This window comes from Microbacterium sp. DMC48, from assembly GCF_056313825.1.
This window is the reverse complement of the sequence record NZ_JBQUZN010000003.1, coordinates 292,243-405,537: the sequence shown is the minus strand read 5'-3', so window position 1 is coordinate 405,537 and position 113,295 is coordinate 292,243. Positions and strand designations below refer to the sequence as shown.

Genomic DNA, 113,295 nt, shown 5'->3' with positions numbered 1-113,295 from the left:
GGAGGCGTCACAGGCCGGCGGGTCGGCGCGGGTTGCGGCTTCGTGTCGGGCTTCGCCGTCGCCGACGGCACCGGCAGCGAGCTGGGGGTCGCAGAGGGGATCGTGCTGGGCGTGGGGGTGCTCGCCGGCAGCGCGGCGCCGGCATCGCCGCCCTCGCCCGCGGAGCCTGCTCCGTCGCCACCCGACCCGTCGCTCGGCGCGGATGCGCTGCTGGCGACCACCTGGGGCACGACGATCACTGCCGCCACCGCGGCCCCGGCCACGAGCACTCCGGCGGCGACGAGACCGACGACGGCGCCGGCTCCGGCGAGCGCGCCGCCGCCCGCAGCAGACCCGGCGGCGCCGGCGGCTCCGGCAGAGCCTCCGGCTCCGGCAGAGCCTCCCGTCCCCCCTGCGCCTCCCGCACCCGCGCCAGCGGCGCCGGCCGTGCCGACGACGGGTGCAGAGCCCGCACCGACGGTCACCGCGCCCGGCATCGTCCCGGACGCGCCCGCCGCGAGCGCGACCAGCGGTGCCGCGCCACCCTGGAGGGTGGCGAGATAGGCGGTGGCGGCACCGGCGCCGATCGTCAGCGGCAGCAGCACCAGGGCGAGGCGGTGCGAGACCTCGGTGGCTTCCGCGGCCACGATCGTGCACCGCGCGCAGTCGGCGAGGTGCGCTTCGAGCTTCTTGTGGTCGCGGGTGCCCAGGTTGTCACGGGCATAGGCGCCGAGCCGTTCGATCGTCCATTGACAGTCCGACCCGTCGGCGACGGTCTGCAGATGCGCCTGGATCCACGCCTCGCGCAGTCCCTCGCGCGCGCGGAAGGCCAGCTGGGCCACCGCCGTCGCCTTCATGCCCAGCAGCGGCGCGATCTCCGCCGGCTTCATCTGTTCGATCTCGGTGTACCAGAGCACCTCCTGCCAGCGGGTCGGCAGGCTCCGGAACGCGCGGTGCGTGAGACTCCGATCGAGCGCCTCGTCGGTCACGTGCGCGTCGGCATCCGGGTCGGGAAGAGCCTCGAGCTCGTCGATCGCCGTCTCACGTCGGGCGCGACCCCACCCGGCGGCCGTGTTGCGGATGCTCGTGAACAGGTAAGCGCGGAACGAGCCCGTCGGGCCCCCGCCCTTCGCGATCGCCTGATAGATGCGTGAGTACGCCTCTTGGACGAGGTCGTCGGCATCGAAGCTCGAGGTGATCGACGAGGCGACGGTCAGTCCCGACCGATAGTGGCGGCGCCACAGTTCGGCGAACGCCTGGCGGTCGCCGGCGCGGGTGCGCAGCACGAGGTCGGCGTCGGCGATATCGGCGGGATCGCGGCGCGGTTGATCGGGGGTGTCCATGACGAGAGAGTCCTGTCGGAGTGGGCGTCGTTCGTTCTCACCCAAGAGACGGCCACGGCGGCGGATTATGACGCGGGTCGCGTCAACACGTCTCATTTTCGCAGGTCCGGCTGGGGAACGGCCGATGGCGGCGGAGGGATCGCAACGTCATCGGAAAAAGTTCGAGAAAAAACTCAGAACTCGCGTAATGGATCGCGTGGTGCGCGCTCTCTTGGGGTGAAGGACTTCCCGTCGTGTGCTCTCCAGGGGGATTCAGGAGCAGCGCCGACGGGAACGGCCAGGGGAACGGAGCGATCCGTGGCCAGGACCGGAAGCGCGGGATCTCGGGGGAGGACCTGCGCGGTACCGGTGGAGGGGGTAGAGCGGGGCGGACGGCGCGGGGGCGCCCTCCGCCCCGCTTCTCTCGTCCGGTGCCCGCGGTCAGACGCGGATGCCGTCGACCCACACCGTCTGCACCCGCAGGTTCTCGTCGAGCAGCACGATGTCGGCGACACGACCGCTCTCGACGACGCCGAACCGGTCGTCGACGCCGACGGCACGGGCCGGAATGCGGGTGAGCGCGTCGACGGCGCTCGTCAGCGCGATGCCGTGGCCGACGGCCAGGCGCAGGGCGGCGTCCTGGGTGAGCGTCGAGCCGGCGATGGCGCCCCCCTCATCGAGGCGGGCGGTGCCGTCGGTGACCGTCACGGCGAGCCCGCCGAGCTCGTAGTGCCCGTCGGCGGCACCGGCGGCGGCCATCGCGTCGGTGATGAGCGCGACCCGATCGGGGGCCTGCGCGAACGCGAGTGCCACGACATCCGGGTGCACATGCACGCCGTCGGCGATGATCTCCAACGTCACCCGCTCGTCACGCAGCGCTGCGACGACCGGCCCGGGTTCGCGGTGGTGGATGCCGGGCATGGCGTTGAACGCGTGCGTGAGGATGGTCGCTCCGGCGTCGAAGGCGGCGAAGGCTTCGTCCTCGGTGGCGTTCGTGTGGCCGACCGCCACCGCGACGCCCGCGGCCACCAACTGCGACACCGCCGCCAGCGCGCCCGGCAGCTCGGGAGCGAGAGTCACCTGTCGGACGGTGCCCCGCCCCGCCTCCAGCAGCCGGCCGACGGCGGCGGCATCCGGCGGCCGGAGGAGACTGAGGGTGTGCGCCCCTTTGTGGCCCGGATCGAGGAAGGGGCCTTCGAGGTGCGAGCCGAGGATCGTCGCATCGTCCTCGACGAGATCGGCGATCACCGCCACGCGGGCGGCGAGATCGTCGAGCGCTGCCGTGACGAGCGAGAGCACCGCGCGGGTGGTTCCGTGCGCACGGTGCATCGCCCGCGCCGTGGCGATCGCCGCGGCGCCGTCGTCGAACGAGGCGCCCCCGCCTCCGTGACCGTGGATGTCGATGAACCCGGGCGTCACCACCCCTCCCGCGGCGTCGATCACGTGGGCCGCCGTCAGGGCGCGCCACGTCGTGCCCGTCCCGCGGCCGTCGATGACGCCATCGGTGAAGGCGATCCAGGCGTCGGGGGTGAGCGTTCCCGCAGAGACGAGACGGGCCGAATGGATGACGGTGGTCATGTGGTGTCCCCTCGTGCGGTGATCGCCTCCATCGGCGTCCATTCGATCTCGGGCAGCGCGGTGAAGCGGATGCCGAGTGCCGTCCACAGAGGCCCGAGCCCGCCCACGCGGGACCGGAACGATTCCCATGTTCGCAGAGGGCGGCTTTCCCATGCCGGGGACCACGCCGCTTCCGCGGCGGCGGCGATGCGCGGGAATGCGAGCGCGTCGATGTCGGCAGGCGTCCGAGCGGTCTCGCTCCACAGCGGCGCCTCCACGCCGAGGATCTGCGTCTCGTCGATGCCGTCGATGACGGCGGTCGGCTCCCACTCGTAGGCGCGACGGGCACTCGTGACCCCGCGTGCCCACGTCAGCCCGAGCGGTGAGTCGGGGTCGAACTTCATATCGAGGTAGATCGCATCGGCGGGCGAGAGGATGACCCGCCCGCCGCGACGGACGAAGCCCCGGGTCTTCTCGTCCATGCCGTCCGTCGGCGACACGAAGCCCCAGTACTGACCGACGGTTCCTTCCGCGACCCTGCCCGAGACTCCGGCCTCATGCCAGGCGATGGCGGTCTTGCCGGTCTCGACCACGAGCCGTGAGACGCGCTCGATGTAGTGGTCGTAGTCATCGGCATCCGTCCCCAACGCCTCGTCGCCGCCGATGTGCAGGTACGGACCGGGTGTCAGCGCCGCCAGCTCGGTGAGGACGTCTGCGAGGAAGGTGTACGTCTGCTCGTCGCGGATGCGCAACGACGAGAAACCCACCCCGATGCCTTCATAGGCGACACCGCTGACCGGCAGGTCGGTGCCGTCCTGCTCCGCCTGCTGCTGCAGCTGCGCGCTGATCACCGGCGGCGCGCACAGCTCGGGGTAGGCGAGGGAGACGGCGTGGGTGTGGCTGGGGCCGTCGATCTCGGGCACGACGACCATGTGGCGGCGGCCGGCGTACGCGACGATGGCGCGGTAGTCGTCGTGGGTGTAGAAGCCACCGCCGTCGGCGCCGACCGAGCTCGTGGCTGCCCTCTCCGTGAGCCGGCGGCGGGAGTGCATCTCGATGCGCCATCCCTGGTCGTCGGTGAGGTGCAGATGCAGAACGTTGAACTTCAAGCCCGCGGCGCGGTCGATGTAGCCGCACACCGTCGCGACGTCGAGGAAGTGACGGGCGACGTCGAGCATGACGCCGCGGTACGCGAACCGGGGTGCGTCCTCGATCTCCATCTCCGGAACGCCCCAGCCCGAGGCGTCCGCCGTGATCGCCTGCGCGAGAGTCTGCACGCCGTAGAAGAGGCCCGCGGCATCCGCACCCGCCACGTGCACGGCGTCGACGTCGCTGCGCAGCCGATACGACTCGGCGGGGCCGTCGTGGTCGAGGCTCAGTCGGATCTGTCGCCGCCCGCCGTCTGCGGGTGTCGGGGGAGGCAGATGGATGCCGGTGCGCGCAGCGATCAGCCGGCGCAGCTCGGCGGCGGCGTCGGAGAGGGCCTCGGCATCCGTCGCCATCACGAGCGCGACGTCGCCTGCCAGGGCGAACGCGCGGCCGTCGCCGACGGTCAGGTGCGCGGGTGCGGGGACGAGGGAGGGCTGCGACACGGTGGCTCCATTCTGCGTGGCGGCCGGGACCGGGGCCAGGGGGTACTCCGTTTGTGTTAGGAGTCTTAACAAATCTGGCAACGCCAGCCTAGCCGTGTGCCTGCGGCGTCGCATCCGATATGCTCGCACTGTCGCGACTGGCGTTGAGGTGGGTCACCATCGGGGAGCGGCGAACACGGCAATCGACCGCACGCCTGGGCCGGCCTTCGTTTGATTCATCGGCGTGCGCCCAGCGCACACCGGCATCCACCCGACGAATGGCAGGAGACCGTCATGACCGATCCGTACTTCAACGCCCCGCTCGCCGAGGTCGACCCCGAGATCGCCCAGGTGCTCGAGCGCGAGCTCGAGCGTCAGCGCGGCTACCTCGAGATGATCGCCTCGGAGAACTTCGTTCCCGTTTCGGTGCTGCAGTCGCAGGGCTCGGTGCTGACGAACAAGTACGCCGAGGGGTACCCCGGCCGTCGTTACTACGGCGGGTGCGAAGAGGTGGACGTCGCCGAAGAGCTCGCCATCCAGCGCGCCAAGGCGCTGTTCGGCGCCGAGTTCGCGAACGTCCAGCCCCACTCGGGGGCCTCCGCCAACGCTGCCGTGCTGCACGCGATCGCTCGCCCGGGCGACACGCTGCTGGGTCTGTCGCTGGATCACGGCGGGCATCTGACGCACGGCATGAAGATCAACTTCTCCGGCCGGCTGTACAACATCGTCGCCTACGGTGTCGACCCGGAGACGTCGACGATCGACATGGACGAGGTCGAGCGCCTCGCCGTCGAGCACCAGCCGAAGGTCATCATCGCCGGATGGTCGGCCTATCCGCGCCGGCTCGACTTCGCCCGCTTCCGCGCCATCGCCGATAAGGTCGGCGCGTTGCTGTGGGTCGACATGGCGCACTTCGCCGGTCTCGTCGCCGCGGGCCTGCACCCCTCCCCGGTGCCGCACGCGCACGTGGTGAGCTCCACCGTGCACAAGACCATCGGCGGACCGCGCTCGGGCTTCATCCTGACCAACGACGCCGACATCGCCAAGAAGATCAACTCGGCGGTCTTCCCCGGCCAGCAGGGCGGCCCGCTCATGCACGTGATCGCCGCGAAGGCCACGGCGTTCAAGCTCGCCGCGACCCCCGAGTTCCGCGAGCGTCAGGAGCGCGTCATCCGCGGCGCGGCGATCCTCGCCGACCGGCTGTCGCAGCAGGACGTGAAGGATGCCGGGATCTCCGTGCGTTCGGGCGGCACCGACGTGCACCTCGTGCTCGTCGACCTCCGCGACGCGGCGATCGACGGCAAGCAGGCCGAAGACCTGCTGCACGAGATCCACATCACGGTCAACCGCAACGCGGTGCCCAACGACCCGCGTCCGCCCATGGTGACGTCGGGACTGCGCATCGGCACCCCCGCGCTCGCGACCCGTGGCTTCGGTGACGCGGAGTTCACCGAGGTCGCCGACATCATCGCGCTCGCGCTGCGGCCAGACGCGGATGTCGAGTCGCTGCGCACGCGCGTGGCCGCGCTGACCGCCGCCTTCCCGCTGTACCCCGGCCTCGCCCAGTAACGGCTCGCCATCCCGGCATCCCCTGTCTGCGAGACACCACCTTCGCACCGAGAAACCGTCTGGCGACGTGTGTCTCGGTGCGGGAGTGGTGTCTCGCGGGACGATTTCTGAGGAGAGAACATGACGGCACAGAAACTCGACGGCCGCGCGACGGCCGCGGCCATCAAGGCGGAGCTCGCCGAGCGCGTCGCGAAACTGAAGGCGCACGGCGTCACACCGGGCATCGCCACGGTGCTGGTGGGGGCCGACCCGGCATCGCAGCTGTACGTCGGGATGAAGCACCGTGAGTCCGAGGCGATCGGCATGAACTCGATTCAGGTCGAGCTGCCGGCCGACGCCACGCAAGCCGACGTCGAGGCCGAGATCGACCGCCTCAACGCCGACCCGACCTGCCACGGCTACATCGTGCAGCTGCCGCTGCCGCGTCACCTCGACACGGATCGCATCCTGGAGCGGATCGATCCGGCCAAGGATGCCGACGGCCTGCACCCTACCAACCTCGGCAAGCTCGTGCTGAACGTCAACGACGAGATCACCTCGCCGCTGCCGTGCACACCGCGCGCCGTGATCGAGCTGCTGGAGCGCAACGGCTTCGCCCTCGCGGGCACGCATGTCGTGGTCGTCGGCCGCGGGGTCACGATCGGCCGCTCGATCGGCCTGCTGCTGACCCGTCGCGCCGTCAACGCGACGGTCACCCTCACGCACACCGGCACGCGCGATCTGCCGTCGTACCTGCGCCAGGCCGACGTGATCGTCGGCGCCGCGGGCGTCAAGCACCTCGTGCGCCCGGAGGACGTGAAGCCCGGCGCCGCCGTGCTCGACGTCGGCGTGACCCGCGAGAGCGACCCCGAGACCGGCAAGGCGAAGGTCTACGGCGACATCGCGCCGGGCGTGGAGGAGGTCGCCGGGTGGCTGTCGCCGAACCCGGGCGGCGTCGGGCCGATGACCGTCGCCCTGCTCATGACCAACGTCGTCGAGGCGGCCGAGCGCAGCATTCGGGCCTGATCGCCGGCGGCGCGCGGATGCCGCGGCATCCGTCCGCGCGGAGAGGGCGCGTCAGCCGCGCGCGCCGCGCAGGTGCTCCTGGACGAGCGCGTCGTGCTCTTCGTCGGTGAGGGCGTCGTAGCCGGCGGCTTCGACGCGGTCGCGGCGTCCCCACCGCACCAGCAGGATGATCAGGATCGGCACGTCGGCGACCTCGGCGATGAACCAGAGCAGATCGCCGGCGAGGTGCTGATCGTGCAGCGGATTCGGCCACCACGCCGCACCCGCGGCGGCTGCCACGCCGTCGACGACCGTGTCGTTCAGGCGCAGGAGGATGCCGGGGATGGAGTCGATGACGAGTTCCACGAAGGCCAGCAGGAACTCGACCGCGAGGAACGTGCTGGTGTGGATGCCGGTGAGGGCCATCAGGGGCACCACGAGCAGCAGCCCGACCACGAGCGAGACGAGCCCGAGCGCCTCGCCGATCACGGGCGAGGTGCGGAGAACTCCCGCGAGCGGCGTGAGGAACACGCAGAAGATCGCCGCGACGAAGATCGTGGCGAACATCGCGTTGCCGAGGACCCGGAACACGCGACCGTCGAGCACGGCGTCCAGGCGCTGGCGACCGGCATCCGACAGGCCCGCGCGCAGCAGATCGAGCGGACGGCCGAGGGAGATGAGACCCGGGACGGCCATGAGCAGCAGCGCGATGCGGGCGACGAACGCCCAGCGGAGCTCGGCCGACCAGGTGCCGAGGAAGCCGAGTTCCACCACGGCGTATGAGCCGAGCCCGAGGGTGAAGAAGAGCACCGTGCGATGGGGCGGCCACGGGGTGCCGCGCTGCCGAGCGCGTCGCACCCCGAGGGCGTAGAGAAGCGCCGCGCCGGCCAGGGCCGCGAGCGTCACGGGGTCGGCGCGCCAGGTCGTCAGCAGAGCATCGATGGGAGGCGTGGCCTCAGCGTACGACCGGCGGCTATGCGTGCGCGGTGAACGCGTACCACGACGATCTGATTGTGTAACAATGTTCCTGTGAGTCGTCCCCTCTCCATCGCCGCCGTCCTCGTTGCGGCACTGTGCTTCGCCACGACGGGCACATCGCGGGCGCTCGCCGACGTGGACGCCGATGCCCTCTCGATCGGCGCGGCGCGCGTGCTCATCGGGGGTGGGCTGCTGGGCGCCATCGCCATCGCCATCGCCCTCGTGGCGCGGTCAGGGCGCACCGCTGCGCCGCACGTGGAGACCGGCCGCGCCCGCCAGACGGTCTCCACGTTCGTCATCGTGCTCGTCGGTGCCGCGGGGGTGCTCGCGTACCAACCGACGTTCTTCTCGGGAACCGGTCTCAACGGTGTCGCCGTCGGCACGGTCGTGGCGCTCGGCTCGGCGCCCATCGTCACCGGCGTTCTCGACAGCGTGCTGCGCCGACGACGGCCGAGCCTGCGGTGGAGCCTGGCGACGACCGTTGCGATCGTCGGTGTCGTGCTGGTGTCGGGCGTGGTCGGCGACGGCGCCGCCGCGCCGGCCAGCGCCCTGGGCGTTGCCGCCTCGGTGGGCGCCGGCGCGTCGTACGCGCTCTACGCGATCGCCAGCAAGATGCTGCTCGACCGCGGGTGGACGGCGCCGGCGGCGATGGGTGCCGTGTTCGGAACCGCCGCGGTGCTGAGCCTGCCCGTGTTGCTGTCGACCTCGACCGCGTGGCTCGGGACGGCCAACGGCGCGGCGCTCGCCCTGTGGCTCGGCGTCGTCACGGTCACGATCGCCTATCTCCTGTTCGGCGCGGGGCTTCGCGGTCTGAGCCCGGCGACCGTCTCGACCCTCACGCTCGCCGAGCCGCTCGCGGCCACGGTGCTCGGCCTCGTGGTCTTGCACGAGCAGCTCTCCGCCGTCTCTGTGGCCGGGCTCATCGTCATCGGGGTGGGGCTCGTGCTGGTCGCCGCCCCGGTGCGCGCGCGGAGCGACGGTGTCTCCGCGCCGGCGTGACGGTTCGCCGCGGCCGACGGCGGACGTGCGCGTCGCCGACGCGCTGCGCGGCGAGATCCTGAGCGGAGCGCTGGCACCGGGCGCGCCGCTGCGCGAGGAGGAGATCGCCCGGGCGCACGATGTCTCGCGGCATACCGTGCGGGCGGCTCTGGCGGCGCTCGGCGCCGAGCGCCTCGTACAGCTCGTCCCCTACGCCGGCGCCCGGGTCTCGGCGCTCGACGACGACGATCTGCGGGGACTCCAGCAGCTGCGGGCGGCGCTGGAGACCGAGGCCGTACGCCTCATCACCGAGGCGCAGGGCTCGGTCTGGTCGCCCGCGACGCGCGCGACGATCGAGGCCGCGATCGATGACCTCGCCGATGCCGAGGCCCGCGCCGACTGGCCCGCGACGATCCGCGCGCACGCCGCTGTCCATCGCGCGATCGTCGAGGTCGCCGACAGCCCTCGTATCGCGCAGGCACACGCGGCGCTCGAGTCGGAGGTGCTGCTGCTGCTGACGCATGTGCGTCCCCACTACGCGCCGGGTGCGCTCGCCGCCGAGCATCGCGCCTACCTCGACGCGCTGCCCCGCGACGGGGGAGCGGCCGTCCGCGCGCATCTCGACCACTCGACGCAGCTCATCCGCGCCGCCCGCTGAGCGCGCAGCCACCGTGCTCCGCAGAGAGTGACGAACTCCGCACGTTTTCTCGGCATCCGTGCGGAGCTCGTGCGATTCTGCGGAGTTCGTGCGCCGCGCTGAGGCGGGCGTGAGGCCCGCCGGCCGTCAGCCGGAGACGCGTGACAGGAACGCCCGCGTCCGCGGGTGCTGCGGCGCGGCGAACACGGATGCCGCGGCGCCTTCCTCGACGATGACGCCGTCGTCGAGGAAGACGACCCGGTCGGCCACGTCACGGGCGAAGGCCATCTCGTGCGTCGCCATCAGGATCGTCGTTCCCTCCGCGGCCAGAGCGCGTACGAGTTCCAGCACCTCGCCCACGAGCTCGGGGTCGAGCGCGGAGGTGATCTCGTCCAGGAGCAGCACTTCGGGATCGGTCGCGATCGCCCGCACGATCGCCGCCCGCTGCTGCTGGCCGCCGGAGAGACGGTCGGGGTGTGCCGTCGCGAACTCCGCGAGGCCCACGCGTGCGAGCAGATCGTGCGCGCGCTCTTCGGCCTGTGCCCGCGGCATCCGATGCACGACGCGCGAGGCGAGGGTGACGTTGTCGAGCACCGACAGGTGGGGGAACAGGTTGTAGCTCTGGAAGACGGCCCCCAGGCGTGCGCGCACGCGGTTGCCGTCGACGCGGGGGTCGGAGATGTCGAGGTCGCCGAGCCAGATGCGCCCGTCGTCGATGGGCTCCAGAAGTCCCAGGCAGCGCAGCAGTGTCGACTTGCCCGACCCGGACGAGCCGATGAGGGCCACCACCTCGTGCGCGGCCAACGAGACGGAGACGCCGCGCAGGACGTCGCGCTCGCCGAACGACTTCCAGAGCTCGTCGGCGCGCAGGACGGAAGTGCCGGATGCCGCGGCGTGCCCGCTCACAGGATCGACCCCTGCTGCTCGCGCTCGCGCAGTCGAGCGGTGTACCAGTCGGTCAGGCGGATCGTCGGGATGGCCAGCAGGATGAACAGGATGCCGGCGACGACGTACGGCGTGAAGTTGTAGCTCAACGACGCCGACGAGCGGGCGGCGGCGATGGCGTCGATCGCGCCGAGGATCGAGATGAGTCCCACGTCCTTCTGCATCGAGATGAAGTCGTTCATGAGGGGCGGCGTCACCTTGCGGACAGCCTGCGGCAGCACGACCCGCCGGAGGGTCTGCACGTAGCCGAGGCCCAGGGCGCGGGCCGCCAGCCGCTGCGACGGGTGCACCGCCTCGATGCCCGCGCGCAGCACCTCGGCCACGTACGAGGAATAGGTGAGCGTGACCGCCACGACGCCGAGCATCACGACGGGGATCCGCGTGTTCATGATCGTCGGCACGCCGAAGCCGATCAGGTAGAGCACGATGATGAACGGCAGACCGCGGAAGAGATCGGTGTAGGCCGCCGCGAGGACGCGCAGCGGAAACAGCACCGGCCCGCGCGCGGTGCGCAGCACCGCGATCAGAAGGGCAACGGCCGACACGGTGACGAGCGAGAGGCCCAGCACCTGCAGATTGATGAGGAAGCCGTCCCAGATCTTCGGCAGTGACTGCAGCGCGATCTGCGGGTCGAAGAACGCCTGCTGCACGCTCGCCCATCCGGGCGTGTTGATGACGCTTGCCCAGACGATCGCGGCGAACACGAGGCTCGAGGCGATCGCGACGAGCACCGAGCGCCGCTGCCGCCCGCGGCGGAACGCGCGACGCTCGAGCTCGAGTGCGCTGGGGGAGTGAATGGTCACGGACCGACGTTACCCGAGCGGGTCACTTCAGCTGCGGCACGCCCTCGGTCAGCACCGACAGCCACTGCTTCTTCAGCTCGTCGAGGGTGCCGTTCTGGCGCAGTGCGTCGACGGCAGCGCTCACCTTCGCCGTCAGCGGCGAGTCCTTCGCCAGCAGCAGTCCCCACTGGTCGGGGACGCCGGCGGCGGGCAGTTCGCCGACCACGAACGAGTTGTCGATGTAGGGGGCGTTGACCGCGACGTACGCGGTGGGCGTGTCGAGCACGATCGCGTCGATCTGGCCGGCCTTGAGCGCGGCGACGGCGTCTTCGTTGGAGTTGTAGAGCGACGGCGCGGTGGTCGGGGCGATCGCCTTCTCGAGCGTGGCGGCGCTCGTCGAGCCGGTCATCGCTCCGATCGCGAGCCCCTTGAGCCCCGCGATGTCGGTGATGCCCTGGGCCTTTCCGCCCTTGATCGCGACGACCGACTGGCTCGCTTCGTAGTAGGGCGTCGAGAAGTCGACGGCCTGCTTGCGCTCGTCGGTGATCGTGTACTGCTGGATGTTGATGTCGAAGTTCTTCGGTCCGGGCGCGATCGCCGACTCGAACGACGTCCGCACCCAGACGACATCGTCCTTGGCGAAGCCGAGCTGATCGGCAACGGCGTACGCGACCGCTGCTTCGAAGCCCTTCCCGGATGCCGGGTCGTCGCCGTAGACGTACGGCTCGTACGCCGTCTCGCCCGTGGCGAACGTGAGCTTTCCGGGGGTGATGTAGCCGACATCCGTGCCGGCGGAGTCGGACGCCCCACCCGCCGGAGTCGACGTCCCTCCGGCGCAGCCGGCGAGGACGAGGGCGAGAGCGGCCGCGGTGGCGGCAAGGGCGGTGCGCAGGATGGGGCGCGGCATGGAGACCTCCGGGTGGGATGAGCGGCGCGCCGAATCGTGTGCGCGGATGCCGCGACATCCATCTTCCCCGCTGGCGTGGTGCCGGGCCTCGCCGGGCGACGCTTTGTTACAGGGTCTTCACCCGCGCCGCCCGAGGTGGGCGAGAGGTGTCGTCGGTCGAGGGGCGCCGCGCGCGGCGGGGTGATGCGGCGTCGGCGTTGCCGTGCCGCGCCACGCGCTCGATCCAGCCGCGGCGGGCAGTGTCATCGCTGAAGCGCACGGGCGTGAAGCGTGCGATGCCCACCGTGCGCACGCCGCAGTAGCCGAGAGTCGCCCGGGAGAGCGATGCTTCGGCGGCGCCGCGGTAGACGACGCGGTTCCAGAACCGAGGAGAGTCCATCGTCATGACGATGCGTGCCGTGCGACCGGCGAGGAGACGGTCGGACAGGGCAGAGCGTTCGCGATAGCGGAACGTCGCGTTCGAGAGGAAGACGCGGTCGATGAACGCCTTCAGAGCTGCCGGTACGGTGCCCCACCACTGCGGATGGAAGATCGCGATGTGATCGGCCCAGAACAGGTCGTCCAGGTACCGGGCGACGTCCGGATCGAGCGGCAGATCGTCGGTGCGGCCGACGCGCGGCGCGCGCAGCTGGTCGCGCGTGCGGGGATGGTCGGGAATGGGGTCGTGGGCGAGATCGATCAGGCGCACCTCGGCGCCGGCGGCGCGGGCACTCGACACGTAGCTCTCCGCGAGCGCGTGGGTGAGGGTATCGGGCAGGGGAGTGCCGACGATGACGAGCAGGCGGCGGTTCATGGCGTGCGACCTTTCGCGAGGACGATGTCGGTGAGCGCCGACAGATGGGCGTTGAGCGCGGCGGGGGTGATGCCGGTGCCGGAGGAGACCGGATCCAGGCGCGGATCGGCGAGCATCTGGGCGAACTCGGCCTCGAGCTCGCCGCCGGCCACGCGCACCAGCTCGACGCCCTTCGGGGTCAGCTCCAGAAGGATGCGGCGCCCCTCGCCCGCGGTGGTGCGCAGCCACCCGTCGGCGACCAGGGCCGGGACGCGCTTGCTGACCGCGGCCTTCGTCACGCGCAGGCAGCGTGCGAGCCCGGTGATGTCGATCGGCGCCCGCTCGGAGAGGGTCGCCAGGATCTCGAACAGGTTGAAGGTCACGCCATGTCTGTCTCGCAACCAGGCGTCCGCGAACAGATCCAGTTCGCCGACGAGCTCGTGGAGGGTGACGGTGAGACGGGCGGCCATAGCCAGAGTCAACCAGTTGACATCCCTGGTGTCAACTGGTTGACTCGCGCGGTCAGGAGATGCTGATCAGCCGATCCAGGTCGTCGTCGGGAAGGGTGTCGGCGGTCGCGGTCACCTGCAGGTCTATGAGGTCGGCGCGTCCGCGAAGGATGTTGAGGAAGGCGGTGTCCGCGGCATCCCGGCCCGTCGCGATGCGAACGAGCGTGTCGCGGGGTGCCAGGGTAGTGGCGTCGACGACGCGCCAGGCGCCGTCGACCCATGCTTCGGCGACGGCGTGGAAGTCCATGGGGTCGAGTCCCGGCGCGTACACCGCGACCAGCCGTGCGGGTACGCCGCCCGCGCGCAGAAGGGCGACGCACAGGTGGGCGTAATCGCGGCAGACGCCGCGGCGGGCCAGGAGCGTGCGGACGGCGCCGTCGGTCGGCAGGCTCGAGCCGCTGACGTACGACAGCTCGGTGCCCACCCACGACGACACGCCCGTCAGCAGGTCGCTCGAATCGGTGATGCCGCCGAACTCGGCCGCGGCCGTCGGCGCGAGTGCGTCGGACTCCGCGTAGCGGCTGGGGCGGCCGTAGACGAGCAGTTCCGTCTCGTCCGCGTCCAGCGGCGTGGCCGCGCCGTCGATGGTCGCCGCGTAGTCCAGTCGCAGGCGGCCGATCGGCGCGTCCACCCGGTGGAGGCGACCTCCGTGTGCGTCGGCGAGTTCGCGCACCGGCACGGGTGAGCCGTCGACGCGCACGTCGAGGGACTCGGATGCCGGGGCATACGCCCGGGATGCGGCCACGGCGAACACGAGGTCGGCGGGGTCGGTGACGTCGAGCTCGATGCGGGCGGTGACGATCCTCTGCATGCTCACAGGGTGGCATGGCGCCGCGCCGGCCGCGCGGGGGTTGACAGCAGCTCGACGCGTGTCGACGCGCGGCGCCCCGTGTCAGTAGGAGTCGCGCTCGGTGTCGTCGTGCTCCGTCGCCCATCGCGCCGCGAGGGCCTCCGACCCGCGGGCCAGCAGCGCCACGTCGGCGCCCACCAGAAGGAAGGCGGCCCCGTCGTCGAGGTAGGTCTGCGCGAGCTGCGGGTCGAACGCGTTCACCCCGACGGGAAGACCCGCTGCGCGCACGGCGGCGAAGGTGCGTCGCACCGCGTCGACCACGTCGGGGTGCGTCTGCTGCCCCAGCAGTCCGAGCGAGGCGGCGAGGTCGCTCGGGCCGACGAACACGCCGTCGATGCCCTCGACGGCGGCGATCTCGGCCGCCGCATCGACGCCCTCGGCGTTCTCGATCTGCACGAAGACCGACACGGAGGCGTCGGCGTTCGCCAGGTAGTCCTCGACCCGGTTCCATCGAGCCGAGCGCGCCAACGCCGAGCCCACGCCGCGCCGACCGCGCGGGGGATAGCGCGTGGCGGCGACGACGGCGCGCGCCTCGTCGGCGGTGGAGACCATGGGCACGAGGATGTTCTGCGCGCCGAGGTCGAGCACCTGTTTGATCGTGACGGCATCGCCGATCGGCACGCGCACGACCGGGGTCGCGCCGGACCCGTCGATCGCCTGCAGCTGAGCGAGAACCGTGTCGAGCGTGTTGGGGCCGTGTTCCATGTCGACCAGAAGCCAGTCGAGCCCCGATCCCGCCATGATCTCCGCGACCAGCGGTGAGCCGGTGCAGACCCAGCCGCCGACGAGGGGGCGCGATGCCGCCCCCAGCCGGTCGCGAAGGGTCGCCCTCAGACGAAACGACACTCGATCACCCCCATCTGTCCGAAGTCGCAGCGCACCGTGTCGCCGCGCTGCACCCACACGGGCCGTGTGAACGATCCTGCCAGGATGATCTCGCCCGCCTCCAGGCGCGCGCCGTGCTGGTGGAACTTGTTGGCGAGCCACGCGACGCCGGTCGCGGGGTGGCCGAGCACGCCGGCGGCGACGCCTGTCTCCTCGATCTCTCCGTTGCGGCTGAGCACGCCCGGCACCCAGCGCAGATCGATCTCTTCGGGGCTCATGTGCACGTCGCCCAGCACCATGGCGCCGTAGGCCGCGTTGTCGCTGATGGTGTCGACGATGGTCCGCCCCTCCAGCTCGATGTGCGAGTTCAGCACCTCGAGGGCGGCGACGGCATAGTCGATCGCGGCGAGGGCGTCCTCCCGCGTGCAGTCGGGACCCTCCAGCGGTGTTTTCAGCACGAAGGCCAGTTCGACCTCGATGCGCACGTTCGAGAAGTGATCCACGGGGATCTCCGCGCCCGAGCGGTAGACGGTGTCGTCGAACATGACCCCGTAGTCCGGCTCACTGATGCCCGTCGCCTGCTGCATCGCCTTCGAGGTGAGACCGATCTTGCGCCCCACGAGGGTGCGCCCCGCGGCGATCTGCGTGTCGCGCCAGCGGCCTTGGATCGCGTAGGAGTCCTCCACCCCGGCGTCCGGGTACCGCGCGGTGATGCGCGGGATCACGCTGTGGGTGCGGTCTGCCTCGGCGAGTTCCGCCGCGATGGCGTCGATCTGTGCGTCGCTGAGCATGTGTCTGCTCCTCTGAGCTTCTGGGTTCGCGGTCCGTGTCCCACTTCCGCCGGTGTGTGTCCCACTTCCTGTCGGCTGAGGGGTGCTGTGACAGCCGAAAGTGGGACACGGCGGGCGGGACGCAGGAGGGTGCGGGGGGGGGGGGGGGGGGTAGTGGATGCCGGGGGGCGGGTGGTCAGAGCTGGTTGCCGAGCTTGAACTCCCCGGCGCCCACCTCTTCGGGGGCACGGGTGTAGCTGAAACCGTCCGCGCCGATCGTGACCGCCATCTCGCTCGCGTCGGTACGGGCGCGCACGGGCTGCGGATTGCCGTCCAGATCGAGCACCACGGATCCGTCGGTGTACCAGGACGGGACGACGGGGTTTCCCCACCAGTCGCGTCGCTGGTTGTCGTGCACGTCCCAGGTGACCACCGGGTTGTCGGGATCGCCGGTGTAGTAGTCCTGCGTGTAGATCTCGACGCGGTGACCGTCGGGGTCGCGCAGGTACAGGTAGAACGCGTTGGAGACGCCGTGCCGACCGGGGCCGCGCTCGATGGAATCCGAGCGGCGCAGGGCTCCGAGCTTGTCGCAGATGGCCAGGATGTTGTGCTTCTCGTGCGTCGCGAAGCACACGTGATGCATGCGGGGTCCGTCTCCGCCGGTCATGGCGGTGTCGTGCACCGTGGGCTTGCGGCGCATCCAGGCGGCGTAGACGATGCCCGCCTCGTCCTGGATGTCCTCGGTGACGCGGAAGCCGAGGGACTGCATGAAGCCGACCGCGCGCGGCACGTCGGGCGTGATCTGGTTGAAGTGGTCGAGGCGCACGAGCTCGCCGGGGGAGTAGAGGTCGTAGCGCCACGACAGGCGCTCCACGTGCTGGGTCTCGAAGAAGAACTCGTACGGGAAGCCCAGCGGATCCTCCACCCGCACCGAGTCGCCGATGCCCTTCGTGAACCCGTCGGGTCGGCGCTCGACGCGGCATCCGAGCTCGGAGTAAAACGCGACGGCCTTGTCGAGATCCTCCGCCGACCGCACGCGGTACGAGAAGGCGGCGACGGCGGCGATCGGGCCCGTACGCAGGACGAGGTTGTGGTGGATGAACTCCTCGGTCGAACGGAGATAGATCGTCTCGTCGTCCTCCTCGGTGACGTGCAGCCCGAGGATGTCCACGTAGAACTCGCGGGATGCCGCGAGGTCGGTCACCACGAGCTCCATGTACGCGCAGCGCAGGATGTCGGGGGCGGCGACAGAGGGCGTCGGGATGGGATTGTCCGCGTGGATCGGCGCCTCCTGCGAGACGAAGAATCCCGAGGATGTTCGGATCATCTGGCTGCGGTCTGTCATCTCAGGCTCCCTTGCCGAAGGTGGGGTTGTGGGCGGGGCCGAGCGTGATGTGCACGGCCTGCTGGTCGGTGTAGAAATCGATGGAGCGGTAGCCGCCCTCGTGGCCGAGGCCCGACGCCTTGACGCCGCCGAAGGGTGTGCGCAGGTCGCGGACGTTGTTGGAGTTCAGCCACACCATGCCGGCCTCGACGCTCTGGGCGAAGTTGTGCGCGCGCTTCAGATCGCTGGTCCAGACGTAGGCGGCCAGACCGTACGTGGTGTGGTTGGCGAGGGCCAGGGCCTCCTCGTCGGTGTCGAAGGGGGTGATCGCGACGACGGGGCCGAAGATCTCCTCCTGGAAGATGCGCGCGTCGGGGGCGACGTCGGCGAACACGGTGGGGCGCACGAAGTTGCCTTCGGCGAAGTCCTCGGGGCGGCCGCCGCCGGCCACGAGCCGTCCCTCGCTCTTGCCGAGCTCGACGTACGACATCACCTTCGCGAAGTGCTCCGGGTGCACGAGGGCGCCGACCTCGGTCGCGGGGTCATCGGGGTAGCCGACCTTCACGCGGTCGGCCTGCGCCGCGTACCGTTCGACGAACTCGTCGTAGATCTCGCGCTGCACGAGGATGCGGCTGCCCGCGGTGCAGCGCTCGCCGTTGAGCGAGAACACGCCGAAGATGGTCGCGTCGATCGCCGCGTCGAGGTCGGCGTCGGCGAACACGACGGCGGGACTCTTGCCGCCCAGCTCCATCGAGAGCCCTTTCAGGAACGGCGCGGCGTTCGCGAAGATGAGCTGGCCGGTGCTGCTCTCGCCGGTGAAGGAGATCAGCGGCACATCCGGGTGCTTCACGAGTGCGTCGCCGGCATCCTCGCCGAGACCGTTGACGAGATTGAACACCCCCTCGGGAAGGCCCGCCTCCTCGAAGATTCCCGCCCAGAGGGACGCTGACAGGGGCGTGAACTCCGCAGGCTTGAGCACCACGGTGTTGCCGGTGGCCAGCGCAGGTCCCAGCTTCCACGACTCGAGCATGAACGGCGTGTTCCAGGGCGTGATGAGGCCGGCGACGCCGATGGGCTTGCGGTTCACGTAGTTGAGCTGACGGCCGGGCACCTTGAAGGCGTCGTCGGTCTGCGCGACGATCAGGTCGGCGAAGAAGCGGAAGTTCTCCGCCGCGCGACGCGCCTGGCCGAGCGCCTGGGTGATCGGCAGGCCCGAATCGAAGCTCTCCCACTCGGCGAGGCGCGCGTCGCGTGATTCGACGATGTCCGCGATGCGGTGCAGCACGCGCGAGCGCTCGCGGGCCTGCATGCGCGGCCAGGGACCTTCGGTGAACGCCGTTCGTGCGGCGGCGACCGCGAGGTCGATATCGGCCTTCTTTCCCGCGGCGGCCTTCAGGTAGGTCTGGTTGGTCACGGGATCGAGCACGTCGAACGTGTCGCCGTCGACCGAGTCGACGAAGCGGCCACCGATGTAGTGCTGGATGCGCTCGGGCAGGTCGGCCGGCACGCGGCGGGTGGTGGTGAGCGGAGTGGTCATGCGGGCTCCTTCGTGGGAGGGGCGGATGCCGGAGACGGCGAGTCAGAAGGCGGGGAGGCCAAGCGCTTCGTCGGGATGCTCGTGGATCATGTAGGCGTCGAGGGTCGCCGAGCGGTGGCGGCGCGAGGCCTTCTCGATCTCGGCGAGCGGAGCGCCGGTCTCGATCAGCACGAGGATGTTCTCGTGTTCGCGCACGGATTCGGCGGCGCGGCCGGGGACGAAGCTGAACGTCGAATCGCGCAGGTGACCCAGTCGTGCCCACTCGGCGTGCACCAGCTCGAGCATGCGCGGGTTCGCACACTTCTCGAAGAGGATCGCGTGGAACTCCTGGTTCAGCGCGGTGAAGGCGCGGGGATCGAAGTGCTCGAGCGTCTCGACCATCAGCTCGTTGACCTGGCGCGCGCGCCGCACGTCGTCCGCGGTGAGCGCGCGCGCGGACAGGGCGGTCGCGGCGCCCTCGAGGATGCTGAGGGACTGCATGCTGAAGCGGTACGCGGTGTCGTCGACCATGGAGACCCGCGCGCCGACGTTCCGCTCGAACATCACGAGACCCTCGGCCTCGAGCTGTCGGATCGCTTCGCGGACCGGCACCACGCTCATCCCGAGCTCGCCGGCGATCGCGCCGAGCACGAGGCGATACCCGGGGGTGAACTCCTGCGCGGCGATGCGTTCCTTGATCCAGTGGTAGGCCTGCTGGGATTTGCTCTGGGTGGATGCCGGGGTCGTCGGAACCATCAGGCGTTCCTCTCGCTCTCGTAGCGGGCCCGCCACTGGGCGTTCATCGGGAACAGGCCGTCGACGGGGTGGCCGGCCGCGACCTGGCGGGCGATCCACGCGTCCTCCCGCTCCTGCTGGAGTGCCGCATCGGCGACCTCCTCGGCGAGCCCGGGCGGCAGGACGATGACGCCGTCTCCGTCGCCGACGAGGATGTCGCCCGGCTGCACCGTCGTGCCGCCGCAGCCGATCGCGACGTCGGTCTCCCACGGCACGTGCCGGCGGCCTAGGACGGCGGGGTGCGCGCCGGCGGCGAACACCGGGATGCCGACGGCGGCGACCGCCTCGGCGTCGCGGACGCCGCCGTCGGTGACGATCGCTGCCGCGCCGCGCGCGTGGGCGCGGATCGCGAGGATGTCGCCGAGCGTGCCCGAACCCGTCTCGCCGCGGGCTTCGATGACGAGGGCCTCGCCCTCCTGCACCGTGTCGAACGCCCGCTTCTGGGCGTTGTAGCCGCCGCCGTGCGCGGCGAAGAGGTCTTCGCGGTGGGGGAGGAAGCGCAGAGTGCGGGCCGTGCCGACGAAGCGACGGCCCGGAGTGAGTGCGTGCACGCCGTCGATCGTGACGTCGTCGAGGCCGCGCTTGCGCAGCTGGCCGCTGAGAGCGGCGACGGGGACGCGGGAGAGCTTCTCGCGCAGGGCGGGGGTGAGCACCGCGGCCGGCGCGCCGAGTCCGGCGGCCTCGGGGGAGCCCCACGCCTCGGCGCGCTGGCGGTCGTCGACGGCCGGGAGCGAGCCGATCGTACCGTCGAAGGCGCGCTCGCCCTGGACTACGGTGGTGCGCAGCCGACCGGTGGACCGCTCCCCGGCATCCACCTGTACCTCGACGACGTCGCCGGGAACGACCACCGACGAGCCCGCGGGCGTGCCGGTGAGGATGACGTCGCCGGTCTCGAGGGTGAAGTGCTGGGAGAGGTCGGCGACGATCTGGGCGAGCGGGAAGAGGAGCCCGTCGGTGGTGTCGTCCTGCGCGAGCTCGCCGTTGACCCAGGTGCGCAGGCGCAGATTCGCCGGATCGATGCCGACCGCGTCGATCAGTGCCGGGCCGATCGGCGTGTAGCCGTCGCCGCCCTTCGAGCGGACGTTCGAGCCCTTGTCGTTCGCGCGCAGGTCGTAGAGGCCGAAATCGTTCGCCGCGGTGATCGCGGCCACGTGCGACCAGGCGGTCTCGACCGTCGTCCATCGGGCGGGCGTGCCGATGATGAGTGCGATCTCGCCTTCGAACGCGAGCAGCTCGGTGCCGGCGGGACGCTCGACCGACGCGCCCGAGGCGGCCAGCGAGCTGGAGGGCTTGAAGAAGTACGACGGGGATGCCGGGCGGCGGCCGCGCTGGTCGGCGCGAGAGGCGTAGGCGAGGTGGACGGCGACGATCTTGCCCGGGCGCGCGCCGAGGACGGCGAACCGGCTGTCGGTGTCTGTCATGGATGCTCCCTTGCGTCGTATCCGAAATCGTATATGATCGTCGTCACCGCGGCAAGCACTGCTTCGCCGTCCGACAGAGACGTCACACCGACACTGGAGTCACCCCATGAGCGCTTCCACGAACCACCCCGTCGGGTTCACCCCGACCGGGACGATCGCGACGTCCACCGACCGCCGCCGCGTCGTCTTCGCCACGATCGTCGGCACGACGGTCGAGTGGTACGACTTCTTCATCTACGCATCTGCGGCCGGCCTGGTCTTCGGAAGCCTCTTCTTCGCTCCCGCCGGAGAGGGGTTCGCTCAGGTGCTGTCGTTCATCACGGTGGGCATCAGCTTCCTGTTCCGACCGTTCGGCGCTTTCCTCGCGGGTCACTTCGGAGACAAGTACGGGCGCCGACTCGTCCTCATGGTGACCCTGATCCTGATGGGCGTGGCGACGACGCTGGTCGGTCTGCTGCCGACGTATGCCGCGATCGGCATGGCGGCGCCGATCCTGCTCGTGCTGCTGCGCATCCTGCAGGGCATCTCGGCCGGCGGAGAGTGGGGCGGTGCGGTGCTGATGGCGGTCGAGCACGCTCCCAAGACGCGCCGAGGCATCTTCGGCGCATCCCCTCAGATGGGCGTTCCCTTGGGTCTGCTCCTCGCGTCGGGCATGCTCGCGCTGATGGCCACGATCGCTCCCGGGGAGGCCTTCCTGCAGTGGGGCTGGCGCGTGCCGTTCCTGCTCTCGTTCGTGCTGATCGTCATCGGCTACTACATCCGCCGCCGAGTGGAGGAGAGCCCGGTGTTCGCGGAGCTCGCCGAGCGCAAGGAGGAAACGCGGATGCCGATCGTCGCGCTGTTCCGCAAGCACACCCTGCTCGTGGTGATCGCGGCTCTCGTGTTCGCCGGCAACAACGCCGTGGGATACATGACCACCGGGGGGTACATCCAGCGCTACGCCACCGACCCGAAGGGACCGATCGGACTCGCGACCGCCGATGTGCTGGGCGCGGTCACCCTGTCCGCGATCACCTGGCTGGTGTTCACCTTCCTCTCCGGTTGGATCTCGGATCGCATCGGACGGCGCACGACCTACATCATCGGCTGGCTGGCCCAGCTGGCCGGCGTCTTCCTGCTCTTTCCGCTCGTCAACACCGGCTCGATCGTCCTGCTGACGCTGGGCCTGGTGGTCCTCACGGTCGGGCTCGGTTTCACGTACGGTCCTCAAGCCGCCCTCTACGCCGAGCTGTTCCCCGCGTCCATCCGCTTCTCGGGCGTCTCCATCTCGTACGCGATCGGTGCGATCCTCGGCGGGGCCTTCGCTCCGACGATCGCGCAGGCGATCGTGCAGGCGACGGGTTCCACGACGGGCGTCACCTGGTACCTCGCCGGCATGACCCTGCTGGGACTGATCGCCACGCTGCTGCTGCGCGACCGCAGCGGCATCCCGCTCGGACCCGACCATGAGGCCGAGCAGACGGTCAGCCCCATCCGAGGGCTCTCGCGGGCCTGAGTCGGAAGGACGACGACGATGCAGTTCCATCACCACGGGTATGTCTCCGCCGACCCCCGCGTGCAACCGGCCGCGGGGACGGGAATCGACCGCCCGGCGGAGCTGCCCGACGAGGTCGACGTCCTGATCGTCGGCTCCGGGCCGGCCGGCATGCTCCTGGCCGCGCAGCTGTCGCAGTATCCCGGGGTCCTCACGCGCATCATCGAGCGACGGGACGGGCGTCTCGCCCTCGGCCAAGCCGACGGCATCCAGCCGCGCAGCGTCGAGACCTTCCAGGCCTTCGGCTTCGCCGAGCGGATCATCGCCGAGGCGTACAACATCGGGTGGATGAACTTCTGGGGACCCGATCCCGAGAACCCCGCGCGCATCGTGCGCCGCTCCCGCACTGCCGACTACGCGTACGACATCAGCGAGTTCCCGCACCTCATCGTCAACCAGGCGCGCGTGCTCGACTACTTCGCCGAAGCGGCCGCGCACGGCCCGGCGCGCATCGCACCCGACTACGGGATCGAGTTCGTCGGGCTCACCGTGCACGAGGGCGAGGACCGTCCGGTCGAGGTGCGCGTACGCCACGTCGGCGGAGAGCGCGCCGGCGAGGAGCGCGCCGTGCGTGCGGCGTACGTCGTCGGCTGCGACGGGGCGCGAAGCGGCGTACGGGCGGCGATCGGCCGGGTGCACGTCGGCGACATCTCGCAGCACGCCTGGGGCGTGATGGACGTGCTCGTCGAGACGGACTTCCCCGACTGGCGCATCAAGTGCGCGATCAACGCCGAGGCCGGCAACATCCTGCACATTCCGCGCGAAGGCGGATACCTCAGCCGCATCTACGTCGACCTGGGCGCCGTGGCGGACGACGACGACCACCGCGTGCGTCAGACGCCCGTCGAGGAGATCATCCGGCGGGCCAACGAGATCCTGCACCCGTACACGCTCGACGTGAAGAGCGTCGCCTGGCACAGCGTGTACGAGGTCGGCCACCGGGTCACCGACGGCTTCGACGACGCGCTCGACGGCGGACGGCAGCCGCGCGTGTTCCTCACCGGCGACGCCTGCCACACGCACAGCGCGAAGGCGGGGCAGGGCATGAACGTCTCGATGCAGGACGGCTTCAACCTGGGGTGGAAGCTCGGCTCCGTGCTGAGCGGTCTGAGCCCGGCCTCCCTTCTGTCGACCTACACCTCCGAGCGCCGGCCGGTCGCTCAGCAGCTCATCGAGTTCGACAAGGAGTGGTCGACGCTGATGGCGCGAAAGCCCGAGGAGATCTCCGATCCTGCCGACCTCGCGACCTACTATCTCGCCACCGCCGAGTTCCCCTCGGGCTTCATGACCACCTACGCCGAGGGGACGGGAGTCGTCGCCGGCACCGCCCACCAGCATCTGGCGACCGGCTTCCCGGTGGGCAAGCGCTTCAAGAGTGCGCCCGTCACTCTGGCGGCCGACGGCAACGTCGTGCATCTCGGTCATCACGCGAGCGCAGACGGGCGCTGGCGCCTGTACGCCTTCGCCGACCGCGACGGGCTCGCCGACGACTCGCCCCTGGCGCGCTTCGCGGCCTGGCTCGCCGACGACCCGGACTCTCCGGTGCGGCGCCATACCCCCGCGGATGCCGATATCGACGCGGTCTTCGACGCGAAGGTGATCTACCAGCAGGGGTTCGACGACATCGATGTCACTCGTGCGCCGGCTGTCTTCCGCCCGCATTCGGGTGCGTTGGCGCTCACCGACTGGGAGAAGGTGTTCGCCGCGGCACCCAACCGCTGGAACGAGGTCGACATCTTCGATGCCCGCGGGCTGTCGCGGGACGGCGTGGTCGTCGTGGTGCGTCCTGATCAGTATGTCGCGGCCGTGCTGCCGCTGGACGCGACCGATGAGCTGGCGGACTTCTTCGCCCGGTGGATGCTCCCCGTCGGGTGACGGACCGAGACGCCGAGTGACGCTCAGTCGAGGTCGTCGTAGCCGCTGAGGCGCAGCTCCTCGGCATCCAGGTGCGCTTCCAGCCGTCGGGCGAGAAGGTCGTCGACCGTACCCTCACGCCGAAGACGCAGAAGGACCTCGCGCTTGCGATCCAGCAGGGCCAGCTTCAGTCGCGTCATCTCCTCGAAGCGCACGAGCGGCGATCGCTGGGTGAGGTCGATTCCGGTCGATGCGGCGAGCATCGTCAGCGAGGTCGCGGCGTCGACGCCCGCCGCGGCCGGATTCAGCCCCACGACGGGCCCAGCGCCGTCCACGACTGTCTGCGCACCGGTGTCGGGGGCCGACGGCGCTGCCACCATGCCCTCGAGCTGTGCGATCTGGTCGGCATCCGCGGCGGCCTGGGCACGGGCGAAGGCACGCGCGTTGGCCAGCTCGAGCATGTCGTAGCCATCCTGACGAGCGCGCTCGCGCACCTCATCGCTGATACCGTGCTCGGCGGCGATGTCGTCGAGAGCGGCGATCGCCGCACCCGAGATGGTCCGCTGCGCCAGCTCGATCTCGTCGGCGGCCCAGTCGTCGCTGGGAAGCTTCGCCCACCGGACGATGGCGGGAAGGAGCGGTCCCTGCACGAGAAGACTCAGCACGATCACCCCGGCCGTCACGAACACCACGGCGTCGCGGCCGACGAGCGGCTGACCGGACGACGTCGTCAGCGGAACCGAGAGCGCGATCGCGAGCGACACGGCACCGCGGAACCCGGCCATCGTGCTCACGATGCGCGCGCGGTTCAGCGATCCCGGGCCGGAACGTGCGGTCAGCGCCGGCGTACGCGGGCGCGAGAAGGGGGCCATCAACAGCTGGAACACATAGCGCACCACCAGCAGCGCCGCCCACGCGGCCACGGTCAGCAGCACGAGGCCCCACACCTCGCTCGGGGAGATCTCGTGCAGGACGAGCTGCACCTCCAACCCGATCAGCACGAACAGCGCTCCGTTGAGCAGGTAGACGCCGAACGGCCACGCCGCCGTCGCGGTGCGGCGGGAGGCGGCGGTGGTGATGCGCGGCGAGGCCCAGGCGATGATCAGGCCCGCGAACACCACGGCGAGAACGCCCGAGGCGTTGACCAGTTCGGCGAGCAGGAACGCCGTGAACGGAACCAGCAGCAGCGTCACGTTGATCGACAGGGCATTGCGCATGCGCCGCAGCGTGAGGTACGCGAGAGCCGCGACGACGATGCCGGCGATCGCTCCGCCAAGATAGGAGACGAGCACGGTGGCGGTGATCGACCAGCCCGTGACGGTGTCGCCGAGTGCGACGGAGATCGCGATGGCATAGAGCACCAATGCGGTGCCGTCATTGGTCAGACTCTCCGCCTTCAATTTCATGAACGTGCGCTGCGGAAGCAGTCGTCCGAGCGCGGCGACAGCCGTGGCATCGGGGGGCGCGACGGCGGCACCGAGGATCATGGCTGCCGGCCAGGGCAGCCCGAAGAGTGTGGCCACCCACGCGACCGCGAACGCCGAGGCGACCACGAGCAGCGTGCTCATCGGGATGATGTAGCGCAGCGACCGGCGAACGCCCCGCAGCGACGTCGTCAGGCTCTCCCAGAACAGCATCACGGGCAGGAACAACAGCAGCACCGTCTCGGGCGGCAGCTCGATGCGGCGCAGCTCCGGCACGAACCCGAGCAGCAGGCCGAGGATCAGCAGCACCAGCGGTGTCGCCAGGCGCAGGCGCGGCGCGAGGAGCGTTCCCGCCAGCACCGACAGCCCGAGCAGGACGGTGACTTCCAGACCTTCCATGGCACCCCGATTCCGCGCAGACCTCCCGACGGACTTCCGTCGCAGCCCAGTGTGCGCCACAGACACAGCGTTTCAACAGGTCTGCGCATTCCCGGCCGCGCAGACAGTTCCGTCCGTGCGGGGCTACCGGCCCCGCGTCAGGAGTTCACGCGAATGATCTCCTGCTGGTACGGGGCGATGACGTCGCCGGAGATTCGGCAGTCCAACAGCAGGAAGGGCCGGTCGGATGCCGGGACCTGCACCCACCGCGCGAGCTCGTCGAGGTCGGCGAGCGTGCGCACGACGACACCTCGAGCCCCGACCGCGGAGGCGAGACCCGCGAAGTCGACCTCGGGGATGAGCATGGGCTCCCGGGCGAGGCCCTGCAGGCCGTACAGGTTGATCTCGGCGCCGTACGCGGCGTCGTTCCACACGACGGCCAATCCGCGGCCCGCCGCCACGCGCACCGCGGATTCCAGATCCGACAGTGCCATCAGTCCGCCGCCGTCGCCGGTGGACAGCACGATGGTGGCCTCCGGCCGAGCCCGGACGGCGCCCGCGACGGAGGGGAATCCCAGGCCGATCGACTGGTACGCGGTGCCGACCATCATCATGCGGTCGGGCGAGGCCACCGACCAGTACATGTTCGCCCAGCCGAGGAAGTGGCCGCCGTCGGTGACGACGACGCGGTCGCGGGTGGAGGGTGCGCTCTCGAGCAGCTCACCGATGCGCTCGGCGACCGACCGTGGGTCGAGACGGCCGTCGGGCGCCAGGGGGTCGCCGCCGTCGCGGGCGCGCAGCGCTGCGATGTCCACGCGCTCGCGCCAGCCGCTGGGCGCGGCATCCCTCGTCGCCAACTCGTCGCAGAGGGCTTCGGCGACGAGGCGTGCATCGCCGCGGATGAAGCCGCCGACGTGCGGGTGCGTCGCCGCGGGGGCGATGTCGACCTGCACGACGCGGGTGCCCGGGGCGAACAGGGCGCCGAAGCGCATCGTGAACTGGTTGAGTCCCGCGCCGAAGACCACCGCGACGTCCGCCGTCGAGATCAGCTCCATGGCGCCGTCGGCGCCGAACCCGCCGGTGACCCCGAGGTCGAACTCCGGCCGAGGGAACATCCCGCGACCCAGCGCCGTGGTCGCCGTGACGGCGCCCGTCGCGTCCGCCAAACGCCCGAGAGCATCCGCGGCGCCCGAGATCCACGCGCCGCGACCCGCGATCAGCACCGGACGCTCCGCGGCGGCCAGTGCGGCGGCCAGGTCGGCGATCGCCGCACGTGCGAACGGGGAGGGGGCGATCGGCGCGGGCAGTGTCGGCTGCGGCGCGGCCGGCACCGAGCCCGCCTCGAGCTTGGCGACGTCGTAGGGGATGGCGAGCACCGTCGGCACGCGATAGGCCAGCGCGTGCTCGATCGCGATGACCGTGGTGGCCGCCGCATCGGCCCGTCCGACGGTGTACGTGCGCGCGCCCACCGCCGAGGCCAGGGCGATCTGGTCGACGTCCCACGGACGGGGGCCCGACGTCGGTTCGTCCCCGACGACGAGTACGAGCGGCACGTGGGCCTGCACCGACTCCGCCAGGGCGGTCAGCGTGTTGGTGAAGCCGGCACCGTAGGTGGCGGTCGCGGCGGCGAGGCGTCCGCTCGCCCGGTGATAGGCATCCGCAGCGACGACGCCGCCCGCCTCGTGGCGCACGGCGGTGTAGTGCACGTCCGTGGAGCGCTCCAGGGCGTCGAGGACGTGGGCGTTGCCGTTTCCCATCACACCGAAGACGTGGTCGATGTGAGCGGCGAGGGTCTGGGCGACGTGCGCAGAGACGGTGGACATGGGGCCTCCGAGAGACGAAACGGTGAAGGGATGCCGTATGTGTCTCGCGTGCCCCTTTTTCGAGCACCGAACGCCGCGTCGCGCCCGGACCAGTCGAGTATAGAAGAACGGATGTCGTCGGCGGCGGGCAGGATGGGCGCATGGACTCCGTCCGTCTGCGCGCCGCGCGTCTGGTGCATCACGCCCTGGTCGTTCCCGAAGCCGGCCTGGGGGCCGCCGCGCGCCGGCTGACCGCCACGCAGGCGCAGGAGTTCTGGGCGGGGCGATGGGCTCTCGGCATCCGCACGGCGGGGGAGGTCACGCTCACCGACGTCGACGACGCCTTCGCGCGCGGTGTGCTCGTGCGCTCGTGGACGCAGCGTGGAACCCTGCACATCGTCGCCGCCGAGGACCTCGCCTGGATCCTCGAGCTGACGCGCGAGCGGCAGCAGCGCCAGGCGGCGGGGGTGCACCGTGCGTTCGGCATCGAGGCCGACGACATCGCGCTCGCCGAGCGGGCCGTCGGGGCCGCGCTCTCGGGCGGCAACCGCCTGACGCGAAACGAGGCGGCGACGGTCATCGCCGCCGCCGGTGCGGATGTCGCGGGCTCCCGCGGAGGTCACCTGATCTCGGCCCTCGCCGTTCGCGGGGGTGTCGTCTTCGGCCCGGTCGTGCCGCGCGACGGCGCGCCCACGCGGGAGCAGTACCTCGTCGCCGCCGACGACTGGCTGCCGGATGCCGCGGCTCCCACCGAGCCCTGGGGCGAGCTGTTCGTCCGGTATCTCGCCGGGCACGCACCGGCCACCCTCGACGACTTCCGCTGGTGGGCCGGCGTTCCCGTCGGTATCGCCCGGTCCGCGCGGGAAGCCGCCGGCGATCGGGTCACGGCGCTCGACGAGGGCCTTTTCCTCGGCGCCGACGCGCCAGCCGGAGACACTGCCGAGGCAGTCTCCGGAGTGCTCGCGCTGCCGCCCTTCGACGAGTACTACCTCTCGTACGCGGACCGCTCCCGAGTCTGTCCGCCGGAGCACCTCGCAACGATCGGTCCGACCCTCAACGGCCTGGTGCGTCCCGTGCTCATCGCCGGGGGAGAGGTGTTCGGCACCTGGCGCCACTCGACGGCCGTCGGCAGACACCATCTGCTACCGATGTCCGACCCCTTCGGTGCCGCGGTCGACGCGGCATCCGTGGAGGCCGCCCTCGGGCGCGTCGCCCGGTTCTTGCGCGTGTAGCGCTGCGCCGCCTCAGGCGAACAGACCCGCCCCGACGTACGAGCCCTCCTCGGCTCCCGGGGGAATGGCCCACAACCCCGAGCCGATGTGGCGGATGTACTCGCTCAGCAGATCCCTCGACAGTGCACGCTGCAGGGCGATGAACTGCGCGGGAGAGCGTTGGTACGCGAGGAAGAACAGGCCGGCGTCGAGTCGTCCGAGATCGGTGTTGCCGTCGACGTAGTTGTAGCCGCGGCGCAGGATCCGGATGCCCTTGTTGAGGTCGGGGTGCGCGAGGCGCACGTGGCTGCGCGTGTCGATGGCCGGTTTGCCGGTCGCGCCGACGGCGGAGAAGTCCGGGGCCGTCTGCTCCTGTCCGCCGGACAGCGGTGCACCGTGCGCCTTGTCGCGTCCCGTGATGCGCTCCTGCTCGCTCAGACGCACGCGATCCCACGTCTCGATAAGCATCGCGATCTTGCGCGCCACGAGATAGGAGCCGCCCACGAGCCAGGCCGGTTCGTCGCCGTCGCCGACCCAGACGTGCTGATCCAGCGCCGCCTGGTCGTCGGCGAGGATGTTGGCCGTGCCGTCCTTGAACCCGAAGAGGTTGCGGGGCGTGGCCTGATCGGCGGTCGTCTTCGACGTCTTTCCGAAGCCGAGCTGCGACCAGCGCAGCCGTGCTCGGCCGAAGGCGATGCGGCTCAGATTGCGGATCGCGTGCACGGCGACCTGCGGGTCGTCGGCGCAGGCTTGGATGCACAGGTCGCCGCCGGTGTGATCGGGCTCCAGGTCGTCGCCGAGAAACGCCGGCAACGCGGTGAGCAGGGCGGGCCGACGGTCGGCGAGTCCGTAGCGGTCGGTGCCGTCGACGGCCGTGAACAGGGTCGGTCCGACGCCGAACGTGATCGTCAGCCCGTTCGCGGCAAGGCCCAGCGCCTCACCGGTGTCGTCCGGCGGCGCCTCCGGCGAGCCTCCCACCGCGCCGCTGGCCGACACATCGAGGCCCTGGGTCATCCGCGCCGCCGCGTAGGACCAGTCCTGGAGAAGCTCGATCAGATCCTCGCGGGTGGTCCCCGCCATCATGTCGAACGACGCGAAATGCAGATGGTCCTGCACGGGCGTCGTGATCCCGGCCTGGTGCGCGCCGTAGAACGCGTAGGGCGACGCCGCGCCGGCGGCGCCGCGCGTGCGGCCGACGGCGACGCCGGCCGCCGCTCCGGCTCCGGCGCCGACGGCGAGCCCGGCCGCACCGACACCGGCCGCGAGGCCCAGCAGGCCCCGTCGGCTGAGACCGGCGCGCGGCGCGGGCTCGAGGCGGTCGCCGCCCGCGAGAGGTCCGTCGGTGCTCACTGCAGGATGGTGGACGTCAGCTTGGACAGCGGCTCGGCCAGCGCGTTGATCAGGTCGGTGAGCTCGCGCTTGTCGGCCTCGCTGAGCTGCCGGTAGTTCACGAAACCGGCGCTCAGCGAGCCATGGCGCGCGAGAGCGGCCTCAAGGGCGGCGTAGCCGCTGTCGATCCGACCGGCGAGCTCCGTTCCGGTCGCGCCGGAGGAGACGGCGAAGTCCTTGACGAGCGAGAACGCCATCTTCGATCCCTCGACATTGGCCGCGAAATCGTACAGGTCGGTGCCGCTCCACCAGTCCTCTTCGCCGCTGATCTTGCCCGTGGCCACTTCGTCCAGCAGAGAGATCGCGCCGTTGGAGATGCCGCCGATGCCCTGCGCGTCGAGCGCCTTCTGGAACTCATCGCCGTGCACGTACGCGTTGAGCTCGCCCACGTCGGCGATCAGCTTCGCCCCGGAGGTCGCGCGCTCGGCGGGCGTCGAGGGCGCCCAGTCCTTCCACGCCGGGGTTGACCCGTCGGAGTTGAGGGCATCCTGCGCCGGAACCCAGAGGTCCTTCTCGATGCGGTGGAAGCCCGTCCAGTCGAGTCCCTCCGCGACGGCATCCACCTCGCGGTAATCGATGCGGGGGTCGAGATCGCCCAGCGACTCCGCCACGGGTTCGATGCGCTCGTAGAACGCACGCGTGGTGGGGAAGAGGCTCCGCGCCTTCTCATCGTCGCCGGCCTCGTAGGCGCTCACGAAGGCCGCCACGGCCGGGACGAGCTGTTCGACCTGATCCTTGACGAACGACGCGTACAGATCGACGGCCTTCTGCTTCTGCGCGGCGTCGTCGCCCGTGGCCGTGACGGCGTCGCCCGTGACCGTGAAGGCGGTGCGTCCGATGCCCTCACCGACCATGCCGGGCTTGCACAGGGTGACGTAGTCACCGGGCTGGGCGACGACGGTGAGGGTGCGTGAGGCGCCGGGGGCGATGTTCTCGACCTCGCCGACGATGCGCAGACCGTCGGAGGCGAGGAGATAGAACTCCGTCACCTGCGAGCTGGCGTTGGTCACCGCGAACGCGAGCGTGCCGCTGGTGGCGGTCGCGGTCGACACCGTGCACGCCGTGTCGGTGGAGGTGACGGTCAGGGCGTCGGACGCGGCGACGTCGGTCTTGGCGACGCAGCCGGCCAGCACGAGGGCGGTCGCGCCGAGCGCGGCGACGGCTCCCCAGGTGCGTGTGCGGGTCATGATGCTCCTTGGTGGTGGGAGAGGTCCGCGTAGTGCGGAACCGACGTGAGGGGTGCGGATGCCGAGGCCCGGGCGGGCCGGCGACCGAGTCCCCGGACGAAGAGGGTGCCGACGACGGCCATGTACAGGGCCCAGGCGATGACCTGCAGCCACGACATCTGCGGCATGAAGCCGACGGTGGCCTGCAGGATCGCGGCCAGGGGGCTTCCCGGCGGGATGGCGGTCGAGAGGTCGAACGCCCAGCCGAAGGGGAAGCCGGCCGCGCCCACGGCGACCGTGCCGCCGACGAGGGGCGCCAGGGCGGAGAACGGACCGGGAAGGGCGCCGGCCTCCTGCAGGTCGTGGATCGCGTACGCCAGCACCCCGGCGGCGACGATCACGAGGAATCCGCCGGTCCAGCCGAAGAAGACGCGGAGGTCGAGTCGCACCATTCCCCGGGCGAGGAGCCAGCCGAGCACGACGGCGGCGGCGAGGCCGAGCAGTGCGCCCAGAAGAGCCGACGGCGTGTCGCCGAAGGACTGCACCATCGACCACAGCAGGAGGGTCGTCTCGATGCCTTCGCGGGCGACGGACACGAATCCGATGAGGACGATTCCCCAGAGACCCCCCGTCGCGAGCGCCCGGTCGACGCCGCCCTCGAGTGTCTTCTTCATCGTGCGGGCGGTCTTCTGCATCCAGAAGATCATCCAGGTCACCATGCCGACGGCGACCAGCGAGAGGAGCCCGCCGATCAGCTCCTGTGCCTCGAAGGTGAGGGCGTAGGCGCCGAAGGTGAGGATCGCGCCGATGCCCACGGCCAGCGCGATGGCGAGGCCCACGCCGACCCACAGTCGCGGCAGGACGTCGCGACGATCGATACGGCGGAGATAGGCGACGAGGATGCCGACGACGAGAGCGGCTTCGAGGCCTTCGCGGAGGCCGATCAGGAAAGTGGCGAGCACGAGCGCTTCTTCGGAAGAGGGGAAAGTGAGGTTAGGCGAACCTCACAAACAGCGAGCGTACACCCAACCGCGCCACCCCACCACGCGCGTCCGCTGCTGCACGCGCGTGCACGCTCACCGGGCCAGGCGCGGATCGCTCGACGGGTCGGCGTACGTCGGCGGGCACCCGTTCCTGCCGGCATCCGGTCGCAGTTCGACGTGCCACGGCTCGTTGTCGTACACCAGGCACAGCCCGAACGCCGGACCGTGACGGGCGATCCAGTCCTGCGTGCCGCTGCCGTCGAGGTCGGCGGCGGCGCCCTGCACGTGCAGGGAGGTGTCGGCCGTCGCGACCCACCGCGCCGCGCGCTCGCGCGAACCGTACTGGCTCACCGCCTGCGACAGCAGCGACTCCTGCTGCGCGGGCGAGCGCCAACCGCTCGTGACGAAGAAGCTGACGCCGTCGGCGTAGGCCTGGGTGCTCGCGCGCTGGAGGGCGTCGAGGAGTGCGGGATCCATCCGCGAGATGCCCGGGTACTGCGTGTCGAACGGGGTCACCCCCCAGGGCAGGTAGCCGTCGGCGACGGACGTCGCCGCATCGGTGGGGGCATCCGTCTCGCCGAGGCTCGGCGCAGACGACGACGTCGACGAGTCCGACATCGACCCGCGGGACTCGGCGGGTGGCAGGTGCGTCAGCGGGTCTCCGAGCAGCAGCATCAGCACCGTGGCGGTGACCAACACGAGAGCTGCGGTCATCCCGGCGGCGAGAAGCCATCGCCGGCGGAGGTGGTGGGCAGAGGGGGCCGCGGGCGGAGTGGAGAGGTGACGTGCCATGCGGGCGAGTCAAACGCGGAGGCCGTTGCGGGAGCGTCGCCGAAATCCGATACGCCGACGATACGCGTGGCCTCTTAGCATCGAAGAATGCGCGTGCTGGTCCTGGAGGACGAACCCCTGCTGGCCGATGCGATCCGTGACGGGCTGCGCCTGGAAGCGATCGCGGCCGACCTCGCGGGCGACGGCGATACCGCGCTGGAGTTGCTGTCCTACACCGACTACGACGTCGCCGTGCTCGATCGCGATGTTCCGGGGACATCGGGAGATGCGGTCGCGGCGTCGATCGTGCAGGGCGGCACGGGGGTGCCGATCCTCATGCTGACCGCCGCCGACCGCCTCGACGACAAGGCGTCGGGATTCGAGCTGGGCGCCGATGACTACCTCACCAAGCCGTTCGCGATGCGCGAGCTCGTTCTGCGGCTGCGCGCCCTCGAGCGTCGTCGCCGACGGGTGCGCCCACCCGTGCGCGAACTCGCCGGCATCCGCCTCGACCCCTTCCGTCGTGAGGTGTACCGCGACGGTCGCTATGTCGCGCTCACTCGCAAGCAGTTCGCCGTCCTGGAGGTGCTGCTCGAAGCGGGCGGCGGCGTCGTCAGCGCCGAGGAACTGCTCGCACGCGCCTGGGACGAGAACGCCGATCCTTTCACCAACGCGGTCCGCATCACGGTGTCCGGTCTGCGTCAACGGCTCGGTGGCCCCGCCGTGATCGCGACGGTCTCCGGCGTCGGCTATCGCGTCGAGGTGCCGGCGTCCGACGCTGAGGCGGAGGGGAGGTGAGTGCGACACCCTCGTCGTCTCCCGGTGCGCGCCGGCGTGCCGCGGGGCTGACCTTCCGGGTGAAGCTCATGCTCAGCTACGCCGGCACGGTTGCGCTCGCCGGCGCTCTGTTGCTGTCCGTCGTGTGGCTGTTCCTCCTGCGATACGTCCCGGAGGAGGCGGCGCCGACGACCGGCGGGTTCATGCCGGGTCGCGGCGATCTGCTGCGGGCATTCGTGCCCCCCGCGCTCGCCGCGTGGGCCCTGCTGATCGTCGTCGGACTGGTGGGTGGGTGGTTCCTTGCCGGGCACATGCTCGCGCCGCTGGGGCGGATCACCCGTGCCACGCGGCTGGCCGCCGCCGGATCGCTGTCGCATCGGATCGGCGCCCACGGCCCCGACGACGAGGTGCGCGAGCTCGCCGACAGCTTCGACGCCATGCTGGCGCGCATCGAAGCGCAGGTCGCGGAGCAGCGTCGCTTCGCCGCGAACGCATCGCACGAGTTGCGCACACCGCTGGCCATCACCCGGGCGATGCTCGACGTTGCCGCCGCTGACCCGGACCGTGACGTCGACGCTCTGCTCACGCGGCTGGCTCGCGTCAACGCCCGGGCGATCGAGCTCACCGAGGCGCTGCTCTCGCTCAGCCGCGCCGAAGGCGGGGCCCTCGACCCCGTCCCCGTCGATGTCTCACTCCTGGCCGATCAGGCCGCGGAGACCTTTCTGTCGCTCGCCGAATCGCGGGGAGTTGCTCTGCAGCTCGAGACACTGCCGGGCATCGCGCGGGGATCTCAGTCGCTGCTGCAGCAGCTCGTCGTCAACCTCGTGCACAACGCGATCGTGCACAACTGCGATGATCACGGCTGGGTGCGAATCGGTGTGCGCTCGGCGCAGGGCAGCGTCGGTCTGTGCGTGGAGAACTCCGGGCCCGTCGTCCCGTCGGAGATGCTCCCGACCCTGCTGGAGCCGTTCCAGCGCGGGGCGCAGCGCGCACATCGCGGCGAGCACGAGGGAGCCGGTTTGGGACTCGCGATCGTCGCGGCGATCGTTCGTGCGCACGACGGGAGCCTGACTCTGTGGCCGCGCGACGACGGTGGGCTGCTCGTGGAGGTCGTCCTGCCGGCCGCGTAGGCTCCGCTCGGCGCCATCAGCCCTGGGCGTGCCGGTCGAGGAAGGCGTACACCTCGCCGTCGTCGACGCCGGGGAAGGCGCCGCGCGGCAGCGGCGAGAACATCTGCATGTGCACGCGGGCACTCGGCCACGCGCGACCCTCCCAGCGCGCCGTGAGCTCGGCATCCGGACGCCGGCAGCACGACTCGTCGGGGCACGTCGAACTCGCCCGCTTCTGCGTCTCACGTCCGCGGAACCAGCGTGCGTCGTCGAAGGGCACCCCGACGGTGATCGAGAACTCGCCGTCCGAGGTGCGTCCGGTCTGGGACGAGCACCAGAAGGTGCCGGCGGGGGTGTCGGTGTACTGGTAGTGCTCGACCGTGCGGTTCTGCTCCGAGAAGGCGGAGCGGGCGGCGAAGTGGCGGCAGACGACCTGGCCTTCGACCGAACCGGTGACATCCATCGGCAGCGGCAGGTCGTCGTTCTCGTAGGCGCGGGTGATGGCGCCCGAGCCGTCGACCCGCAGGAAGTGCAGGCGGATGCCGATGTGCTGCGTCAGGAGGTTCGTCAGTCGCATGCCCGCGGCCTCGTGGGTCACGCCGAAGGCATCGCGGAAATCCTCGACGGCGAGGTTGCGGTCCTTCTTCGCCTGGGCCAGGAAGGCGACCGAGGCGGTCTCGGGCATGAGGCAGCAGGCGGCGAAGTAGTTGATCTCGAGCCGTTGCTGCAGGAAGTCGGCGTAGTCGCTGGGTGGTGTGTGCCCGAGCAGGCGGTGGGCCATGGCCTGCAGGGCCATCGAGCGCAGGCCGTGTCCGCCGGGGATGGATGCCGGCGGCAGGTAGATCCGGCCGTTCTCCAGGTCGGTGACCGAACGGGCCGAGTGGGGGAGGTCGTCCACGTAGATCAGCTCGAATCCCAATTGGGACGCCATGATGCTCACCGTGCGGTGGGTGAGGGCCCCCGAGACGTGGCCGGCGGCCTTCAGCTGCTTCTCCGCGAGCTTCTCGATGTCGGGGAGGTAGTTGTCCTTGGCGCGCATGCGCAGGCGCAACTCCGTGTTCGCCCGCCGGGCCTCTTCAGGGGTTGCGATGGCTGCGCGCTCGCGACGCTGCAGCTCACGGTGCAGCCCCAGCACCGACTCGATCGTCTCGTCGGAGGTCGCTTTGGTCACCCGCAGAGCCGGGATGCCGAGGCTGCGGAAGACGGGGGACTGCTGTGCACGTTCGAGTTCGAGCTCGAGGGCGGCTCGACGGTTCGGCGGCTCGGCCGACAGCAGATCGGTGACGTCCGTGCCGGTGGCGGCGGCGATGGCCTGCAGCAGCGACAGTTTGGGCTCGCGCTTGCCGTTCTCGATCAGGCTCAGCTGGCTGCCGGCGACACCGACGATCGCGCCGAGCTCGTCGAGCGTGAGTCCGTGCGACACGCGCTGGTGACGGATGCGATGTCCGAGCGTCGACAGCTCCAGGGAGGTGGGTGGCATTCCTTGAGCATAGCGAAAGAATCACGTTTCTTGACGGCATCCTTGTGTGCAAAACCCTCCTCACGCCTTCAATCTGGAAGAGACCCCTCCGGATCGCCCCACTGACGCCACGCTGAAGGAGCCCGACATGGCCATCGCCGACATGTTCACCCGTCCCACCGCCACGCGCACCCCCGCGGCGGTCGACGCGACGGACGAGCCCCGGAGCGGCTTCGGCATGCGGCCGGTCCTCGCCGGCACGGGTCTGGAGGCCCTGCATGCCTGGGTCGATGAGATCGCTGCCCTGACGCAGCCCGCGCGCATCCACTGGGTCGACGGCTCTCGTGCGGAGAACGACGCCCTTCTTCGCCAGCAGGTCGAGGAGGGCAAGCTCATCAAGCTCAACCCCGAGTGGCGACCGGGCTCGTACCTCGCCCGCTCGCACCCGAGCGACGTCGCCCGCACCGAGGCGCGCACCTTCATCGCCTCGGCGCGAGAGGAGGATGCCGGCCCCACCAACAACTGGGCGCAGCCGGACGAGATCCGGGCGACCATCATGCCGCTGTTCGAGGGGTCGATGCGGGGGCGGACGATGTACGTCGTGCCCTTCTCGATGGGCGCGGTCGGCGGTCCGCTCTCGCACATCGGCGTCCAGATCACCGACAGTGCGTACGCCGTCACCTCCATCGGCATCATGACCCGGGTCGGGACGGCCGTCGTGGAGCAGATCGCCGCGGGCAAGCCGTGGGTCAAGACGGTGCACTCGGTCGGTGCGCCGCTGGCTGCCGGCCAGGAGGACGTGGCGTGGCCCTGCAACGACGAGAAGTACATCGTCCACTTTCCCGACACGCTCGAGGTGTGGTCGTTCGGATCCGGCTACGGCGGCAACGCGATCCTCGCGAAGAAGTGCTTCGCGCTGCGCATCGCCTCGGTCATCGGGCGTGAGGAGGGGTGGCTCGCCGAGCACATGCTGCTGATCCGCGTCATCAGCCCGGAGGGCAAGCGCTTCCACCTCGCCGCCGCCTTCCCCTCCGCGTGCGGCAAGACCAATCTGGCGATGCTGCGCCCCACGATTCCGGGGTGGCGCGTCGAGACCCTCGGCGACGACATCGCGTGGCTTCGCCCCGGCGACGACGGGCGGCTGTGGGCCATCAACCCCGAGGCCGGCTTCTTCGGGGTGGCGCCGGGAACGGGCGCGTCGACCAACGTGGCGGCCGTCGAAACGCTGTGGGGCAACACGATCTTCACGAACGTGGCCCTGCGTCCCGACGGAGACGTGTGGTGGGAGGGTCTCACCGATGACGTCCCGTCGGAGCTGATCGATTGGGAGGGCAAGCCCTGGACGCCGGCGATGGGGCGCCCGGCCGCACACCCGAACTCGCGCTTCACCGTCAGCGCGGGACAGTGCCCGCAGATCGCCCCCGACTGGGATACTCCGCAGGGCGTGCCGCTGGACGGCATCCTGTTCGGTGGGCGTCGGGCCACGAACGTCCCCCTGGTGCTGGAGGCCACCGATTGGACGCACGGCGTGTTCCTCGGCTCCAACATCTCCTCCGAGCGCACCGCCGCCGCCGAGGGGACCGTCGGTGAGCTGCGCCGCGACCCCTTCGCGATGCTCCCGTTCTGCGGCTACAACATGGCGGACTACTTCGGTCACTGGCTCAAGGTCGGTCAGCGTCTGCGCTTCGACCGCGCCCCGCGCATCTTCCAGGTCAACTGGTTCCGAAAGGGCGACGACGGCCGCTTCCTCTGGCCGGGTTTCGGTGACAACGCGCGCGTGATCGACTGGATCATCCGCCGCATCGAGGGTGTCGTTCCGGCCATCGACAGCCCGATCGGACGACTGCCCCGCACGGAGGATCTGAACCTCGAGGGCATCGAGGTTCCGGACGCCGACCTCGAGGCCCTGTTCGCGATCGACCGCGACCTGTGGCTGCAGGAGGCCGGGCTCACGGAGGAGTTCTACCGCACGTTCGAGGGACGGGTGCCCCCGGCGCTGTACGCCGAGCTCGCGGCTCTTCGCTACCGCCTCAAGCTCGCCGCGTCGCGGTGATGCGGCTGACGCGCACGGTGACGTGTGCGTCAGGTGCGCCCAGCGCCTCGCGCACCCGCAGCGCGACCTCGCTCGCCACCGCGGCGACGCGACCGCCCGTGACGCCGATGCTCACCGTCACCTCGAGCGCCTGCGCGCGCCGCGTCACCACGCTGTACGCGCCGTCGCCGGCGAGCGTCGCCCGCCACAGGCGCGCCGGGAGGGCGGCGGCGTAGTACAGCTCGGCCACGCCGGTGACCGCCCTCGCGGCGGCATCCACGATCAGGGCGAGCTCGGTGGGCGCGTCGCCGCTCGCCGATCGGGTCGCGGTGTCGCTCATCGCTCCTCCTCCCGCAGCCGCAGCGAGTCGATCGTGACGTCGACGACGCCGACGGTCCATCCGCCGTACTCCTCGAGATCGGCGCGCACGCGCTCTCGCACCGAATCTGCGATGCGCGCAAGTCCGCGTCCCGCGCCGAGCACGCTGTCCAGGACGCTGATCGTCAGCCGCACGTCGACGCGTACATCCTCGTGGAGCGTGAGATGCACCCGTTCTACGAGCACGCCCTCCACCGCGTCGCCGGCGTCGCGGACGAGACCGCGCACGGCGCCCTCGGTCACCACGACGCGTACCGGGTCGTCGTCGACGAGAGGCAGGTCGCGCCCCGCGCGAGATTCGCGGGCGACTTCGCCGAGAATCTGTTGGAACCAGGTCTCGGAGACATCGTCACGGGCGTCGGTCTCGATGAGTTCGCGCGACAGTGCCCCGAGGCGGTCCATCGAATCCAGCACGGCTCGGCACTGCGCATCGCCGTCGATCGCGGGGATCGCCGGCGTCCGTCCGCGCTCGTGATAAGCCGCGAGCTCCTCGAGGGTGTGGCCCGAATCGCCGATCTCCTCGCGCGTCATCCCGCTCACCTCCACTCCTTCATCCGGTCGTAGATGGTCGCCCGCGCCCGCGCGAGCCTGCCGCGCACCGCCGTCGCGGACACGCCCAGCTCGCGGGCGATCTCGTCGTAGCCGTATCCGCTCACCTCGCGCAGCAGCCAGGTCGTGCGTTGCTCGACCGGCAGCTCGTCCAGCACGCGCCGCAGCATGTCCAGTTGAGAGGATGCCACGGCAGACTCGTCGGGTGTGGGCTGCAGAGCCTCGGGCTCCGTATCCTCGAGCGGTGCGGTGGGCGCCGCGCTGCGCAGACGGTCGGTGGCCTTGCGTGCCACGATCGTCGACAGCCAGGAACGGACGCGGTCGGGCTCGCGCAGTTCCGGGAGCCGTCGCCACGCGATGATCAGGGCCTCCTGCACGCAGTCGTCGGCGTCGGCGCGTGAGCGCAGCAGCCGGGTGGCGAAGCCGATCAGGTAACCGCTGTGCCGACGCACGAGCACCGCGAACGCGCGCTCGTCGCCGTCGGCGGCGCGTGCGGCCAGAACGCCGTCTTCGACGTGTGTCAGCGTGTCCACACCGCTTCCCCCCTCGCGCCGTCGTCACCCTGCGGGCCGCGCGATGCCCCCTGCATACCTCGACCGTGCCACGCGCAGCTGACGCCGCCAAGGGGTTGCGTCGCCGCCGCGCAGCCATTAGGCGCGCCGACAGCTCCCGCGGCGGCACTCAGCGAACTGCCAGGAAATCCACCGTGACGAAACCCCTGCGGCATCCGTCACACCTGTGAACGCCCTCACCGGAGGGCCGGAAAGGACAAGACATCATGGCTACCACGACCCCCACCACCTCCGCCGTCGCACCTGCTGCGGGCGCCGGCAAGACCGTCATCGTCGACCCGGTCATCGCCAAGATCGCCGGCATCGCCGCCTCTTCCGTGGCCGGCGTGCACGCCCTCGGCGGCGGAGCCGCGCGCGTCATCGGCAGCATCCGTGAGGCCGTGGGCGCCAAGGATCTGGGTCAGGGTGTGAACGTCGAGGTCGGCGAGACGCAGGTCGCCGCCGACATCACGATCGTGGCCGAGTACCCCGAGCAGCTGCAGCGCGTGGCGACCGACGTGCGCACGGCCGTCGCCGATGCCATCACCGAGCTCGCCGGCATGGAGGTCACCGAGGTCAATGTGACCGTCGTCGACGTTCACATCCCGGGTGACGACGAGGCTCCCGCCCCGGAGCGTGTCCAGTGACCGGCGGGGGTCCCACGGTGTGGGGAGCGGTCGCGGGCGCGGTGCTCGCCGTCGCCGCACTGGCGTTCGGCTTCTGGGGCATGGTGCTCGTGGCGGCTCTCGCCGCCATCGGCGGCCTCATCGGCGCCGCGGTGTCGGGTCGCATCGACCTGCGCGCCGCGATCGATGCCGCCCGCGGCCGGCGGGTGGGCTGACCATGGATGCCGCACGGATCCCCGGTCGGGTCACCATCTCCGCACGGGCCTACGAGCGCGTCGCGGCGGCGGTCCTCGCCGATGAGCTGGGCGTTCCCGCCCGCGCGTCCCGCGCCCACGTGCGCGACGCGGGCGGGGCCCTCGCCCTGGATCTCACCAGCGGCATCCGAGCCGACGGCGACCCCATCGCGGCCAGCGCCGCTGCCGCACGCACCCGCACCGGTGAGCGCGTGAGCGCACTCACCGGAGCACTGGTCGGAGACCTCCGACTGCGCATCACTCACCTCGTCACGCAGAACAGGAGCAGCTCGTGAACACCACATCGGCACCCGTCGAGGTCGTTCCGGCGGGAGCGCCCGACCGGCTTCAGAGCGCGGCTGCGCGGCGTCTGCAACGACGTTCGCGTGCTGTCTGGGTGAGCTGCGCCCTGGTCGTGATCATCGTCGTCGCCGCGGCGCTGGCCACCGAGCTGGTGCTGTCGGCTCTCGGGCGCCCCGCGCTGCTCGTGGCCCCGGACGCCGTTCGCTCGGCGCTCGCCGAGGGGGGGACGACCGGCACGATCGTCGCTGCGGCGGCCGCACTGTTCGGCATCGTGTGTCTCTGGGGTGCATTGGCGCCCGGGCGCACTCATCGCCGGGCCCTGGCCGCCGGCCGGGTACCCCTGGTGGTCGACGACGCGATCGTGGCCGGCGCCCTCTCGCGCGCCGCCGCCACGGCCGCAGCCGTCACCAACTCCCACGTGTCCACGCAGCTCGACGCTCGTCGTGCGCGCATCTCCCTCACTCCCGCGACCGGCTTTCCGGTCGACCGTGAACAGGTGGAGCGCGCCGCCGATCGGCTGCTCACCGAACTCGGCGCGGCGCCTCGACTGACGGCTCGCGTCGAGGTGACCCCGGAAGGACGGCTGTCATGAGCCCGGCATCCCGCTTCGTCAACCGCACGATCCTCTTCGTGCTGGCCGTGGGCGCCCTCGCCGTCGCCGCGACCGCGGCCTGGCCGCTCTTCGCCGAGGGGCGACCGTCGCCGCTGCTGGCCATGGCCGCCGATGTCGTCCGCGGCACGGGGGTGGCGTCGCAGACCCAGGCGTGGATCGCTGCGGGCATCCTCGCGCTGGTCGTCGTGATTGCGCTCGTGGTCGTGCTCACCCGCGGTGAGCGGCACGTCCGGGCGGTCCTCGACGAGGGCGGCATCGCCATCGATGACGGCGTCGTCGCCGATCTGCTCCGGCAGTCGCTCGCGGACGTGCCCGACGTGCTGGCGGTCTCGGCGGTGACCTCTCGCCGTCGCCGTCGCCGGCTTCTGCGGGTGCGGGTGCAGGTGCGCCCGCGCGCCGACCTGGGACTCGTCCAGCGTCGCGTCGCCGGTGCGGTCGCCGATACCGACCGCCGGCTGGGGCTCGCGCTACCACTGGTCGTCCAGCTCACGGGCGGTCTGCGTTCCGCCGTCGCCCACGAGCGCCGCGTCGCCTGACGAACGACGCTCACCGAACTTCCCGGGCCGCCCGGGATCCCCAAAGAAACCGGAACCATCACCAGAGAAAGGAGTCCCTCATGGGCCTCGCAGATGACATCAAGAACACCGCCGAGAACCTGACCGGCAAGGCCAAGGAGGCGATCGGTAACCTCACCGACAACGACAAGCTCGTCGCCGAGGGCAAGGCCGACCAGGTCAAGGCTCACGCGAAGGACGCCGCAGCCGACGTCAAGGATGCGGCGAAGGACGCGAAGGACGCTCTCGGCGGCAAGTGACCAGCGCTGACAGCAGAGGGGCCCGCCGGTGACGGCGGGCCCCTCGTCGTCTGTCGGGGTCGCGGGTCAGACGAGCAGTTGGTGCTTCGCGAGGTCGCGGTACAGCGGCACCGTCTCGACGAGTTCGGAGTGGGTGCCCTGCCCGACGACTCGACCGTGGTCCATCACGACGATCAGGTCGCTGTCGACGACCGTCGACAAGCGGTGCGCGATCACGACGAGCGTCCGCCCCGAGGCGACGGCGTCGATCGCTTCGCGCATGCGCTGTTCGTTGAGGCCGTCGAGCGATGACGTCGACTCATCCAGCAGCAGCACCGGGGGAGCGGCGAGAAGGGCGCGGGCGATCGCCAGTCGTTGCCGTTCGCCGCCCGACAGCATGACGCCGGCCTCGCCCACCGGCGCGTTCAGCCCCAGGCTCGAGCGTTCCAGGACGTCGCCGAGGTTCACGGCGCGCAGCACCCGGGCGCATTCCTCGTCGGATGCCGACGGCGACGCCAGCCGCAGGTTGTCCGCGATCGTCCCGGCGAGCGTCGGCGCGTCCTGCTCGACATAGCCGAGCTGGGCACGCAGCCGCGTGCGGTCGATCCCGCGCAGGTCGACACCGTCGAGCAGGATCGACCCTGCCGTCGGGTCGTAGAACCGCTCGATCAGGGCGAGAGCGGTGGACTTTCCCGCCCCCGACGGCCCGACGAGGGCGACGCGCGCCCCGCGGGGGACGCGGAACGACACCCCGCGCAGCACCTCTCCGGGCGCCTCCGAGACCGCCACCGTCGCGTCGGCGTGGGCTTCGGCGAGCAGAGCCGCCGCCTCGGTCTCCGAGCGGCGGCGCGCGCTGACCACGGCATCCGGGTAGGCGAAATGCACCTCGCGGAACTCGATCGCGGCGGCCGTCTCGTGGCTGTCGTGTGCGGCGGCCGTGGAGATCGGGGAGGTGCCGACGGCGACGGATGCCGCGACCTCCGCATCGCACGCGGTCTCGATGCGCAGGTCCAGGACCTCCTGGATGCGCCCCAGTGCTCCCAACGCCTGGCCGACCGAGGTGATCGCGCCGAAGAACGAGCCGAGCGGCTGCACGAGGAAGAACAGGAACATCACGAATGTCACCAGCCCGGCGATCGTGATCGCGCCCGAGGCCACGCGGAAGCCGCCGACGCCAAGCACGACGAGCAGCGACAGCTGCAGGGCGACGCCGGCGACCGGAACCACGAACGCCGATGCCTTGGCGACCTGCACCCCGGCCTCGTACGCTCCCCGCGCGGTGTGCTCGATGCTCTCGCGTTCGCGTTCGGACGCGCCCGAGGCGCGGATCGTGCGGATCGATCCGACGGCGCGCTCCACGCCCGAGGCCAGCTCTCCCACCTTCTCCTGCTGAACGGCGGTCGCGCGGCGGATGCGGCCGCTGAGCGCCACCACGACGGCGACCGACGCGCCGACGACGACCAGGATGAGCACGAGCAGCACCGGGTCGATGATGAACATCGCCACGATCGCGCCGACGAAGATGAGCGCGTTGCCGATCGAGTCCGCCAGACCCTGGGTGAGCACCGCATACAGCAGGGTCGTGTCGGTGCCGACCCGCGAGACGAGGTCACCGGTGCGCCGCGCGTCGTACTCCTGGACGGGAAGATGCAGCAGCTGGGCGATGAGACGGCGCCGACTCGAGTAGACGACGGCCGTACCGGTGCGCTGCAGGAGGAAGTGCTGGATGCCGCTGATCACGGAGGAGGCGACGACGAGACCCACCAGCACCCACACCAGCAGACCGAGCGGGTCCTGTTTCTGCACCCGGTCGATGACCTGACCCACCACCAGGGGCTGGGCGAGGGTCGCGACGGCGGCGAGCACACTCAGCACCGCGACGACGACGAGCACGCCCTTCTGCTCGAAGACGAAGGGGAGCAGCTGTCGCAGACTGGCGCGAGGGCCGTCATCGGGCGTGCGGCGTCGGGAGCGGGAAGGGCGGGTGGTGCTGGCAGAGGACATGAGGAGCTTTCCTGCGGTGTTCGGGTCGTTCTATCTTCCCTCTCGACGACGACGAGCGGCGCCGCACGGTGTCGGAGGCACTGGGTAGGGTGGGTCGGTGCCTGCTCCCGTCATCTCCGCGCATCAGCTCGTGAAGTCCTACAAGATCAAGGGCAAGGCCGACTTCGTCGCCGTCGACGGCCTCAGCTTCGAGGTCGCGCCCGGCGAGTCGTTCGGTCTTCTCGGACCCAACGGTGCCGGCAAGTCGACGACGATGAAGATGATCGGCGCCGTCTCGACCCGCTCGGGCGGCGACCTGCAGATCCTCGGCCTCGACCCGGATCGCTACGGTCCCGAGATCCGGTCGCGGCTCGGCGTCGTGCCGCAGCAGGACAATCTCGACGGCGAGCTCAACGCCCGCGAGAATCTGTACATCTACGGCCGGTATTTCGGCCTCCCCAGCAAGGTGTGCCACGAGAAGGCCGATGAGCTGCTCGCCTTCGCGCAGCTCGAGGACAAGGCGAAGAACAAAGTCGACCAGCTCTCCGGCGGCATGAAACGGCGCCTCACCATCGCGCGAGGGCTCATCAACGATCCGCGCATCCTGCTGCTCGATGAGCCGACCACGGGCCTCGACCCGCAGGCGCGTCACGTCCTGTGGGACCGCCTGTTCCGCCTCAAGGAGCGCGGCACGACCCTGGTGCTGACCACGCACTACATGGACGAGGCCGAGCAGCTGTGCGATCGCCTCATCGTCGTCGACAAGGGGCGCATCATGGCCGAGGGCACCCCGGCATCCCTCATCCGGGAGCACTCCAGCCGTGAAGTGCTCGAAGTGCGCTTCGGTTCGGATCGCAACGCCCAGGTCGCCGGCCAGCTGGCCGGTATCGGCGACCGCGTCGAGGTGCTTCCCGACCGCATCCTGATCTACGCCGACAACGGTGAGGCCGCCCTCGAGCGCGTCACCTCGCTGGGACTCGAGCCGATCACCTCGCTCGTGCGCCGCTCCTCGCTGGAGGACGTCTTCCTCCGCCTCACGGGAAGGTCGCTGATCGAATGAGCACCTCGTCGACGGATGCCGCGGCGCACCCGAGCCTGGAGGCGTTGCGGGCCGAGGCGATGCAGTGGGGTCGCAAGCCCCGCCGTCGCGGCACCTGGTACGTCACCGAGCACATGGTGCGCGCCATGCGCGCCTACGGCTGGACGATCATCGTCGGCGCCGTCGGTCAGCCCATCCTGTACCTGCTGGGGCTCGCCGTGGGCCTGGCGGCCCTCATCCGCGTGCCGATCGTCGATCACGGCCAGGAGGTGAGCTACCTCATGTTCGTCGCCCCGGCGCTGCTGGCGACCGCGACGATCTCGGTGGCCAGCGAGGAGCTCACCTACCCGGTCATGGCGGGCTTCAAGTGGCGCCGTTACTTCTACGGCTTCAACGCGTCGCCGCTGTCGAGCCCGCAGATCGCGAACGGCGTGGTCGCGGGAGCGACCGCGCGTATGGTCGTCGCCTCGGCGGCGTACTACCTGATCGTGTGGCTGCTGCCGTTCGGGGCGGTGCCGCACCCGGCGACCGGATGGCTCGCGGTGTTCGCCGGGGTGCTGGCGGGGCTCGCCTTCGGCATCCCGCTCATGGCCTATGCGGGCTCGATCGAGGACGACAAGGGACAGTTCGCTCTCGTGCAGCGCTTCCTCTTCATGCCGATGTTCCTCTTTTCCGGAACGTTCTATCCGCTCGATTCGCTGCCCCTGTGGCTGCAGTGGATCGGGTGGATTTCGCCGCTGTGGCACGGCGCGGAGTTGGGCCGTGTCGCCACCTACGGCGCGGCGGTCGACCCCGTGATGGTCGCCGTCCACCTCGTCTATCTGCTCGCTCTCGCGGTGGTCGGCTATCTGTTCGCCCGCCGCGTCTTCACCGAGAGGCTCGCGAAATGAGCGCGGTCGTCGAGGCGCCGCAGGGGGCCGTCCGTCGCGGAGGCGTGCGCGCCCTGTGGGCGGGCAACCCCGGTGCCGTCGTCCAGCGCGGCCTGATCGCTGCGCGGTCTTCCAGCTGGGCGGTCGTGCTCTCCGGCTTCTTCGAGCCCGTGTTCTACCTCGCCTCGATGGGTATCGGCCTCGGCGCGCTCATCGGCGACGTCGAGACCGCACAGGGCGCCAGTGTCAGCTACGCCGCCTTCATCGCGCCGGCACTGCTGGCGGTCTCTGCGATGAACGGCGCCATCTACGACTCCACCTGGAACGTCTTCTTCAAGCTCAACTACGGCAAGCTCTACGAGGGCATGCTCGCGACCTCGCTGGGCCCGCTCGACGTCGCGCTGGGTGAGATCCTCTACGCGCTGCTGCGCGGTCTCGCCTACGCGACCGGGTTCATGATCATCATGCAGATCCTCGGGCTCAACCTCGCGTGGACGGCGGTGCTCGCCCTGCCCGCAGTGGTCCTGATCGCGTTCGGCTTCGCGAGCCTCGGCATGGCCGTCACGAGCTACATGAAGACGTTCCAGCAGATGGACTGGATCAACTTCGTCCTCCTGCCGATGTTCCTCTTCTCCGCCACCTTCTACCCGATCACGGTCTACCCTGGCTGGGTTCAGCAGATCGTCATGGCCCTGCCGCTGTGGCACGGCGTGGAGCTGATCCGGGGGCTGACCACCGGCATCCTGAACGTCGACATGCTGTGGCACGTCCTCTACTACGCCGTGATGATCGCGATCGGTCTCGTCTTCACGACGAAGCGGCTGCGCGCGCTGTTCCTCGACTGAGCGCTCGTCAGAGCGAGCCGGTCTCGCCGAGGCCGATGTTCGTCTCGTAGTCGACGTCCTTGGTCTCGCGGGAGAGGATCAGTGCGATGAGGGTGAGCACGGCGGAGCCCGACAGGTAGACGCCCACGAGCCACGGCTCGCCGCCGGCGGCGGCCCAGAGTCCCAGGGCGATCGACGGTGCGACAGCGGCGCCCAGGATCGACGAGACGTTGTAGGCGATCGCCGAACCCGTGTAGCGGACGTTGGTCGGGAAGAGCTCCGGCAGCACGGCGCCCATGGGGCCGAAGGTGGCTCCCATCAGCATGAAGCCGAAGACGAGGAAGGCCTGCACCAGTGCGCCCGTGAACTTCGGATCGACGGCGGGCAGCAGGAACACGTTGAACGTGAGGCCGAGCACACCGATCAACGCCGTGACCCAGATGAGCAGCTTCCGCCGGCCGACCGCGTCGGCGATGGGACCCGACAGCAGCGTGAAGACTCCGAAGAACACCACGCCGATGATCTGCATGATCACGAAGTCGGTGTAGCCGAATCCGAGGCCGGCGACCGGCGCATCGGTCGCCTTCGTGCCGTAGGCGAGGGTGAAGCTCGTCATCAGGTAGAAGAGCACATACGTGGCCAGCATGATGAACGTGCCGAGGATCAGGTTCTTCCAGTGTCCGCGGACGACCTCGCCCAGGGGGAAGCGGCGGATGGCGCCCTTCTTCTCGGCGGCCGTGAAGGTCTCGGACTCGACGAGCTTCAGGCGCACCCAGAGGCCGATGATCACCATGACGGCCGAGAAGAGGAAGGGCACACGCCAGCCCCAGGCGAGGAAGGCTTCGGAGCGCTGGGTCGGGCCGTCGGGGTGCGGCAGGGCGAAGTTGATCACGAGGAAGAGCGCGTTGGCGATGATGAAGCCGATCGGAGCGCCCAGCTGGGGAAAGGTGCCGTACCAGGCGCGCTTGCCCTTCGGGGCGTTCTCGGTGGCCACGAGCGCGGCGCCCGACCACTCGCCGCCGAGGGCGAAGCCCTGGAAGAGGCGGAGGATCAGCAGCAGGAGCGCTGCCCACCAGCCGATTCCGGCGAACGTCGGCAGACACCCGATCAGGAAGGTCGCGATACCCATCGTGAGCAGCGATGCCACGAGCGTGGCCTTCCGACCGAAGCGGTCGCCGAAGTGTCCGAAGACCACCGCGCCGATGGGGCGCGCGATCATCGCTGCCCCGAAGACCGCGAACGACGACAGGAGGGCGGTGGTCTCGTTGCCGGTCGGGAAGAAGAGGGCGGGGAAGACGAGCACGGCGGCGGTCGCGTAGACGTAGAAGTCGTAGAACTCGATCGTCGTTCCGACCAGGCTCGCAGTGATCACGCGAGCGCGGGAGTTGACGGGTGCGGCGGGGGCCGCGGTGGCGGTGGACATGCGCAGAGGCTACCTATCGATGAGAGATCGCAGGTCCTCGTGGGACGCACCGGTGGTGGACGTCCGGGGCAGGGGTGTGTGCAGCGGGCGCCGCGACAATGAGGTCACCGGGGCGCCGGCAGGTTCCCGGCGCACGGCTATCGAGTCTACGCCGCGTGGGGCGTCTCGGCCGTGCGCCGGGAAATCTCCGCGTGGAGACGCGGGGTCAGCGCCAGAGCACGGCGAGGGCGGCGTTGAGGATGGTCAGGATGCCGACCAGCCAGAACATCACGGGCGGCACCGCGCCCGTCTTGCGCTGGCGCGCGGTGCCGATCCCGAGGAGCGCGCCGATCGCGAGCAGCACGACGAGCTTGACGCCGAGCTTGGTGTAGTTCAGCGGGTAGTCGATGCCCCACGGGGCGGCCAGAGCGAGGCCGGCGACGGCCGCGATCAGCATGCCCCACGTCATGAGTCGGGTGACGCGGCGCTGGCCCACCGCCTCGACGACCCAGGCGCCGAAGAGGATGGCGAATCCGGTGAGGTGGACGAGGACGACGACGTGACGCAGGATCTCCATGCCTTCAGCCTAACTGATAGTCGCCGATTCCGCGCGCCGCCCCCGCGCGCACGCAGCGACCGGAAGCGACGTCCCCGCCCGGTCGTTGAGCGCGCGCAGCGAGTCGAAACGCCGCCGGCGCTGGGGGAGCTGTCAGCCGCGAAGGCGCTGGAGGAGCAGCGCGGTGCGCAGCGCGGCATCCGCGGCTTCTGCACCCTTGTCCTCCTTCGAACCGGGCAGGCCCGCCCGGTCGATGCCCTGCTGCTCGTCGTCCAGGGTCAGCACCCCGAAGCCGACCGGCTTGCCGGTGTCGAGGGCGACCCGAGTGAGGCCGTCCGTGGCGGCAGACGAGACGAAGTCGAAGTGCGGCGTGCCGCCGCGGATGATCACACCGAGCGCGACGACGGCATCCGCCCCGGCATCCAGAGCCGCCTTCGCCGCGACGGGCAGCTCGAACGAGCCGGGTACGCGCTCCAGGCTCCACTCGGCGCCGGATGCCGAGAGCACCCGCTCCGCACCGGCGATCAGGCCGTCGGTGATGACGTCGTGCCACAGACCGGCGATGACGACGACGCGCAGTCCGGTGGCGTCGATCGGGGCGGTTTCAGGGGCTCCGTGGCCGCTCATGCGTGCTCCTCCGTGCTGTGCGCGAGAGCCGCATCGAGCTCTTCGGCGGTGATGATGTGGCCCATGCGATCGCGCTTGGTCGCCAGATATTGGTGGTTGTTGGCGCCGACGCCGACCAGCAGCGGCACCTGCTCGACGATATCGAGTCCGAGCTCGCGCAGTTGCTTGACCTTGTCGGAGTTGTTGGTCAGCAGGCGGATGCGATCGACGCCGAGATCGGCCAGGATGCCGCCGGCCGCCGCATAGTCGCGGGCATCGGCGGGCAGGCCCAGGGCGAGGTTCGCGTCGACGGTGTCCAGACCCCGCTCCTGCAGGCTGTAGGCGCGCAGCTTGTTGATGAGGCCGATGCCGCGGCCCTCGTGACCGCGCATGTAGATGACGACCCCGCCGTCCTTGTCGATACGGTCCAGAGCGGCATCCAGCTGCGGGCCGCACTCGCACTTCTGCGAGCCGAACGCTTCTCCGGTGAGGCACTCGGAGTGCACCCGCACGAGCGGCGCGTCCTCGGTGATGTCACCCGAGACGACCGCGATGTGATCGGTGCCGGTCACCCGGTCCTTGTACGCGAGGAAGCGGAACGTGCCGTGGGACGTGGGCACGGTCGCTTCGGCGCGCAGGCTCACGCGGCGCTTCTGCGCCGCCGCGACACTCGCCGGAGCTCCCGTCGGCTCGATCTCGTCGAGGTAGGCGATGAGCTGCTCGATCGTGATCACCGGAACGCCCTCGCGCGCGCCGAGCTCTTCCAGGCCCGGCAGGCGCATCATCGATCCGTCCTCGGCGACGACCTCGCCGATCGCGGCGACCGGCTGCAGGCCCGCGAGGCGCATGAGCTCCACACCGGCCTCCGTGTGACCCGCACGCTCGCGCACTCCGCCGTCCACGGCGCGCAACGGCAGGATGTGACCCGGTCGGATCACCGACGACGGAACGGATGCCGGGTCGGCGAGCACGTTGAGCGTGTGCGAGCGGTCGGTCGCGCTGATGCCGGTCGAGACGCGGTCGGCGGCGTCCACGCTCACGGTGTAGGCGGTGCCGCGAGCGTCCTCGTTCACCGCCACCATCGGCGGCAGGTCGAGGCGGTCGGCCCACTCGGCGGGCATGGGCGCGCAGATGAAGCCGCTGGACCAGCGGATCGTCCAGGCGAGCCATTCGGGCGTGGCGAGCTGAGCCGACAGGATGATGTCGCCTTCGTTCTCGCGGCTCTCGTCGTCGGCGACGATGACGGGCCGTCCGGCGCGCAGCGCCTCGAGGGCCTCGGGGATGGTGGCAAGGCTCATCGTGAGCCTCCTTCGGTGAGGGAGTCGGTGGAATCGGACACAGGGGGAGCGAAGGCGAGCAGGCGCTGCACGTGACGCGCGAGGATGTCGGTCTCGAGGTTGACCCGGTCGCCGGCGACGCGGTCGCCGAGGGTCGTCGCCTCCAGGGTCTCGGGAATCAGCGACACCTCGAACCAGGCATCGGAGGCGGCGGCATCCGACGCATTCGAAACCGTGAGAGAGACCCCGTCGACGGCGATCGATCCCTTGTCGACGACGAGCGGAGCGAGGTCCGCGGGCAGTGAGATGCGGATGACCCGCCACTGCGCTCCGGGGCGAACCTCCCGCACCGTGCCGGTCCCGTCGACGTGTCCCTGAACGATGTGTCCGCCCAGGCGGCCGTGCGCAGCCATGGCGCGCTCGAGGTTCACGCGGGTGCCGGGACCGAACGCGCCCAGGGTCGCCATGTCCAGGCTCTGGCGCATCACGTCGGCGGTGAACCAGTCCTCGCCCTGGTCGACGACGGTCAAGCAGACGCCGCTGACCGAGATCGAGTCTCCGTGGTGAGCGTCGGAGACGGCCAGCGGTGCACGGACGGTCATCCGCACACCGTCGCCCGACGGCTCGACGGCGACGATCTCGCCGCGCTCTTCGATGATTCCGGTGAACATCAGTTCTCTTCCTTCGTGGGGGAGGTGGGGGAGGATGTCGCGTCGTCGAACCACCCGACGACGAGCAGATCGTCGCCGAGGTGTTCGACGGATGCCGCGTGCAGGCGCCGCTGCTCGCCGATCGAGGTCACGCCGATGTCGCCGAGAGCGAGACGCGGGCCACCGATCAGGGTCGGGGCGACGTAGACGAGCACCTCGTCGGCCAGTCCTTCGCGCAGGAACGACGAGGCCAGTGCCGGACCGCCCTCGACGAAGACACGGTGGGCGCCCAGTTCGCCCAGGCGCTCGAGGAGATCGGGGAGGTCGTCGCCCTCGTCCTGCATGAAGGGGCGCGGATGCCGCCGCACGGCGGCCTCCTGCGGCACGGCGCGAGTTCCCACGACCACGGGGCGCGGCTGGTCGTCGTAGAGCGAGCCGTCGGCACGGCGTGCGGTGAGGGCCGGATCATCGGCGAGCAGCGTGCCGGTGCCGACCACGATGGCGTCGGCGAGGCTACGACGGCGGTGGACGTCGGCGCGGGCTTCGGGGCCCGTGATCCACTGACTGGTGCCGTCGGCGGCGGCACCGCGGCCGTCGAGTGACTGCGCCCACTTCACGGTGACGTGCGGGCGGCCGAGGCGCTGCACCTCCAGCCAGGACGCCAGCAGGGCGGTGCCCTCGTCTGCGCGCCAGCCGCCGATCACATCGACCCCGGCCTCTCGCAGACGCGCGGCGCCGCCCGACGACGCCTCCCCGGGGTCGGTGACGGCGAACACGACGCGGGCGACGCCGGCGGCGATCAGCGCTTCACTGCAGGGTCCGGTGCGGCCCGTGTGGTTGCACGGCTCGAGGGTGACGACGGCGGTCGCGCCGCGCGCGGCATCCGGCCCCGCCGCGGCGGCGAGGTTCGTCAGCGCGTCGACCTCCGCATGGGCCGTGCCGGCGCCCCGATGCCACCCCTCGGCGAGCACGTCGCCGTCGGGGGAGAGCAGCACGGCGCCGACCTGCGGATTCACGCCGCGCGGGCCCCGGCGAGCGATCTCCAGGGCGCGCTGCATCGCACGGTCGATCGCCGTGTCGTCGCGGTCTGTCGCGGCCATCCGTCGTCCTTCTGTGAGGCTCCGGGGCACGGCCGACACCGCAGATCCCGCCGCGGCGTGCGCGACGGCATCCGTGCTGCCTCCCATCCGGACTAGCGATCGGGTTCTCGTCGAACCGTCACGCATCACCGTCGGTCCCGGAATTCCACCGGATCAACCCCTCCTGGGAGGGGCTCGCGGACTGTCACCGCCGGTTCGGATTCACACCGACCCCGGAGCACGTATCTTGCACTTGATCCTAGTCAACGCCCTGCAGAGGATTTCATTCCGTGTCGGTGCAGAGCGCGCTACCCTATTTCAGCAGTCGCGACAGTCGCCGGTCGGCGAGCAGCTTTCCGCCGGTCTGGCAGGTCGGACAGTACTCCAGCGAGTTGTCCGCGAAGAAGACGCTGCGTACCTCGTCGCCGCACACCGGGCAGGCCTCACCCCGCCGCCCGTGCACCGACATTCCGCGACGTTTCGCATCTTTCAGATCTGCCGGGGGCCTGCCGGACGCCGATGCGACGGCATCCGTCAGTGTCGTGCGCATCGCGGCGTAGAGGCCGTCGACATCGGCATCGGTCAGGCTCGCCGCGAGCGCATACGGTGACATCCGCGCCGCGTGCAGGATCTCGTCGGAGTAGGCGTTACCGATGCCCGCGATGATCGCCTGGTCGCGCAGCAGCCCCTTGATCTGCGTGCGGCGCCCGGCCAGCAGGGCGGCGAGAGCGTCGCGCGTGAAGTCAGCCGAGAGCGGATCGGGACCCAGTCGTGCGATGCCCGGCACATCCTGCGCAGCGCGAGCGGCGTACACGGCGAGCGACTTCTTGGTGCCGGCCTCGGTCAGGTCGAATCCGGCGCCGTCGTCGAGGCGTACGCGCAGCGCGATCGGCGTCTTGCCCGGTCGGATCACCGTGTCGGGAACCGTCTCGTACCAGCGCAGCCAACCGGCCTTGGCGAGATGGAAGATGAGATGGATGCCGGCATCCGTCGCCAGGTCGACGAACTTGCCGTGGCGCCGGGCTTCACTGATGCGGCCCCCGACGAGACCGTCGATGGGCGGGTCGTAGGTCTTGAGCGCCGCGATGTTGGCGACCGTCACCTTCGTGATGGTGCGTCCCGTCGCGCGCTCGGCGAGGAAGTCGACGAGACCTTGCACCTCCGGCATCTCGGGCATGGCCTCATCCTGCCACTGCGCCCCGACACCGCGTCAGGGTCAGCCGGCGGCGGGCCACACCTGTGGGGCGCGCTCATCGTCGGCGAGCAAGCCCGCGATGAGGCCGTCGGCGCGCACGCCGGCTCCGTTGACGAGAGCGGAGCGTACCCGGCCCTCGTAGCGGAATCCGAGTCGCTGCGCGACGCGGTGCGATGCGGGATTGTCGACCACGGCGCGCCACTCGATCCGTTGCAATCCCAGCCCGTCCGGAGAAAAGCCCCAGTCGATCACCCTCTGCGCCGCCTCCACGACCAGTCCCCGACCGCGCGCGGCGGGCGTCATCCAGTAGCCCAGTTCGCCGGATCCCTGGCCGAGGCGATGCAGGCCCATCATGCCGGCGAGCATGCCGTCGTGGCGCAGCGCCCAGGTCGCCTCCGTCTCGGCATCCCACCAGCCCGCGACTTTGTCGACGAACCCCTCAGCGTGCGCGCGCTCGTACGGCGACGGCACCGTCGTGAAGCGCTGGATCAGCTCGTCCTGGCAGGCGGCGTAGATCGCGTCGACATCGTTCTCGGTCGGCAGCGAGAGTTCCAGTCGCGTCGTCCGCAGTGTCACCGGTTGCATGCCGCGAGCCTATCCCCGCCCGCCCCACCCGCCCGCCTGCCCGACCCGTCCGCCTGCCCGACCCGCCCGCCTTCCCGACCCGTCCCGTCCCGTCCCGTCCCGTCCCGTCCCGTCCCGACGGTGCATAACTCCGCCTGAACGGTGCCGCCGCCTCGTTTCGCGACAACCGCAACCTCTTCAGGCGGAGTTGTGCACGACATCCGCGAACCCCTCCCCAGCGCAGCATCCGAGCGTTCTGTCCGCAGATCGACTGACACGCCGTCCCTGCATCCCGGCGCCGGTCGAGCATCGTCGTCGTGGACCAGGTTGAATGCGTGAGTTCCCGAGAACTACGACAGGCGGGCATGAGCCGTCGCCAGATCACCGACGCCGTACGCGCGGGCGCGATCATCCGCGCCCGCCGCGACCACTACCTGGTGGCTGACGCACCCCGGTCGATCGTCGCGGCCGTGCGCGTCGGGGGCCGGTTGACCTGTCTCAGTCTGCTCGCCGCCGAGGGGGTGTTCGTGTTCGCCAACGATGCCCTCCACGTGCATCTTCAGCGCGGGTCGAGCAGACTGCGCGGCGCCGAAGGGGTTCGTACGCCGATTTCACCTCGGCATCGGCGAGACCGGCTGACGCTGCACTGGCTCCCGCTGATGCAGCCGGATCGGGCGAATTCGGTGCGTGTGGGCCTGCTCGATGCTCTCGCGCACTCCGTGCTCTGTCAGCCTCCCCGGCACGCTATCGCGACCCTCGACAGTGCACTGAACCGCGGCGCGATCGTGCGCTCCGATCTCGACCGGATCTTCGATGTGCTGCCGCGGAAGTACGGCGCGCTGAGGCCGCTGGTCGACGGTCGGTCGCAGGCCGGATCGGAGACCCTCGTGCGCCTGATGGTGCGCGCGACGGGGGCGCACGCGGAGCCGCAGGTGTTCTTCCCCGGCGTCGGCTGGGTCGACCTGCTGGTCGAGGGATGGCTGGTCATCGAGTGCGACAGCCGGCAGTTCCATTCGGACTGGAGGCAGCAGGTCAAGGACCGCGACCGGGACCTCGCGCTGGCTGCCCAGGGCTGCGTCGTGCTGCGGGTCACGGCCGCTCAGGTCTTCTTGCGCCCGCAAGACGTGCAGGCCGCGATCCGAGCCCTTCTCCGAGCACACGCCGTTGCCCGGCCTCGCCCGGCGCGCTCGCGACGTGCGTAACTCCGCCTGAGCTTGTCGCCGGGTGGCATTCCGGGGCGGGATGCCGCGGTGAGGCGGAGTTGTGCGCGGCCGGCGCGCGCGGCAGCGGCGCCCTCGAGGGATCAGCCGCGGCGGAGCAGCCCGACCTTCGCGTACACGTCGGCGAGGGTCGCATCGGCGACCTCGGCGGCGCGGTCGGCGTTGGCGGCGAGCACCCGGTCGAGCTCGGCCGGGTCGGACAGCAGGTCGAGCGCCCGGGCACGGACCGGCCCGAACTCGTTCACGACCACCTCCGCGAGCCCCTTCTTGAAGTCACCGTAGCCGCGGCCCGCGTATTCGTCCTCGATCGAGGGGATCTGACGGCCCGTCAGGGCCGCGTAGATCACCAGCAGGTTGGACACTCCGGGCTTGTTCTCCTTGTCGTAGCGGACCACGCCCTCGCTGTCGGTGACGGCGCGCATGATCTTCCTCGCCGACACGGCGGGGTCATCCAGCATCCACAGCACGCCGGCATCCGACTCGGCCGACTTGCTCATCTTGGCGGTGGGGTTCTGCAGGTCGTAGATGCGGGCCGTTTCCTGCTGGATCACCGGCATGGGCATGCGGAAGGTCTGGCCGTAGCGGGAGTTGAAGCGCTCTGCGAGGTCGCGGGTGAGTTCGACGTGCTGCTTCTGATCGTCGCCGACCGGGACGATGTCGGTCTGATAGAGCAGGATGTCAGCGGCCATCAGCACCGGGTACGTGAACAGACCGACGTTCGTCTGGTCGGCGCCGTACCGCGCGGACTTGTCCTTGAACTGCGTCATGCGGTTCGCCTCACCGAATCCGGTGATGGTCGAGAGCACCCAGGCGAGCTCGGCGTGGGCGCGCACGTGCGACTGCACGTACAGCGTCGACTTCGACGGTTCGATGCCGGCGGCGATGTACTGCGCCGCCGTCCGGCGGGTCTTCTCCCGCAGCTCCGCCGGATCGTTCGGCTGGGTCAGAGCGTGCAGATCCACGACGGAGAAGAAGGCCTCGTACTCCTCCTGCAGGTCACGCCACTGCAGCAGGGCCCCGATGTAGTTGCCGATCTGGAGAGAGTCGGCGGAGGGCTGCATTCCGGAGTAGAGGCGGGGCCTGGTCATTGTCCAAGTCTAGAGAACGGATGCCGGTGCCCTGCCGTCCGCCGGCGCGACGGCTCCGCCGGACAGCTCAGAACGTGTAGTCGGCCACCACGGGCGCGTGATCGCTCCACCGTGTGTCCCACGAGGGTGCGCGCACGACGCGATAGTCGACGACGCGCGCGGCCAACGCCGGAGAGGCGAGGTGGTAGTCGATCCGCCAACCGGTGTCGGTGTCGAACGCCTTGCCGCGGTTCGACCACCACGAGTAGGGGCCGTCGACCTCGCCCGCCCACCGGCGTCCCACGTCGACCCAGCCGAGCCCCGTGCCGGTGGTGCCGTCCGTGCCGACGACCTGTTCGCCTTCGGGGCCCGTGAAGCGGTCGAAGTACGCGCGCTCGCGGGGCAGGAAGCCCGCCTTCTTGACGTTGCCCCGCCAATTGCGGATGTCGAGTTCGCGGTGACCCACGTTGAGGTCGCCCGTGATGAGGGCGAACTCGCCGAGCTTCGGCATCCGGGATTCCATCGCGTCGAGGAACGCGTATTTGGCCACCTGCTTCTCGGTGTCGGCTTCGCCGGTGTGGACATACGCGCTGACGATCGTCACCGTCTCGCCGGCGACGTCGATGTCGGCTTCGACCCAACGTCCGCGGGAATCGAGGGTGTCGTCGCCGAGTTCGATGCGCCAGATGTCGATCGGCTCGCGAGCCGCGATCGCGACACCGGCGCGACCCTTCGCCAGCGCTTCGTCGTTGACGATGTGCCACCCGGGCAGAGCGTCGGCGAGGTGCGTCGCCTCGCCGCGCACCTCCTGCAGAGTCAGCACGTCGACGTCGGCCGTCTCAAGCCACGGGAGCATGCCCTTCCGGGCGGCGGCACGGATGCCGTTGACGTTGACGGAGGCGACGCGCAGGTTTCGGGGCACCCGTCAACCCTAACGAGCGCCGCCGACACGCGACGCGGGTCCGCGGCCCTCAGCCGAGGAGGCCGCGCGGGGGCGGGGGAGCGTCGGCCTCGACCCGCGCGAGGTCGTCTTCGGCGCGCCGGAGCTCACGCGTCTCGTGCCAACGCCGCCACCAGGGTGCGTCGGCGCGCGCGAGGTGGGCGTCGCGCACGCGTACCCGCGCGGCGATCAGCAATGCGGCGTGCTCGCGACGCCGCTGCTCGTCCGCCGACAACTGCTCGATGGGCACGTCCGCGTCCTGCGCCGTGAGGGCGACCCATGACGCCGCGACGAGGATCACGATGCCGACCAAACGGAACCAGAGCAGGAATCCGACGAAGACCGAGAAGGTCGCCAGCAGCGGGTTGGAGGGGGAGTAGGAGAGGAGGATTCCAGCCCCGTACTGGAGGACCACCATCGCGGCGCCGCCGAGTGCGGCGCCGGGGAGGATCAGCCGCCACCGTAACGAGGTTCCGGTGAGGAAGCGGATCAGCGCCCCGATGGCAGCGGTGTTGATCGCGAAGGCGACCGCCCCCGAGGCGATGCGGCCCGTCACCCACACCCAGTTCGAATAGCCGGGCCACTGGAACAGCTGGAACAGCAGCTCGATCGCACCCGCAGCGACGCTGGCGAGGATTGCGCCGATCACCAGCGCCAGTCCGAACAGGGCGGCCGCGAAGAAGTCCCTGGCCTTCAACAACACGTAACTGCGGGTGTCGAACGGCAACCCGAAGATGTCGCGCACGGCGCGCCGGGTGAACGTGACGAAGCCGATCGCCGTCCACAGCGCGGCGATGAACGCCACGGCACCCGTGACAGCGAGCACACTCGCCGACTCCTGCGCGATCTGGGCGACGTCGGCTTCGCTCACCAGCCCCTGGCCATCCTCGCGCCCGATGAGGCCCGGGATGTAGAGGTTGAGGATATGGATGAGTCCGGCGATGGCCTGAGCGCTGCCCCCGAGCCAGATGCCGACGATCGCGAAGCCGAAGTAGATCACGGCGAAGATCGCGAACAGGGACTGGTAGCTGATCGCCGCGGCGAGCAGGAACCCGTTGGCGCGCAGGAAATGACGCCATACGCGGATCGGGAACCACCCGAGCGTCTTGCGCGTGATCTCCGTCGCGCGCTCGATCGGCTCGTCCAGGCGCTCCCGCAGGGGCGACTGCTCCCAGCGCGCACGCCACGCGGCATCCGCGCGTTCCGACGAATCCGTCACCAGATCAGCGTAGCGAGAGCGGATGCCGGGGCCGTTACGGTCCCGGCATCCGCTCTGCTGGTCGGTGGTCGGCGGACTCAGCGACCGCCGCGCATGACGGCCTGCTTGACCTCGGCGATCGCCTTGGTGACCTCGATGCCGCGGGGGCATGCCTCGGTGCAGTTGAAGGTCGTGCGGCAGCGCCACACGCCTTCCTTGTCGTTGAGGATGTCCAGGCGCGTGGTCGCCGCGTCATCGCGCGAGTCGAAGATGAACCGGTGCGCGTTGACGATCGCGGCGGGGCCGAAGTACTGGCCGTCGGTCCAGAACACCGGGCACGACGAGGTGCACGCGGCGCACAGGATGCACTTGGTGGTGTCGTCGAAGATCTCGCGGTCGACGATCGACTGGATGCGCTCCTTGCCGGCCTCGGGCTTGCTGTTGGCGATGAGGAACGGCTGCACCTCGCGGTACGACGCGAAGAACGGCTCCATGTCGACGACGAGGTCCTTCTCCAGCGGCAGACCCTTGATCGCCTCGACGTAGATCGGCTTCGAGATGTCGAGGTCCTTGATCAGCGTCTTGCAGGCCAGGCGGTTGCGGCCGTTGATGCGCATCGCGTCGGAGCCGCAGATGCCATGGGCGCACGACCGACGGAAGGTCAGGGAGCCGTCGACCTCCCACTTGATCTTGTGCAGGGCGTCCAGCACGCGATCGGTGGGGTACATCTCGACGTCGTAGTCGACCCAGCGCGGCTCGCTGTCGGTCTCCGGGTCGAAACGGCGGATGATGAAGGTGACGAGGTACGACTGGATCGGGGCTTCACCGGTCGTCTCGGCGACGACGTCCTGCTCGACGATGGCGGTCGACATCAGTACTTCCTCTCCATCGGTGGGTAGTTGAATTCGCCCTTGTCGTTCTTGGTGAACACGACGGGCTTCCAGTCCAGCTTGATGTGATCCTCGGGGTCGGGCGAGTGCGGGTCGCCGGTGAGGTAGGCCATCGTGTGCTGCATGTACTGCTCGTCGTTGCGGTCGGGGTAGTCCTCGCGCATGTGTCCGCCGCGGCTCTCGCGACGGTTGCGGGCGGCGTACGCGACGATCTCGGCAAGGTCGAGAAGGAAGCCGAGCTCGACGGCCTCGAGCAGATCGGTGTTGAAGCGCTTGCCCTTGTCGTCGATGTGCACGTTCTTGAAGCGCTGGCGCAGGTCGTGGATGGTGCCCATGACGTTGGTCAGGGTCTCCTCGGTGCGGAAGACCTGGGCGTTGGCGTCCATCTCCTCCTGCAGCGTCTTGCGGAGCACCGCGACGCGCTCGGTGCCGGTGTTGCTTCGCAGACCCTCGAGCATCTCGCGGACCTCCTTGGCGGGGTCCTCGGGCAGCGGCACGAAATCAGCGGTCTGCACGTACTGGACGGCGTTGCGACCGCTGCGCTTTCCGAAGACGTTGATGTCCAGCAGCGAGTTGGTGCCGAGGCGGTTCGCGCCGTGCACCGAGACGCACGCGCACTCACCGGCGGCGTAGAGGCCGGGCACGACGGTGTCGTTGTTCTGCAGCACCTCGCCGTTGTTGTTGGTCGGGATGCCGCCCATCGCGTAGTGAGCCGTCGGCATCACCGGCACCGGTTCGGTGACGGGGTCGACGCCGAGGTACGTCCGCGCGAACTCGGTGATGTCGGGGAGCTTGGTCTCCAGGACCTCGGCGCCCAGGTGGGTGCAGTCGAGGTAGACGTAGTCCTTATGGGGGCCGGCGCCGCGACCTTCCAGCACCTCCTTGACCATGCAGCGGGCGACGATGTCGCGCGGAGCGAGGTCTTTGATGGTGGGGGCGTAGCGTTCCATGAACCGCTCGCCGGAGGCGTTGCGCAGGATCGCTCCCTCACCGCGGGCGCCCTCGGTGAGCAGGATGCCGAGACCGGCAAGCCCTGTCGGGTGGAACTGGAAGAACTCGATGTCCTCGAGGGGCAGACCCTTGCGCCAGACGATGCCGACACCGTCGCCGGTGAGGGTGTGCGCGTTGGAGGTCGTCTTGTAGATCTTGCCGAAACCGCCCGTGGCGAAGATGACCGCCTTGGAGTGGAAGACGTGCAGATCGCCCGTCGCCAGTTCGTAGGCGACGACACCGGCGACCTGCGTGTTGCCGTCGGCGTCCTTCACGGTGATCAGATCGAGCGCGTAGTACTCGTTGAAGAAGTTGATGCCGAGCTTCACGCAGTTCTGGAACAGCGTCTGCAGGATCATGTGGCCGGTGCGGTCGGCCGCGTAGCACGCACGGCGCACCGGCGTCTTGCCGTGGTCGGCGGTGTGGCCGCCGAAACGGCGCTGATCGATCTTGCCCTCCGGGGTGCGGTTGAAGGGCAGGCCCATGTTCTCGAGGTCGATGACGGCGTCGATCGCCTCGCGGGCGAGGATCTCGGCGGCATCCTGGTCGACGAGGTAGTCGCCGCCCTTGACGGTGTCGAAGGTGTGCCACTCCCAGGAGTCCTCTTCGACGTTCGCGAGCGCCGCCGCCATTCCGCCCTGCGCCGCGCCGGTGTGCGACCGGGTCGGATAGAGCTTCGTGATCACGGCGGTGCGGGCGCCCGGACCCGCCTCGATCGCGGCGCGCATGCCGGCGCCACCGGCGCCCACGATGACGATGTCGAACTCGTGGTAGTAGACGCCGTCCTTGAGTACGGCCTCGGGATGCTGCTGGGTAGTCACGTCAGGAATGCCTTGTCTTCTGCGTCGTCGTGAGCGTCGTGGTGCGCGCGCTCAGCGCGCGGCGCACATCTGGATGAGCCAGTCCGTCGTTGAGTTCTCCACGCCCAGGCACGGGTCGAAGGTGAAGACGACGAGGGTGCCGAGCACGATCAGGAAGCCTGCGGCGATCCACAGGGCCCACACGAGCACCTTGCGGGTGGTCGCGCCGACGACGTAGTCGTTGACGATCGTGCGCATGCCGTTCGCGCCGTGGATGAGGGCGAGCCAGAGCATCAGCACGTCCCAGACCTGCCAGAACGGGCTCGCGAACTTGCCGGCGACGAAGGCGAAGTCGATGCCGTGGATGCCCTCGCCGAGCATCAGGTTCACGAAGAGGTGCCCGAAGATCAGCACGACCAGCAGCACGCCGGAGGCGCGCATGTAGATCCAGCCGATCTTCTCGAGGTTGGCCCCCTTCTTGCGCACCTGCGGGGCGCGGGGCGCGGGGATGGTCTGGTCGTTGCTCGGGGTGAGGGTGGACATCAGTGACCGCCTCCGATGTTGGACAGCACGATGGGGATGTGGCGTGCGGCGAATCCGCCCACGGTCACGACCCACAGGCCCAGCACGCCCCACCACAGCTGACGCTGGTGGCGGGTCGCCCACGGCCACAGGTCGACCGCGATGATGCGCAGGCCGTTGAAGGCGTGGTAGACGATGGCCGCGACCAGAGCGACCTCGCCGAAGCCCATGATCGGGTTCTTGTACGTGCCGATGACCGCGTCGTACGCCTCGGGGGAGAGGCGGATCAGTGCCGTGTCGAGCACGTGCACGAGCAGGAAGAAGAAGATGGCGACGCCGGTGATGCGGTGCAGTACCCAGGACCACATGCCCTCGTTGCCGCGGTAGAGCGTTCCGCGCGGCGTCTTGGACGTGGTCTGAGCTACCGACGGTGTGACGCGTGCTGGTGCAGACACGGTCGTCCTCCCTTGGTGTGAACGGACACCTCGGTACGGCGGGGGCTGACATCGGCCCCGGGGTTCACAACGGCACTGGACCCTCGGCGTCGCACACGGGCGCAGTCATATCCTAAGTCGGCGTTCGAGAGCAGGGCGACGAAGGCGAGCCTAAGTTCTCTCGATATCGAGAGATTCGGAACGAAACGGCCTTCTTGACGAAATCGGTCCGTCACGTGCGGCCCGGTACCCTGGCGGCATGGCCGATCCGATCGACGACTTCTACGCCGTGATTCCCGCCGGGGGTGTCGGCAGCCGCCTGTGGCCGCTGTCGCGCGCCGACGCGCCCAAGTTCCTTCACGACCTCACCGGATCGGGGCACTCCCTCCTGCGCGACACCTGGGACCGCCTCGCACCGCTGTCCGGGCCCGACCGCATCGCCGTCGTCACGGGACGTGCCCACCGGGCCGCCGTGGAAGAGCAGCTTCCCGGCATCCCCGACCGCAACGTGTTCCTCGAATCCGAGCCGCGCGACTCGGCGGCCGCGATCGGCCTGGCCGCCGCGATCCTGCACCGCCGCGAGCCCGACGTCATCATCGGATCGTTCGCGGCCGACCACGTGATCCGCGGCACGCGGGTGTTCGAGTTCGCCGTCCGAGATGCGGTGGAGGTGGCGCGCGAGGGCTACATCTGCACCGTCGGCATCTCGCCGTCCGAGCCCGCGGTCGGTTTCGGCTACATCAAACGCGGCGGCGAGCTCATCGTCGAGGGCGCGCGGGACGCCTCGCTGGTCGAGCGTTTCGTCGAGAAGCCCGACCTCGAGACGGCGAAGCAGTACCTCGCCGACCGCGACTATCTCTGGAACGCCGGCATGTTCATCTCTCGCGCCGACGTGCTGCTTGCGGAGATCGAGGCCAACAACCCTGAACTGCACGCGGGACTCATCGAACTCGCCGAGGCGTGGGACGACCGCGATCGCCGTGGTCCCGCGGTCGACCGTATCTGGCCCAAGCTGCCGAAGATCGCGATCGACTACGTGGTGGCCGAGCCGGCCGCCGAGAAGGGGCGCCTGGCCGTGGTGCCCGGCCACTTCGACTGGGACGACGTCGGTGATTTCGCCAGTCTCGCCAAGCTCAACAGCGGTGGGCGCAAGAACGACCTCGCCATTCTCGGCGAGAACGCCCGCATCCTCTCCGATGCGGCCAGCGGCATCGTCGTCAGCCACACGAAGAGGGTCATCAGCTTGATCGGCGTGAAGGACATCGTGGTCGTGGATACTCCCGACGCGCTTCTGGTCACCACGAGCGAACACGCCCAGCGTGTGAAGGGCGTCGTCGACGCGCTGAAGCTCACCGGCCGCGGCGACGTGCTCTGATCACGAGCCACCGGGCAGGATGCCGCGTTCGTGTCGGCTTGATTGCGTCTTTGTAACCTTTCGCCCGCACCCGGGTGTGCAGCGTGCAAATCCCACGTCACAGTAGGTAACTTCGATCCGTGCGCCCGCGAAATCCGCGGGTCTATCAATGTGGAGGCTGCATTGACCATCTCGACCACCAAGAAGCTCGCCGGCATCACAGCTGCCGCGGGGCTCATCATCGCCCTCGCCGGTTGTGGCTCGGCCCCGACCCCCGCAGGCTCCGGCTCGGCCGCTGCCGGCGGCACCGTCGTGGACGGCTTCAAGCCCTGCCTGGTCTCGGACAACGGCGGCTTCAACGACAAGTCGTTCAACGAGTCGGCCAAGAACGGCATGGACAAGGCTGCCGCAGAGCTGGGCGTGAAGCCCCTCGAGGTGGAGTCGAAGTCCGACAACGACTACAAGCCCAACATGGACGCACTGCTGTCGGGTGGCTGCACGTTCATCGTGTCGGTCGGCTTCAAGCTCTCCGCCGCGACGGTGGAAGCCGCCAAGGCCAACCCCAATGTCAACTTCGCCATCATCGACGACTCCGCCGACACCGACCAGGACGGCAAGACCGACGCTCCGAACATCAAGCCGCTCCTCTTCGACACGGCTCAGGCTGCGTACCTCGGCGGCTACGCCGCCGCCGCGTGGTCGCAGGCATCCGGCGTGAACAAGGTCGGCACCTTCGGCGGCATGCAGATCCCGCCGGTGACCATCTTCATGGACGGCTTCGTCGAGGGCGTCAAGAAGTACGACGCCGACAAGGGCGCGAACGTCCAGTCGTTCGGCTGGGACGCGGCTTCGCAGAAGGGCTCGTTCACGGGTGACTTCAAGGCGAACGACACGGCCAAGCAGACCGCGCAGGGCATCCTCGACCAGGGTGTCGACGTGATCCTGCCCGTCGGTGGCCCGATCTACCTGTCGGCCAGCGCCGCCATCAAGGACAGCGGCAAGAACACCGTCATGCTCGGTGTCGACTCCGACCTCGCCGTCGCCGACCCCTCGGTCGCCGACCAGATCCTCGTCTCCGTCATGAAGCGCATCGACACCGCGGTGTACACCGCCGTGACGCAGGCGTCGCAGGGCAAGTTCGACGGCACGCCGTACGTCGGCACGCTGGAGAACGACGGCGTCGGCCTCTCGTCGTTCCACGACTACGAGAGCAAGCTGCCGGCCGGTCTGCAGGACGAGCTGAAGGCGCTGCAGGCGAAGATCGTCAGCGGCGAGATCAAGGTCACCTCGCCCAGCTCGCCCAAGTAATCCACGAGCACGAGAGCGGGGCGTTTCGCCGGCCGGCGAAGCGCCCCGCTCTCTTCTCGTGCCCGACCTCTCTGGATAGGGTCACACGTATGAAGCTTGAGTTGCGTGGCATCACGAAGCGGTTCGGATCGCTCGTCGCCAACGACCACATCGACATCGTCGTCGAACCGGGGCAGATCCATGCCCTGCTGGGTGAGAACGGTGCCGGAAAGTCCACCCTGATGAACGTTCTCTACGGTCTCTACCGGGCCGACGAGGGGCAGATCCTGCTCGACGACGTCGTCCAGGATTTCCGCGGTCCGGGAGACGCGATGGCCGCCGGCATCGGCATGGTGCACCAGCACTTCATGCTCATCCCGGTCTTCACGGTCGCCGAGAACGTCATGCTCGGTCATGAGCAGACCGGCGTCATGGGATCCCTCGACCTCGCCGCCGCGCGGGCGCACGTGCGCGCCGTCGCCGCGCGTTTCGGGTTCGACGTCGATCCCGATGCCCTCGTCGGTGATCTGCCGGTCGGCGTGCAGCAGCGCGTCGAGATCATCAAGGCGCTCTCGCGCGATGCCAAGGTCCTCGTCTTCGACGAGCCCACCGCCGTGCTCACCCCGCAAGAGACCGATGAGCTCATGTCGATCATGAAGCAGCTGCGGGATGAGGGCACGGCGATCGTGTTCATCACGCACAAGCTGCGCGAGGTGCGCGCCGTCGCCGACCGCATCACCGTCATCCGTCTCGGCAAGGTGGTCGGCGAGGCCGAACCCACCGCATCCAACACCGAACTCGCCTCGATGATGGTCGGTCGACCGGTCGAGCTGACCGTCCAGAAGAACCCTCCGCAGATCGGCTCGGGCGGCCTCGAGGTCAGGGACCTCCGCGTCATCGGCGCCGATGGCGTCGTCCTCGTCGACGACATCAGCTTCGACGTCCGTCCCGGCGAGGTCCTCGCCGTCGCCGGTGTGCAGGGCAACGGCCAGACCGAGCTCGCCGAGGCGATCATGGGTCTGAGCGCGCACACGACCGGATCGATCCGCCTGGACGGTGCCGAACTGCTCGGCCGCAGCGTCAACCAGGTCCTGGCCAGCGGCGTCGGCTTCGTGCCCGAGGACCGCGGTGAGGATGGCCTCGTCGGAGCCTTCTCGGTCGCCGAGAACCTCATCCTCGACCGCTCCGACGACCCGGGCTTCTCCCGCTGGGGGACCATTCGGCGCGGCATCCTCGACGACTTCGCCAAGGAGCGCATCGCCGAGTTCGACATCCGCACGCAAGGCCCCGGCCAGGCGGCGGGTTCGCTCTCCGGCGGTAACCAGCAGAAGGTCGTGATCGCGCGCGAGCTCAGTCGCAGCCTCAAGCTCTTCCTCGCCTCCCAGCCGACGCGCGGTGTGGACGTGGGCTCGATCGAGTTCATCCACAAGCGCATCGTCGAGACGCGCGATGCGGGCATTCCCGTCGTCGTCGTCTCCACCGAGCTCGATGAGGTCGTTGCGCTCGCCGACCGCATCCTCGTGATGTACCGCGGGCGCATCGTGGGCATCGTGCCGGCGGACACGCCGCGTGATGTCCTCGGCCTGATGATGGCCGGCGAGAACCCGACGGAGGATGCCGCGTGAGCACCACGACCGAACCCGCCCCCCTGGCACCCGGCGCGGCGGTACCCCCTCCGCCGACGGCGAACCGCGTCATGACCGAGATCCTGCGCGGCAATGTCGTGACCACGATCCTGGCCGTCGTGCTGGCGCTGATCGTCGGCGGCGTGCTCATCGCCGTGACCAACCCGGAGGTGCAGGCGGCATCCGGATACTTCTTCGCGCGCCCCGGTGACACGCTCTCGGCCGCCTGGACCGCCGTCGCCGGCGCCTACGCCGCACTGTTCACGGGCTCGGTCATCAACCCGAACGCCCCCGACTTCCTGAGCGCGATCCGCCCGCTTGCGAACACCCTCGGGTTTGCGACACCTCTCATCGCGGCAGCTCTCGGCATCGCCGTCGCCTTCCGGGTGGGACTGTTCAACATCGGCGCCCGCGGCCAGATGCTCATCGCGTGTGCCGCCGCGGCGCTGGTGACCTTCCAACTGGATCTGCCCGCGATCATCCAGGTGCCGCTCACGCTCGTGGTCGGCATCATCGGCGGCGCGCTGTGGGGCGGGCTGGTGGGTCTGCTCAAAGCGCGCACCGGCGCGCACGAGGTGATCCTGACGATCATGCTCAACTACATCGCGTTCTACCTGGTGTCGTGGATGGTGCGTGTGCCCGAGCTGCTCCAGAAGCCGGACAACATCCAGCCGATCAGCCGGCCCACGCCGGAGAGCGCGCGTTTTCCCCTGCTGTTCGGCGAACAGTTCAACCAGCTCAACTGGGGCTTCGTGATCGTCATCGTCGCGACGCTGTTCGTGTGGTGGCTCGTTGAGCGCTCCAGCCTCGGCTTCCGCATGCGCGCCGTCGGCGAGAACCCGCACGCGGCCCGCGCCGCGGGCATCAGCGTTCCCCGTGTCTACATCTACGCGATGCTGTTCGCCGGCGGCCTGGCCGGTATCGCGGGCATGTGCCAGATCCAGGGCACGGTCACGAGCGGCTTCGACGGCGGTATCGACGCCGGTATCGGCTTCAACGCCATCACCGTCGCCCTCCTCGGACGCAGCCGTGCGTGGGGCACGTTCTGGGCCGGCATCCTGTTCGGCGCGCTCAAGGCGGGCTCGTTCCCGATGCAGGCGCTGCAGCAGATCCCGGTCGACATCGTTCTCGTCGTCCAGTCGCTGATCGTGCTGTTCATCGCCGCTCCGCCTCTGATCCGCACGATCTTCTTCCTTCCCAAGACCGACGCCGAGCGCTCGCCGCGTTCGCGTGCCCGCCTCGCGCGGCGCCGCGCCCGCGGCAACGGATCGGATGCCGGCAACGACCAGAAGGCGGTGGCAGCATGACCGCGCCGGTGATCGCTCCCGAGATCGGTGAGCCGACCGTCGTCCAGGTGCGCGCGATGAAGGTGCCGATCACCCTCCTGGTGCTCGCCGGACTCCTCGGCATCCTGTTCCTTCTCGCTCCCCGCGACGGCGTCACCACGTATCGACTCGCCGAAGCCGGGGCGGCGATCGCTCTGGGCGACGTGAGCATTCCGGCGCTGCCCGTGGTGTGGGCGGCGTGGGCGATCGCGACGGCGCTCGCCGTCGTCTCCTTCGTCGCCGCCCGCCGGTATCGCCCGGTCGGGCTCTGGCTGCCGATCGTCTACGCCGTGCTCGCCATGGTCGCGTTCCTGACGTGGGCCGGTGCCGGTGCGTCCGGCGCCATTACTCTGGTCGGGCTGCTCGGCGGCTCGATCTCGCTCGCGGTGCCGTTGGTCTTCGGTGCCCTCGGCGGTGTCATCGGTGAACGGGTCGGCGTGGTCAACGTCGCGATCGAAGGGCAGTTCCTGCTCGGCGCGTTCACGGCGACCGTCCTTTCCAGCATCACGCAGAACCCGTTCGTCGGGCTTGTCGGTGCGATGCTCGGCGGTGTCGTCGTCGCCTTCGCCCTGGCCGCGTTCTCGATCAAGTACATCGTCGACCAGGTGATCGTCGGCGTCGTGCTGAACGTCTTCGTGTCAGGCCTCACCGGCTTCCTCTACGGCGTCATGCTCGCCCCCAACACGCAGACGCTCAACAGCCCGGCGCGGTTCGACCTCATCAAGATCCCGATCCTCGGCGACATCCCCGTCATCGGTCCGGCCCTGTTCAACCAGACCTTCCTCGTCTACTTCATGATCGTCGTCGTCATCGTCGTGACGTGGGGGCTCTACCGCACGCGCTGGGGCCTGCGTCTGCGGGCGGTCGGCGAGCACCCGCAGGCGGCGGACACCGTCGGCATCAAGGTCAACCCGACACGATTCTGGAACGTGCTGCTGGCCGGCGCGATCGCCGGCATGGGCGGCGCGTACTTCACCCTCGTCTCGGTGCCGCAGTTCACGAAGGACATGACGGCGGGGCTCGGCTATATCGCCCTCGCCGCCGTGATCTTCGGCCGTTGGGATCCGGTGCGGGCGACGCTCGCCGCGCTGCTGTTCGGATTCGCCACCAACCTGCAGAACCTGCTGACCGTGCTGAAGACGCCGATCCCCAGCGAGTTCATGCTCATGCTGCCGTACGTCGTCACGATCCTCGCGGTGGTCGGATTCGCCGGCCAGATCCGGGGACCCGCGGCATCCGGCAAGCCCTATATCAAGGAGTGACCTCTTTCATGACCGACATCGACTGGGACGAGCTGCGCGCCGTCGCCACCGAGGCCATGCAGCGCGCCTACGCGCCGTACTCCCGCTATCAGGTGGGGGCCGCGGCGCTGGTCAGCGATGGACGCATCGTGTCGGGCTGCAACGTCGAGAACGCCTCGTACGGCGTCGGGCTCTGCGCCGAATGCGCCCTCGTGGGCGATCTGCATATGTCCGGCGGGGGGCAGCTCGTCGCCTTCGTCTGCGTCAACAAGGACGGTGAGACGATCATGCCCTGCGGGCGGTGTCGCCAGCTGCTCAACGAGTTCGCTCTGCCGGGAATGCTGTTGGAGACCGTTTCCGGCATCCGCACGATCGATGAGGTGCTGCCGGATGCCTTCGGCCCGCGCGATCTCGAGGAGGTGTCGCGATGAGCGCGGCGCAGAGCACGGCGGATGCCGCGGTCGAACCGTTCGACGCGGTCGACGTCATCCGTACCAAGCGCGACCGCGGTGCGGTGCCCGAGGACGCCCTGCGCTGGATGATCGACGCCTACACGCGCGAGTATGTCGCCGACTCGCAGATGGCGGCCTTCGCGATGGCCGTGCTCCTCAACGGCATGAACCGCGATGAGATCCGCGTCATGACCGATGCGATGATCGCCTCGGGCGAGCGCATGAGCTTCGCCGGCCTCGGCAAGCGCACCGTCGACAAGCACTCCACCGGCGGTGTGGGTGACAAGATCACGCTGCCGCTCGCGCCGCTCGTCGCGGCGTTCGGTGTCGCGGTGCCCCAGCTGTCCGGCCGCGGCCTCGGCCACACCGGCGGCACGCTCGACAAGCTCGAGTCGATCCCCGGCTGGCGCGCCGCCCTGTCGAACGAGGAGATGTTCGCGCAGCTGCGCGACGTCGGACCGGTGATCTGTGCCGCAGGCTCCGGTCTCGCTCCCGCCGACAAGCGTCTGTACGCCCTGCGCGATGTGACCGGGACCGTCGAGGCGATCCCGCTGATCGCGTCCAGCATCATGTCGAAGAAGATCGCCGAGGGTACCGACGCGCTCGTGCTCGACGTGAAGTTCGGTTCCGGCGCGTTCATGCGCGACGTCGAGAAGGCACGTGAGCTGGCGCGCACGATGGTCGCACTCGGCACCGACTCGGGCGTGGCCACGACGGCGCTGCTGACCGACATGAACACGCCGCTCGGTCTTACCATCGGCAACGCCAACGAGGTGCGCGAGTCGGTCGAGGTGCTCGCCGGCGGCGGCCCCGCCGACATCGTCGAGCTGACCGTGGCTCTGGCCCGCGAGATGCTCGCCCTCGCCGGCCAGCCCGACGCCGATGTCGAGGCGGCGCTGCGCGACGGGCGCGCCATGGACGCGTGGCGAGAGATGATCCGCGCCCAGGACGGCGATCCCGACGCGGCGTTGCCGACACCGCGTGAGACGCATACCGTGGTCGCCGCTCGCGACGGCGTGCTGACGCGGATGGAGGCGCTTCCGTTCGGCATCGCCGCGTGGCGTCTGGGCGCGGGACGGGCGCGCGCCCAGGATCCCGTCATCCACGCCGCCGGCATCGACCTGCACGTCAAGCCCGGCGCATCCATCGTCGCCGGACAGCCGTTGTTCACCCTCCTGGCGGATGATGACAAGCGCTTCGAGCGCGCCCTCGACGCCCTCGAGGGTGCCTGGGAGATCGGAACGGATGCCCCGGCATCCACTCCGCTCGTCCTCGAGCGCATCACCGCCTGACCCTTCGCTCCACCCGCACCGCCCACCAGAAGGAAGCCCCATGGCCACCGACCCCTACGCCGACCCGAAGCTCGAGGGCGTCTCCATCCGCTCGCTTCCCAAGGTCTCGCTGCACGATCACCTCGACGGCGCGCTGCGGCCGCAGACGATCATCGAGCTCGCCGATGAGATCGGCCTCGACGTTCCGTCGACGGATGCCGAGGAGCTCGCCGACTGGTTCGAGGACCAGAGCGATTCGGGTTCACTCGTCGAGTACCTGAAGACGTTCGATCTGACGACCGCCGTGATGCAGAGCGCCGACGGCCTGCGCCGCGTCGCGAAGGAGTTCGTCGAGGACCTCGCCGCCGACGGCGTGATCTACGGGGAGGTGCGCTGGGCCCCCGAGCAGCACCTGGGCGGAGGGCTCTCCCTCGAAGAAGCCGTCGAGGCCGTGCAGGAGGGCATCGAGGAGGGCGAGGACGCCGTCGATCGCTCGGGTCGCGACATCCGGGTCGGCCAGCTCATCACGGCGATGCGTCATGCCGACCGCTCGCTGGAGATCGCCCGGCTCGCGGTCGCGTTCCGCGGCCGCGGTGCGGTCGGCTTCGACATCGCCGGAGCCGAGGACGGCTTCCCGCCGTCGCGTCATCGCGCCGCGTTCGATTATCTCGCCTCCGAGTTCTTCCCGGTGACGGTGCACGCGGGGGAGGCGGCGGGACTCGACTCGATCCGCTCCGCGATCCTCGACGGTCGCGCGCTCCGCCTCGGCCACGGTGTGCGCATCGCGGAGGACCTCGAGGTCGTGCAGCAGCAGGGCGACGAGGTGCTGGTGACCTTCGGCGACCTGGCGCGCTGGGTGCGCGATCGCGAGATCCCGCTCGAGCTGTCGCCCTCGTCGAACCTCCAGACCGGTGCGATCGCCGCGTGGGGCAAGAACCTCGAGGATCATCCGTTCGACCTGCTGTACCAGCTCGGCTTCGCCGTGACGGTCAACGTCGACAACCGCACGATGAGCCGCACCTCCCTCACGCGTGAGCTCGCGCTTCTGGCAGAGACGTTCGACTACCGCCTCGAAGATCTGGAGGCGTTCCAGCTGAACGCCGCCGCCGGCGCATTCCTGTCGGTGGAGGAGCGCGAAGAGCTCATCGAGCTCATCGGTGAGGGCTTCGACGCCTGACCGTCACCCCACGGCAGACCCGTCACGGGTCCCGGGCGGGCTCGGGTTCTTGTTCGGGTTCGGGGTTCGGGCGGAGCGCGGCGGAGCCCGGTGCGCGTCTCGATCACGGCCACCGTTCACAACTCCGGAGTTTCTGAGCAGGTTCGGCCCTCGGGGACACGGATCGGCCTGTCCGCTCACAGTTCTCCGGAGTTGTGAACTCGCACCGTGCGCGGCGTGGTGCGAGGGCCGCGGGCTACCGCCCGCCGGAGAACCTCGATCACCCATTCCGGACGGAAGAGGATGTCCTCGGCGAGCAGCCGCAGGGTCGTGAAGCCGAGTCCGATTGCGGCGGCATCCCTGCGGCGGTCTCGCTTGTGATCCCCCCACGACCCGTGGTGCGAGAGACTGTCGCACTCGATGACAAGCCAACCGTCGACGAGGAGATCCACTCGGCCGACGCCGTCGATTCGCACCTGCAGTTCCACGTGGCATCCCAGACTGCGCAGCATGAGGCGGACGAGGGTCTCGGTACCCGCCTCCGCACGTTGGTCGAGAAGCGGCCGCAGGGATCGGTAGCGCCCGGGAAGGTGCGCGAAGACGTCAGCGAGACCGTCTTCATCCACTGCCCCGAGATGCCACGCGCTGTCGAGAGTCGCGATTGCATCCCGAGGCCGCTGGCAGCGCACCGCTGCACATAGTGCTTCGCGGACAGGTACGAGCACATCATCGGCGGCGCTGGAGGTGGGACGCCAATGTCGGACGATCTCCGTCGACGCCCCCGGTCGCGGCGTGCGGGAGGCGTCCGGAGCGAGCTGGATGTGCAACCCCGCACGCTCCCGTACGAACACGCCGAGAAGCCGCAACAGTGAGACGCAGTCCAGGCGCCCGCCCCACTGCACCGCCGCGCACACCTGCGGATCGGTGTCCCGGGGCAGATAGCGATCCCTCCGCAGGCGCAGGAGCCGTCCGTCGCGCACCGCGTCGGTGATCTGTCGGCCGGTGACTCCCGCGGCGAGCAGGTGAGCACGCCGCAGAACAGCGGTGGGGACGCCGCTGGGCAGAACGAGGCGGTCGGCAGGAGATCGGAGCATGTCCAGAACTCTGACCGCGACGCCCGTGGGGTGGGGCTCTGTGCGCCGCCTCGGTGGATGACCCGGTTCAGTCGGAGGCGGGGGAGGAGTCGTCGCCGTTCACAACTCCGGAGATGCGCTCGCGACCGTCGGCCACAGCCCTGGCTGGGGGCGGTGTACCGAGGGATCTCCGGAGTTGTGAACGGTGGAAGGGGCCCCCGGGTTCCGCGGCCGGAAGCCAGCGAGGTCCGCCGTCCCCGGGAGGCGGGGGGCGGGAGCGGGTCAGAGCTCGGACTGACGGAGGCGTACGACGGCTTCGACCGCGGCGAACAGCGGGTGGGACGGCTCGAGTCCGGTGACCGCGGCGGTGAAGGTCGCGGCATCCTCTTCGCGGAGGCGGTGCTGCATCTCGACCGACTGCTCGTCGTCGGGCTCGTCGAAATCGAGGGCGGCGCCGATCGCATCGACGAGCGCGCCGGTCGCCAGTCCGCGCTCCGCGGCAGCCGCAGCGGGTCCGACGAAACGCTCGTGGCGTGACAGCTTGCGCAGCGGCTGGCGCCCGACGCGGCCCACGGTGTCGGGAAGAGCCGGGTTGGCGAAGCGGCGCAGGATCGTCGACCGGTACTCGGCGAGCTCAGCGGCATCCCATCCGTGCACCGCGACCAGCAGTGCGGAGGTCTCCTCGAGCGCGGCGGCCACGCGGGCTGCGATGGACGGATCGGCCAGCGCGTCCGAGATCTTCTCAACGCCCGCACGGGCACCGAAGTACGCCGTTGCGGCATGACCGGTGTTCACCGTGAAGAGCTTGCGCTCGATGTACGGGGCGAGGTCGTCGACGAAGTGGGCGCCCGGAATGTGCGGCGGAGCATCGCCGAAGGGCGGACGTTCGATGGCCCATTCGAAGAACGGTTCCACGGTGACGTCGATGCCTGCGCCCTCCGGCTGCGCGGGCACGATGCGGTCGACGGCGGTATTGGCGAACACCGCCCGGTTGCTGATCGCGTCCCAGGCGTCTCCGGCCTGCGCGCGGATCTCGTCGCGCAGGGTGTCGGTCGCCCCGATCGCGTTCTCGCACGCCATGACCTGCAGCGCGGGTCGCGACGGGTCGCGAAGCGCCAGGCCCGCCAGGATGTGGGGCGCGACGAAGCGCAGGATCGTCGGGCCGACCGCGGTGGTGACCACGTCGGCGGTGGCGATCTCGTCGATCAGCGCCTGCGGGTCGGTGGCGCTGTTGATCGCGCGGAAGCCCGTCACGACGGTGTCGGTGCCGCCGTCGCCGACCTCGTGCACGGTGTACTCCGAGGCGGCGTTGATCGCGTCGACCAAGGATGCCGCGACATCCGAGAACACCAACTCGTACCCGCCCTGGTGCAGCAGCAGCCCGACGAAGCCGCGACCGATGTTGCCGGCGCCGAAGTGGACGGCCTTCATCAGCCGTTCACCGTCGACAGCAGCGCGAAGAGCTCTTGCGCGGTGGTCGCGGCCTTCAGTCGTGCGACCTCCTCGTCCTCGGAGAACAGCAGAGCGATCTGCGACAGGATGTCGAGGTGCTCGTCGCCCTTGCCGGCGATGCCGACGACGAAGCTCACCTTCTCGCCGTCCCAGTCGACGCCGCCGTCGTAGCGGACGAAGGAGAGTGCCGAGTCGAGAATCGCGTCTTTGGTCTCGTTGGTGCCGTGGGGGATCGCGAGCTCGTTGCCCATGTAGGTCGACACCGTCTGCTCGCGCTGCAGCATCGCGTCGAAGTACGCGGACGTGACCGCGCCCGCGGCTTCGAGGATGTCGGCGGCCTCCCGCATCGCCTCCTGCTTGCTCACCGTCCCCGGGTGGATGCGGACCTGGTCGATCTTCAGTACGTCGCGTGACATGTCATCCTCGTCTCTGTTCGAAGCTCGTCCCGGTCATCGTACGTCCGGGCGATCTGTGTCTGGCGGGAGCCGCGGGGACGGGGCATCACGCATCCCGTCCCCGCGGCGTCGCGGGTGGCCTGAGCGCTCAGGCCTGGTTCTTGTGCTGCTGGACCACCAGATCGACGACCTCGTCGTACTTCGGCGAGTTCATGAAGTTGTCCACCGACACGTGGGTCGCATTCGGCGTGCGCCCGCGGGCGCGGTCCGTCAGCTGCTGCTGTGTGATCACGAGGTCCTCGCTGCCGTCGAGGTTCGCGATCGCCTTGTTGGTGACCGACACGTCGTCGACGCCGGCCTTCTTGATCTTGTTGCGCAGCACGCTCGCGCCCATCGCCGACGAGCCCATGCCGGCGTCGCACGCGAACACGATGTTCGTCACGCGTCCGGTCGCGGCGATCGTTCCCGTCGCGACGGCGTCGGCAGCGCGATCGGCCGACAGCGAGGACTGGTCGCCCTCGAGGCCGGCGTTGGCCGCCGCGCCCGCGCGGAGCCCGGCGAGCGCCTCGGAGCTCTTGCCCTTGTTCGCCTCGGTCTGGGCGATCGCCGCTTCGAACGACGCGCTCGACTCCGCCTCGGCGGCCAGGTCGCGCTTGCGCGAAGCCCGCAGGATCACCGCGGTCACGAGGAAGGTCACCGTTGCCGCGAGGACCACGGAGAGGTATACGACCAGCAGGTTGCCCACGCCGCCCGCTTCGGGCGTCAACGCCGCGGCGGTGACCGCGATGATGCTGCCCGGTGCAGCCGGGAACGCCAGGCCGCCGTTGAAGATCATGTTCGTCGTGACGCCGGTCGCACCGCCCGCGATGAGCGCGAGGATCGTGAGCGGCTTGCTCAGCGCGTACGGGAAGTAGATCTCGTGGATGCCGCCGAAGAACTGGATGATGATCGCGCCCGGAGCGGAGGCGCGCGCGGCGCCCACGCCGAAGAAGGTGAACGCCAGCAGGAGACCCACGCCGGGACCGGGGTTGGCCTCGATGAGGAAGAGGATCGACTTGCCCGCCTCGGTCGCCTGCTGGATGCCGAGGGGAGTGAACACGCCGTGGTTGATCGCGTTGTTCAGGAACAGCACCTTCGCCGGCTCGACGATGACCGACAGCACGGGCAGCAGGTGCAGATCGACCAGCCAGCCCACGATGCCGCCGAGGAACGTGCTCACGCCCAGCATCACCGGGCCGAATGCGAAGAACCCGAAGATGGCGAGGAGCATGCCCAGGATGCCGGCGGAGAAGTTGTTCACCAGCATCTCGAAGCCGGGGCGGATCTTGCCGTCCCAGAGCTTGTCCATCTGCTTGGTGATCCACGCCGCCAGCGGGCCCATGATCATCGCGCCGAGGAACATGGGGATGTCCGTGCCGACGATGACACCCATCGTGGCGATCGTCGCCACCACGCCGCCGCGCTCACCGTAGACCATCCGGCCGCCGGTGTTGGCGATCAGCAGGGGCAGCAGGTAGGTCACCATCGGGCCGACGAGGCCGACGAACGTCGTGAAGGTCGATCCGTCCTTGTTCTGTGCGAGCGCGGTCATCGCACCCTGCCAGTTGATGGTCGCGGCATCGCCGAAGCCGCCGAGCAGATTGGCGACGGGGAACCATCCCCCCAACCAGCCCGCCGAGATGAAGAGCATCGTGATGAAGCCCCAGGCGATGAAGGCCGCGATGTTCGGCATGATCATGCCGGAGAGGAAGGTGCCGAACCTCTGCACGCCGACGCGTGCGCGGTTCACCCCCGTCGATGTCGTGGACGCCGTTGTCATTGTCTTCCGTTCCCTTCGAATGTGCCGCGCCGTCAGCCGGCGAGGTTCTCAGCGGCGGCCTGAGCCGCCGATCGTGCGGATGCCGCGTCATCGGCGGCGAGGGCTGCCGCGGCGATGCGCTCGGCATCCTCGCGGGTGTACTGCAGAAGCGAGGCGCGCACGTCCGCGAGGGCGGTGGGAGCCATCGACAGCGTCGTCGCGCCGAGCCCGACGAGCACGACCGCCAGCAGCGGGTCGGCGGCGGCCTCGCCGCAGATGCCGACGGGCTTGCCGTTGGTCTTGCCGCCGTCGGCGGTCATCTTGATCAGCTCGAGGACCGCGGGGTGCCACGGGTCCTGGTACGACGCCACCGAGCCGAGCAGGCGGTCGGCGGCGAGCGTGTACTGCGTGAGGTCGTTCGTGCCGATGGAGGCGAAGTCCGCGATCTGCAGGATGCGCTTCGCCTGGATCGCCGACGAGGGAACCTCGACCATGACACCCGCCGTCTTGATGCCGTACTCCTTCGCGAGCGCCACGAAGTAGTCGGCCTCCTCGACGGTGGCGACCATCGGCGCCATGACCCAGAGGTCGGCATCGGTGGCGGCATCCGCGTTGGCGAGCGCCGTTAGCTGCTCGCGCAGGATGTCCTCGCTGGCGCGCAGGGCGCGCAGGCCCCGCAGGCCCAGTGCGGGGTTGTCCTCGTGCGCGTCGTTGAGGAAGGCGAGGGGCTTGTCGGCGCCGGCGTCGAGCGCGCGGACGACGACCTTCTTGCCGGGGAACGCCTGCAGCAGCTCGGTGTACGACGCGGTCTGCTCGTCGACGGTCGGAGCCTGGGTGGCGGAGAGGAAGAGGAACTCGGTGCGGAACAGGCCGACGCCCTCGGCGCCGAGCTCGACCGCCTCGGCGGCGCCGCCCGGCTTGCCGAGGTTGGCCAGCAGCGGAACCGCCGAGCCGTCCTTGAGCGCGCCCGGGGTGAGCGGAGCGGATGCCGCGGCAGCGCGGGCATCGGCGCGGTTCTGCGCCTGGGCCCGCTCGTCCTCGGTGGGATCGACGGTGACGACGCCCTTCGCGGCGTCCACGATCACGGTCTGCCCGTCGACGAGGTCCTTGGCGGCGGCGGCGCCCACGATGGCGACGATCGACTTCTCGCGCGCGAGGATCGCGGTGTGCGAGGTCGGTCCGCCGTCGGTGGTGACCAGCGCGAGCACCTGGTCGAGGTCGAGCAGCGCGGTGTCGGCGGGCGCCAGGTCCTTGGCGACGAGCACGAAGGGGTGACCCGGGTCGGGAACGCCCGGCGCGGGCAGGCCGCGCAGGCGCGCGATGACGCGCTGGGCGACGTCGTCGAGGTCGGCGGCGCGCTCACCCAGGTAGCCGCCCATCGCGGCCAGGGTGTCGCGGAAGCTCGCGAACGCCTCGTGGACGGCGTACTCACCGGTCTTGCCGGCGTTCACCCGCGTGGAGACTTCGGTGTCGAGCGTGGGGTCCTCGGCCATCATCGCCTGCGCCTCGAGCACGTCGCGGGCGAGGCCTCCGGCCTTCGAACCCCGCTCCTCCAGCTCGCGGGCGACGGCGGCGACCGCCTCGCGGACACGTGCGAGCTCCTCGTCGGGGGTGAGGGTGCTGGGGACGTCCGAGGGGGCGGGCAGGGGATCGGCCATGCGGGCGACCGGGCCCTGTGCGACGCCCAGTCCGATACCCACTCCACGCAGTTCACTCATCTTCGGGTCTCTCCTTCGGTTCAGTTCTCGTCGTGATCGGTCGTCAGCAGCTCGGCGAGCACGTCGAGCACGGCGTTCGCGTTCTCACCCTCGGCCGTGAGGGTGACGTAGTCGCCCTTCTCGGCTCCCAGTGAGATGACGCCCAGGATGCTGGCGGCGTTGACCGGTGCGCCCGCGCCCTTGGAGATCGTGACCTCCAGGCCGGAGTCCTTCACGCCCTGGGCGAAGAGCTTCGCGGGTCGGGCGTGCAATCCGTTGGACGATCCGATACGGATCGTGCGGGACACAGAGCTCATGCGGGGTTCCTCTCCGTCGAAGCGGGCATGTCGGGGTCTGCGCTCAGGGTCTCGTCGATCAGCGCGAGGGCGCGCGTACCGTGGAGATCGCTGAAGATGTCGGTCGGAAGGAGGATCACGCGTACCAGACGCGGCGCCGCTTCGCGACGGATGCGGTCCAGGCTGCCGTGCAGGTGGGGGCCCACGAGCACGACGTCTGCGGCGTCGATGTCGATCGGGAGCGACTGTTCGGTGCCGGCGACGGCACTGAGCTCACGCCCGGCCGCCTGCGCCGCGTGACGGACACGCTGCGCGACGAAAGTGCTCGACGCACCCGCGCCGCACACAACGAGGATCCTCATCGATCCGCCTCCTTCTCGGCCATTCTTGTGAAAGGGCTGGGAGGCGACAACCACACCTGTTTCCGCGGGGGCGGAAACACCCCGCGGACGGCGTGGTTGACTGGACGGTGTGAGCAGAGCGCGTCAGGACCGTGTCATCGCGCTGCTCGCGCGGGAGGGCGACTGGCTCACGGCCGCCGAACTCGCCGACATCGTCGGCGTGACCCCTCGCAGCATCCGCAGCTACGTCACCGCGCTCAATGCTCGCGTTCCCCGGGGCGTCGTCGTCGAGTCCGGTCCGCTCGGCTATCGTGCGGGCGCGGATGCGCCCGCTGCGCTGCGAGCCGGAGCGGATGCCGCGACTCCGCGGGAGCGCGTGCACCGGCTCGTGCGCCGGCTGCTGTCGGGACGGGAAGGCATCGACGTCTTCGAGACCGCCGACGATTTCCACGTCAGTCCGGCGACACTCGAAGCAGACCTGGGCCGGGTCCGCGCGCTGCTGGGCGACACGGAGCTCACGCTGGAGCGCAGCGGGTCGCGCGCGCGACTGAAAGGCACGGAGATGGCGCAGCGGCGCCTGCTGAGCCGGCTCGCGCACGACGAGACCGACGACGGCGCGTTCGACCTCGATGCCCTCCGGCGCAGTCTCGGCGCGGGATCGATCGGTGAAGCGGTCTTCGGCCCGTTCAAAGCCGATCTCGTTTCGGGTCTGCGCGAGCTCGGCTACTTCGTCAACGAGTTCGGCATCGGCGACGTGATGATGCACGTCGCCATCACCGCCGACCGCGTCGCGCACGACCGTGCGCTGGAGACGGCCGCGCTCGATGAGACGACGCCCGCTCAGGAGCAGGTCGGGGCTCTGCTCGACACGCTGTGCGAGCGGCATCTGGGGGTGCGGTTGGGCGCGGGCGACCGTCGACACCTCGCCGCCCTCGTCCTCGGCCGCGTCGTGGCGCCCGGTCCCGGTGAGGCGGCGTCGGTCACACGAGCGGGTCTGCAGCCCGAGGTCGAGGCGGCCGTGCGCGACATCGTGCACCGTGCGGCATCCGAGTTCCTCGTCGACATCGAGCACCAGGACTTCGTATTGCGCCTCGCCCTCCACGTGCAGAACCTGCGGCTGCGCGCACAGGAGCAGGCGTGGTCGCGCAACCCGCTCACCCGATCGCTGAAGGCCACCTACCCGATGATCTTCGAGGTCGCGGTCTTCATCGCGGACGGCCTGCGCGGGCTTCTCGGCATCCCCCTGCTCGACGACGAGATCGCCTACATCGCGATGCACGTCGGCGGCCAGCTGGAGCGCAGTCGGCACGCGGGCACCGTGTTGACCGCGACGATCGTGTGCCCTGGGTACTACGAACTGCACGAGTTGCTGCGCTCGAGCGTCGACCGCTCGCTCGGACAGGCGGTCGACGTCGTCGGCGTCGACACGAGGGCCGACCCCGACTGGCGGGCGATCGAGACCGATCTGATCCTCACGACGATCGACCCGCCTTTCACCGGTGACGGCATCGTGCGCATCCAGCCCTTCCTCACGGAGAGCGACATCGAGCGCGTGCAGGCGGCGGCCGGCCGCGTGCGCCGCGCGCGTCGCCTGGCGCGACTGCGGGACGAGCTCGGCCGCTACTTCTCCGCCGATGCCTTCATCGGACGCGTCTCTGCGGATGCCGATGAGGAAAGCGTCATCCGCGATCTGGGAGCCCGGCTCGTCGCGCAGGGCGTCATCGACGAGGGATACGTCGAGCGCACGCTCGAGCGCGAACGGCTGTCCTCGACCGCATTCACGGATGCGCTCGCGGTGCCGCACGCGATCGGGATGACGGCGACGCGCACGGCGATCGCCGTGGGCATCGCCGACCCGTCCATGGCCTGGGGTGAGGGCCGCGTGCAGGTGATCGCGATGGTGGCCTTCTCCGAGAGCGATCGCGAAGCGTTCCAGACGGTGTTCGAGCAGTTGGTCGAGGTTTTCAGCGAACGCGACAGCGTGCAGCGGATCGTCCGCCGCGGCACGTCGTTCGGGCCCTTCCTCGACGAGCTCGTGGCCGTCGTCGACGGTTGAGGCGCGCCCAAGCCGCGTCGCCCGTCGTCGACGCTCAGCGCAGGCGAGCCTGAAGGCCCCGCTTCACCGTCGGCCACTCGTGCGGGAGGATCGAGTAGATCACGGTGTCGCGCAGGGTGCCGTCGGGACCCACTCGATGATTGCGCAGCACGCCGTCCTGCTTCGCGCCGAGGCGCTCGATCGCGGCCCGCGACTGACGGTTGTGCCAGTGCGTGCACAACTGCACGGCGATCACGTGGCACGCCTCGAACGCGTGCTGCAGGAGCAGGAGCTTGGCGGCCGTGTTCACGCCGGTGCGCTGCACTGTCGGCGACAACCAGGTGTAGCCGATCTCCACCCGCGGACTGTCGAGATCGATGGTGCAGAACGTCGTCATCCCCACCGCCACGCCGTCGACCACCACCGCGAACGGGTTCATGCGTCCGCTGTCGCGTTCGGCGAGCCGGTGGGTGATGTCCGCGCTCGCGTCCGAGGGAACGGAGGTGTACCAGGCGTATTCCAGCCCCTCGCGGGCACGCTGGAGCTCGGCCGCGTGATCGGCCCGCAGCGGTTCGAGTCGGACACGCTCGTTCTCGAGGACGACCGGCTCGGTCAGCAGCATGCGCTGAACCTCCCCGGGTCGACCCACCGCCGCACTCACCCCTGCGCCGCGGCGATCAGCGCCCGCGTGCCGGCATCCAGAGCGGCGAGCCGCTCCTGTGCATCGTCCGCCGATGTGCCGCGCACATCCAGGTAGGCCTTAAGCTTGGGCTCGGTGCCGCTCGGTCGCACGATCAGGCGCGACCCGTCCTCCAGCCACAGCCGCAGCACGTCGCTGGCCGGCACGCCGCCGGTGCCCGTCAGCAGGTCGTCGATGCCGGTCACCGCGACATCGCCCACCCGAGCAGGCGGAGCCTGGCGAAGCGCCGACATGATGCGCCCGATCATCGACAGATCGTCGACGCGCAGCGACACCTGCCCCGACGCGAAGAAGCCGAAGGTCTCCTGGAAGCCCCGCAGCAGGTCGGCGAGGCTCTCGCCGCGCTCGCGGGCCTCGGCGATCATGCCGAGAATCGCCACCGCGGCGGAGATGCCGTCTTTGTCGCGTACCGTCTCGGGGTTGACCAGGTATCCGAGGGCCTCTTCGAAACCGTAGAGGATGCCGGGCGCGCGCGAGATCCACTTGAAGCCCGTCAGCGTCGCGTGGAAGTCGAGACCGTAGTGCTCCGCGACGCTCTGCAGGCCGGGGGACGACACCAGCGAGCAGGCCAGCGATCCCGTCTCACCCCGTTCGACGGCGCGGGCCGCGGCACGCCACCCGAGCAGCAGCCCGATCTCGTTCCCGGTCAGGCGGCGCCAGCCCCCAGGCGCGGTCTCGTCGGGCAGGGCGACGGCCAGGCGATCGGCATCGGGATCGTTGGCGATCACGAACTCGGCGCCGACGGCGCGAGCCGTCTCGAACGCGAGGTCCATGGCCCCCGGCTCCTCCGGATTGGGGAAGGCGACGGTCGGAAAGCGCCCGTCGGGCGCGATCTGCGCCTCCACGACGGTGGGTCGGGGATAGCCCGCGAGTTCGAGGATCGCGTGCAGGGTCTCGGAACCGACACCGTGCATGGCCGTGTACACCCAGTTCATGCCGGCCGCACCCGCGGTGGCGGGGGCGACGGCCGCGGTGGCGGCGACGTAGGCGGTGATGACGGACTCGTCCGCGACCTCGTACTCGGCGCGAGCCAGGTCGGGGACCGCCGAGGTCGCCGCGATCCGGTCGATGTGCGCCGCGATCTCGGCGTCGGCGGGGGAGACGATCTGTGAGCCGTGGTCGGCGCCGCCGAGGTACACCTTGTAGCCGTTGTCGTCCGGCGGGTTGTGCGACGCCGTCACCATGACGCCCGCGGCGGCGCCGAGGTGGCGCACCGCGAAGGCCAGCACCGGAGTGGGGAGCATCCGGGGAAGCAGCACCGCCCGCAGGCCGGCCCCCGCGAACAGTTCCGCCGAGTCGCGGGCGAACACGTCCGAATTGCGACGCCCGTCGTAGCCGATGACCACGAGTGGTGTCGTTCCCGGCGCCGCCTTCCCCCGCAGGTAGGCGGCGAATCCCGCGGCGGCCTGAGACACGAGCACCCGGTTCATGCGGTTGCTGCCCGCTCCCAGCCGTCCTCGCAGTCCCGCCGTGCCGAACTGCAGGCGGGAACCGAAACGATCGGCGAGGTCGGCGGATGCCGCCTCGTCGCCGGCCGCTGCGGCATCCACGATGGCACTCAGCTCCGCGCGGGTGACCTCGTCGGGATCCTGCGCGAGCCAGGCGCGCGCCGCATCGAGCACGGTCGTCCCCGCGGCATCCGCGCCGCTCACAGCTGCCCGATCACGCGAGCCAGCAGCGCGGAGATCACGGGCTCGGCGGCCTGGCCGGCCTCGATGACCTCGGCGTGGCTGAGCGGGGTCTTCTGGATGCCGGCGGCGAGGTTGGTGATGAGGGAGAAGCCCAGCACCTCCATCCCGGCCTGACGCGCGGCGATCGCCTCGAGCGCCGTCGACATGCCGACGATGTGGCCGCCGATCGTCTTGGCCATCTGCACCTCCGCGGGGGTCTCGTAGTGCGGGCCGCGGAACTGGCAGTACACGCCTTCGTCGAGGGTCGGATCGACCGTGCGGGCGAGCTCTCGCAGGCGCGACGAATACAGATCGGTGAGGTCGATGAACGTCGCCCCCTCCAGCGGCGAGTCGGCCGTCAGGTTGATGTGGTCGCTGATGAGCACGGGCGTCCCGGGCGTCCACGTCTCCTTGATGCCGCCGGCTCCGTTGGTGAGCACCATCGTCGTCGCTCCGGTCGCGGCGGCCGTGCGGACGCTGTGGACGACCCGGCGGACGCCGTGTCCCTCGTAGTAGTGCGTGCGGGCGCCGATCACGAGCACGCGCTTTCCCTCGGGGGTGACGATGCTGCGGATCGATCCGACATGGCCGGCCAGTGCGGGCGCGCTGAAGCCGGTGACATCGGTCGCGGGAATCGTCGCGGTCGTCTCGCCGACGAGGTCGGCCGCCTTGCCCCAACCGCTGCCGAGCGTGAGCGCGATGTCGTGCCGTTCGACGCCGGTGAGGCGTGCGATGTCGCCGGCGGCGCGCGCGGCCACCTCGAACGGGTCGGCAGAAGGGTCGTCGAGCGGGTTGGTGTTCATGTCGGACATGTTCCCACTCTAGGAACCGCGGCTCCGGCGGGCCACTCGCCTCGTGCGCCGATCGCCGTCATCGCAGCGGCACGGGACGACGCCGGGGGCCTGAGAGAATGGAGCAATGTCCTCGAGCTTCGTCAACACCCAGTCGGTCGCCGTCCTCGGGGGCGGTCCCGGTGGGTACGAGGCGGCGCTCGCCGCCGCGCAGCTCGGTGCGGACGTCACCCTCGTCGAGCGCGCGGGGGTGGGCGGGGCGGCCGTCATCACCGACGTCGTCCCCTCCAAGAGCCTCATCGCCACCGCCGACGCCGCTGTCGCCATCTCGGAGGCCTCCGACCTCGGCGTGCAGTTCTTCGCAAAGGGGGAGAGCGGCGTCGCGCTCAAGCCCGAGGTCGCGATCAACCTCGCCGCCGTCAACAAGCGCCTGCTCTCGCTGGCTCGGCAGCAGTCCGATGACATGCGCGCGCAGCTGGTCGATGCCGGGGTGCGCATCATCTCGGGGCACGGGCGTCTGGACGGCCATCACGCAATCGTCGTGGCCACCGGCCCCGGCGGCACCGATTTCGATCGTGTCGAGGCCGACACCCTGGTCGTCGCCGTCGGCGCGTCGCCGCGCGAGCTTCCCACCGCGCGCCCGGACGGAGAGCGGATCCTCACGTGGACGCAGCTGTACGACATGAAGGCGCTTCCCGAGCACCTCATCGTCGTGGGCTCCGGGGTCACCGGTGCCGAGTTCGCCTCCGCCTACATGAACCTGGGGGCGAAGGTCACGCTGATCTCCAGTCGCGACCAGGTGCTGCCGGGTGAGGACGCCGACGCCGCCGCGGTTCTCGAGAAGGTCTTCACCCGCGGCGGAATGACGGTGCTGTCCACCTCCCGTGCCGACGCGGTCGAACACACCGCCGACGGCGTGGTCGTCTCGCTCTCCGACGGTCGCACCGTCGAAGGCAGCCACTGCCTGCTCGCCGTCGGCTCGATCCCGAACACCGCCGGCATCGGCCTCGAGGATGCCGGGGTGCAGCTGACGCCGTCCGGTCACATCCGCGTCAACCGTGTCGCGCGCACATCGGTGCCGAACATCTACGCGGCCGGCGACTGCACGACATTCGTTCCCTTGGCCTCGGTGGCCTCCATGCAGGGACGCACCGCGATCTTCCACGCGCTCGGCGACACCGTCATCCCGCTGGAGCGTCGCCGCATCACCGCGAACATCTTCACGGCGCCCGAGATCGCGACCGTCGGTCGTCAGGAGAAGGACCTCGAGACGGGGGCCATCAACGGCTACGTCTACAAGCTGCCGCTGGCGGCGAACGCCCGCGCGAAGATGATGGGCATCACCGACGGGTTCGTCAAGATCATCGCGCGCGAAGGCAGCGGCACCGTCATCGGCGGCGTCATCGTGGCCCCGCGGGCCTCCGAGCTCATCTACCCGATCGCCATCGCCGTCGAGCGGCGGCTGACGGTCGATCAGGTCTCGCGCGTGTTCGCCGTCTTCCCCTCGCTCAGCGCGTCGATCACGGACGCGACCCGCGCCATGCACCTCGTCAACCGCGACGACGACTTCTTCGGCTGAGCGGCGCTAGCGCTGCAGCTGCGCGGTCCAGACGCCCTCGCCGTCCGACGAGGTGGCCGTCACGGTGAACGACGTGAGGTTCTGCATCGCGGTGGGAATGGCGATGGGGGTGCGGAGCGCACCGCCCTGGCAGACGATGTCCTGCTGCGTTCCGACGGTCGAGCTTCCCGCGACGTAGCTGAGCGCGAACTCGGCGCGGGCGGCGCCGATGCAGCGCAGTTCCACCGCGCGGAATGCTGTCGCAGGGGAGAACTGGAGGGTCACGCCGCCCGCAGCCGCGGCCGTGATCGGGCCGGATGCGGCGGTGTCCGACGCCGCGCCGACGATCGAGGTCGACCATGCGCTCCACGCGGCGCGGTCGGCATCCGACGGACCGGTGCTGCAGCCGGCGAGGGCGAGGGCGACCAGACAGGCCGCTCCCGCCGCGCGGATCGGACGTGAGCGGGCCGGGCGCATGATCAGGAGATCGTGAGTAGCTGGTGGCCCGCGGACACGGTGGTGCCGGGGTCGGCGTTGATCGCGCCCACGACACCGTCCTTGTGCGCCGGGATCGGCTGCTCCATCTTCATGGCCTCCAGGACGACCACCAGATCGCCCTTGACGACCGACTGCCCTTCTTCGACCGCGACCTTGACGACCGTCGCCTGCATTGGAGACGTGACAGCGTCGCCGGACGCACCACTGACCGAGGAGGCCGTGTGGGAGCGGCGCGAGGGCGGCGCCACGACCGGGCGACCGATCTTGGCCGGGGCCAGGGCGATGCGGTCCGGCAGGCTCACCTCGAGGCGCTTGCCCGACACCTCGACGACCACCGTGTGGCGCGGCTCCGCCTCGGCCGGGGCCTCGGCCTCGCCGTCCCACGGCGCGATGTCGTTGACGAACTCGGTCTCGATCCAGCGCGTGAAGACGCCGAAGTGGCCGTCCTCCGCCGTGAACGCGGGGTCGCGCACGACCTTGCGGTGGAAGGGCAGGACGGTGGGCATGCCTGCGACCTCGAACTCGTCGAGTGCGCGCCGCGAGCGCTCCAGGGCCTCGGCGCGATCACGTCCGGTGACGATGAGCTTGCCCAGCAGCGAGTCGAACGCGCCGGAGACGCTGTCGCCGGCGGTGACGCCGGAGTCCAGACGGATGCCGGGGCCGCCGAACGTCTTGAACTGGTGGATGCGTCCGGGCTGGGGGAGGAAGCCGCGACCCGGGTCTTCGCCGTTGATGCGGAACTCGATCGAGTGCCCGAGCGGCTCGGGGTCGTCGTAGTCGAGGGTGCCCCCCTCGGCCAGGCGGAACTGCTCGCGCACCAGGTCGATGCCCGTGACCTCCTCGGAGACGGGGTGCTCGACCTGCAGCCGCGTGTTCACCTCGAGGAAGGAGATGGTGCCGTCGGCGCCGATGAGGAACTCGCACGTGCCCGCCCCGACGTAGCCGACCTCGCGGAGGATCGCCTTCGACGACGCGTACAGCGTCTCCTTCTGCGCCGCGGTCAGGAACGGCGCCGGCGCCTCTTCGACCAGCTTCTGGTGGCGTCGCTGCAGCGAGCAGTCGCGCGTCGAGACGACGACGACGTTGCCCTCGGCATCCGCGAGGCACTGCGTCTCGACGTGGCGCGGCTTGTCGAGGTACTTCTCCACGAAGCACTCGCCGCGGCCGAAGGCGGCCACCGCCTCGCGAGTGGCCGATTCGAACATCTCGGCGACCTCGCCGAGTTCGCGGGCCACCTTGAGACCGCGTCCGCCGCCGCCGTAGGCGGCCTTGATGGCGATCGGCAGACCGACCTGCTCGGCGAAGGCGACGACCTCATCGGCGCCCGCGACCGGCCCGGGCGTCCCGGGAGCGAGCGGAGCTCCCACCTTCTCGGCGACGTGGCGGGCCGTGACCTTGTCGCCGAGAGCTTCGATCGCCTCGGGCGAAGGGCCGATCCAGATCATGCCGGCGGCGGTGACGGCGCGGGCGAACTCCGCGTTCTCCGCGAGGAAGCCGTAGCCGGGGTGCACCGCATCGGCGCCGGAGCGCCGGGCGACCGAGAGGATCTTCTCGATCGACAGGTACGTGTCGGCGCTGGTGGCGCCCTCGAGCGCGTACGCCTCGTCGGCGAGCTTGGCGTGCATGGCGTCGCGGTCCTGGTCGGCGTAGACCGCGACCGACGCCTTCCCCGAGTCGCGAGCGGCGCGGATCACTCGGACCGCGATCTCTCCCCGGTTCGCGACGAGCACTTTTGTGATCTGCGGGCGCGGGGACGTCAGGTCCAGTGAGCGTGGCATGGATGCCAGCCTACCCACGCAAGAGCGTGCTCCTTTGGATCACCCGCACAAGATCGTCGGCGATTCGTGTGCGAGAGCCTACGAAGTCGCGTCCTCCTTCTGCGTGCCGTCACGGTGGGAGGGGGACGACGTCCACAGATCGGTCCAGACGACGCCGAGCGCCTTGCACAGTCGGCGCACCGTCGACAGGGACATGCCGACCACGGTCGACGGGTCGCCGTCGACGCGCTCGATGAACGGCCCGCCCAGGCTGTCGACCGTGAAGGCTCCGGCCACCTGCAACGGTTCGCCGGTTGCGACGTAGGCGGCGATCTCGGCATCCGAGACGTCGGAGACGAAGGTGACGGCGGCGGCGGCGACGGCGTGCTCCTCTCGCGGCGGCATCCCGGGCCGGACGCGGATGACGCTGTGGCCCGAGTGCAGCACACCCGTCCGGCCGCGCATCTGCTCCCACCGTGCCGTGGCGACCTCGGGCCGCAGCGGCTTGCCGAGCACGTCGCCGTCGATCTCGAACATCGAGTCGCCGCCCACGACGACGCCGTCGAAGTCGGGGATGTCGTTCACGAGGGATGCCGCGACGTCGGCGGCCTTGCGTCGCGCGAGCAGCAGGACGTGCTCGTCGGGAGGCAGGATGCGCGCCTCGCGTGCCTGGATCTCGTCGATGACCGCTTCCTCGTCGACGTCGGGCGCCCGCAGCAGCGGCTCGATGCCGGCCTGGCGCATGAGCATGAGTCGGGCGGGGGAGGTGGAGGCGAGGCACACGCGCATGCCGTCCAGCGTACGTTCCGTCGCGGACGAGGTCGGGGATCCGTGACAGCATCGAAGGATGCAACCCGGAGACCTCCTCGATCTCGACATCACCGACGTGGCCCATGGTGGCGTGTTCATCGCGCGGCACGAGGGGCGGGTCGTCTTCGTCTCCGACGCGATTCCGGGCGAGCGCGTCCGGGTGCGGTTGACCGAGACCGCGAAGTCCTCGTTCTGGCGCGGCGCCGTCGTCGAGGTGCTCGATGCCTCGCCGCATCGACGCCCGCACATCTGGGCGGCCGCCGACGTCCGCATCGACCCCGATCGGCGACCCGGCGGGGCCGACTTCGGCCATATCGAGCTGGGGCACCAGCGGGAGCTGAAACTCCAGGTGCTGCGCGCCGCCCTCGGACGCTTCGGCGGTCTCGAGCAGCCGTCGGCGACGATCAGCGGCGCGCGTGCTCTCCGGTCGGATCGAGGAGAGGTCATCGCCGAGGAGTCCGCTGACGCGACCGGGTGGCGCACCCGTGTCAGCCTCCACGTCGACGGCGACGGTCGGGTGGGCCCGCACGCGGCACGCAGCCACCGGGTGATCGAGGTGGACGAGCTCCCGCTCGCGACGGCCGAGATCCAGCGTGCGGCGCGCACGCTGTCGGCACCCCCGGGGCGGATCGATCTGGTGCAGCCCGCCGACGGGCGGGTGCGCATCGTGCCGCGCCCCGACGCCGTCGCCGCCGGGCGGGCCGGATCGGGCCGTCGTGGCAGCGGCCCGCGGCGCGGCGCGCCGCAACGCGCGGGCGTGGATGCCGCGGCGCACGAGATCATCACCGAACAGGTCGACGGGCGCTCCTTCCAGCTGGATGCCGGGGGGTTCTGGCAGGTGCACCGCCTCGCCGCACACACCCTGACCGGCGCCGTCGTCGATGCGCTCACGGCCGCCGGCGGCGTCGATCCCGAGGCGCAGCACCTCGACCTCTACGGCGGGGTGGGGCTGTTCGCCGCGACGATCGGCACGCTCGGTGGCCCCGCCACGCGCGTCACCACGGTCGAGTCCGATCCGCGCGCGACCGAGCACGCCGGGGAGAATCTCGCCGCGTGGGTGGGAGCGCGCGCGGAGACCTCTCGCGCCGATCGTTTCCTCGCGCGCCTGCACGCTCAGGCGGGCGCCGTCGAGCGCGGTCGCCTCGGTCGCGGGGTCACTCTGCTCGATCCGCCGCGGGCGGGGGCAGGGCGTGAGGTCGTCGACGCGGTTGCGGCGCTCGCCCCGGCATCCGTCGTCTATGTGGCGTGCGATCCGGTGGCCCTCGCTCGCGACATCGGCGCGTTCCGTGAGCGCGGCTATGGCGTTCGCCGCATCGGAGCGTTCGACCTCTTCCCGCACTCTCATCACGTGGAAGCCGTGGCGCTGCTGCAGCGCGAGCCGTGACGCGGCAAGCGCACGAACCTCACTCCTTCGTCGGATGTGGGCGTTCTCGCGTCGTCGTTAGGCTGACGTCATGACCCGCGTCGCCCTCATCGATGACCACGAGTCCGTGCGCCTCGGGCTCGAGGCGGCGTGCGCGCGAGCCGTGACCAAGGAGGTCGTCTTCTCGGGCAGCAGCGTGCGCGCCTACCTGGAGTGGCGTCAGCGGTCGGGGGCGGCGCCGGTCGACATCGTGGTGCTCGACCTCACGCTCGGCGACGGCACCACCGTCACCGAGAACGTCAGCAGCATCGTCGCCGACGGCTCGCCGGTGCTCATCCACAGTGTCGCCGATCGCCCCGCCGCCGTCCGCGAGGCTCTGGCGGCCGGAGCGGCCGGCGTGATCAGCAAGGCCTCGCGCATCGACGACGTCATCGCCGCCATCCGCACGGTGGCGCGCGGCGAAGCCCTGGACAACGTCGAATGGGCCAGTGCCGTCGACGGCGACCGCGCTTTCGCCGATGCACAGCTGTCCAACCGCGAGCGCGACGTGCTGCGACTGTATGCCGCCGGCCTGCCGTTGAAGGCGGTCGCCGACCGGCTCGGCATCGCCTATTCCACGGCGAAGGAGAACATCACGCGCGTGCGCACGAAGTACGTCGAGGTCGGTCGTCCCGCCCCCACGAAGGTCGATCTGCTCCGCCGTGCGATGGAGGACGGTCTCATGCCCGGCCACGCCGGAGCGACCCGCGGTGACGACTGAGCCCCTGCCGATCGCCGTCGACCCGGCGGTTCGCCGTCCCCTGGGCGACATCGCCGCGGGTGCGGAGCGGTTCACGCAGGCGCGGGTCGAGCGGATCATCCGCACGGTCGTCGCCCTGGGGTGCGCGGTGCTGGGCACGCAGGCCTTCCTCAACGCGCTGGGCTCGCGCCAGGAGGCGCCGCCGACGCATCTGCCGCTTCTGCTGGCCGTCTTCATCCCGCTCGCGATGATGGTCGCGGCATCCGTCGCCGGGGTCGGTGTTCGCACCGCGGCAGGAATCTTCGCCGTCGTCTTCCCGATCGTCCTGCTGTGCTGGCCGCTCGTCACCCACGCACGCGCGGATGCCGCGGACGGCGCGCCCTGGATCTGGTACCTGCTGAACGTGGGCACCTCTGCGGCCGTGCTGGCCTTCGGACTTCCCCTGCAGATCGCGTGGGCGGCGGTCATCCCGATCCTGTACGCGATCGCCCGGCTGACCCAACTCGGTGGCGCCCCCGCGGACGTCGTCGATGTCGTGCGCGATGCGGTCTTCGCCGCGATCCTCGCGGCGGTGGTGATCACCCTCGGGCGTCTGCTGCGGGGTGTGGCGGTCGGCATCGATCAGGCGCGCAGCGAGGCCGTCGCCTCCTACGCCGTCGCCGCTGCCCACAATGCCGCCGAGACGGAGCGGGTCGCCGTCGCCGCGCTCATGCACGACAGCGTGCTGGCGGCGCTGATCGCGGCCGAGCGGGCGCACACCCCGCGGGAGGCGGCGCTGGCGGCCGCGATGGCGAGAGAGGCCTTGACGCGGTTGGCCAACACCGACCAGGACGCGGGCGAGGGGCCTGACGAGCCGGTCGCCGTGGCGGCGATTGCGGCCGCCCTTCGCCGGGTGGTGGCCGATCTCGATGCGGACGTGCCCGTCGCCGCCGACATCGCCGCGGCCGCTCCGCTCGTTCCCGGGCGCGTCGCGCGCGCCGTCGTGCTGGCCGCCACGCAGGCCGTCTCCAACGCCATCGTCCATGCGCACGGAGAAGGCCTGCGCGTGGCTCTGCGAGCCGACGGGCAGCGCCTGCGCGTGCAGGTGACCGATCGCGGTCCCGGCTTCGATCCGGCGAGCATCCCCGATGATCGCCTGGGAATTCGTGGGTCCATCGTGGCGCGCATGGCGGCCGTCGGCGGTCGCGCGCGCGTGCGCACGGCGGCGGACGGGACTCACGTCGTCCTGGACTGGGAGTTCTCGCGATGAACTTCCGTGTGCACGCCACCCTGTCGGCGTTGGCGATCGCCTTCACGACGTATCTCGCGATCGGCGGTCTCGTCTGGACGGTCGCGCCGCAGATGCCGCTCGTTCTGGTGTGCGCGGTGGCGCTGTATCTGGCGACGACGTGGATCTGCGTGTTCTGGAATTCGGGTGCTCTGCCCACGCGGCGCGATCCCATCACCGGCGACCTCGGGCGCAGCTCGGTCCTGCCCGCCTGGGCTGCGGTGCTCGCGCTCGCCGCCGCGGTGCTGGTGCCCAACGCGACGTGGCTCGCCGTCCAGCCCGACGCGCGTGGCGCGGATGTCGGGACCTGGAGCCTGGGTGCGGTCGGTGCGCTCCTGACGATCGTGATGGTGCGCCGCCGCCCGTGGATCGCGTGGAGCGGGGTTGTCGTCCTCGCGGCCGAAGCGGCGTTCTGGATCGGTCCGGCCGCAGCCCTGGCGCTCGGCGTGGTCGGCGCGGTGCTGTGGGTGGGGGTCGCGCAGCTGCTGACGTGGCTCGTCGATCGCGCTGCCCGCGATACCGCGGAGCTCACCGCTCTGCAGCGGGCGGCCTCGGAATGGCTCGCGACTCAAGAGGGAATGCGGCGCGAACGTCGCACGCAGGTGCAGCGTGCCCTCGCGCTGGCCGGGCCCGTGCTCACGCGCACCATCGAGGCTGCGGGGCGTCTGAGCGAGGATGAACGTCGCGCGGCACGCATCGCCGAAGAAGCGTTGCGCGACGAGCTGCGCGGCTCTGCCCTGCTCGACGCGCAGGTGCGAGCGGCGCTCGCAGCGGCGCGGGAACGGGGGACGACGGTGTCCGTGCTCGACGAAGGAGGCCTCGACGGCCTGTCGCCGGCGGAGCGAGCGGCGGTGCGATCGCGTCTGGCGGCAGTGCTGGCCGAGGCCGACTCCGACCGTGTCTACGTGCGTGCCGCGACCCACGAGGACGTGGCCGTCACGGTCGTCGGCCGCTCGGCCGCGGATGACGGCGAAGACGAGGTCGACCTGTGGAGCGAGATTCCCCGGCGGCCCTGAGCCCTGAACGCGGCCCTGCATCCACCCGGCCGGTGGTTACGGCGACGCCGCGAGCGCAGAACGCCACGAGGACGTGACGAAGAGGACGCGAGGAAGAGGAGGCGAGGGGCGGCGAAGCCGCCCGCCCCTCGCCATGCGAGTGGTTACCCGAAAACCGACTCGCGAAGGGTCGTTCCGCTCATGAAGCGGGCCGACCGAACGCAGAAGCGTTCCAGCGATATCGATTCTTCCCGGTGGAGAAAGCTGTGTCTGTAGGTATTTTGGGGGACAAGCGATCGGAGGCGGGTTCAGCCCGCGAACCGTCCCCAGGCCACGTCGCGCCGCAGGGGCGCACGCAGGCCGCGCGCCGAGACCTCCCAGGCCGACCGCAACGGCGCATCCTCGACGACGGCGTCCGCAGCCTCGCGCTCGTATGCCTCGGTCACCACGGCGATCACGGCGGCGAGCTCCTCCGCGGTGGGGTTTCCGCGACGGATGTCGATGTGCACGGCATCCGCACCGGCCATATCCGCGTCCGACGCGGGCATCGCGGGTGTGCTCATAGCGGGATGTTACCGTGCTTCTTCGGGGGCAGGCTGGCCCGCTTCCCGCGCAGCGACCGCAACGCCTTCGCGACGGCCACGCGGGTCTGCGCGGGCTCGATGATGCCGTCCAGCTCGCCGCGCTCGGCTGCCAGGAAGGGCGACGCGACGTTGTAGGTGTACTCGTTCGCGAGGCGCTGACGAACGGCGGCCACGTCTTCGCCGGCCTCCTCCGCCTTGCGGATCTCGCCGCGGTAGAGGATGTTGACGGCACCCTGTCCGCCCATCACGGCGATCTCCGCCGTCGGCCAGGCGAGGTTGACGTCGGCGCCCAGCTGCTTGGAGCCCATGACGATGTAGGCGCCGCCGTACGCCTTGCGCAGGATCACGGTGACCAACGGCACGGTCGCCTCGGCGTAGGCGTACAGCAGCTTCGCACCGCGGCGGATCACGCCGGTCCACTCCTGGTCGGTGCCGGGAAGGTAGCCGGGCACGTCGACGAGGGTCAGGATCGGGATGGAGAACGCGTCGCAGAAGCGCACGAAGCGACTGGCCTTCTCGCCGGCTTCGATGTTGAGGGTGCCGGCCATCTGCGACGGCTGGTTCGCGATGATGCCGACCGTGCGGCCCTCGACGCGGCCGAGGCCGATGACGATGTTCGGCGCGAACAGCGGCTGCACCTCGAGGAAGTCGCCGCCGTCGACGATGTGCGAGATCACCTGGTGGATGTCGTACGGCTGGTTGGGGGAGTCGGGGACGACCGCGTTGAGGGTGCGGTCGGCGTCGGTGGTCTCCCACTCGAAACCGTTCTCGTAGACCGGGATCTCCGCCATATTGTTGTCGGGCAGGAAGCCCACCATCGAGCGGACGTAGTCGATCGCGTCGTCCTCGTCCTCGGCGAGGTAGTGCGCGACTCCGGAGCGCGTGTTGTGGGTGTACGCGCCGCCGAGCTCCTCCATGCCGACGTCCTCGCCGGTGACCGTCTTGATGACGTCGGGACCGGTGACGAACATCTGACTGGTCTTGTCGACCATGACCACGAAGTCGGTGAGGGCGGGGGAGTACACGGCGCCGCCGGCGGCGGGCCCCATGATGATCGAGATCTGCGGGATCACACCGGAGGCGGCGGTGTTGAGGCGGAAGATCTCGCCGTACTTGCCGAGAGCGACCACGCCCTCCTGGATGCGGGCACCACCGGAGTCGAGGATGCCGATGATCGGCATGCCGCCGCGCAGGGCGTACTCCATGATCTTGATGATCTTGTCGCCCGCGACCTCGCCCAGCGATCCGCCGAAGGTGGTGAAGTCCTGCGCGTAGACGGCGATCGTGCGGCCGTGGATGGTCCCCACGCCCGTCACGACCGAGTCGCCGTACGGACGCGACCGGTCCATTCCGAAGGCGGTCGTGCGGTGACGCACGTATTCGTCGAACTCCACGAAGGTGCCGGGGTCCACGAGCAGCTCGATGCGCTCGCGGGCGGTCATCTTGCCCTTCGCGTGCTGCTTCTCCTGGGCGCGCACCTCCGCGTCGAGGACCGCCTCCTGATAGCGGGCACGCAGATCGGCGATCTTGCCGGCGGTGGTGGACAGGTCGGGCTGCGCGGACGTCACTGGCTGCACGGAAGGCTCTGACTGCTGAGGCACGCCTTCCACCCTAGCGACCGGGTCCAGGACTCTGTTGGGGGACGCTCACAACGAGACGGGGATTCGGTTGTGGGATGCCGCGCCATCGCACACCGCCGCGGTGCGCTCGCCGCGCGTAGGGTGGCGCTATGTCGATTCCCACCGAGGGCTATCCCCTGACCGCCGCGGTCTCGCCGCGGGTGCACGTCATCGAGAGCGTCGACTCGACGAATGCGAAGCTCCTCCGTGACGTCGAAGGCGCCCCCGACGCCCACCCGCATCTGTCCCTGCTCGTGACGCGTGATCAGCGCGCCGGACGTGGACGTCTCGACCGCACCTGGGTCACACCTCCGGGCTCTGCGGTCGCGATCTCGGTGGTGCTGCGCGTCGGGGCGGTCGCCGTGCACGATCGGGGCTGGATTCCCCTCGTCGCCGGAGCGGCGATGGTCGACGCGGTCGCCGCGCAGCTGCCCGGGCACACCGTCGCGCTGAAGTGGCCGAACGACGTGCTCGTCGATGGCCGCAAGATCTGCGGCATCCTCGCCGAGGTCCTGCCCGCCGATCCGCATACCGTCGTTCTCGGCGCCGGGGTGAACACGGCGATGACGGAGGCGGACCTGCCCGTGCCGACGGCGACCTCCTTCGCGGTCTCGGGTGTCGACGTCGACGAAGACCGTCTGCTCGCCGACTACGTCAGCGGCCTGCGGGACCTGATCGCGGAATTGGCGGTCGGCGGAGGCGACGCCGTCGCGTCGACGGTCGCCGAGCGGTGTGCGACGATCGGGACTCAGGTGAGTGTGACCGTGCCGGAGGGAACGGCGCTCGTGGGACGCGCGCTCCGCCTGGATCCCGATGGCCGGCTGGTGGTCGCCACCGTCGACGGTGCCGAGCGCATCGTCGGTGCGGGTGACGTCGTGCACGTACGCTGAGCGCCGGGCCCGGGTGCCGCCCAACGGCGTGATCGCGTGACGACGGCCCGGTCATGCGCGGTTTCGCCCGGCCACCGGGCACAATGATCTCGTGACCTCGCCCACCGCCTACCCCGGGCGTCCCGCTGCGCCGGCGCCGGGTGCGCCGGCGCCGGAGCGCCGCGTCGCGCGCGTGCGGGCGCACGCGCGGGGTCTGTTCTGGTCGGCGCTGGTGCTGATCGCCGTGGCCGGGGCCACGGGCTACTTCACGGGAAATCTGCCGGAGCCACTGCAGGACTGGATGCTGTGGGCCGCCGCAGGCCTCGTCGTCGCGCTGCTGGTCGTGATCCCCTACGTCCGATGGTGGACGCACACCTACACCGTGACGACGCGCCGCGTCGTCGAGCAGTCGGGCGTCTTCGGCCGTCGACGCCGGGAAGTGCTGCACGCCCGCGGGTACACCATCGAGGAGCGTCGCGGTCCGCTGCAGCGGCTGTGGGGCGCCGGCACGCTCGTGCTGTCGAACGGTGTCGATGAGCCGCTGCGTATGGTCAACGTCCCCGCGGCGCGCCTGCTGCACGAGGCCCTGTCCGATCAGGTGGAAGTCAGCCAGATCCTCGCGCATCGCGACGGGCACTGGGACGGCGCCACCGCCCCGCTCATCGGCGACCCGCCGCCGCTGCCGCGCTGATCGCGATCCTGACGGCCGGGCGAGATCGACGCTGGGCGCACGCCGCGGTGCGCGTGCCCCGCGAACTGAGAAGATGGATGCGACGAAAAGGAGCACCATGGCACTCACCCTCGGCATCGTGGGCGGCGGGCAGCTCGCCCGGATGATGATCGCTCCGGCGGTGGAGCTCGGCGTCCGCGTGCGCGTGCTCGCCGAAGAAGAGGGGATGTCCGCCGCGCTCGCGGCGACCGCCGTCGGCGACTACCGCGACCTCGACACCGTCCGCGCATTCGCTCGCGACGTCGACGTCGTCACCTTCGACCACGAACACGTCCCGCAGGACGTGCTGCGGGCGCTGGTGGCCGACGGCATCCGCGTGCACCCCGGTCCCGACGCGCTCCAGTTCGCGCAGGACAAGCTCGCGATGCGAGCGCGCCTGGCCGAGCTCGGTATGCCGCAGCCGGAATGGGCGGCCGTCACCGACGCCGCCGAGCTGCAGAGCTTCCTCGACGCCAACGGCGGGCGCGTGGTCGTCAAGACGCCGCGAGGCGGTTACGACGGCAAGGGCGTGCGGGTCGTCAGCGATCCCGCCGAGGTCGCCGACTGGTTCGACGGCGGCGCGCTGCTGGCCGAAGAGCTCGTCGACTTCTCGCGCGAACTGGCGCAGCAGGTCGCGCGCCGTCCCTCCGGTGAGCTGCGCGCGTATCCCGTCGTCGAGACGGTGCAGCGCGGCGGCGTGTGCGCCGAGGTGGTCGCACCGGCCCCGCACGGCGGCGCCCGGCTCACGGAGGTCGCGGCCTCGATCGGCACGAGCATCGCGGAAGGGCTGGGTGTGACCGGGATGCTGGCCGTCGAGCTGTTCGAGACCACGGACGAGCGTCTGCTGGTCAACGAACTCGCCATGCGGCCGCACAACAGCGGCCACTGGAGTCAGGACGGTGCCGTCACCGGACAGTTCGAGCAGCACGTGCGCGCGGTGCTCGACCTGCCGCTGGGTGACCCGACGGCGCGCCAGCCCTGGGCGGTCATGGTGAACATCCTCGGCGGACCCGAGACCGATTCGCTGGAGAGCCGCTTTCCGGCCGTGCTCGCCGCGCACCCCGCGGTGAAGGTGCACACCTACGGCAAGGCGCCGCGGCCCGGGCGCAAGGTCGGCCACGTCAACGCCTTCGGCGACGAGGTGGATGCCGTCGTGTACGAGGCACGCGCCGCGGCCGCGTTCTTCGCCGACTGACCTCCTCGACCGCCGCGGGCGTTCCGAACTGCACGGGGCGCCGGATGCCACGGGCCGGAGCGCCGTGCACGGCGGGCGGGATGCGTGGCGTTGCGGGGTTCTTCCAGCGCGCCGTCCTAGCCTGGTCGGGTGACTCGCGCTCTGCATTCCTCGGCTTCCCCTCTCGTCGGCGTCGTGATGGGATCGGACTCGGACTGGCGCGTCATGAGCGATGCCTCTCAGGTGCTCAGCGAGTTCACGATCGAGCACGAAGTGGAAGTCGTCTCCGCTCATCGCACGCCCGACAAGCTGCTGCGATACGGGCGTGAGGCTCGGGAGCGTGGCCTGCGTGTGATCATCGCGGGTGCGGGTGGTGCGGCTCATCTGCCGGGCATGCTCGCGTCGGTCACCGCATTGCCGGTGATCGGTGTGCCGGTGCAGCTGGCGACGCTCGATGGGCTCGACTCGCTGCTCAGCATCGTGCAGATGCCGGCGGGGATTCCCGTGGCGACCGTGTCGATCAACGGCGCCAAGAACGCCGGTCTGCTGGCGGCGCGGATCCTCGGTGCGTCCGACGCCCGGATCGCCGACCGTGTCGAGCAGTACGCGCGCACCCTCGAGGCGCAGGTCGAGGAGAAGAATCTGCGCCTGAAGGAGTCACTGTGAGCACGGCCGCACCGCCGCGCTCGCCGCGCGCCGCCGAGCCGGTGATCGTCGGCGAGCAGCCGATGCGTCGACCCGACACACGGTCGCCGCGCGTGATGACCCGCCGCGCCTGGTGGCTGCTGGTCCTGAACTTCCTGGTTCCCGGCTCGGCGCAGGTCCTGGCAGGAAGCCGGCGCCTCGGCCGGGTGGGGCTGACGGCGACGCTGATCATGTGGGTAGGCGTGGTCGTCGCGGCCGTAGCGGCTCTGGTGTGGCCGACGCTGCTGTTCACGCTCGGCACCAATGCGGCCGCACTGCTGGCCGTGCAGCTGGTGCTCCTGGCCTACGCCGTGCTGTGGGTCGTGCTGACGATCGACACCCTCCGTCTGATCCGCCTCGTGAATCTGCGAGCGGGAGCGAGGCCGCTGGTGGCGACGCTCGCCATCGTCGGGCTCCTCGTCGGCAGCGGCGGCGCCGTCTACGCCGCCCAGCAGCTGCTGGCGCCCGCGCGCGAGGCGATCGCGTCGATCTTCACGAACAACGCACCGCCCGTTCCACCGTCCAACGGCTATTACAACTTCCTGCTGCTCGGAGCCGACAGCGGACTGGGCCGGGACTCCATGCGGTTCGACAGCATCTCCGTGGTGTCGGTGAACGCCGAGACCGGCGCGGTGCACATCACCGGCATCCCGCGCGATCTCGCGTACGCGCCGTTCGCCGACGGTCCCATGCACGATCGGTACCCCGACGGTTTCGAGGGGCATCCCTCGCCGACGTGCGGGTGGGGGCCGGGCATCAATCAGTTGATGAACGCGGTGGAGATCTGCCAGCCCGACGAGGGCAAGGACATCTACCCGGATGCCGCGGCGAACAGCTCCACGCCGGCCATCGAGGCCACGAAGGATGCCGCGGAAGGCATTCTCGGCATCCAGATCCCGTATTACGTCTTCGTCGACATGAAGGGCTTCGCCGACATCGTCGACGCGCTCGGCGGCGTGGACATCACCGTGCAGGAGCGGCTGCCGAAGGGGGGCGGACCCACCTACGAGGGGGAGCCCGCCGAGGACTGGGCGATCGGGTGGATCGAGGCGGGGCCGCAGCACATGGACGGCGACACGGCGCAGTGGTACGCCCGATCGCGGTACACGACGAGCGACTGGGACCGGATGCGGCGGCAGCGTGAGTTGCAGCAGGCGATCCTCGCGCAGGCGAACCCGGCGAACGTGTTGAGCCGTTTCCAGGCGGTCGCCGCGGCGGGTTCGGACCTCGTCAAGACCGACATCCCGGACTCGATGCTCGGATTCCTCGTGCAGTTGGGCGTGAAGGCCAAGGAGCAGCCGGTGCAGACCCTCGAGCTCACCCCCGAGGGCGCCGGCATCGACACCGACAACCCGACCCCCGACCAGTACGCGCACGTGCGCGACCTCATCCAGCAGGCGCTCTATCCGCCGTCTCCGTCTCCGACGAGCGAAGGCTGAGGCATGGTCGCGACTCTGCGCGTGGTGCTCGACCAGCTCGTCGCGCCGACCGACCCCGACCTCGCTCTCGCATCGCGCGAGACGGGGCGTGCCCTCGTCGCGACCACGCCCGGTGGGTGCGAGGTGGCGGCGATCGTTCCCTCGGCGCCCGATGTCGCGGGCGATCTCGAGGGGGCGGTGCCCGGACTCGCCGACGTCACGCGCGCCCCGCTGGCAAGGCGTGAGCTCGCCGCCTCGTGGCAGCTCGGGCTGGCACCGGGGATCGGCGGGGGAATGATCCACTCGCCGACTGCGCTCGCGCCGCTGGTCAAGCACGATCGCGTCCACGACAACGACCAGACCGTCGTGACGATGTGGGATCTTTCGGCCTGGGAGCGGGCGGGAGAGATGCCGCGGACGGCCGTCACGTGGCACCGGGCGATGCTCAAGCGCGCCCTGAAGCACGCGGATGCCGTCGTGGTGCCGAGCCACGCGATGGCGCACCATCTCGCGGAGATCGCGCCCTTCGGCGACCGGATCCGCGTGATCGCGGGAGCCGCGCCGGCCGGCTTCGCCGTTCCCACCGACGAGGTCGGGCGGCGGCGGGCGCTCGATGTGCCCGATGGGTGTCTCGTCGTGCCGGGGTCGTCGGCGGCCTCCGCGGGGCTGTCCACCGCTTTCGCGGCCATCGCCGCGGCGGGAGCGGACCTGCCGGTCGTGGTGATCGGTGCGTCCGAGGGGGACGAGCCGGCCGTTGCTGAGCTGGCGGCGGCATCCGGACTTGCAGAAGGGCGTGTGCATGTGCGCGGCGCCCTGGAGGACGCGGATCGCGCGGCCGTTCTGGGCGGGGCGGTGGCGTTGCTGGCTCCGTCGACGCTGAGCGGTTTTCCGTGGCGGGTCGTGGAGGCGTTGGCCGTCGGTGTTCCCGTCATCGCCGCGGACTCCGAAACGCATCGCGAGGTCGTCTGGGACGGGGGAGTGCTGGCGCCGGCGTCGGAGGACGGTGCGTTCGCGGACGCGCTCGCCGGTCTGCTCGGCTCAGCCGCGGCGGTCGAGCGGCAGGCCGTGCTGGCCGCGGATCGCGGCCGGGCCTTCTCGTGGATGAGTGCCGCCGAGCGGATCTGGCAGCTGCACGCCGACCTGTGAGGACGTGGGGAGCCGCTCGCGGTTCTAGGGTGTAGATCATGCCTCCTCGTGTCAGCGTGATCGTGCGGACGAAGAACCGCCCCGAGTTCCTGGCGAGGGCTCTGGCCGACATCGCAGGGCAGACCTTCGGCGACGTCGTCGTCCTCGTCGTCAACGACGGCGGCGACAGTGCCGCGGCCGCGCAGATCGTGTCCGCCGCCCGCGTCGATGTCCGACTGATCGACACCGCCGCACCGGGCGGGCGGTGCGTCGCCGCGAACGCCGGCATCGCGGCAGCCGACGGGAGCGAGTTCGTCGTCCTCCACGATGACGACGACCTGTGGGATCCGCGCTTCCTGGAACGCACGGTCGCCTGGCTCGACGCGCACCCGGAGGACGTGGGCGTCGCCGTCGCCACCGCGATCGCCTACGAGCAGCGTATCGACGGCGCCTGGGTCGAAACCTCGCGTGTGCCGTTTTGGGAAGGGATGACCCGCGTCTCCCTGACCGACATGCTCGATCGCAACCGCGTCGTCCCGATCTCATTGCTCTACCGACGTCGGGTCCACGACGAGGTCGGCGGTTACGACGAGCGACTGGGCACCGTCGAGGACTGGGAATTCCTGCTGCGCGTGCTCGGTCGACACTCGGTGGGGTTCATCCCCGGCGAGCCGCTCGCGATATGGACCCAGCGTCCTTCCGCCACCGGAGTGGCGTCCAACAGCATGTTCGCCCTCGAGGATCGACACGCCGAAGACGACGCCCTGGTGCGCGATCGCGAGCTCGCCGCCTGGACGTCTGCGAACGGAATGGGCCTTCCGCTGTACCTGGCGGGGATGGAGAGGCGGCTGGCAGATCACGTCGATGCGTCGGCCGACCGCCTGCGAGCGCAGATCCGCGCAGACATCGATTCCCATCAGCCCATCGCTTCGCGTCTGCGGCGTCTGCGACGACGTCTGGGCGGCCGAGGCGACTCGTGATGGCCGCTTCCCGATCGGGTCTGCGCGCCGCCTGGCGTCGCGTCAGGGACGTTCCGGTGGCCGGCGCGCTCGTCAGGGCCGCGGACCGTCTGCTGTGGTGGCGGACCATCCGCCGCTCCGGCCTGGTGGATGGGGAGTATTACGCCGCACAGCGTGGATGGCGCCGCGCCAGTGACGCGCGCGCGATCGTCGATTATGTCACCCGCGGGTTCAGATCCGGTCTCAGCCTGAATCCGCTGTTCGACGAGCTCGTCGCGGGACGGGCGCTGCCTGAGCCTGATCGGGTCCCCGCGCTCTACGCCTACCTCGTGAGCGATCGACGCACGGTATCCGTCCATCCCTGGTGGGACGCGCCCGCTGACGGGCATCGGGCAGGGGGCGTTGCGCCACTTGACGACGTCTGGGCGCGCCGGGAGAGCGCGATCGTCGAGGTTCGGATCGGCGAACGGTCGCGGTCCGTGCCGGTGATGCAGCTGCGCGCCTGGGCGATGGAGGCCGCGCAAGAGTGGCGACGGGGGACGCGCGCACCCGCCGGGGACGCAGATCGAGCCGACCTGGTCGTTCGGATCCTCCAGCGGCGGGATCGCGATTACCCCCGTCGCGTCCTCGAGGTCACCCCCCTGGCCCACACGGATGATGTGGTCGTCGTCGCGGTCGGATGCGAAGCCGGTCAGTGGATCGGGCTCGACGTCGCCGCACGGCTGTTCCCGTCGTTGCGGCGAGTGATCGTTCCGCGCGCCGCGTCCTATCGGGATGCCGTCCGCAGCGCCGACGCCGCGCCCCGACGCGGATCGGGCACGATCACGATCGTCGGCCCGCGATCGGACCTCACCACGGCCGAGATCCGCGCACTGCGGGAAGGCGTCGTGCCGGGCCGGGCGGTCGCACCCGTGGAGATCGCGCCCGACGGAACCGTCGCGGCCTTCGGCGCGGCCGGCACCGGCGGGACCGTGCCCTACGCGATTCTCAGCGGCCATCCCCGCGAAGACCTCGATCTCCTCGGGGCGTCGCGCATCGAAGTGCCCCTTCTGGCCGGTCCCACGTTCGCGATGGCTCGTGAGGATTGGTCCGCGATCGGCGGGTTCGACGGTGTCTCGGCGGGAGCGGCCGTGCCTGCCCTCAGCGCCGCCCTGCGTGCTCGAGTCCCCGGCTTCGTCTGCCAGATCGACGCGGGCATCCGGAGCACGTCGTACGCGCGCCACACCGCGTTCCGGACGGAGGAACCCGCCGCGGCGTCCTTCTCCGACGAGCGCCGTCGCGCCGAAGAGATCCTCCGTGCCGCGGGCTTCGAGGTGACGACCTGGCGCCCGGCGCTGACTCCGTCCGCCGCACCGCTGCCCGAGCTCGAGTGGCGACGCCCGGAGCCGGCGGCCTTGCGGTGGGCCATCAAGATCTGCGCACCGCCCGGTCCCCTCGGCGCCGTCTGGGGCGACACGCACTTCGCCGACGGACTCGCCAAGGCCCTCAGACGACGCGGACACTTCGTGGCCGTGGACAGCTTCGATGCCCGGGACCGGTGGACGTCTGCCCTCGACGACGTGACGCTGGTGGTGCGAGGTCCGTACCGCATCTCTCCCCCGACGACGGGTACCCGCGTCGAGTGGATCATCAGCCACCCCGACCAGATCACGCGAGCCGAGGTGGACGACTTCGACATCGTCTACGCGGCATCCGATCTGTGGAGTGCAGCGGCCTCCGAGCGGTGGAACATCACCGTCTCGCCGCTGCTGGAGTGCACCGACGCCGATCAGTTCTACCCGCGTGGCCTGGCGCGCACCGACGAGATCGTCTTCGTCGGCACCGCGCGAGGAATCGCTCGGCCCAGCGTCGTCGTGCCACTGGCGGCGGGCATCCCGGTGCGCGTCTACGGACCGGATTGGCGCACCTACATCCCCGCCTCGGCCATCGCGGCGGAGAACCTTCCAAACGACCGGCTCAGCGAGCGCTATGAGACGGCCTCCATCGTCCTCAACGACCAATGGCCGGCGATGCGGCAAGAAGGGTTCATCGCCATGCGGCCGTTCGACGTCGTGGCCGCCGGCGGGCGGGTGATCAGCGAGGACGTCGACGGTATCGACCGCGTGTTCGGTGACGCCGTGCCCGTGTTCCGAACGGACGAGGAACTGCTCGAGCTGCTGGCACGCGACCCCGCCGATCTGTTCCCGGATGCGGAGGGGCTCGCGGCCGCGTCCGAGCGCATCCGACGGGATCATTCCTTCGACGCGCGGGCCGGACGTATCGTCGACGACGTCCTCCGCCACCGCGCCGCAGGGGCGGCGCCGCGTGAGCAGTAGAATGGCTCGGATGAACGCGCGTTCCTTGCTTCACCGCGTCCAGTGGGAGATCAATGCCATTCGGCATCGCGATCCTCTGTCGCCACGGCGGTTTGTCCGGTTGTTCGGTTCGCGCCGGCGGCGCTCCTGGGACCCGACGCAGGAGCCGCGCCGGGTCGTCATCCTCCGCAGCGACGAGATCGGCGACACCGTCAGCACGTTGACGCTGCTGGACGCCATGCGTCGCCAGTGGCCCTCCGCGAAACTGCACCTCGTGGTCAAGCCGGGCCCGGGGTCCGCTTTCCATGCCGCCCCCAGCGTCGACCGTCTGATCTTCTGGTCGCCGATCACGGAGGGCTCGGCGTTGAAGCGGCAGATCCTCACGGTTCGGCAGGCTCTGCGCCGGTTCGGGCTCCGCGGCTACGATCTGGCGGTCCTGCCGCGCTGGGACTTCGACGACACCCCGATCCGGTACCTCGCGGTCGCCGCCCGTGCGCGCTCGGTCGTCGGCTTCACCCCCGTCCCCCAGCGCGAGCCCGACTGGCTCGGCGACCAGAGCGCGCTCTTCACCGATGAGCTCCCGCGCGGAAACGACCCCCTGCTGACCGTCGCTCAGCTGCGCCGCCTGGCGGACTGGCTCGGGCTGGCATGGACCCATCCGGGCGCCCGGCCGGTAGGACGAGCCCTGTTCGACGCCGCCGACGCGGCGCGCGCAGAAGCCCGCGCCTCCCTGCCCGGTGAGAGCGGACGGGTCATCGGCCTCGGCATCGGCGCACGGGACGCGAAGCGTCAGTGGCCCGTCGAACGTCTGACCGAGGCCGTCGTCGAGATCGCGAAGAGCGGGCCGGTCCGCGTCCGCATCCTCGGAGGCCCGACCGACCGCGAGCGTGCGGCCGAACTCGTGGGGCTTCTCCGCGACCGCGGGATCGCGGCCGTGGATCTCGCGGGCGAACTCTCCTTGAGCGAGAGCGCCGCGGCGATCTCGCAGTGCGACCTCTTCATCGGCAACGACTCCGGTCTGCAGCACATCTCGAGCTCTCTCGACGTTCCCACCGTCGTCGTCACCTGCCATCCCGCGACGGGCTCGCCCTGGAGCGACAATGCGCCGGAGCGATTCGGCCCGTGGTCGCGTCAGCGAGCGGTTCTCCAGCCGGAACGGCCCGCACCCGGATGCGGCGAGGAGTGCTCGTCGCGCGAGCCGCACTGCATCCTCGCCGTCGACTCCGCCGATGTCGCCGGCGCCGCCCTCGCGCTCATAAGTGAGTCCTCTCGTCCTTCCGAGACACCGGCGTCCGCGGGCTGACCCGCGTCCTGTCTCCGTCACTGATCTGGAACCCGCCATGACTTCTCTTCCCCTCATCACTCCTCACGACGTCCTCGGGTTCCAGGCGGTGCATGTGGTCGTCGTCGGCGACGCGATGCTCGATCGGTACGTCGAGGGCGCGGTGCACCGCATCTCTCCGGAAGCGCCGATCCCCGTGCTCCGCGTCGCCCAGGACCGCTCGGTGGCCGGAGGCGCCGCGAACGCGGCGATGAACATCGCGGGGCTCGGCGCCGCGGCGACTCTCATCGCGGCGTGGGCCGAGGACGAGGCGGGCCGGGAGCTCGAGAAACTGCTCGCGGCCGCCGGCGTCGAGGCGCGCCGCGTCGCCCGAGGCGATGCCCCCACGATCGAGAAGCTGCGGGTCGTGGCCGGGCAGCAGCAGATCGTGCGCATCGATCGCGAGGACACGTCGTCGCTGGATGCGGCCGGTGCGGATGCCGTGCTCAGCGCTGTGCGCGATGCCGTCGAGGGGCACGACCATCGGTGCGTCATCGTCCTCTCCGACTACGCGAAGGGCATGCTCGACGAGGCGGTCGTGCAGCGCGTGATCGCCTTCGCCCGAGAGCGCTCCCTGCCCGTCGTCGTCGACCCGAAGTCGGCGGACATCCGCAAGTACAGCGGCGCGACGGTCGTGAAGCCCAACTTCGCGGAGGCGGCCCTCATGGCGGGGGTGTCGGCGACCGCGCCGACCGAGGAGGTGCTCGCGCAGATCGCCGAGGCGATGGCCGTCCCGGATGTGTCGGCCGTCGCGATCTCCCTGTCCGCGCTGGGCGTCGAGGTCGTCGAGGGCGGCGCGCGCACGCGGCTTCCCACGCGCGCCCGTCTCGTCGCCGACGTCTCCGGTGCCGGTGACTCCATGATCGCGGGTCTCGCAGTGGGCCTCGGCAGCGGCCTGTCCACCCTGAAGGCCGTGCAGGTCGGAAACCTGGCCGCCGGCATCGCCTGCGCCCGTCCGGGCACCGCGGTGGTGACCTCGGCCGACCTCCTCAACGAACTGCTGATCGATTCCTCTCCCGCCCACCGGCCGGGCACGATCGAGGACTGGGATGAGCTGGCGCGACTGGTGCGGGTGGAGAAGGACGCGGGCCGGACGGTGGTCTTCGCGAACGGAGTCTTCGACCTCCTGCACGCCGGCCATGTCGCTCTCCTCAAGGAGGCCCGTTCGCTCGGCGACGTGCTCGTCGTGGGAGTGAACTCGGATGCCTCGACGGCGCGACTCAAAGGACCGTCGCGACCGCTGCAACCGCAGGCGGATCGCATGGCGGTGCTGGACGCCGTACGCTACGTGGATTTCGTCACCGTGTTCGAGCAGGACACTCCCCGCGAGCTGATCCGGGCCATCCAGCCGGACGTCATCGTGAAAGGATCGGACTACCGACCCGATCAGGTCGTCGGGGGAGACGATGCCAAGGCCTGGGGCGGCAGAGTCCATATCGTGACCCTCCTCGACGGTGTCTCGACGACGAAGCTGTCGCAGGGCGAACAGGTGCGTCGCGGCTGAGCCGCGCGGGAGAGGAATCACAAGATGAACATCGTTCAGGAGAACCTGCTCGAGAACGCACGCCGGATGTCGGCCCTCGCGGAGGACGAGCGCTTCGGAGCGTCGTTCGCGGCCGCGGCGGAGACCATGGTGACCTCACTGCGCGGGGGAGGGACGCTGTTCGCCTGCGGCAACGGCGGTTCGATGACCAACGCTCAGCACTTCGCCGAGGAACTCACCGGCAGGTTCCGTGGGAATCGGCCGCCGCTGCGCGCGATGGCGATCTCCGACCCGTCCCACCTCACCTGCGTCGCCAACGACTACGGCTACGAGTTCGTGTTCTCCAAGTTCGTCGAGGCGTTCGCTCGCCCCGGCGACGTCCTGCTCGCGCTCAGCACGAGCGGCAAGTCACCGAACGTGCTCCGCGCGGCGGAGGCGATGAAGGCGGCGGGAGGCAAGGTCGTGGCCTCGTCGGGCACGGCCGAGAGCCCGATCGGGGCGTTGGCCGATGTGACGATCGCCCTCGGCGCCAGTCGCTGGGCCGACCGCATCCAGGAGTCGGAGCTCGTCGTTATCCACTCGCTGATGCAGGCCATCGAGGACGGGTTCGGCTACTCCGCGGAGTGATCCGGCCCCGCGGTCGCGGCGGCGAATGCCGCCAACGTGGGGAACGTGACGTCGGCGTGCGGATCGTCCACGGCATCGATGCGCACGGTCATTGTGCCGCCGGTGCGCGCTCCCAGTCGCCGTCCCATCTCGATGTCCGACTCCGTGTCGCCCACCATGACCGACAGTGCCGCATCGACCTCCGGATGCTGGGCGAGGTAGCTCAGCGCCATCCCGGGAGCAGGCTTGCGGCAGTCGCAGTCCGCGCCCACGAGATGGGGGCACACGCGGATGTCGTCGACCCGCCCTCCCGCCCCTTCGATCTCGAGGCGCATCCGCCGATGGATGTCGTCGAGGTCGGCAGCCGTCATGAGCCCTTTGCCCACGCCCTGCTGGTTCGTCACGACCACGATGCGCGGTGCCCACTGCGCGAGGACTGCCAGGGCCTCGAGTGCCCCGGGTTCGAACGCGAACTGCTCCCACGTGCGCACATAGCCGTCGATGATGCGGGTGTTGATCACGCCGTCGCGGTCGAGGAAGAGACACCACTGCCGACCCGAGGTGTTTCGGCGTCGTGTCTCCTGCGTGAGCCTGTCCACCCGGCGACGCTATCGCACCCGGGCGGCGAAGGCGGCACGTGATCGGGGGCGTGGACGGCGGTGACGCCCTCGGCGGATCCCGGAAGAACGGTAGCGTGTGGTCGAGGCGCGGGAGACGAGCCGTCTGCGGGATGAAAGGACATGACTGTGCAGTCGAATCCACTGGTGTCCGTGGTCGGGGCGCGAAGGCGGCGGGGGCGCCTTTCTCTGTTCAGCGCGGTCTGCGCAGCCCTGGTCGTGGTGATCGTCGCCGCAGGAGCGGGCACCGGTGCGTACGCCGCGCCCGTGGACGCCGCGCCCGCACGTATCGCCGGCTCGACGGCGTCGAGCGCAGCGGCTGCCTCGACCGACATCCCGGTGCACCCGTGGTTCGATCCGACGTACACCGAATTGGGCGGACCCGGCGGCGTCCTCGGCGCACCCCTGCACCCGATGCAGTGTCAGTCGAGCTCGTGCTGGCAGGAGTTCGCCGGCGGAGTGCTCACTTCCGATGGGACCCGGATCGTCAAGCTCTCCACCGAGTACGTCTCGACATGGCTCGCGGCCGGAGGCCCGGACGGCGGGCTCGGGCTGGTCGCGGGCCCCGAATCCTGCTTCGGTACGTACTGCGCCACTCCGTTCACCCACGGTGTCGCACGGTGGACGCCCGGCGTCGGGGTTCAGGTGATCCTCGTGCACCCGTGGTTCGAAGAGGCGTGGAAGCGGCTCGGTGCGGTCACCGGAGAGATCGGCATCCCGCTCAACGGCCTCACGTGCCAGTCGTCCTCGTGCTGGCAGGAGTTCGTGGGTGGCGTGCTCACCTCGGACGGCACCCAGATCGTGAAACTCTCCAGCTCCTATGTGCGCACGTGGCTTGCGTGGGGCGGACCGGACGGCGACATCGGTCTGGTCTCGGGGCCCGAGAAGTGCTACGGGTGGTACTGCGAGGCTTCGTTCACGGGTGGTGTCATCGTCTGGAATCCGGGCGGCTACGGCGTGACGTTCCCCGTCACGAAGCGCTGGTTCTACGGCGACTGGATCGCCCGAGGAGGGGGCGGTGGCTCTCTCGGTGTTCCGCTCCGTGCGATGGAGTGTCAACGAGCGGCGTGTTATCAGCAGTTCAGTAGAGGCACGCTGACGTCGTCGTCCACGGGGATCGTGTCGCTCTCCACGGCGTACGTCGACCATTGGCTCTATCGCGAAGGTGGGCCCGACGGTCACCTCGGTCTCGTCGAGGGGCCCGAGTCGTGCTTCAGCGGCCAGTGCCAGGTTCCGTTCCAGCACGGCCTCATGGTGTGGCAGCCCGGTGGAGGCGTACGAGTGCTCACGGGAGCCGAGGCCGATGCGTGGCGGGCCAGCTATCCCCTGCCGGGCTCCGCGCCGTCGACGGGCGGCTCGTCCGGCGGCGGGACGCCCGCCAACCCCGGCGATACGGTCAACTGCGACGATTTTGACACGCAGGCGCACGCGCAGGCATGGTTCGAGAAGTACGAGCCGTACTACGGCGATATCGCCAGGCTTGACCGCGACGACAACGGGATCGCTTGCGAGTCGCTTCCGTGAGGGGCACGCGGGCTGATCTCGACCATTCTCGCCAACTGTGGTTGATACTGAGGGAGTGAACTACGGTCAACGAGTGCAGCCTGGTCTCGGCGAGCGGCGCGACGCGATGAGGCGCGTCGGTTTCGGCGCGCTGGTGTCGGTCGGCGCGATGATGTCCCTCGTCGCATGCGCGACCGGCTCCGCAGGCTCGCCGGGCTCGACGACGACCGCTCCGGTTCCCCCCACCAGCGCGACCGTTGCCGTGCCGACTCCGACGTCCTCTGCGACCCCGGCGACGCCCTCTCCGATCGCGTCGCCGACGCCCGGCGCCACGGCGACGGTCACGATCGTCAGCTCGGGAGCGGACGGGGAGGACGTCTTCGCATCGGGCCTCGTCACGGGAGACGCCGGTGAGGAGGGGACGTGCTCGCTGACCGCCACATCGGCGACGGGTCGCGTCCTCACCGCCCAGACAGAGGCCCACGCCACGCCCGCAGCCGTGAACTGCGGGCTGATCAAGATCGCGGCCGAGCCCGGCGACTGGACGCTCGTTCTGAGCTTCACCTCGCCGACCTCGGCCGGCTCGTCCGCATCGGTGCTGGTCCATCAGCCGTGAGTGAAGCCCCGCGGACCCTCCGCCGTCGTCTCCTCTCGATGCTGGTCGTCGTTGCGGCGGTGTTCTCGGGACTCGTCGGAGTCGTCGCACCGCTGCAACCGCCGGCCGCGGACGCCGCGACCGCGAGCAGCTTCCAGGCCGGCTATCTGATCTCCGACAGCAACTTCTTCGATTCGGGTTCGCTCTCGGCATCCGACATCCAGAGCTTCCTGAACTCGAAGGTGTCGAACTGTCGGCCGTTGTACGGCATGCCGTGCATGCGCGACTATGTCGCGCAGTCGACGCCGGCGCTCGCGGCGAACGCCTACTGCAGTGCGTTCCCGGGCGGCTCGATGACCGCCGCCCAGTTGATCTCGGCCGTCGCCCAGTCGTGCGGAATCAACCCCAAGGTGATTCTCGTGATGCTGCAGAAGGAGCAGAGCCTCGTCACGGACCCGTCACCGGACGCCGTGCAGTACAGCGCGGCGCTCGGGCAGGGATGCCCGGATGGCGCCGCATGCGACCCCGACTACGCGGGATTCTTCTATCAGCTCTACGGCGCAGCTCGGCAGTTGCAGATCTACATCAAGAACCCGAGCTGGTTCGGCTACCAGCTGGGGTGGAACAACATCCTGTACCAGGCCAACCCTCCGGACACGCAAGGCATCTGCGGGACCAAGCGTGTATACATCCAGAACGACGCCACACGCGCGCTCTACGTGTACACCCCCTACACGCCCAATCAGGCCGCGCTCGACAACCTCTACAGCACCGGTGACTTCTGCTCGTCCTACGGCAACCGCAACTTCTGGCGCCTCTACACTGATTGGTTCGGTGACCCGACCGCTGAGCAGGTCACGGGGGAGTACGCGGCGGTGTGGAAGTCCCTCGGCGGAGCTTCCGGAATCCTCGGCGCGCCGAGAAGCGTCGTCGTCTGCATCGACAACCGCTACTGCCAGCAGTCCTTCGCCGGCGGGACGATCTTCTGGTTTCCCTCGCGGGGCGTGTTCGGCGTCCCGTCTGTCGTCGAGTCGATGTGGCGGAACCTCGGTTTCATCGATGGCAAGCCGGGATTGCCGACGGGCGTGCCGGTCTGCGCTGCTGACTCGACCTGCGCGCAGTCGTTCGACGGCGGGGTGATCGCGGCGGACTCGGTCGGCGGGTCGCTGGTGGGACAACACATCCAGTACACCTGGCTGGCGGCGGGCGGTGTCGCCCTCGGCGGCGCGCGCGGCCCGGAGGTCTGCTCGGCCGGTGACAAGTGCGCCCAGACCTTCGCCCGGGCGGCGTTCTTCTCCGGCGGGGGTGCGACCGCGGTCGTGGGCGGGATCTTCCAGGCGTGGAGCGCGAACGGCATGTCGGCGGGCGCGATGGGGTACCCCCAGAGCGATGCGGTGTGCGCCGGCGGCGGGTGCACGCAGCGGTTCGACGGCGGCCTCATCGTGGCGGCCGGTTCGAACGCCCAGGCGATTCCGACCGCGATCGCGACACCGTACCTCGCGGCGGGGGGATATGCCGCCCTGGGCGCACCGGTCGCTCCCGCAACGTGCGGCGCAGGCACCTCCTGCTCGCAGCTGTTCGAGCGGGCGCGCATCGATGTCTCCACGGCGCGGGGCACGATCATCACCACCGGGCTGTTCCTCTCCGCCTGGGCGGCTCGCGGCTATGACCAGGGTGTTCTGGGTGCGCCGACGGCGGCGGCGGTGTGCACGGCGGTGACGTGTTCGCAGTCGTTCCAGGGCGGTCTGCTGGTCGGTT

Annotated in this window: 105 protein-coding genes, 1 pseudogene and 2 riboswitches (1 of these 108 only partly in view); of the genes and pseudogenes, 48 read left to right on the top strand and 58 right to left on the bottom strand. The window is 70.2% G+C overall.

Translation table 11 applies throughout. The features are described from left to right. The 3 genes from ACT53O_RS01930 to ACT53O_RS01920 form a co-directional block, all read right to left on the bottom strand. Positions 1-1,322, bottom strand: the 5' portion of a protein-coding gene (locus ACT53O_RS01930; RefSeq protein ID WP_476151151.1) for a sigma-70 family RNA polymerase sigma factor. It extends 448 nt beyond the left edge of the window; only the first 1,322 of its 1,770 coding nucleotides appear in the window; the start codon lies at positions 1,320-1,322; the stop codon falls past the left edge of the window. A gap of 420 nt (positions 1,323-1,742) precedes the next feature. Then, a complete protein-coding gene (gene nagA, locus ACT53O_RS01925) occupies positions 1,743-2,879 on the bottom strand; it encodes an N-acetylglucosamine-6-phosphate deacetylase (RefSeq protein WP_295774249.1) in 1,137 nt (378 codons plus the stop codon). Next, the gene (locus ACT53O_RS01920; RefSeq protein WP_476151149.1) at positions 2,876-4,450 is read right to left on the bottom strand and encodes a beta-N-acetylhexosaminidase; all 1,575 of its coding nucleotides are present in this window, start codon (positions 4,448-4,450) and stop codon (positions 2,876-2,878) included. The genes nagA and ACT53O_RS01920 overlap by 4 nt, the downstream gene beginning before the upstream one ends. Positions 4,451-4,573: 123 nt before the next feature. After that, a riboswitch (ZMP/ZTP riboswitch) is annotated at positions 4,574-4,657 on the top strand. Between the two features lie 66 nt (positions 4,658-4,723). Between ACT53O_RS01920 and glyA the strand changes: the two genes are divergently transcribed. Both glyA and ACT53O_RS01910 read left to right on the top strand, forming a co-directional pair. After that, on the top strand, positions 4,724-5,998 hold the full coding sequence (gene glyA / locus ACT53O_RS01915) for a serine hydroxymethyltransferase (RefSeq protein WP_476151148.1): 1,275 nt from the start codon (positions 4,724-4,726) through the stop codon (positions 5,996-5,998). Positions 5,999-6,118: 120 nt separating this feature from the next. Continuing rightward, positions 6,119-7,003, top strand: coding sequence for a bifunctional methylenetetrahydrofolate dehydrogenase/methenyltetrahydrofolate cyclohydrolase (locus ACT53O_RS01910; protein WP_135948489.1), 885 nt, complete (start codon positions 6,119-6,121; stop codon positions 7,001-7,003). 51 nt (positions 7,004-7,054) lie between these two features. Here ACT53O_RS01910 and ACT53O_RS01905 read toward each other — a convergent pair whose 3' ends face one another. Next, positions 7,055-7,888, bottom strand: a complete 834-nt coding sequence (locus ACT53O_RS01905) for a cytochrome c oxidase assembly protein (RefSeq protein ID WP_239640066.1) — start codon at positions 7,886-7,888, stop codon at positions 7,055-7,057. 123 nt (positions 7,889-8,011) lie between these two features. On the opposite strand from ACT53O_RS01905, the gene ACT53O_RS01900 reads away from it, so the two are divergent. Both ACT53O_RS01900 and ACT53O_RS01895 read left to right on the top strand, forming a co-directional pair. Then, a complete protein-coding gene (locus ACT53O_RS01900; RefSeq protein WP_135948488.1) occupies positions 8,012-8,959 on the top strand; it encodes an EamA family transporter in 948 nt (315 codons plus the stop codon). After that, a complete protein-coding gene (locus ACT53O_RS01895) occupies positions 8,940-9,596 on the top strand; it encodes a GntR family transcriptional regulator (protein WP_112932524.1) in 657 nt (218 codons plus the stop codon). The genes ACT53O_RS01900 and ACT53O_RS01895 overlap by 20 nt, the downstream gene beginning before the upstream one ends. A gap of 126 nt (positions 9,597-9,722) precedes the next feature. Here the strand turns inward: ACT53O_RS01895 and ACT53O_RS01890 are convergent, their stop codons facing one another. The 12 genes from ACT53O_RS01890 to ACT53O_RS01835 all read right to left on the bottom strand — a co-directional run bounded on the left by ACT53O_RS01890 (position 9,723) and on the right by ACT53O_RS01835 (position 20,991). After that, positions 9,723-10,481 (bottom strand): amino acid ABC transporter ATP-binding protein, encoded by a 759-nt coding sequence (locus ACT53O_RS01890; RefSeq protein ID WP_036316854.1) that lies wholly within the window; start codon positions 10,479-10,481, stop codon positions 9,723-9,725. Further along, positions 10,478-11,323, bottom strand: coding sequence for an amino acid ABC transporter permease (locus ACT53O_RS01885; RefSeq protein ID WP_112932526.1), 846 nt, complete (start codon positions 11,321-11,323; stop codon positions 10,478-10,480). The genes ACT53O_RS01890 and ACT53O_RS01885 overlap by 4 nt, the downstream gene beginning before the upstream one ends. Before the next feature lie 22 nt (positions 11,324-11,345). Beyond that, the gene (locus tag ACT53O_RS01880) at positions 11,346-12,209 is read right to left on the bottom strand and encodes an ABC transporter substrate-binding protein (protein WP_112932527.1); all 864 of its coding nucleotides are present in this window, start codon (positions 12,207-12,209) and stop codon (positions 11,346-11,348) included. A gap of 106 nt (positions 12,210-12,315) precedes the next feature. Continuing rightward, the gene (locus ACT53O_RS01875; RefSeq protein WP_135948487.1) at positions 12,316-13,002 is read right to left on the bottom strand and encodes an NAD(P)H-dependent oxidoreductase; all 687 of its coding nucleotides are present in this window, start codon (positions 13,000-13,002) and stop codon (positions 12,316-12,318) included. Next, positions 12,999-13,451 carry a MarR family transcriptional regulator gene (locus ACT53O_RS01870; RefSeq protein ID WP_036316844.1) on the bottom strand — a complete coding sequence of 151 codons (453 nt, stop codon included), beginning with the start codon at positions 13,449-13,451 and terminating at the stop codon, positions 12,999-13,001. The genes ACT53O_RS01875 and ACT53O_RS01870 overlap by 4 nt, the downstream gene beginning before the upstream one ends. Positions 13,452-13,503: 52 nt before the next feature. Then, positions 13,504-14,301 (bottom strand): transglutaminase-like domain-containing protein, encoded by a 798-nt coding sequence (locus ACT53O_RS01865; RefSeq protein WP_476151143.1) that lies wholly within the window; start codon positions 14,299-14,301, stop codon positions 13,504-13,506. Between the two features lie 81 nt (positions 14,302-14,382). Then, entirely contained in the window at positions 14,383-15,186 is an 804-nt protein-coding gene (locus ACT53O_RS01860) for an HpcH/HpaI aldolase family protein (protein WP_476151141.1), read from the bottom strand. Continuing rightward, the gene (locus ACT53O_RS01855; protein ID WP_036316840.1) at positions 15,171-15,956 is read right to left on the bottom strand and encodes a 2-keto-4-pentenoate hydratase; all 786 of its coding nucleotides are present in this window, start codon (positions 15,954-15,956) and stop codon (positions 15,171-15,173) included. The genes ACT53O_RS01860 and ACT53O_RS01855 overlap by 16 nt, the downstream gene beginning before the upstream one ends. Positions 15,957-16,131: 175 nt before the next feature. Then, the gene (gene hpaD, locus ACT53O_RS01850) at positions 16,132-17,280 is read right to left on the bottom strand and encodes a 3,4-dihydroxyphenylacetate 2,3-dioxygenase (protein WP_295820775.1); all 1,149 of its coding nucleotides are present in this window, start codon (positions 17,278-17,280) and stop codon (positions 16,132-16,134) included. A gap of 1 nt (position 17,281) precedes the next feature. Next, complete coding sequence (gene hpaE / locus ACT53O_RS01845) at positions 17,282-18,796, bottom strand: 5-carboxymethyl-2-hydroxymuconate semialdehyde dehydrogenase (RefSeq protein ID WP_294947993.1); 1,515 nt, start codon at positions 18,794-18,796, stop codon at positions 17,282-17,284. A gap of 42 nt (positions 18,797-18,838) precedes the next feature. After that, positions 18,839-19,531, bottom strand: coding sequence for a GntR family transcriptional regulator (locus tag ACT53O_RS01840; protein ID WP_347418408.1), 693 nt, complete (start codon positions 19,529-19,531; stop codon positions 18,839-18,841). Continuing rightward, complete coding sequence (locus ACT53O_RS01835; RefSeq protein WP_476151139.1) at positions 19,531-20,991, bottom strand: fumarylacetoacetate hydrolase family protein; 1,461 nt, start codon at positions 20,989-20,991, stop codon at positions 19,531-19,533. The genes ACT53O_RS01840 and ACT53O_RS01835 overlap by 1 nt, the downstream gene beginning before the upstream one ends. A 106-nt stretch (positions 20,992-21,097) precedes the next feature. Here ACT53O_RS01835 and ACT53O_RS01830 point away from each other — a divergent pair, with 106 nt between their 5' ends. Both ACT53O_RS01830 and ACT53O_RS01825 read left to right on the top strand, forming a co-directional pair. After that, positions 21,098-22,486 carry an MFS transporter gene (locus ACT53O_RS01830; RefSeq protein WP_112932534.1) on the top strand — a complete coding sequence of 463 codons (1,389 nt, stop codon included), beginning with the start codon at positions 21,098-21,100 and terminating at the stop codon, positions 22,484-22,486. Positions 22,487-22,504: 18 nt separating this feature from the next. Next, a complete protein-coding gene (locus ACT53O_RS01825; protein WP_476151137.1) occupies positions 22,505-24,400 on the top strand; it encodes an FAD-dependent monooxygenase in 1,896 nt (631 codons plus the stop codon). Positions 24,401-24,423: 23 nt separating this feature from the next. On the opposite strand, the gene ACT53O_RS01820 is transcribed toward ACT53O_RS01825, so the two are convergent. Then, positions 24,424-26,202, bottom strand: a complete 1,779-nt coding sequence (locus tag ACT53O_RS01820; RefSeq protein ID WP_135948480.1) for a Na+/H+ antiporter — start codon at positions 26,200-26,202, stop codon at positions 24,424-24,426. A 137-nt stretch (positions 26,203-26,339) separates the two neighbouring features. After that, entirely contained in the window at positions 26,340-28,004 is a 1,665-nt protein-coding gene (locus ACT53O_RS01815; RefSeq protein ID WP_476151135.1) for a thiamine pyrophosphate-binding protein, read from the bottom strand. 140 nt (positions 28,005-28,144) lie between these two features. Between ACT53O_RS01815 and ACT53O_RS01810 the strand changes: the two genes are divergently transcribed. After that, positions 28,145-29,215 (top strand): winged helix DNA-binding domain-containing protein, encoded by a 1,071-nt coding sequence (locus tag ACT53O_RS01810; RefSeq protein ID WP_476151133.1) that lies wholly within the window; start codon positions 28,145-28,147, stop codon positions 29,213-29,215. Positions 29,216-29,227: 12 nt separating this feature from the next. Here ACT53O_RS01810 and efeB read toward each other — a convergent pair whose 3' ends face one another. From efeB to ACT53O_RS01790, 4 genes are all read right to left on the bottom strand, one after another. Continuing rightward, a complete protein-coding gene (efeB, locus tag ACT53O_RS01805; protein WP_476151131.1) occupies positions 29,228-30,544 on the bottom strand; it encodes an iron uptake transporter deferrochelatase/peroxidase subunit in 1,317 nt (438 codons plus the stop codon). Beyond that, the gene (efeO, locus tag ACT53O_RS01800; protein WP_036321206.1) at positions 30,541-31,770 is read right to left on the bottom strand and encodes an iron uptake system protein EfeO; all 1,230 of its coding nucleotides are present in this window, start codon (positions 31,768-31,770) and stop codon (positions 30,541-30,543) included. Before efeO ends, efeB begins: the two co-directional genes overlap by 4 nt. Beyond that, positions 31,767-32,711, bottom strand: coding sequence for an iron uptake transporter permease EfeU (efeU, locus tag ACT53O_RS01795; RefSeq protein WP_476151129.1), 945 nt, complete (start codon positions 32,709-32,711; stop codon positions 31,767-31,769). The genes efeO and efeU overlap by 4 nt, the downstream gene beginning before the upstream one ends. Positions 32,712-32,825: 114 nt before the next feature. After that, positions 32,826-33,524, bottom strand: a complete 699-nt coding sequence (locus tag ACT53O_RS01790) for a D-alanyl-D-alanine carboxypeptidase family protein (protein WP_294945380.1) — start codon at positions 33,522-33,524, stop codon at positions 32,826-32,828. 87 nt (positions 33,525-33,611) lie between these two features. Here ACT53O_RS01790 and ACT53O_RS01785 point away from each other — a divergent pair, with 87 nt between their 5' ends. Both ACT53O_RS01785 and ACT53O_RS01780 read left to right on the top strand, forming a co-directional pair. Continuing rightward, positions 33,612-34,301, top strand: a complete 690-nt coding sequence (locus ACT53O_RS01785) for a response regulator transcription factor (RefSeq protein WP_112932543.1) — start codon at positions 33,612-33,614, stop codon at positions 34,299-34,301. Further along, positions 34,298-35,410, top strand: coding sequence for a sensor histidine kinase (locus ACT53O_RS01780; protein WP_476151127.1), 1,113 nt, complete (start codon positions 34,298-34,300; stop codon positions 35,408-35,410). Before ACT53O_RS01785 ends, ACT53O_RS01780 begins: the two co-directional genes overlap by 4 nt. A gap of 16 nt (positions 35,411-35,426) precedes the next feature. Here ACT53O_RS01780 and ACT53O_RS01775 read toward each other — a convergent pair whose 3' ends face one another. After that, on the bottom strand, positions 35,427-36,869 hold the full coding sequence (locus tag ACT53O_RS01775) for an XRE family transcriptional regulator (RefSeq protein ID WP_112932544.1): 1,443 nt from the start codon (positions 36,867-36,869) through the stop codon (positions 35,427-35,429). A 127-nt stretch (positions 36,870-36,996) separates the two neighbouring features. Between ACT53O_RS01775 and ACT53O_RS01770 the strand changes: the two genes are divergently transcribed. Next, a complete protein-coding gene (locus ACT53O_RS01770; RefSeq protein WP_476151125.1) occupies positions 36,997-38,901 on the top strand; it encodes a phosphoenolpyruvate carboxykinase (GTP) in 1,905 nt (634 codons plus the stop codon). Here the strand turns inward: ACT53O_RS01770 and ACT53O_RS01765 are convergent. Genes ACT53O_RS01765 through ACT53O_RS01755 form a run of 3 tightly spaced genes read right to left on the bottom strand, consistent with a single transcriptional unit; the run spans position 38,879 to position 40,340 of the window. Then, positions 38,879-39,220: a hypothetical protein gene (locus tag ACT53O_RS01765; RefSeq protein WP_039414060.1), complete on the bottom strand. Its 342-nt coding sequence runs from the start codon at positions 39,218-39,220 to the stop codon at positions 38,879-38,881. The genes ACT53O_RS01770 and ACT53O_RS01765 overlap by 23 nt on opposite strands. Beyond that, on the bottom strand, positions 39,217-39,798 hold the full coding sequence (locus tag ACT53O_RS01760) for an Asp23/Gls24 family envelope stress response protein (RefSeq protein ID WP_148285484.1): 582 nt from the start codon (positions 39,796-39,798) through the stop codon (positions 39,217-39,219). The genes ACT53O_RS01765 and ACT53O_RS01760 overlap by 4 nt, the downstream gene beginning before the upstream one ends. Then, a complete protein-coding gene (locus ACT53O_RS01755) occupies positions 39,795-40,340 on the bottom strand; it encodes an RNA polymerase sigma factor (protein WP_476151123.1) in 546 nt (181 codons plus the stop codon). The genes ACT53O_RS01760 and ACT53O_RS01755 overlap by 4 nt, the downstream gene beginning before the upstream one ends. A 245-nt stretch (positions 40,341-40,585) precedes the next feature. On the opposite strand from ACT53O_RS01755, the gene ACT53O_RS01750 reads away from it, so the two are divergent. The 6 genes from ACT53O_RS01750 to ACT53O_RS01725 all read left to right on the top strand — a co-directional run bounded on the left by ACT53O_RS01750 (position 40,586) and on the right by ACT53O_RS01725 (position 42,947). Continuing rightward, positions 40,586-41,005, top strand: coding sequence for an Asp23/Gls24 family envelope stress response protein (locus ACT53O_RS01750; RefSeq protein ID WP_476151121.1), 420 nt, complete (start codon positions 40,586-40,588; stop codon positions 41,003-41,005). After that, positions 41,002-41,199: a DUF2273 domain-containing protein gene (locus tag ACT53O_RS01745; protein ID WP_039414055.1), complete on the top strand. Its 198-nt coding sequence runs from the start codon at positions 41,002-41,004 to the stop codon at positions 41,197-41,199. The genes ACT53O_RS01750 and ACT53O_RS01745 overlap by 4 nt, the downstream gene beginning before the upstream one ends. 2 nt (positions 41,200-41,201) lie before the next feature. Further along, positions 41,202-41,513 carry a hypothetical protein gene (locus tag ACT53O_RS01740; protein WP_476151119.1) on the top strand — a complete coding sequence of 104 codons (312 nt, stop codon included), beginning with the start codon at positions 41,202-41,204 and terminating at the stop codon, positions 41,511-41,513. Further along, positions 41,510-42,112 (top strand): hypothetical protein, encoded by a 603-nt coding sequence (locus ACT53O_RS01735; RefSeq protein ID WP_112932547.1) that lies wholly within the window; start codon positions 41,510-41,512, stop codon positions 42,110-42,112. Before ACT53O_RS01740 ends, ACT53O_RS01735 begins: the two co-directional genes overlap by 4 nt. After that, positions 42,109-42,669 carry a hypothetical protein gene (locus ACT53O_RS01730; RefSeq protein WP_476151117.1) on the top strand — a complete coding sequence of 187 codons (561 nt, stop codon included), beginning with the start codon at positions 42,109-42,111 and terminating at the stop codon, positions 42,667-42,669. Before ACT53O_RS01735 ends, ACT53O_RS01730 begins: the two co-directional genes overlap by 4 nt. Positions 42,670-42,749: 80 nt before the next feature. Then, a complete protein-coding gene (locus ACT53O_RS01725; protein WP_036314858.1) occupies positions 42,750-42,947 on the top strand; it encodes a CsbD family protein in 198 nt (65 codons plus the stop codon). A gap of 66 nt (positions 42,948-43,013) precedes the next feature. Here ACT53O_RS01725 and ACT53O_RS01720 read toward each other — a convergent pair whose 3' ends face one another. After that, on the bottom strand, positions 43,014-44,930 hold the full coding sequence (locus ACT53O_RS01720) for an ABC transporter ATP-binding protein (protein ID WP_476151115.1): 1,917 nt from the start codon (positions 44,928-44,930) through the stop codon (positions 43,014-43,016). A 97-nt stretch (positions 44,931-45,027) separates the two neighbouring features. Between ACT53O_RS01720 and ACT53O_RS01715 the strand changes: the two genes are divergently transcribed. The 3 genes from ACT53O_RS01715 to ACT53O_RS01705 are packed head-to-tail and all read left to right on the top strand — an operon-like array spanning position 45,028 to position 47,662. Then, positions 45,028-45,969, top strand: a complete 942-nt coding sequence (locus ACT53O_RS01715) for an ABC transporter ATP-binding protein (protein ID WP_039414039.1) — start codon at positions 45,028-45,030, stop codon at positions 45,967-45,969. Further along, a complete protein-coding gene (locus ACT53O_RS01710; RefSeq protein WP_036314844.1) occupies positions 45,966-46,838 on the top strand; it encodes an ABC transporter permease in 873 nt (290 codons plus the stop codon). The genes ACT53O_RS01715 and ACT53O_RS01710 overlap by 4 nt, the downstream gene beginning before the upstream one ends. Beyond that, the gene (locus ACT53O_RS01705) at positions 46,835-47,662 is read left to right on the top strand and encodes an ABC transporter permease (protein ID WP_112932551.1); all 828 of its coding nucleotides are present in this window, start codon (positions 46,835-46,837) and stop codon (positions 47,660-47,662) included. Before ACT53O_RS01710 ends, ACT53O_RS01705 begins: the two co-directional genes overlap by 4 nt. A 7-nt stretch (positions 47,663-47,669) precedes the next feature. On the opposite strand, the gene ACT53O_RS01700 is transcribed toward ACT53O_RS01705, so the two are convergent. From ACT53O_RS01700 to ACT53O_RS01665, 8 genes are all read right to left on the bottom strand, one after another. Further along, positions 47,670-49,064, bottom strand: a complete 1,395-nt coding sequence (locus ACT53O_RS01700) for an MFS transporter (RefSeq protein WP_476151113.1) — start codon at positions 49,062-49,064, stop codon at positions 47,670-47,672. A gap of 205 nt (positions 49,065-49,269) precedes the next feature. Continuing rightward, entirely contained in the window at positions 49,270-49,620 is a 351-nt protein-coding gene (locus tag ACT53O_RS01695; RefSeq protein ID WP_378793968.1) for a Fe-S protein, read from the bottom strand. 132 nt (positions 49,621-49,752) lie between these two features. Next, on the bottom strand, positions 49,753-50,226 hold the full coding sequence (ribH, locus tag ACT53O_RS01690) for a 6,7-dimethyl-8-ribityllumazine synthase (protein WP_112932554.1): 474 nt from the start codon (positions 50,224-50,226) through the stop codon (positions 49,753-49,755). Continuing rightward, entirely contained in the window at positions 50,223-51,503 is a 1,281-nt protein-coding gene (ribA, locus tag ACT53O_RS01685; RefSeq protein ID WP_476151110.1) for a GTP cyclohydrolase II, read from the bottom strand. Before ribA ends, ribH begins: the two co-directional genes overlap by 4 nt. Beyond that, entirely contained in the window at positions 51,500-52,153 is a 654-nt protein-coding gene (locus ACT53O_RS01680; RefSeq protein ID WP_295774188.1) for a riboflavin synthase, read from the bottom strand. Before ACT53O_RS01680 ends, ribA begins: the two co-directional genes overlap by 4 nt. Further along, positions 52,153-53,232, bottom strand: coding sequence for a bifunctional diaminohydroxyphosphoribosylaminopyrimidine deaminase/5-amino-6-(5-phosphoribosylamino)uracil reductase RibD (ribD, locus tag ACT53O_RS01675; RefSeq protein WP_476151108.1), 1,080 nt, complete (start codon positions 53,230-53,232; stop codon positions 52,153-52,155). Before ribD ends, ACT53O_RS01680 begins: the two co-directional genes overlap by 1 nt. Before the next feature lie 69 nt (positions 53,233-53,301). Then, positions 53,302-53,457: riboswitch (FMN riboswitch) on the bottom strand. Positions 53,458-53,524: 67 nt separating this feature from the next. Then, positions 53,525-54,388: an Fpg/Nei family DNA glycosylase gene (locus ACT53O_RS01670; protein ID WP_476151107.1), complete on the bottom strand. Its 864-nt coding sequence runs from the start codon at positions 54,386-54,388 to the stop codon at positions 53,525-53,527. 39 nt (positions 54,389-54,427) lie between these two features. Continuing rightward, positions 54,428-54,991, bottom strand: a complete 564-nt coding sequence (locus ACT53O_RS01665; protein ID WP_039414015.1) for a GNAT family N-acetyltransferase — start codon at positions 54,989-54,991, stop codon at positions 54,428-54,430. A 296-nt stretch (positions 54,992-55,287) separates the two neighbouring features. On the opposite strand from ACT53O_RS01665, the gene ACT53O_RS01660 reads away from it, so the two are divergent. Continuing rightward, positions 55,288-56,172, top strand: coding sequence for a type IV toxin-antitoxin system AbiEi family antitoxin domain-containing protein (locus tag ACT53O_RS01660; RefSeq protein WP_112932559.1), 885 nt, complete (start codon positions 55,288-55,290; stop codon positions 56,170-56,172). Between the two features lie 101 nt (positions 56,173-56,273). Here the strand turns inward: ACT53O_RS01660 and trpS are convergent, their stop codons facing one another. From trpS to sdhC, 7 genes are all read right to left on the bottom strand, one after another. Beyond that, positions 56,274-57,278, bottom strand: a complete 1,005-nt coding sequence (gene trpS / locus ACT53O_RS01655; RefSeq protein ID WP_476151105.1) for a tryptophan--tRNA ligase — start codon at positions 57,276-57,278, stop codon at positions 56,274-56,276. Between the two features lie 67 nt (positions 57,279-57,345). After that, entirely contained in the window at positions 57,346-58,179 is an 834-nt protein-coding gene (locus ACT53O_RS01650; protein WP_476151103.1) for an exodeoxyribonuclease III, read from the bottom strand. Between the two features lie 49 nt (positions 58,180-58,228). Then, positions 58,229-59,416, bottom strand: coding sequence for a YihY/virulence factor BrkB family protein (locus ACT53O_RS01645; RefSeq protein WP_294980243.1), 1,188 nt, complete (start codon positions 59,414-59,416; stop codon positions 58,229-58,231). Positions 59,417-59,493: 77 nt separating this feature from the next. Next, a complete protein-coding gene (locus ACT53O_RS01640) occupies positions 59,494-60,267 on the bottom strand; it encodes a succinate dehydrogenase iron-sulfur subunit (protein WP_005048113.1) in 774 nt (257 codons plus the stop codon). Next, positions 60,267-62,096, bottom strand: a complete 1,830-nt coding sequence (gene sdhA, locus ACT53O_RS01635; RefSeq protein ID WP_112932562.1) for a succinate dehydrogenase flavoprotein subunit — start codon at positions 62,094-62,096, stop codon at positions 60,267-60,269. Before sdhA ends, ACT53O_RS01640 begins: the two co-directional genes overlap by 1 nt. A gap of 51 nt (positions 62,097-62,147) precedes the next feature. Next, positions 62,148-62,618, bottom strand: coding sequence for a succinate dehydrogenase hydrophobic membrane anchor subunit (locus ACT53O_RS01630; RefSeq protein ID WP_039412770.1), 471 nt, complete (start codon positions 62,616-62,618; stop codon positions 62,148-62,150). Next, positions 62,618-63,052 carry a succinate dehydrogenase, cytochrome b556 subunit gene (sdhC, locus tag ACT53O_RS01625; RefSeq protein WP_005048122.1) on the bottom strand — a complete coding sequence of 145 codons (435 nt, stop codon included), beginning with the start codon at positions 63,050-63,052 and terminating at the stop codon, positions 62,618-62,620. The genes ACT53O_RS01630 and sdhC overlap by 1 nt, the downstream gene beginning before the upstream one ends. A 238-nt stretch (positions 63,053-63,290) precedes the next feature. On the opposite strand from sdhC, the gene ACT53O_RS01620 reads away from it, so the two are divergent. The 8 genes from ACT53O_RS01620 (at position 63,291) to ACT53O_RS01585 (ending at position 72,763) form a co-directional block, all read left to right on the top strand. Beyond that, a complete protein-coding gene (locus ACT53O_RS01620; protein ID WP_039412764.1) occupies positions 63,291-64,406 on the top strand; it encodes a mannose-1-phosphate guanylyltransferase in 1,116 nt (371 codons plus the stop codon). Between the two features lie 162 nt (positions 64,407-64,568). Further along, positions 64,569-65,693 carry a BMP family lipoprotein gene (locus tag ACT53O_RS01615; RefSeq protein ID WP_036319636.1) on the top strand — a complete coding sequence of 375 codons (1,125 nt, stop codon included), beginning with the start codon at positions 64,569-64,571 and terminating at the stop codon, positions 65,691-65,693. A gap of 89 nt (positions 65,694-65,782) precedes the next feature. Continuing rightward, positions 65,783-67,297 (top strand): ABC transporter ATP-binding protein, encoded by a 1,515-nt coding sequence (locus ACT53O_RS01610; protein WP_039412759.1) that lies wholly within the window; start codon positions 65,783-65,785, stop codon positions 67,295-67,297. Continuing rightward, complete coding sequence (locus tag ACT53O_RS01605) at positions 67,294-68,604, top strand: ABC transporter permease (protein ID WP_051498707.1); 1,311 nt, start codon at positions 67,294-67,296, stop codon at positions 68,602-68,604. Before ACT53O_RS01610 ends, ACT53O_RS01605 begins: the two co-directional genes overlap by 4 nt. Further along, positions 68,601-69,884, top strand: coding sequence for an ABC transporter permease (locus ACT53O_RS01600; RefSeq protein WP_476151098.1), 1,284 nt, complete (start codon positions 68,601-68,603; stop codon positions 69,882-69,884). Before ACT53O_RS01605 ends, ACT53O_RS01600 begins: the two co-directional genes overlap by 4 nt. Before the next feature lie 8 nt (positions 69,885-69,892). Further along, complete coding sequence (locus ACT53O_RS01595) at positions 69,893-70,294, top strand: cytidine deaminase (protein WP_036315842.1); 402 nt, start codon at positions 69,893-69,895, stop codon at positions 70,292-70,294. Beyond that, positions 70,291-71,607 (top strand): thymidine phosphorylase, encoded by a 1,317-nt coding sequence (locus ACT53O_RS01590; protein WP_476151096.1) that lies wholly within the window; start codon positions 70,291-70,293, stop codon positions 71,605-71,607. The genes ACT53O_RS01595 and ACT53O_RS01590 overlap by 4 nt, the downstream gene beginning before the upstream one ends. A gap of 40 nt (positions 71,608-71,647) precedes the next feature. Next, the gene (locus tag ACT53O_RS01585; protein WP_112932567.1) at positions 71,648-72,763 is read left to right on the top strand and encodes an adenosine deaminase; all 1,116 of its coding nucleotides are present in this window, start codon (positions 71,648-71,650) and stop codon (positions 72,761-72,763) included. A 176-nt stretch (positions 72,764-72,939) separates the two neighbouring features. On the opposite strand, the gene ACT53O_RS01580 is transcribed toward ACT53O_RS01585, so the two are convergent. The 7 genes from ACT53O_RS01580 to ACT53O_RS01550 all read right to left on the bottom strand — a co-directional run bounded on the left by ACT53O_RS01580 (position 72,940) and on the right by ACT53O_RS01550 (position 79,815). Continuing rightward, positions 72,940-73,836, bottom strand: coding sequence for an endonuclease domain-containing protein (locus ACT53O_RS01580; protein ID WP_476151094.1), 897 nt, complete (start codon positions 73,834-73,836; stop codon positions 72,940-72,942). A gap of 261 nt (positions 73,837-74,097) precedes the next feature. Then, entirely contained in the window at positions 74,098-75,246 is a 1,149-nt protein-coding gene (locus ACT53O_RS01575) for a mannitol-1-phosphate 5-dehydrogenase (RefSeq protein ID WP_476151092.1), read from the bottom strand. Beyond that, on the bottom strand, positions 75,246-75,683 hold the full coding sequence (locus tag ACT53O_RS01570; RefSeq protein ID WP_036315826.1) for a PTS mannitol transporter subunit IIA: 438 nt from the start codon (positions 75,681-75,683) through the stop codon (positions 75,246-75,248). The genes ACT53O_RS01575 and ACT53O_RS01570 overlap by 1 nt, the downstream gene beginning before the upstream one ends. 127 nt (positions 75,684-75,810) lie before the next feature. Beyond that, positions 75,811-77,481 carry a PTS mannitol transporter subunit IIBC gene (locus ACT53O_RS01565; protein ID WP_476151090.1) on the bottom strand — a complete coding sequence of 557 codons (1,671 nt, stop codon included), beginning with the start codon at positions 77,479-77,481 and terminating at the stop codon, positions 75,811-75,813. 32 nt (positions 77,482-77,513) lie between these two features. Beyond that, positions 77,514-79,178, bottom strand: a complete 1,665-nt coding sequence (gene ptsP / locus ACT53O_RS01560; protein WP_476151088.1) for a phosphoenolpyruvate--protein phosphotransferase — start codon at positions 79,176-79,178, stop codon at positions 77,514-77,516. Between the two features lie 20 nt (positions 79,179-79,198). Continuing rightward, positions 79,199-79,474 carry an HPr family phosphocarrier protein gene (locus ACT53O_RS01555; RefSeq protein ID WP_036315814.1) on the bottom strand — a complete coding sequence of 92 codons (276 nt, stop codon included), beginning with the start codon at positions 79,472-79,474 and terminating at the stop codon, positions 79,199-79,201. Continuing rightward, entirely contained in the window at positions 79,471-79,815 is a 345-nt protein-coding gene (locus tag ACT53O_RS01550) for a PTS sugar transporter subunit IIB (RefSeq protein ID WP_036315812.1), read from the bottom strand. Before ACT53O_RS01550 ends, ACT53O_RS01555 begins: the two co-directional genes overlap by 4 nt. Positions 79,816-79,924: 109 nt before the next feature. On the opposite strand from ACT53O_RS01550, the gene ACT53O_RS01545 reads away from it, so the two are divergent. Beyond that, positions 79,925-81,850, top strand: coding sequence for a BglG family transcription antiterminator (locus ACT53O_RS01545; RefSeq protein ID WP_135948452.1), 1,926 nt, complete (start codon positions 79,925-79,927; stop codon positions 81,848-81,850). Positions 81,851-81,884: 34 nt separating this feature from the next. Here the strand turns inward: ACT53O_RS01545 and ACT53O_RS01540 are convergent, their stop codons facing one another. Genes ACT53O_RS01540 through ACT53O_RS01530 form a run of 3 tightly spaced genes read right to left on the bottom strand, consistent with a single transcriptional unit; the run spans position 81,885 to position 85,011 of the window. Continuing rightward, positions 81,885-82,451: a GNAT family N-acetyltransferase gene (locus ACT53O_RS01540; protein WP_036315807.1), complete on the bottom strand. Its 567-nt coding sequence runs from the start codon at positions 82,449-82,451 to the stop codon at positions 81,885-81,887. 35 nt (positions 82,452-82,486) lie between these two features. After that, complete coding sequence (locus tag ACT53O_RS01535) at positions 82,487-84,181, bottom strand: phospho-sugar mutase (protein WP_135948451.1); 1,695 nt, start codon at positions 84,179-84,181, stop codon at positions 82,487-82,489. Then, positions 84,178-85,011: a purine-nucleoside phosphorylase gene (locus ACT53O_RS01530; RefSeq protein WP_036284458.1), complete on the bottom strand. Its 834-nt coding sequence runs from the start codon at positions 85,009-85,011 to the stop codon at positions 84,178-84,180. Before ACT53O_RS01530 ends, ACT53O_RS01535 begins: the two co-directional genes overlap by 4 nt. A gap of 106 nt (positions 85,012-85,117) precedes the next feature. Between ACT53O_RS01530 and ACT53O_RS01525 the strand changes: the two genes are divergently transcribed. Next, complete coding sequence (locus ACT53O_RS01525) at positions 85,118-86,569, top strand: NAD(P)H-quinone dehydrogenase (protein WP_476151085.1); 1,452 nt, start codon at positions 85,118-85,120, stop codon at positions 86,567-86,569. A 6-nt stretch (positions 86,570-86,575) separates the two neighbouring features. Here ACT53O_RS01525 and ACT53O_RS01520 read toward each other — a convergent pair whose 3' ends face one another. The 3 genes from ACT53O_RS01520 to ACT53O_RS01510 all read right to left on the bottom strand — a co-directional run bounded on the left by ACT53O_RS01520 (position 86,576) and on the right by ACT53O_RS01510 (position 89,592). Continuing rightward, positions 86,576-87,025: a hypothetical protein gene (locus ACT53O_RS01520; RefSeq protein WP_135948450.1), complete on the bottom strand. Its 450-nt coding sequence runs from the start codon at positions 87,023-87,025 to the stop codon at positions 86,576-86,578. Between the two features lie 2 nt (positions 87,026-87,027). Next, the gene (locus tag ACT53O_RS01515; protein WP_052241192.1) at positions 87,028-88,824 is read right to left on the bottom strand and encodes an acetyl/propionyl/methylcrotonyl-CoA carboxylase subunit alpha; all 1,797 of its coding nucleotides are present in this window, start codon (positions 88,822-88,824) and stop codon (positions 87,028-87,030) included. Between the two features lie 78 nt (positions 88,825-88,902). Further along, entirely contained in the window at positions 88,903-89,592 is a 690-nt protein-coding gene (locus tag ACT53O_RS01510) for a Maf family protein (protein ID WP_135948449.1), read from the bottom strand. 58 nt (positions 89,593-89,650) lie between these two features. Here ACT53O_RS01510 and ACT53O_RS01505 point away from each other — a divergent pair, with 58 nt between their 5' ends. The 4 genes from ACT53O_RS01505 (at position 89,651) to ACT53O_RS01490 (ending at position 93,998) form a co-directional block, all read left to right on the top strand. Continuing rightward, a complete protein-coding gene (locus ACT53O_RS01505) occupies positions 89,651-90,997 on the top strand; it encodes a class I SAM-dependent RNA methyltransferase (RefSeq protein WP_476151084.1) in 1,347 nt (448 codons plus the stop codon). Positions 90,998-91,067: 70 nt separating this feature from the next. Continuing rightward, the gene (locus ACT53O_RS01500; RefSeq protein ID WP_036318352.1) at positions 91,068-91,736 is read left to right on the top strand and encodes a response regulator transcription factor; all 669 of its coding nucleotides are present in this window, start codon (positions 91,068-91,070) and stop codon (positions 91,734-91,736) included. Next, complete coding sequence (locus tag ACT53O_RS01495; RefSeq protein ID WP_433720576.1) at positions 91,726-92,964, top strand: sensor histidine kinase; 1,239 nt, start codon at positions 91,726-91,728, stop codon at positions 92,962-92,964. Before ACT53O_RS01500 ends, ACT53O_RS01495 begins: the two co-directional genes overlap by 11 nt. Beyond that, positions 92,961-93,998, top strand: coding sequence for a hypothetical protein (locus ACT53O_RS01490; RefSeq protein WP_476151082.1), 1,038 nt, complete (start codon positions 92,961-92,963; stop codon positions 93,996-93,998). Before ACT53O_RS01495 ends, ACT53O_RS01490 begins: the two co-directional genes overlap by 4 nt. Before the next feature lie 287 nt (positions 93,999-94,285). Here ACT53O_RS01490 and ACT53O_RS01485 read toward each other — a convergent pair whose 3' ends face one another. Both ACT53O_RS01485 and ACT53O_RS01480 read right to left on the bottom strand, forming a co-directional pair. After that, positions 94,286-94,525: an acyl-CoA carboxylase subunit epsilon gene (locus tag ACT53O_RS01485; RefSeq protein ID WP_036318355.1), complete on the bottom strand. Its 240-nt coding sequence runs from the start codon at positions 94,523-94,525 to the stop codon at positions 94,286-94,288. Positions 94,526-94,536: 11 nt separating this feature from the next. Next, a complete protein-coding gene (locus ACT53O_RS01480; RefSeq protein WP_036318349.1) occupies positions 94,537-96,138 on the bottom strand; it encodes an acyl-CoA carboxylase subunit beta in 1,602 nt (533 codons plus the stop codon). 152 nt (positions 96,139-96,290) lie between these two features. On the opposite strand from ACT53O_RS01480, the gene ACT53O_RS01475 reads away from it, so the two are divergent. The 11 genes from ACT53O_RS01475 to ACT53O_RS01425 all read left to right on the top strand — a co-directional run bounded on the left by ACT53O_RS01475 (position 96,291) and on the right by ACT53O_RS01425 (position 108,843). Further along, positions 96,291-97,070: a biotin--[acetyl-CoA-carboxylase] ligase gene (locus ACT53O_RS01475; RefSeq protein WP_476151080.1), complete on the top strand. Its 780-nt coding sequence runs from the start codon at positions 96,291-96,293 to the stop codon at positions 97,068-97,070. A gap of 91 nt (positions 97,071-97,161) precedes the next feature. Further along, positions 97,162-97,740, top strand: coding sequence for a PH domain-containing protein (locus ACT53O_RS01470; RefSeq protein ID WP_476151078.1), 579 nt, complete (start codon positions 97,162-97,164; stop codon positions 97,738-97,740). A gap of 73 nt (positions 97,741-97,813) precedes the next feature. Then, positions 97,814-98,953 (top strand): 5-(carboxyamino)imidazole ribonucleotide synthase, encoded by a 1,140-nt coding sequence (locus ACT53O_RS01465; protein WP_294982005.1) that lies wholly within the window; start codon positions 97,814-97,816, stop codon positions 98,951-98,953. 177 nt (positions 98,954-99,130) lie between these two features. Then, positions 99,131-99,598 (top strand): 5-(carboxyamino)imidazole ribonucleotide mutase, encoded by a 468-nt coding sequence (purE, locus tag ACT53O_RS01460; RefSeq protein ID WP_005048199.1) that lies wholly within the window; start codon positions 99,131-99,133, stop codon positions 99,596-99,598. Then, on the top strand, positions 99,595-101,055 hold the full coding sequence (locus ACT53O_RS01455; RefSeq protein ID WP_476151076.1) for an LCP family protein: 1,461 nt from the start codon (positions 99,595-99,597) through the stop codon (positions 101,053-101,055). Before purE ends, ACT53O_RS01455 begins: the two co-directional genes overlap by 4 nt. Before the next feature lie 3 nt (positions 101,056-101,058). After that, the gene (locus tag ACT53O_RS01450; protein WP_476151074.1) at positions 101,059-102,180 is read left to right on the top strand and encodes a glycosyltransferase; all 1,122 of its coding nucleotides are present in this window, start codon (positions 101,059-101,061) and stop codon (positions 102,178-102,180) included. A gap of 38 nt (positions 102,181-102,218) precedes the next feature. Further along, positions 102,219-103,139, top strand: coding sequence for a glycosyltransferase family 2 protein (locus ACT53O_RS01445; RefSeq protein ID WP_294982329.1), 921 nt, complete (start codon positions 102,219-102,221; stop codon positions 103,137-103,139). Next, a complete protein-coding gene (locus tag ACT53O_RS01440; protein WP_476151072.1) occupies positions 103,139-105,433 on the top strand; it encodes a glycosyltransferase family protein in 2,295 nt (764 codons plus the stop codon). The genes ACT53O_RS01445 and ACT53O_RS01440 overlap by 1 nt, the downstream gene beginning before the upstream one ends. A 10-nt stretch (positions 105,434-105,443) precedes the next feature. After that, complete coding sequence (locus ACT53O_RS01435) at positions 105,444-106,715, top strand: glycosyltransferase family 9 protein (protein ID WP_476151070.1); 1,272 nt, start codon at positions 105,444-105,446, stop codon at positions 106,713-106,715. Between the two features lie 37 nt (positions 106,716-106,752). Continuing rightward, positions 106,753-108,237 (top strand): PfkB family carbohydrate kinase, encoded by a 1,485-nt coding sequence (locus ACT53O_RS01430; protein ID WP_294982189.1) that lies wholly within the window; start codon positions 106,753-106,755, stop codon positions 108,235-108,237. Between the two features lie 24 nt (positions 108,238-108,261). After that, complete coding sequence (locus tag ACT53O_RS01425; protein WP_060960958.1) at positions 108,262-108,843, top strand: D-sedoheptulose-7-phosphate isomerase; 582 nt, start codon at positions 108,262-108,264, stop codon at positions 108,841-108,843. On the opposite strand, the gene ACT53O_RS01420 is transcribed toward ACT53O_RS01425, so the two are convergent. After that, complete coding sequence (locus tag ACT53O_RS01420; protein ID WP_476151067.1) at positions 108,828-109,421, bottom strand: D-glycero-alpha-D-manno-heptose-1,7-bisphosphate 7-phosphatase; 594 nt, start codon at positions 109,419-109,421, stop codon at positions 108,828-108,830. The two genes, ACT53O_RS01425 and ACT53O_RS01420, sit on opposite strands and share 16 nt — an antisense overlap. Positions 109,422-109,562: 141 nt before the next feature. Between ACT53O_RS01420 and ACT53O_RS01415 the strand changes: the two genes are divergently transcribed. The 3 genes and pseudogenes from ACT53O_RS01415 to ACT53O_RS01405 all read left to right on the top strand — a co-directional run. Next, a complete protein-coding gene (locus ACT53O_RS01415) occupies positions 109,563-110,963 on the top strand; it encodes an excalibur calcium-binding domain-containing protein (protein WP_476151065.1) in 1,401 nt (466 codons plus the stop codon). A 73-nt stretch (positions 110,964-111,036) separates the two neighbouring features. Further along, positions 111,037-111,558 (top strand): RAD23 family protein, encoded by a 522-nt coding sequence (locus ACT53O_RS01410; RefSeq protein WP_294982197.1) that lies wholly within the window; start codon positions 111,037-111,039, stop codon positions 111,556-111,558. Positions 111,559-111,596: 38 nt separating this feature from the next. Beyond that, positions 111,597-113,295: pseudogene (locus tag ACT53O_RS01405) on the top strand (hypothetical protein); the annotation flags it as partial.

Coding starts and splice junctions, on each gene's coding strand:
- nagA (WP_295774249.1), bottom strand. CDS start 2,879: ATGACCACCGTCATCCATTCGGCCCGTCTCGTCTCTGCGGGAACGCTC.
- glyA (WP_476151148.1), top strand. CDS start 4,724: ATGACCGATCCGTACTTCAACGCCCCGCTCGCCGAGGTCGACCCCGAG.
- ACT53O_RS01910 (WP_135948489.1), top strand. CDS start 6,119: ATGACGGCACAGAAACTCGACGGCCGCGCGACGGCCGCGGCCATCAAG.
- ACT53O_RS01880 (WP_112932527.1), bottom strand. CDS start 12,209: ATGCCGCGCCCCATCCTGCGCACCGCCCTTGCCGCCACCGCGGCCGCT.
- ACT53O_RS01875 (WP_135948487.1), bottom strand. CDS start 13,002: ATGAACCGCCGCCTGCTCGTCATCGTCGGCACTCCCCTGCCCGATACC.
- ACT53O_RS01870 (WP_036316844.1), bottom strand. CDS start 13,451: ATGGCCGCCCGTCTCACCGTCACCCTCCACGAGCTCGTCGGCGAACTG.
- ACT53O_RS01865 (WP_476151143.1), bottom strand. CDS start 14,301: ATGCAGAGGATCGTCACCGCCCGCATCGAGCTCGACGTCACCGACCCC.
- ACT53O_RS01855 (WP_036316840.1), bottom strand. CDS start 15,956: ATGCTCAGCGACGCACAGATCGACGCCATCGCGGCGGAACTCGCCGAG.
- hpaD (WP_295820775.1), bottom strand. CDS start 17,280: ATGACAGACCGCAGCCAGATGATCCGAACATCCTCGGGATTCTTCGTC.
- hpaE (WP_294947993.1), bottom strand. CDS start 18,796: ATGACCACTCCGCTCACCACCACCCGCCGCGTGCCGGCCGACCTGCCC.
- ACT53O_RS01840 (WP_347418408.1), bottom strand. CDS start 19,531: ATGGTTCCGACGACCCCGGCATCCACCCAGAGCAAATCCCAGCAGGCC.
- ACT53O_RS01835 (WP_476151139.1), bottom strand. CDS start 20,991: ATGACAGACACCGACAGCCGGTTCGCCGTCCTCGGCGCGCGCCCGGGC.
- ACT53O_RS01830 (WP_112932534.1), top strand. CDS start 21,098: ATGAGCGCTTCCACGAACCACCCCGTCGGGTTCACCCCGACCGGGACG.
- ACT53O_RS01825 (WP_476151137.1), top strand. CDS start 22,505: ATGCAGTTCCATCACCACGGGTATGTCTCCGCCGACCCCCGCGTGCAA.
- ACT53O_RS01820 (WP_135948480.1), bottom strand. CDS start 26,202: ATGGAAGGTCTGGAAGTCACCGTCCTGCTCGGGCTGTCGGTGCTGGCG.
- ACT53O_RS01815 (WP_476151135.1), bottom strand. CDS start 28,004: ATGTCCACCGTCTCTGCGCACGTCGCCCAGACCCTCGCCGCTCACATC.
- ACT53O_RS01810 (WP_476151133.1), top strand. CDS start 28,145: ATGGACTCCGTCCGTCTGCGCGCCGCGCGTCTGGTGCATCACGCCCTG.
- efeO (WP_036321206.1), bottom strand. CDS start 31,770: ATGACCCGCACACGCACCTGGGGAGCCGTCGCCGCGCTCGGCGCGACC.
- ACT53O_RS01790 (WP_294945380.1), bottom strand. CDS start 33,524: ATGGCACGTCACCTCTCCACTCCGCCCGCGGCCCCCTCTGCCCACCAC.
- ACT53O_RS01785 (WP_112932543.1), top strand. CDS start 33,612: ATGCGCGTGCTGGTCCTGGAGGACGAACCCCTGCTGGCCGATGCGATC.
- ACT53O_RS01775 (WP_112932544.1), bottom strand. CDS start 36,869: ATGCCACCCACCTCCCTGGAGCTGTCGACGCTCGGACATCGCATCCGT.
- ACT53O_RS01770 (WP_476151125.1), top strand. CDS start 36,997: ATGGCCATCGCCGACATGTTCACCCGTCCCACCGCCACGCGCACCCCC.
- ACT53O_RS01765 (WP_039414060.1), bottom strand. CDS start 39,220: ATGAGCGACACCGCGACCCGATCGGCGAGCGGCGACGCGCCCACCGAG.
- ACT53O_RS01750 (WP_476151121.1), top strand. CDS start 40,586: ATGGCTACCACGACCCCCACCACCTCCGCCGTCGCACCTGCTGCGGGC.
- ACT53O_RS01740 (WP_476151119.1), top strand. CDS start 41,202: ATGGATGCCGCACGGATCCCCGGTCGGGTCACCATCTCCGCACGGGCC.
- ACT53O_RS01730 (WP_476151117.1), top strand. CDS start 42,109: ATGAGCCCGGCATCCCGCTTCGTCAACCGCACGATCCTCTTCGTGCTG.
- ACT53O_RS01725 (WP_036314858.1), top strand. CDS start 42,750: ATGGGCCTCGCAGATGACATCAAGAACACCGCCGAGAACCTGACCGGC.
- ACT53O_RS01720 (WP_476151115.1), bottom strand. CDS start 44,930: ATGTCCTCTGCCAGCACCACCCGCCCTTCCCGCTCCCGACGCCGCACG.
- ACT53O_RS01710 (WP_036314844.1), top strand. CDS start 45,966: ATGAGCACCTCGTCGACGGATGCCGCGGCGCACCCGAGCCTGGAGGCG.
- ACT53O_RS01705 (WP_112932551.1), top strand. CDS start 46,835: ATGAGCGCGGTCGTCGAGGCGCCGCAGGGGGCCGTCCGTCGCGGAGGC.
- ACT53O_RS01700 (WP_476151113.1), bottom strand. CDS start 49,064: ATGTCCACCGCCACCGCGGCCCCCGCCGCACCCGTCAACTCCCGCGCT.
- ACT53O_RS01695 (WP_378793968.1), bottom strand. CDS start 49,620: ATGGAGATCCTGCGTCACGTCGTCGTCCTCGTCCACCTCACCGGATTC.
- ribH (WP_112932554.1), bottom strand. CDS start 50,226: ATGAGCGGCCACGGAGCCCCTGAAACCGCCCCGATCGACGCCACCGGA.
- ribA (WP_476151110.1), bottom strand. CDS start 51,503: ATGAGCCTTGCCACCATCCCCGAGGCCCTCGAGGCGCTGCGCGCCGGA.
- ACT53O_RS01680 (WP_295774188.1), bottom strand. CDS start 52,153: ATGTTCACCGGAATCATCGAAGAGCGCGGCGAGATCGTCGCCGTCGAG.
- ribD (WP_476151108.1), bottom strand. CDS start 53,232: ATGGCCGCGACAGACCGCGACGACACGGCGATCGACCGTGCGATGCAG.
- ACT53O_RS01670 (WP_476151107.1), bottom strand. CDS start 54,388: ATGCCCGAGATGCCGGAGGTGCAAGGTCTCGTCGACTTCCTCGCCGAG.
- ACT53O_RS01665 (WP_039414015.1), bottom strand. CDS start 54,991: ATGCAACCGGTGACACTGCGGACGACGCGACTGGAACTCTCGCTGCCG.
- trpS (WP_476151105.1), bottom strand. CDS start 57,278: ATGACCAGGCCCCGCCTCTACTCCGGAATGCAGCCCTCCGCCGACTCT.
- ACT53O_RS01640 (WP_005048113.1), bottom strand. CDS start 60,267: ATGTCGACCGCCATCGTCGAGCAGGACGTCGTCGCCGAGACGACCGGT.
- ACT53O_RS01630 (WP_039412770.1), bottom strand. CDS start 62,618: ATGTCCACCCTCACCCCGAGCAACGACCAGACCATCCCCGCGCCCCGC.
- ACT53O_RS01620 (WP_039412764.1), top strand. CDS start 63,291: ATGGCCGATCCGATCGACGACTTCTACGCCGTGATTCCCGCCGGGGGT.
- ACT53O_RS01610 (WP_039412759.1), top strand. CDS start 65,783: ATGAAGCTTGAGTTGCGTGGCATCACGAAGCGGTTCGGATCGCTCGTC.
- ACT53O_RS01600 (WP_476151098.1), top strand. CDS start 68,601: ATGACCGCGCCGGTGATCGCTCCCGAGATCGGTGAGCCGACCGTCGTC.
- ACT53O_RS01595 (WP_036315842.1), top strand. CDS start 69,893: ATGACCGACATCGACTGGGACGAGCTGCGCGCCGTCGCCACCGAGGCC.
- ACT53O_RS01590 (WP_476151096.1), top strand. CDS start 70,291: ATGAGCGCGGCGCAGAGCACGGCGGATGCCGCGGTCGAACCGTTCGAC.
- ACT53O_RS01585 (WP_112932567.1), top strand. CDS start 71,648: ATGGCCACCGACCCCTACGCCGACCCGAAGCTCGAGGGCGTCTCCATC.
- ACT53O_RS01580 (WP_476151094.1), bottom strand. CDS start 73,836: ATGCTCCGATCTCCTGCCGACCGCCTCGTTCTGCCCAGCGGCGTCCCC.
- ACT53O_RS01575 (WP_476151092.1), bottom strand. CDS start 75,246: ATGAAGGCCGTCCACTTCGGCGCCGGCAACATCGGTCGCGGCTTCGTC.
- ACT53O_RS01570 (WP_036315826.1), bottom strand. CDS start 75,683: ATGTCACGCGACGTACTGAAGATCGACCAGGTCCGCATCCACCCGGGG.
- ACT53O_RS01565 (WP_476151090.1), bottom strand. CDS start 77,481: ATGACAACGGCGTCCACGACATCGACGGGGGTGAACCGCGCACGCGTC.
- ptsP (WP_476151088.1), bottom strand. CDS start 79,178: ATGAGTGAACTGCGTGGAGTGGGTATCGGACTGGGCGTCGCACAGGGC.
- ACT53O_RS01555 (WP_036315814.1), bottom strand. CDS start 79,474: ATGAGCTCTGTGTCCCGCACGATCCGTATCGGATCGTCCAACGGATTG.
- ACT53O_RS01550 (WP_036315812.1), bottom strand. CDS start 79,815: ATGAGGATCCTCGTTGTGTGCGGCGCGGGTGCGTCGAGCACTTTCGTC.
- ACT53O_RS01540 (WP_036315807.1), bottom strand. CDS start 82,451: ATGCTGCTGACCGAGCCGGTCGTCCTCGAGAACGAGCGTGTCCGACTC.
- ACT53O_RS01530 (WP_036284458.1), bottom strand. CDS start 85,011: ATGTCCGACATGAACACCAACCCGCTCGACGACCCTTCTGCCGACCCG.
- ACT53O_RS01525 (WP_476151085.1), top strand. CDS start 85,118: ATGTCCTCGAGCTTCGTCAACACCCAGTCGGTCGCCGTCCTCGGGGGC.
- ACT53O_RS01520 (WP_135948450.1), bottom strand. CDS start 87,025: ATGCGCCCGGCCCGCTCACGTCCGATCCGCGCGGCGGGAGCGGCCTGT.
- ACT53O_RS01515 (WP_052241192.1), bottom strand. CDS start 88,824: ATGCCACGCTCACTGGACCTGACGTCCCCGCGCCCGCAGATCACAAAA.
- ACT53O_RS01510 (WP_135948449.1), bottom strand. CDS start 89,592: ATGCGCGTGTGCCTCGCCTCCACCTCCCCCGCCCGACTCATGCTCATG.
- ACT53O_RS01505 (WP_476151084.1), top strand. CDS start 89,651: ATGCAACCCGGAGACCTCCTCGATCTCGACATCACCGACGTGGCCCAT.
- ACT53O_RS01500 (WP_036318352.1), top strand. CDS start 91,068: ATGACCCGCGTCGCCCTCATCGATGACCACGAGTCCGTGCGCCTCGGG.
- ACT53O_RS01490 (WP_476151082.1), top strand. CDS start 92,961: ATGAACTTCCGTGTGCACGCCACCCTGTCGGCGTTGGCGATCGCCTTC.
- ACT53O_RS01485 (WP_036318355.1), bottom strand. CDS start 94,525: ATGCCCGCGTCGGACGCGGATATGGCCGGTGCGGATGCCGTGCACATC.
- ACT53O_RS01475 (WP_476151080.1), top strand. CDS start 96,291: ATGTCGATTCCCACCGAGGGCTATCCCCTGACCGCCGCGGTCTCGCCG.
- ACT53O_RS01465 (WP_294982005.1), top strand. CDS start 97,814: ATGGATGCGACGAAAAGGAGCACCATGGCACTCACCCTCGGCATCGTG.
- purE (WP_005048199.1), top strand. CDS start 99,131: ATGGGATCGGACTCGGACTGGCGCGTCATGAGCGATGCCTCTCAGGTG.
- ACT53O_RS01450 (WP_476151074.1), top strand. CDS start 101,059: ATGGTCGCGACTCTGCGCGTGGTGCTCGACCAGCTCGTCGCGCCGACC.
- ACT53O_RS01445 (WP_294982329.1), top strand. CDS start 102,219: ATGCCTCCTCGTGTCAGCGTGATCGTGCGGACGAAGAACCGCCCCGAG.
- ACT53O_RS01440 (WP_476151072.1), top strand. CDS start 103,139: ATGGCCGCTTCCCGATCGGGTCTGCGCGCCGCCTGGCGTCGCGTCAGG.
- ACT53O_RS01435 (WP_476151070.1), top strand. CDS start 105,444: ATGAACGCGCGTTCCTTGCTTCACCGCGTCCAGTGGGAGATCAATGCC.
- ACT53O_RS01430 (WP_294982189.1), top strand. CDS start 106,753: ATGACTTCTCTTCCCCTCATCACTCCTCACGACGTCCTCGGGTTCCAG.
- ACT53O_RS01425 (WP_060960958.1), top strand. CDS start 108,262: ATGAACATCGTTCAGGAGAACCTGCTCGAGAACGCACGCCGGATGTCG.
- ACT53O_RS01415 (WP_476151065.1), top strand. CDS start 109,563: ATGACTGTGCAGTCGAATCCACTGGTGTCCGTGGTCGGGGCGCGAAGG.